Genomic DNA, 114,260 nt, shown 5'->3' with positions numbered 1-114,260 from the left:
ACCACGCCTGGCTCGGCCTCCAATGCCGCCGACGCGCAAGGCGCCTACGAGACGATGATGGCGCTGTGGGGCGCGGTGCTCGGCCACGGCAATCTCGTCTATCATGCCGCCGGCTGGCAGGAGGGCGGGCTGACGGCCTCGTTCGAGAAGCTCATCATCGATGTCGAGATGATCCAGCACATGATGGAATTCCTGCGGCCGATCGCGGTCGACGAGGGCGAGCTCGCGGTCGAGGCGCTGGGCGCGGTGCCGACCGGCGGCCATTTCTTCGGCGAGCCGCACACGCTGGAGCGCTATGCCACCGCCTTCTACCAGCCGATGCTCTCCAACTGGCAGAATTACGAGGCCTGGCAGGAGGCCGGCGCGCTCGACACGACGGCGCGCGCGACCAGGCTTTGGAAGAAGGCGCTGGAGGAATATGTCCAGCCGGCCATGGAGCCCGCCGTGCGTGAGGCGCTCGAAGCCTATATGGCGCGCCGCAAGGAAGCGATCGGGCAAGGCGAGCCGTGAGGGAACAGCTTGCCGTCCTGATTCATTTCAATCTCTCAACTCACTGAACCAACGAGAAAACCCATGAAGTCGCATGCAAAGGTCGTGGTCATCGGCGGCGGTGTCGTCGGATGTTCGGTGCTGTTTCATCTTGCCCGCCATGGCTGGACCGATGTCGTGCTTTTGGAGCGCGACGAGCTGACTTCCGGTTCGACCTGGCATGCGGCCGGCGGCATGCACACCATCAATGGCGATCCCAACGTCGCCAAGCTGCAGAAATACACGATCTCGCTCTACAAGGAGATCGAGGAGCTTTCGGGACAGGCCACCGGCGTGCACCTCACAGGCGGCGTGCTTCTGGCGGCGACCGAGGCGCGGCTCGACTGGCTGCGCGGCGTGGTGTCGAAAGGCCGCTATCTCGGCATCGACCTTGAGGTGATCTCGGCGAAGGAAGCCGCGGAGCTGATGCCGCTCATCGAGCCCAGCCAATTTGTCGGCGCGGTCCGCAACAAGGAAGACGGCCATCTCGACCCGTCCGGTGTGACGCACGCCTATGCCAAGGCGGCGCGGAAACTGGGGGCCGAAGTCGAGCGCTTCACCAAGGTCGAGGACATCGTGCGCCGTCCCGACGGCCTATGGCGCGTCATCACCAACAAGGGCGATATCATCGCCGAGCATGTCGTCAATGCCGGCGGGCTCTGGGCGCGCGAGGTCGGCCGCATGGTCGGGCTCGAACTGCCGGTGCTGGCCATGGAGCACATGTACTTGATCACCGAGGACATGCCGGAGGTCGCCGACTGGAACAAGAGGACCGGCACCGAGATCATCCACGCGGTCGATTTCGACGGCGAGCTCTATCTGCGCCAGGAGCGCGGCGGCATGCTGATGGGCACTTATGAGAAGGCCAACAAGGTCTGGTCGGAATTCCAGACGCCGTGGAATTTCGGCCACGAGCTGCTGGAGCCGGACATCGACCGCATCGCGCCGTCGCTGGAAGTCGGTTTCCGTCACTTCCCCGCTTTCCAGAAGACCGGCATCAAGCAGATCATCAACGGCCCCTTCACCTTCGCGCCGGACGGCAATCCGCTGGTCGGTCCGGTGCGCGGCCTGCCGGGCTTCTGGGTCGCCTGCGGCGTGATGGCCGGCTTCAGCCAAGGCGGCGGGGTTGGGCTCGCACTCTCCAACTGGATGATCGAGGGCGACCCGGGCGCCGACATCTGGGCGATGGACGTGGCGCGCTATGGCGACTGGGCGACGATGGCCTACACCAACGCCAAGGTGCGCGAGAATTATTCGCGCCGCTTCTCGATCCGCTTTCCCAACGAGGAACTGCCGGCCGGGCGTCCGCTGAAGACGACGCCTCTCTACGACACGCTTGCCGCCAAGGGCGCGCAATGGGGCGTGTCCTATGGGCTCGAAGTGCCGCTCTGGTATGCGCCCGAAGGCGTTACCGACGAGTTTTCCTGGCGGCGTTCCACCGACTTCGAGCATGTCGCCAAGGAGGTCGCGGCGGTGCGCAACGGCGTTGGCCTGTCGGAGATTTCGAACTTCGCCAAATACAAGGTGACGGGAAAGGGTGCTTCCGCCTGGCTCGACCGCATATTCGCCTGCAAGCTGCCCAGGCGCGGCCGCATGACTCTGGCGCCGATGCTGAAGGACGACGGCAAGCTGATCGGCGATTTCACTTTGGCCAACATCGACGACAGCGAGTGGTTCATCGCCGGATCCGGCATTGCCGAGCAGTATCATATGCGCTGGTTCGAGGCGCATCTGCCCAAGGACGGCTCGGTGCGGATCGAGGCGCTGGGCCAGAAGCTCACCGGCCTTGCGATTGCGGGGCCGAAGGCGAGGGAAGTGCTCGCCAAGGCCACCCACGCCGATGTCTCCAACACCGCCTTCCCCTTCATGGCGGTTGCGCGGATGGATGTCGGCATGGCGCCGTGCCTGGTCGGCCGCGTCAGCTACACCGGCGATCTCGGCTACGAGATCTGGGTGGCGCCGGAATACCAGCGTGCAGCTTACCAGGCGCTGCTGGCTGCGGGAGAGGAATTCGGCATCGGGCTGTTCGGCTCACGGGCGCTCAACGCGCTGAGGCTGGAAAAGAATTACGGCTCATGGGCGCGCGAATACCGGCCGATCTATGGTCCGCTCGAGGCCGGGCTCGACCGGTTCGTCGCTTATGGCAAGGACGCCGATTTCATCGGCAAGGAGGCAGCGCTGGCTGAGCGCAGAGAGGGCGGCAAGCTCAGGTTGCGTGCCTTCATCGTCGAGGCCGCCGATGCCGACGTGATCGGCGACGAGGCGATCTGGCATGACGGCGCCGTGCGCGGCTGGGTCACCTCCGGCGGCTATGCGCACCATTCCAAGAAGTCGGTCGCCATGGGCTATGTGCCGAAGGAGATCGCCGACAGATCGGATGGTTTCGAGATCGAGATCCTCGGCAAGCGCCAAGCGGCGCGCGTCCAGGCGGCGCCGCTGTTCGATGCCAATTTCGAGCGGATGCGCGGCTAGAGCGATTCCAAGAAAAGTGCGAAGCGGTTTTCCGTCCTGAATTGCCTCAAAGCAAAAAGCCTCCAGGCGCGCAGCCTTCGACGCTTCAGGCGCTGCGACGGTTGTCCACTGCGAAGGCGCCGGAGCCGGCGAAGATCAGATAGAGGAAGATAAAGCAGAAGGAGATCGCCAAGTCCCCGCCATTGTCGACGGGGAAGAAGCCGCGCGGGAAGTGCGCCATGAAATAGGCGACCGCCATTTCGCCGGCGAGAAGGAAGGCGACCGGACGGGTGAATAGCCCGAGCGCAAGCAGGATGCCGCCGGCGAATTCGAGGATGCCGGCGGTCGCCGTCAGCCCGGTGAGGGCGTGTGGCTGGGCGCCGGCCGGGAAGTTGAACAGCTTCTGCGAGCCATGTTCGATGAACTGCAAGGCGGTCATGATGCGCAACACGCCCAGCGCTTGCGGACGGTACTGGGCAAGGCCCTCGAAAAGCTTCATCTAAAACTCCATTTACCCCCCGTTCGGCCATAAATTATCGCCCGCCAACGGACCACTCACTTCCCATGGCCTGGGATCAACAATCGGTGAGTGGAAATGGCTCCCTTATTTCTTCTCGTCATGGTTGCATATTTATCCTTATAGTTGTATCTCCTAGTGGATGCATATCAAAACCACGAGAGGCCGATGCCATGAGAAAAGTCATCCTCACCTTGTCTGCTTTGCTTGCATGCACCGGCTTCGCCATGGCTGCCGGTAACGGCTGTGACGCCTTCAAATGGCCGGTCGCACGCGAGCAAGCCCTGTTTCCGGCGGCGACCGCGGCGCAGTCCGGCGCCGCCTTGACGGTGGGGCAAGCGGTGGATTTCTCGCTCGCGGCTGTCGACACTGTCAGCTTTGAAGTGCCGCCGGAGCGCGCGCCGAAAGCCGGCACGTTCGGCGCGACGGCCAGCGTGACCGTGCCGCCTGATGGCGAGCTGCAGCTCAGCCTTTCCGACGAGGCCTGGATCGATGTCGTACAGGACGGCCGCACCGTCAAATCGGCGGCCTTCAGCGGCGTGAAGACCTGCCCAGGGATCCGCAAGAGCGTGCGCTTCAAGCTTGCGGGCGGCGCGGCGATCATCCAGCTCAGCGGTGCGAAAAAGGCCGATCTGAAGCTGGCGGTGCTGACGCCGGAGTGACCGGCGCCAGCCGGCGAGTAGGCGCTCTACCGCACAGGCGCCAGCAGCGCGAAATGCGCGCCTTGCGGGTCCTGGCACTGGATGATCCACTGGCCGCTCGGCACCTCCATCGGCCCCATGATGACCTTGCCGCCATTGTCGGTGACGCGTTTGGCCGCGGCGTCGATGGCGTCGACGTTGAAATAGAACTGCCAGACGGGAACCGGGATCTGCGGCGGCTTGTTCATCATGCCCCCGCCGGATTCGGGGCCGGCGCCGAAGGTTTTATAGATACCCATCTCGCCCATGTCGAACTCGCCGGCACTCTCCCAGCCGAACTGGCTGGAATAGAAGTCGAAGGCGGCTTTCCAGTCCGAGGTGTAGAGCTCGTGCCAGCCGACATGGCCGGGCGTGGTCGCCGGCACCGGCGGCTGGTCAGGCTGGTTGGGCTGAAGGAACATGAAGGCCGCCCCTTGGGGGTCGGCAACAACGGCGAAGCGGCCGACACCCGGAATGTCGTCGGGCGCGCGATGGATCGCGCCGCCGGCGTCTTTGAGCGCTTGCGTCGAGGCGTCGACATCCTTGGTGTAGATATAGCCCAGCCAGGCCGGCGGCATGCCCCTCTTGGCGGGCTCTTCCGGCATCGTCATCAGCCCGCCGACGCCGCGCATGGCGGAGTTCACGACGATGTAGCGGGGCATGCCGGGCGCCTTGTCGAAGGGCTCGGCCTTCCAGCCGACAACGGCGGTATAGAAAGCCTCGGCGGCGTCGAGGTCGGTGGTCATCAGTTCGTACCAGAAGAAAGGTTGCGGGGATTTCGGCATGGTCGGTCTCCTCACCGGTTCAGGCAGCGATCGCGGTTCGATCCATCCTAGGACGATCCTGGCGGCAGAAATCCGACATGGGCCGAAAATCCTGGACGGCAAGGCGCTCCGCCCCGATCTTGCATAGCCCGCGCGTTTCGACTTTGCTGCCGTCAAAGAGGGGTTCGCGTTTTTCCATGCGCCAGATGTCGCTCACGCCCGAGCTTGTCGCTCTTTGCCATCGCGACGAGACCGATCCCGGTCCGAGCGGGGAATGGACGCAACTCAGCGACGACGATTTCCGCGCGCTCGCCACGCGTCTCGCCGTCGAAGCCGACGCGGGACCGCTTTGGGTGTTCGCCTATGGCTCGCTTATCTGGAAGCCGGCCTTCGAGTCCGTCGAGCAGCGGCGCGCTTCGGCCCATGGCTGGCATCGTTCCTTCTGCCTGGATCTTGTGCGCTGGAGAGGCAGCGCCGAGCAGCCCGGATTGATGATGGCGCTTGAACGCGGCGGACGCTGCGACGGCGTGATCTACCGCCTGCCGGAGGGTGACAAGGCCACCCAGATCGAAAGGCTGTTGCGACGCGAGATCGACGACCACGAAGCCGTTGCCTCCGTCAAGTGGGTTCCGGTGCGCACGGCGCAAGGCAGGGTGCGGGCGCTGGGCTTCTGGGTTGGCGTGACCGGCAGGGGGACGTCTCTCGGGCAGCCGCTGGAGAAGGTGGCATGGGTGCTGGCACGCGCCTGCGGCCATGTCGGCTCCGGCGCCGAATATCTCTACAACACCGTCAGCCATCTCGAGACCTTCGGCATCCACGATCGCAATCTGTGGCGGCTGCAGAAACTGGTGGCGGATGAGATCCGGTCGATTCATTCCGCGAGGTTGGAAAATGCGGAGCCGTCTGATGGGCAGGCAATGGCTATAATATGACTGTGATTATCATGTTTTTGTGCAGGCGATACAGGGACTTGGCCGAAAATTGACCAATTGATAAAAAAATAAAACGTGCTAGCCTTCCCCCAAAACGACAACAAGGGGAACTGGAATGGCGAGTGGTCATTTCATCGAGGGCATTGCCGGCGGCCGGCTGTCTTCCGAGCAATATGCCGATAATTTTTCCGACCTGCATCCGCCGCTCGATCACCATGAGGCGCTGGTCGAATCCGATCGCTGCTATTTCTGCTACGACGCGCCGTGCATGAACGCATGCCCGACCTCGATCGACATCCCGCTGTTCATCCGTCAGATCGCGACCGGCAACCCGCTGGGCTCGGCCAAGACGATTTTCGACCAGAACATCCTTGGCGGCATGTGCGCCCGCGTCTGCCCGACCGAGACGCTGTGCGAAGAGGCCTGCGTGCGCGAGGTGGCCGAAGGCAAGCCGGTGCAGATCGGCCGGCTGCAGCGCTACGCCACCGATGTGGCGATGGGCGAGGGCAAGCAGTTCTACAAACGCGCCGAAGCGACGGGCAAGAGCATTGCCGTGGTCGGCGCCGGACCGGCCGGGCTGGCGGCGGCGCATCGCCTTGCCCGCCACGGCCATGACGTGACGATCCTCGAGGCGCGGCCGAAGGCCGGCGGCCTCAACGAGTATGGCATCGCCGCCTATAAGAGCGTCGACGATTTCGCCCAGGCCGAGGTCGACTATGTGACTTCGATCGGCGGCATCGACATCCAGAACGGCAAGGCGCTCGGCCGCGACTTCCAGCTTGCCGACCTGATCCGCAACTACGACGCCGTGTTCCTCGGCCTCGGGCTTGGCGGCGTCAATGCGCTGCGTGCCGAAGGCGAGGACGCGGACGGCGTCGCCAATGCTGTAGAATTCATCTCCGAATTGCGTCAGGCAAGCGACCTCTCCAGCCTGCCGGTCGGCCGGCGCGTCGTCGTGATCGGCGGCGGCATGACGGCGATCGATGCCGCTGTGCAGTCGAAGCTGCTCGGCGCCGAGGAAGTGACGATCTGCTATCGCCGTGGCCAGGAGCACATGAACGCTTCCGGCTTCGAGCAGGATCTGGCCGCCGCCAACGGCGTCGCCATCCGCCACTGGCTGCAGCCGAAGCGCGTCATTGCCGAGAACGGCAAAGTGGCGGCGATCGAACTAGAATACACCGCGATGAGCGGCGACAAGCTTATCGGCACCGGGGAAACGCTGCGGCTCAACGCCGACCAGGTGTTCAAGGCGATCGGCCAGAGCTTCGTGCCGGCGCATCTCAACGGCAGCGCGGAACAGATCGAGCTCGAAGGCGGCCGCATCAAGGTCGATGCGGAAGGGCGTACCTCGCTGGCAAAGGTCTGGGCCGGCGGCGACTGCATTTTCGGCGGCGACGATCTGACGGTTTCGGCGGTGGCGCAAGGGCGCGACGCGGCCGAGTCGATCCACCGGGCACTGACCTCTAACGGGAGGGCATGAGCATGGCAGACATCCGCAACACCTTCATCGGCATCAAGTCGCCCAATCCGTTCTGGCTGGCCTCGGCGCCGCCGACCGACAAGGCCTATAATGTCGAGCGCGCCTTCAAGGCGGGCTGGGGCGGCGTGGTCTGGAAGACGCTGGGCGAAGAAGGCCCGCCGGTCGTCAACGTCAACGGTCCGCGCTACGGTGCGATCTGGGGCGCCGACCGCCGCCTGCTCGGCCTCAACAATATCGAGCTGATCACCGACCGCGACTTGCAGACCAACCTGCGCGAGATGAAGCAGGTGAAGATGAACTGGCCGGATCGGGCGCTGGTCGCCTCGATCATGGTGCCTTGCGTCGAGGAAAGCTGGAAGGCGATCCTGCCGCTGGTCGAGGAGACCGGAGCAGACGGCATCGAGCTCAATTTCGGCTGCCCGCACGGCATGAGCGAACGCGGCATGGGGTCGGCCGTCGGCCAGGTGCCGGAATATATCGAGATGGTCGTGCGCTGGTGCAAGCAGTATACGCGCATGCCTGTCATCACCAAGCTCACGCCCAACATCACCGACATCCGCAAGCCGGCGCGGGCGGCCAAGGCCGGTGGCACCGACGCGGTGTCGCTGATCAACACGATCAACTCGATCACCGGCGTCGATCTCGACAATTTCGCGCCGATGCCGACCATCGACGGCAAGGGCTCGCATGGCGGCTATTGCGGTCCGGCGGTGAAGCCGATCGCCATGAACATGGTGGCCGAGATCGCGCGCGATCCGGAAACGCATGGCCTGCCGATTTCCGGCATCGGCGGCATCACCACCTGGCGCGACGCTGCCGAATTCATGGCGCTCGGCGCCGGCAATGTGCAGGTCTGCACGGCGGCCATGACCTATGGCTTCAAGATCGTGCAGGAGATGATCGCGGGGCTGGAGAACTGGATGGACGAGAAGGGCCATGCCTCGCTCTCCGACATCATCGGCCGCGCCACGCCCAATGTCACCGACTGGCAGTATCTCAATCTCAACTATGTCGCCAAGGCGCATATCGATCAGGACGCCTGCATCAAATGCGGCCGCTGCCACATCGCCTGCGAGGACACCTCGCACCAGGCGATCACCAGCATGGTCGACGGTGTCAGGCATTTCGAGGTGATCGAGGCTGAATGCGTCGGCTGCAATCTCTGCGTCAATGTCTGCCCGGTGGAGGGCTGCATCACGATGCAGCCGCTGGCCGCCGGCGTACTCGACCAGCGCACCGGCTTGCCGGTGTCGCCGATCTACGCCAACTGGACGACGCATCCCAACAATCCGATGGCCAAGGTGGCCGCGGAATAAATTTGGGTTCCTCGCCCACGAAGTGGGTGTGGTGGCCCGGCGAAGCCAGGGCGGAGAGGGGCCTTTGGGACGGCTGGACGCCGCCGAGGCCCTGTTGCCTTTCCTTGTGCCTCGCTTGCGGCTACGGCATGCACAGATCTCCAAGCGGCTGGTCTTGGCGATAGCGTGCATGCCAGCTTGGCGCGTGCATTGTCCCATGTAGCGCTGGTCGACCCCCACTCCGTCTCGGCTTCGCCGAGCCACCTCTCCCCCGATCGACGGGGGAGAGGAAGGCGCCACGCTTTTTGCCGTCAACGCTCGTCCAGCAACGCTCCCTTCCTTTCCCTCCGGAGGGGGAAGGTGGCGCTGCGGAGCAGCGACGGATTGGGGGAACCACGTGGCAATCAAGCCGTGGCCTGATCAGTCAATCACAGAAGATGTGTGCAACGCGTAGCGCTTTGCGGGGTGCAAGGAACCCAAGTCGAGCGAAGTGCCGTGTGCCGGAAACCACCTGACGTTCTCTCATCCCATTGCGAATTGGCGGGCAATTTTCATTTCTCTATTGCAGATAATAGTTATCCACGATAACAGATATCCATGAATTGGAGGGTCACACCATGAAACTGGGCGATGGCGTTGAAGCGGCCATCCACTGCGCGGCGACGCTGGCCAGCGTCGACGGCAACAGTACCATGCCGGGCGCGGCGCTTGCGGAGTGTTTTGGACTGTCGCCGAGCTATCTCTTGAAACATCTCAATCAGCTCACGGCAGCGCGCATCCTGGACTCGGTGCCCGGGCCAGCGGGCGGCTACCGCCTGGCGCGTGCGGCGGAACAAATCACGCTGCTCGATATCGTCCTGGCCGTCGAGGGGCGTGAGCCTGCTTTTCGTTGCGGCGAAATTCGCCAGCGTGGTCCGGTCAAGATCGACGCGTCGGCCTACGTCAAACCCTGCGGCATCAATGTCGCGATGCTCAAGGCCGAGCGCGCCTATCGGGCAGCGCTCGCCGAAGTGAAGCTGTCCGACATCGTCGCCGATTTTATGAACGACGCCGATCCCCGCACGGTCGCTGCAAGCTGCGCTTTCGTCGAGCGCCACCAGCGGTCTCAGAGAGTTCAACCAAGCTCAAATCAACCAGGCAAAGCGTGAAAGGTAAAATGATGAAACAGAGGCTGCAGTTCTTCGCCAAAGCGCCGGAAATCATGAAGGCGGTTACGGCTCTCAACAAGGCCGTCGAGGAGTGTGGGCTGGAGGCAAGCCTGATGCATCTCGTCAAGCTCAGGGCTTCGCAGATCAATGGCTGCTCTTACTGCGTGGAGATGCACAGCCGCGAGGCAAGGCGAGACGGCGAGACGGAGACCCGCCTTTATCTGGTCGCCGCCTGGAAGGAATCGCCGCTGTTTTCCGAACGCGAGCGCGCCGCGCTCGCCTGGACCGAGAAGGTGACGAACATTTCGGAGAACGGCGTCCCAGACGATCTCTACGCCAGCACGCTGGAGCAGTTCTCCGAGGAGGAACTGGTCAAGCTGACGGTGGTGATCGGCATGATCAACACCTGGAACCGGCTCTGCGTATCCTTCCACGCCATCCATCCGATGCCGGCCGCCAAGGCCGCCTGATCCGTCGGGGCGCGCGGATGGAAGTCCGCGCGCCTCCTCTACGCCGCGAAGCGAAGGCCGCCGTCACAGGTCAGCACCTGACCAGTCATGAAACCGTTGGAGACCAGGAAGGCGATCGCTTCGGCGACGTCCTCCGCGCGGCCGATGCGGCCGACCGGCGTCTTGCCGGCATATTCGGCAAACACCGCCTGCCGCTGATCCCCGGGGAGAAAATCCCACCAGGGGGTGTCGATGACGCCGGGCGCCACGACGTTGACGCGCAGCGGCTTCAGCTCGACAGCCAGGATCGGCGCGACGGTCAAAAGCATGCCGTTGATGGCGCCGATGCCGGCGACGCCGGGCGCTGCAATCTGCGCCGAGACGGCCGAGATGAAAGTGACCGATCCGGTCTTGTTCAAGGTCGGCAGGGCCGCCTGCAAGCAGGACAGTTGCGGCCGGATCTTCTCGTCGACGCCCCTGCCGATATCGGCAAGATCAAGCGTCGCGAATGGTCCCAGGCCCTTGCCGCCGCTTGCGGCGAGAACCAGGTGATCGAACGACCCAAGGCGCTCGAAGAAATTCCGGACCTCGTCCGGCTTGGTGGCGTCGAAAGCGGCCTTGCCGATGGTGCCGCCCAGGCTCTTCCAGGCGCTCTTCAGCTTCTCCTCGTTGCGTCCGGTCACCGTCACTTTCATTGCGGGGCTGACCAGCTTTTTGGCCGTCGCGAGGCCGATGCCGGATGAGCCGCCGATGATGACGCAATGTTCGATGGTCTCGTTCATGAATGTTATTCCTTGGATGTCGTAGAAGCTTGTCTGGTCAATTTGAGGCTCAAGGTCCGCAATTGGCGGCGGGCCTTTTCGTCATAAGCCTGGGCGTCGGCGCGCGATTCCCGCTGGCCGTCGAAATACAGCCCGCTGCGGCCTTCGAGCGCCGGCGAGGTTGCCAGGTTGAGGATGGCGTCCGCGCCGGTCTCGACCGAGCTCCACGGCGTGACGCCGGCCTGCCGGACCATTGTGGTGTCCATATAGCTTGCCGGATGGAGCGCATAGACGGTTACGCCGGTGCCTTCGAGCTGTTCAGCCAGATCGACGGTGAACAGGATCTGCGCCAGCTTGCTCTGGCAGTAGGCCCGCACGCCGCTATAGCCATGCGTCAGCATGACATCGTCGAAGTCGATCGCCTGCTGCCCGGCCGAGGCGACATTGACGATGCGCGCCGGCGCGCTCGCCTCGAGCAAAGGCAGAAGCTCTGAGGTCAGCAGGAAACCGGCGAGATAGTTGACGGCGAAACGCAGCTCATAACCGTCCGCACTGACCTGCCTTTTCGCGCCCTGGCCGCCGGTGCCGACGCCGGCATTGTTGATCAGGATGTCGAGCCGATCGGTTCGGGTGCGCACCGCTTCGGCAAGGCGGCGTACTTCGGCCAGTGTAGCGAGATCGGCGGCGAGGAATTCCGCCTTGCCGCCCTTTGCCTCGATGGCGGCCACGGTCGCCTTGCCGCGGCTTTCGTCGCGGCCATGCACCAGCACACGGGCGCCGGCGGCGCCGAGCCTTTCCGCCACCACGCGGCCGACACCGTCGGTCGAGCCGGTGACGAGAATGGTTTTGTCCTTGAGTTCCATGTTCAGAGCCTCCTTGCGCTGCTCTGAACGGAAAGATGTGGCACGGCGCTCAAGCCAAACAGTTCAAACTTTATCCTGGTATCGGTACTGCTATAATAACTGCATGGATGCCATCGCCCATTCCCCCGAAGATCATCGCCGGCGCGAGCTCGGCGCCTTCTTGCGTTCCCGCCGCGAGAGGCTTTCGCCAGATGCCGCCGGCATCGCTTGCGGCGCGCGGCGGCGCACGCCCGGGCTGCGGCGCGAGGAGGTGGCGATGATCGCCGGCGTCGGCACGACCTGGTACACCTGGCTGGAGCAGGGCAGGGATGTGCGGCCCTCGGTCGAGGTGCTGTCGGCGCTCTGCCAGGCGTTGCGGCTCGACGCCGCCGAGCAGCGGCATCTGTTCACGCTCGCCGGCCGCCAGCAGCCCGAGCGGCGGCGCATCGTGCCGGCGAAGGTCGAAGGGCCTTTGCTGCACATGTTGCAGAGCCTGGTGCTGCAGCCGGCGTATGTCGTCGGCCCGCGCTGGGACGTGCTGGCATGGAATGACGCGGCGGTGGCCATTTTCGGCGACTACGGCCAATTGGAGGGCGATGCCCGCAACGTCATCCACGGCGTCTTCACCGACCCGCACCGGCGGCATCTACTGGTGGACTGGGAGCAACTGGCGCGCGCGACCCTAGCCGCCTTCCGCGCCGAGAGCGCGAAATACACCGGCGATCCGGACTTCGAACGGCTGATCGCGCTGATGATGCGCTCGAGCCCCGAGTTTCGCGAATGGTGGCCGCAGCGCGATGTCGTCCACCGGCTCTCCGGCCTGAAGCATCTGCGGCATCCGATCGCCGGCGCGATGACGTTCGAGCATATGAGCCTGTCGATCGACGACGGCTCGGATATGCGGCTGATCGTCTACACGCCGCTTGCCGAGCATAACTCAGTCGCCAAACTCAAGAAGCTGCTGGAGGGGCTTCCATCCGAACGGCGCAGCGCCTGAACGACCAGAGTAAGGTCAACCCTTCGGCTTTAGCCCATCGAGAAACAACTGCTCCAGAAACCTTGCCGCGTCCTCGAAGCGGCCGTCGCCGCCGCGGTCGGCGCCGAGCACGGCGCGCACCTGGACGTCGAAATCGGCATAATGCTGCGTCGTCGCCCAGATCGAGAAGATCAGGTGCCAGGGATCGGTGCGGGCGATCTTGCCGGCGCGCATCCAGCCCTTGATGACGGCGGCTTTCTCGTCGACCAGGGTCTTCAGCTCGCCCTCCAGCATCGGCTTGATGCGCGGCGCGCCCTGCAGGATCTCGTTGGCGAAGAGCCGGCTTTCGCGCGGAAAATCGCGCGCCATCTCCAGCTTCCTGCGGATGTAGCTTCTGAGCTCCGTCAGCGGGTCGCCGATGTCGTCAAGCTCGCGCAGCGGCGCCAGCCAGGTGTCGAGCAGGCGCTGCATCAACGTCTCGTGAATGTCCTCCTTGCGGCGGAAGTAATAGAGAAGGTTGGGCTTCGACATGCCGGCGGCTTCGGCGATCTGGTCGATGGTCGAGCCGCGAAACCCGTTGGCGGAGAAGACTTCGAGCGCGGCTTCGAGGATGAGTTCGCGCTTTTCCTGCTGGATGCGGGTGCGGCGGGGAGCGGAGCCTTCCATTGCCGCCGTCATCCTTGCCGGCTGTCAGAACGCGGGTTCTCTGGACCAATTGTCTGGACCAGTTTTTCCCTGGACTGTGGAGCGCGCTTTTTATGCCGCATTTCCGCTAGTAATCCTTTGACCGCCGACGGGCGGCGCTAACGTTTGTCCAACCGGTCAAAATTTTGCGTAGCACGAAAAGGCAGCAAAGACCAAGCGTTGGCGGCACCGAAACAGGTTACAAGGGGAAGTCTTGGTCATGTCCAACCGGCTGAAAGTCACGCCGAACGATCTCAGCGCATTCTGGATGCCGTTCACGGCAAATCGTCAGTTCAAGCAGGCGCCACGCATGTTCGTGTCCGCCAAGGACATGCACTACACCACCAGCGACGGCCGCAAGGTGCTCGACGGCACTGCGGGCCTGTGGTGCGTGAACGCCGGCCACTGCCGGCCGAAGATCACCGAAGCGATCCAGCAACAGGCCGCCGAGCTCGACTATGCGCCCGCTTTCCAGATGGGCCACCCGGTCGTGTTCGAGCTGGCGAACCGCCTGGTCGATATCGCGCCCAAGGGCATGGACCATGTCTTCTTCACCAATTCCGGATCGGAATCGGTCGAAACCGCGCTCAAGATGGCGATCGCTTACCACCGCGTTCGCGGCGAGGGCTCGCGCACCCGCCTGATTGGCCGCGAACGCGGCTATCATGGCGTCAATTTCGGCGGCATCTCCGTCGGCGGCATCGTCGCCAACCGCAAGATGTTCGGCACGCTGCTCGGCGGCGTCGACCATCTGCCGCACACGCATCTGCCGGAGAAGAACGCCTTCTCGAAGGGCGTGCCGGAGCATGGCGCGGAGCTCGCGAACGAGCTCGAGCGCCTCGTCACCTTGCATGATGCCTCGACTATCGCGGCCGTCATCGTCGAGCCGGTCGCCGGCTCCACGGGCGTCATCCTGCCGCCCAAGGGCTATCTGCAGAAGCTTCGGGAAATCTGCACGAAGCACGGCATATTGTTGATTTTCGATGAAGTGATCACCGGCTTCGGCCGCCTCGGCACGCCGTTCGCGGCGGACTATTTCGGCGTCACGCCTGATATCATGACCACGGCCAAGGGCGTCTCCAACGGCGTGATCCCGATGGGCGCGGTGTTCGTGAAGAAGGAGATCCACGACGCCTTCATGACCGGTCCGGAACACATGATCGAGTTCTTCCACGGCTATACCTATTCGGGCAATCCGATCGCCAGCGCCGCGGCGCTCGGCACGCTGGACACCTACAAGGAAGAAGGCCTTTTGACGCGCGGCGAGGAGCTGGCGCCTTACTGGGAAGACGCGCTGCATTCGCTCAAGGGCGAGCCGCATGTCATCGACATCCGCAATATCGGCCTGATCGGCGCGATCGAGCTGGCGCCGATCGCCGGCAGCCCGACCAAGCGGGCGTTCTCGGCTTTCGTGAAGGCGTTCGAGCGCGGCGCGCTGATCCGCACCACCGGCGACATCATTGCGCTGTCGCCGCCGCTGATCATCACCAAGGGCCAGATCAACGAACTGATCGACCATGTTCGCGATGTGCTGAGGTCGATCGACTGACAAGCCGCCGCGGACACCCTTCCCGTTGAGGGGAGGGTGTCCGCGAAGCGGCCAGGCGAGGTCGGCTCGACGCGTCGATCTCGAGGGAGGGCGATTCAGGCGGGCTGCGCGCCGATGCCTGTCAGGATCACCCGTTTGATGTTTTCCTTGGCCTCCCGCCATTGCCGGTCGGAGAGCGACTTGCCGCCGTTCAGCGTCTCGATCTGGTGGCCGAAATCGGCGTAATGCTGGGTCGTGGCCCACAGCATATAGAGCAGATGCCGCGGGTCCACCGGGTCCATCTTGCCCTCCTCGATCCAGCGCCTGATGATCTCGACGCGGCCGTCGGTCCATTCGCGCAAAGTCGATTCCATATAGTCCTGAAGCACCGGCGCGCCGTGCATCACTTCCGAGGCCCAGACCTTCGACCCGTCCGGGTGGCGGCGCGATATTTCCATCTTGGCGTCGATATAGGCGCTGATGCCGTCCACCGGGCCGCGCGCCGCATCGAAGCAATTGGCCGCCTGCAGCCAGATCTCGAAAATGTTCTGGACGACGGACCGGTAGAGCTCTTCCTTGGTGGCGAAATAATAGTGGAGATTAGCCTTGGGCAGTCCCGCCAGATCGGCAATCAACTGCATCGTGGCGCCGCCGAACCCGGCTTCCGCGAACACTTTTTCGGCAGCGAGCAGAATGGCTTTCTCATTCTCCCGCCTTATGTCCTGTCGCCGCATGGGACGGGTGGGTTCGGTCATGTCTCCCCCAAGATTCTCGTTGACCGCTTGGTCAGCTTGTGTAGTCTGAAAGCTGACCATACGGTCAGGATGCAAACCACTCAAGGGGCGACAAGACCCCTGGTGAAAATGGGAACTGCAAATGGCCGCACCCGGCGAGAATCTGCGAATCAATTCAGACCGTTTGTGGGATTCCATCATGGAGATGGCGAAGATCGGCCCCGGTATCGCCGGCGGCAACAATCGCCAGACACTGACCGATTCCGACAAGCAGGGCCGCGAGCTGTTCAAGTCCTGGTGCGACGAGGCTGGGCTCACCATGGGTGTGGACCAGATGGGCACCATGTTCATGACGCGCGCCGGCACCGATCCGGACGCGCTGCCGGTCTATGTCGGCTCCCATCTCGACACCCAGCCGACCGGCGGCAAATATGACGGCGTGCTGGGCGTGCTTTCGGGCCTGGAGGTGGTGCGCTCGCTCAACGATCTCGGCATCAAGACCAGGCATCCGATCGTCGTCACCAACTGGACCAACGAGGAGGGCGCTCGTTTCGCGCCGGCGATGCTCGCCTCGGGCGTCTTCGCAGGCGTGCACACCCAGGAATACGCCTATGCCCGCAAGGATCTCGACGGCCTTACCTTCGGCGACGAGCTGAAGCGGATCGGCTGGGTGGGCGACGAGAAGGTCGGGGCGCGCAAGATGCACGCCTATTTCGAATACCATATCGAGCAGGGACCGATCCTCGAAGCCGAGAACAAGCAGATCGGCGTGGTGACCCACTGCCAGGGCCTGTGGTGGCTGGAGTTCACGCTGACCGGCAGGGAAGCGCATACCGGCTCGACGCCGATGAACATGCGCGTCAATGCGGGCCTTGCCATGGCGCGCATCCTGGAGATGGTACAGACGGTCGCCATGGAGAACCAGCCGGGCGCCGTCGGCGGGGTGGGCCAGGTGAAGTTCTCGCCCAATTCCCGCAACGTGCTGCCGGGCACGGTGGTCTTCACCGTCGACATCCGCTCACCGGACCAGGCCAAGCTCGACGGCATGCGCGCCCGCATCGAAAAGGAAGCGCCGAAGATCTGCGAGGCGCTCGGCGTGAAATGCTCGGTCGAGGCGGTCGGCCATTTCGATCCGGTGACCTTCGATCCGACACTGGTCGGCCGCGTGCGCACGGCTGCAGAAAAGCTCGGCTACAGCCATATGAACATCATCTCCGGCGCCGGCCACGACGCCTGCTGGGCGGCCAAGGTGGCACCGGCGACCATGGTCATGTGCCCCTGCGTCGGCGGCCTCAGCCACAACGAGGCCGAGGACATCTCCAAGGAATGGGCGGCGGCCGGTGCCGACGTGCTGTTCCACGCGGTCGTCGAGACGGCGGGAATCGTCGAATGACCGACTAAACCAATCACTTCGCAACGCCGCTCGCAAAGAAGCGCGAAAGAACAGGGGAACAGATATGACCAAAGTCATCCGGAACGGCACTATCGTCACCGCCGATCGCACGTGGAAGGCGGACGTGCTGATGCAGCATGGCAAGATCGTCGCCATCGGCTCGAACCTGCACGGCGACCATGAGTTCGACGCAACCGGCTGCTATGTCATGCCGGGCGGCATCGATCCGCACACCCATCTCGAAATGCCCTTCATGGGCACCTATTCGGCCGACGATTTCGAATCCGGCACGCGCGCGGCCCTTTCCGGCGGCACGACGATGGTGGTCGATTTCTGCCTGCCGGCTCCGCAGCAGTCGCTCTTGGAAGCGCTGCAGATGTGGGACAACAAGACGTCGAAGGCGTCCTGCGACTATTCCTTCCACATGGCGATCACCTGGTGGGGTAAGCAGGTGTTCGACGAGATGGCTCAAGTCGTCGACCGGGGTATCACCTCGTTCAAGCACTTCATGGCCTATAAGGGCGCGCTGATGGTCGACGACGACGAGATGTATTCGTCGTTCCAGCGCTGCGCCGATCTCGGCGCGCTGCCGCTCGTCCATGCCGAGAACGGCGACGTCGTCGCGGCCCTGTCGCAAAAACTTTTAGCCGCCGGCAACAACGGCCCGGAAGGCCATGCCTATTCACGCCCGCCCGAGGTGGAGGGCGAGGCGACAAATCGCGCCATCATGATCGCCGACATGGCCGGCGTGCCGCTTTATGTCGTGCATGTCTCCTGCGAGCAGAGCCATGAAGCCATCCGCCGCGCCCGCCAGAAAGGCATGCGCGTTTATGGCGAGCCGCTGATTCAGCACCTGACGCTCGACGAGAGCGAATATTTCAACAAGGACTGGGACCACGCGGCGCGCCGCGTCATGAGCCCGCCCTTCCGCAGCAAATGGCACCAGGATTCGCTGTGGGCCGGCCTGCAGGCCGGCTCGCTGCAGGTGGTGGCGACCGACCATTGCTCCTTCACCACCAAGCAGAAGCGCAACGGCATCGGCGACTTCACAAAGATCCCGAACGGCACGGGCGGGCTCGAGGACCGCCTGCCGGTCCTGTGGACGACCGGCGTCAACACCGGCCGGCTGACGATGAACGAGTTCGTCGCGGTGACCTCGACCAACATCGCCAAGATCCTCAACATGTATCCGAAGAAGGGCGCGATCGTCGAAGGCGCGGATGCCGACATTGTCGTCTGGGATCCGAAGCGCAAGAAGACGATCTCGGCCAAGAACCAGCAGTCGGTGATCGACTACAACGTCTTCGAAGGCTTCGAGGTGACCGGTCTGCCGCGCTTCGTGTTTTCGCGCGGCGAGCTCTCGATCGAGGAGGCGGACGTCAAGGCCAAGGCCGGCCATGGCGAGTTCGTCGCCCGCGAGCCGAACGGCGCGGTCAACCGGGCGCTGTCGACGTGGAAGGAGATTTCCGCGCCGCGCAAGGTGGAACGCACCGGCATCCCGGCCACCGGGGTCTGACCATGCGGGCTCTTCATCTTGCGATCGCGGCGGCCGCGATGCTGGCTGCCAGCCAGGCGCTTGCCGCCGGCATCGACCTCAGCAAACCCTATGGCGACAAATATGGCTGCATCAACCGGAACGGCCAGCAAGTGGCCGCCGACAAGATGCTGCTTCTGACCGACAAGGAACTGATCACGGCCGCCAGCGCCTGCACCTTCGGCGACAAGCAGGTGCAGGCCGATGGATCGCTGGTGGTGACGGCAAAGTGCGAGGCAGAGGGCGAAGAGGGACAGGCGCCGGCCAAGTTCACCATCAAGCGCAGCGCGAAGAATGCGAAGAAACTGGTGGTTGCCGACGAAGGCGGCAATGTCATGGGCGAAGTCGCGCGATGCAAATGACGGCGGTCCCGTCGGTTCCTGAGAGACGTATTCGTTCCGGCCGCATTTATGCGACGCTAAGCGATGCCGCTTGGCTGCAAAATGCCCTGGAGCGGGTCAGCGTTTCACAGAATCGCCGAGCCGCTCTAAGTCTTTGTTTCTACGCAATTCCTGACGGAAAACCGCTACGCACTTTTCCTGGAATTGCTCTAAGCGACAAGGCCATCCAGTTCCGGCAGCAGGACGACGCTTTCCTGTTCGTTGGGATCGGTGCGGGCAATCACCGCCGAGGAGGGTGCGTCGCTCAGATTGGCGGGCAGATGCGGCACGCCGGCCGGAATGTAGAACAGGTCACCCGCCTTGACGACGATGTGGTGCTCGAGCCGGTCGCCGTACCAGGTGTGGACTTCGCCGGAGAGCACGTAGATGGCCGTCTCGTGGCTTTCATGCATATGCGCCTTGGCGCGCGCGCCGGGCGGCATGGTGAGAAGATGCATGCAGATGCCGGAAGAGCCGACGGTCTCGGCGGCGATGCCGGCGAAATAGCTCAGCCCCTGCTTGCCTTGATAGGTGCTTTCGGGGCGAACGAGATGACAGGTGGGCTTAGGCGACATCGGCAAGGCTCCGGGCGGCGTCGATCGGGTGGGACAGGACGAGTGGAAAGCAACGCTATCATAAAATCAACCGGATTGCGGACAGCGCGGCAGCGGTCGCGAAAGGCAGGCTGCAGCCAATGACCGAACAGCCGCCAGCCGTCGTTTCGGCAAGCAAGCTCGGCCTCACCTTCCAGACCAATGACGGTCCGGTGCAGGCGCTCTCCAATGTCGATCTGACCATCGGCAAGGGCGAATTCGTCTCCTTCATCGGTCCATCCGGCTGCGGCAAGACGACCTTGCTGCGCGTCATCGCCGATCTCGAGAAAGCGACGTCCGGGACGATCTCCGTCAACGGGATGACGCCGGAGCAGGCGCGCGAGAAACGCGCCTACGGCTATGTCTTCCAGGCCGCCGCCCTGTTCCCGTGGCGCACCATCGAGCGCAATGTGGCGCTGCCGCTGGAGGTCATCGGGCTCAGCCAGGCCGAACAGGCGGAGCGCATCAAGCGCACGCTGGAACTCGTCAACCTGTCGGGCTTCGAGAAGAAATATCCCTGGCAGCTTTCCGGCGGCATGCAGCAGCGCGCCTCGATCGCACGCGCTCTCGCCTTCGATGCGGATCTGCTGCTTATGGACGAGCCGTTCGGCGCGCTGGACGAGATCGTGCGCGACCATCTGAACGAGCAGCTTCTCGATCTCTGGGACCGAACCAACAAGACGATCTGCTTCGTCACCCATTCGATCCCAGAGGCTGTGTATCTCTCGACCCGCATCGTGGTGATGTCGCCGCGGCCGGGCCGTGTCACCGACATCATCGAATCGACGCTGCCGAGGAAGCGACCGCTGGACATCCGCGAGACGCCGGAATTCCTGGCGATCGCCGCGCGGGTCCGGGACGGCTTGAGGGCAGGGCACAGCTATGATGATTGAGCGTGCGGGAGATGTGCTCCCTCCTCTCCCCACCGGGGAGAGGGTGGCCGCACAGCGGCCGGGCGAGGGGACGTCCACCCGCGCCTTCGTCATCCTAGGGCGGAGCAAGGAGCGAAGCGACGCAGCGCAGACCCTAGGATCCATGCCAGTCCCTTCGCGCTCCGCGGCGGTGCAGAACCGTGCACCCTCCGCCGCGCCTTGGAAGGTGAGCATTCTCGACCGCTTGCATCCCTCGATCGATGTCACGGCATGGATCCTAGGATCTACGCAGGCCGCTTCGCGCCTGCTCCGCCGTAGGATGACGAAGAGCGCGCTGGGTCGCGCTTTAACGCCGAGACGAGGGGAGCGCTAAATGGACTCCTTCCGCTCCAAAATCATCCCCGTCACCACCATCCTAGCCGGCGTGGTGGTGCTTTGGTACTTCTTCGCCGTCATCCTGAACGCGCCGTTCCAGCGCGATCTCGATCAACGAGGCAATGAGACCCCTGGCACGGTCGAGTTCATCGGCAAGACGCTGTCGCAGCCGAAGCCGACGCTGCCGGCGCCGCATCAGGTGGCGGTGAACTTTTTCCAAAACACTTTCCTGCGGTCCGTCACCTCGAGCCGCAGCCTGGTCTACAACGCCTGGGTGACGCTGTCCTCGACGCTGCTCGGCTTTGCCTTCGGCACCGCGCTCGGCATCATCATTGCGGTCGGCATCGTGCATGTGACGACGCTCGACCGCAGCCTGATGCCGTGGATCATTGCCTCACAGACCATTCCGATCCTGGCGGTGGCGCCGATGATCATCGTGGTGCTGGCGGCGATCGGCATCACAGGCCTGATCCCCAAGGCGCTGATCTCGACCTATCTGTCGTTCTTTCCGGTCGCGGTCGGCATGGTGAAGGGCCTGCGCTCGCCCGAGCTCATGCATCTCGACCTGATGCACACCTATAATGCCAGCGCCTCGCAGACCTTCTGGAAACTCAGGGTGCCCGCCTCGGTGCCGTTCCTGTTCACCTCTATGAAGGTGGCGGTGGCGGCAAGTCTGGTTGGCGCGATCGTCGGCGAATTGCCGACAGGCGCCGTCGCCGGCATCGGCGCGAAGCTGCTTGCGGGAGCCTATTACAGCCAGACCATCGACATCTGGTCGGCGCTGGTCGCGGGGTCCGTCGTCGCGGCGCTGCTGGTGATGGTGGTGGGCATCGCCGGACGCCTGGTCGACCGCGCCATGGGCGGGAGGCCGGCATGAATTGGCTGAAGCCGTCATGGCAGGCAGCGCTTGCCATCCTTCTTTGCCTGGTCGCGCTCGCACTCGGCGCGATGTCGAAACCGGAAGCCGCGGCTTTGGCGCAGCCGACGGCGGCAATTGCCTATCCCTACATGGGCGCAAAAGGCTTGATCATCGGGTTGCTGCTGATCGCGGCACTGGTCTCGACGGTGAAGCTCGCCCCGATTGTCGAGGCCATCGTGCTGTTCGTCGGCGCCCATGCCGCCGCCTGGCTTCTGATAAAGGGCATAGCCGGTTTCGAAGGCACGGCGCTGGCGTCATATTTCCTGCTGCTTGCCGCCGCCTGGCTGCTTGCCTGGCGCTGCGTTGCCTTGCTTTCCTCGTTGCGTCCGAGCGAAAATGTCTCAAGGAACGCCTTGCGCCTGATCATCCCGGCGATCTTCGGCGCCTGGATCCTGATCCTCTGGGAAGCTGTGACGCGCGGCGCCGGCATCCCCTTCATCCTTTTGCCGCCGCCGAGCGCCATCGGCGCGCGCATCGCCAACTCCCTGCCGATCCTGGGTTCAGATGTGCGGCAGACGATCTTCAAGGCGGTGCTGGTCGGCTATGTCGTCGGCAATCTCGCCGGCTTCGCCGTCGCCATTCTTGCCGACCGCGTGCCGTTCCTGAGGCGCGGGCTGCTGCCGATCGGTAACATGGTTTCGGCGCTGCCGATCATCGGCGTGGCACCGATCATGGTCATGTGGTTCGGCTTCGATTGGCCGTCCAAGGCCGCGGTCGTCATCATCATGACCTTCTTCCCGATGCTGGTGAACACGGTGGCAGGCCTCGCCGCCTCCGGGCATATGGAACGCGACCTGATGCGCACTTATGCGTCCGGCTATTGGCCGACCTTGCTGAAGCTCAGGCTGCCGGCGGCAATGCCTTTCATCTTCAATGCGCTGAAGATCAACTCGACGCTGGCGCTGATCGGCGCCATCGTCGCGGAGTTCTTCGGCACGCCTGTGGTCGGCATGGGATTCCGCATCTCGACGGAAGTCGGGCGGATGAACATCGACATGGTGTGGGCCGAAATCGCAGTTGCAGCACTTGCGGGTTCGGTCTTTTATGGCGTGGTCGCTCTCATCGAGAGAGCCGTCACGTTTTGGCATCCCTCTGTCCGTGGTGGATAGGGGCGGTGGGTTTGGATGCTAACTTCAGAGGGTAAAAACATGAAAAGACTGCTGATTTCCGCATTAGCCGGGGCGATGTCGCTGGCCGCCTTCCAGGCGATGGCCGCCGACAAGGTGACACTGCAACTGAAATGGGTCACGCAGGCCCAGTTCGCCGGCTATTATGTCGCCAAGGCCAAGGGCTTCTATGATGCCGAAGGCCTCGATGTCGAGATCAAGCCGGGCGGCCCGGACATCGCGCCCGAGCAGGTGATCGCCGGCGGCGGCGCCGACGTCATCGTCGACTGGATGGGTGGCGCGCTCGCGGCCCGCGACAAGGGCGTGATGCTCGTCAACATCGCCCAGCCGTTCAAGAAGGCTGGCATGGAACTGGTCTGCCCCAAGAACGGCCCGATCAAGACGGAAGCCGACTTCAAGGGCCACACGCTCGGCGTCTGGTTCTTCGGCAACGAATATCCGTTCTACGCCTGGATGAACAAGATCGGCCTCAAGACCGATGGCGGCCCGGACGGCGTAACCGTGCTCAAGCAGAGCTTTGACGTGCAGCCGCTGATCCAGAAGCAGGCAGACTGCATCTCGGTGATGACCTATAACGAATACGGTCAGGTGCTGGACGCCGGCTACAAGCCGGAGGACCTGATCGTCTTCAACTACTCAGCCATGGGCAACGACCTGTTGGAGGACGGGCTCTACACGCTTGAGGACAAGCTCAAGGATCCGGCCTTCGAGGACAAGATGGTGCGCTTCGTGCGCGCCTCGATGAAGGGCTGGAAATACGCCACGGAGAACACCGACGAGGCAGCCGAGATCGTCGTGGATGCCGGCGGCCAGGACGAGAACCACCAGAAGTTCATGATGAAGGAAGTGGCCAAGCTGATCGACAATGCCGACGGCAAGCTGATCCCGGCCGCTTACGAGCGCACCGCCAAAGCGCTGCTCGACCAGAAGATCATCAGCAAGGAGGCGAGCGGCGCCTACACGACCGCGATCACCGACAAGGCGATCAAGTAAACTCCGCTCTCGACGCGGAAAGTGGAAAGGGGGCGGGCGACCGCCCCCTTTTTCGTGGTCTGCGGTAAAATGTGTGTGTGCCGGGATACTTCCTGCGACCCGGCCGTTAATTGGCGCATCCGTGCGCCGGGGAGCCGCCAAGGATGCTGCAATCAACGGAGGTCTTCATGCGCATCCTATCCGTATCGATGCTTTCGGCTTTGGCCGTTTCGACCGCCTTCCTTCTCGCATCGCCGGCCATGGCCGAGACGATGAAGTTCAAGGCGACGCTCGACGGCAGCCAGCAGAGCCCACCCGTCACCACCAAGGGCAAGGGAACCGCCACATTCACCTTCGACACCACCAGCAAGAAGCTCAGCTGGAACGTCAAATATTCCGGTCTCAGCGGGCCGGCCGTCGCCGCCCACATCCATGGGCCGGCGGATATGGGCGCGAACGCGGACCCGGTCATCCCGTTCAAGAAGCTGAAGAGCCCGATCAAAGGATCGGCGACGCTGACCGACGCGCAGGCGGCCGATCTGGAAGCCGGCAAATACTATGTCAACGTCCACACCGCCAAGAATAAGGACGGCGAGATCCGCGGCCAGATCGAGAAGGCGATGTAGGGTTCGGAAGGGTTGCGGTCGCTTTGGAAGCTGGCGGGACAGCGCCCCCCTCTGTCCTGCCGGACATCTCCCCCACAAGGGGGGAGATTGGCTGTTCCATTGCCTCGCCAATCCTGGAACGCCGGTGATAGGCGAAAGCCGGCGTAATATCTGATCTCCCCCCTCGTGGGGGAAATGGCCGGTAGGCCAGAGGGGGGCGCGAGGGAACTCGACCTATACCGCTTTCGGCACTCAGTTCTTGTTGCGGATCTGCGTCAGCGTGCGGGTTGGGGTGATCGCTTCGGGATCGAGCTTGATCTCGACGATCGCCGGCTTGCCGCTGGCGCGCGCGCGTTCGAAGGCCGGCGCGAAATCGGCGGTTTTTTCCACCATCTCGCCATGGCCGCCATAGGCGCGGGCAAGTGCTGCAAAGTCAGGGTTCTTGAGGTCGGTGGCGACGACGCGGCTCGGATATTCCCGCTCCTGATGCATGCGGATCGTGCCGTAAATGCCGTTGTTGACGACGATCACGATGATTGGCAGGTCATACTGGACAGCCGTCGCGAATTCCTGGCCGTTCATCAGGAAGCAGCCGTCGCCGGCGAAGGCAACCACGGTGCGGTCCGGGAACAATGATTTGGCGGCGACCGCGGCCGGCGTGCCGTAGCCCATCGAACCGGAGGTGGGCGCCGCCTGCGTGCCGTAGCGGCGGTTGCGGTAGAAGCGATGCACCCAGGTGGCGTAGTTGCCGGCGCCATTGGTCAGGATGGCGTCCTCTGGCAGGACCTTCCCCAGATGTTCGATGATCGGGCCCATCTGGACGGCCCCCGGGCCGGTCTGCGGCGGCGTCGACCATTCGAGATAGGCGGCATGCGCCTTTTCCGTTTCGGCCGCCCAGGAAGGCTGGGCCGCAGGCTTGCGCCTGGCGAAAGCCTCGACAAAGGCGGCGGGCGAGGCGTTGATGGCTATCGTCGGCCGATAGACGCGGCCGAGCTCGCCGGCATCGGCATGGACATGCACCAGAGCCTGGTCGGGATAGGGGCTTTTCAGCAGCGTGTAGTCGGAAGACGGCATCTCGCCCAGGCGGCCGCCGATCAAAAGCACGACGTCGGCCTGCTTGATCCGCTCCGCCAGCTTCGGATTGATGCCGATGCCGACATCGCCGGCATAGTTCGCATGAAGATGGTCGAACAGCATCTGGCGGCGGAAGGAGCAGCCGACCGGCAGTGACCAGCCCTCGGCGATCGTGCGCATATACGCCACCGCTTCCTCGTTCCACCGCGTGCCGCCGAGGATGACGAAAGGACGCTTGGCGTTGCTCAGCAACATCTCTAGCGCATCGAGCTCGGCTTCGCCGGGCCGCGTCTCGACCGGCGTGTGCGGCAACGCTTCCGGAGCCTCGACCTCGCTGGTCAGCATGTCTTCCGGCAGCGAGATGACCACCGGGCCCGGGCGGCCGGAGGTTGCCACAGCGAAGGCGCGGGTGACGAATTCAGGGATGCGCGCGGCATCGTCGATCTCGACCACCCATTTGGCGATGTCGCCGAAGAAGCGCTTGTAGTCGACCTCCTGGAAGGCCTCACGCTCCTTGGCGTGGCTGGCGACCTGGCCGATGAACAGGATCATCGGCACCGAATCCTGCATGGCGATGTGGATGCCGGCCGAAGCGTTGGTGGCGCCGGGGCCGCGCGTGACGAAGCAGATGCCGGGCTTGCCGGTGAGCCTCCCCTGGCAATCGGCCATCATCGCGGCACCGCCTTCCTGGCGGCAGACGATGGTGCGGATCGAAGAGTCATGCAGCGCGTCGAGCACCGCCAGATAGGATTCGCCCGGCACGCAGAAGATGCGGTCGGTGCCGTTCGCTTCGAGCGCCTCGACGATCAGTTGTCCGCCGGTCTTCATTTTGATCTCTCCAGTTCGGCAAGGATTTCTTGCGTGTGCTCGCCGAGACGCGGCGAGGGGCGCTCGTAGACGAGCGGCGTGCCCGACATCACCATCGGGGCGCGCACCGAAGGCAGGCGATTGCCATGGCCATCGTCGAGGTCGAGCCGCATGCCGCGCGCGATCGTCTGCGGGTCGGCGAACATCTGGCCGATCGTGTTGATCGGGCTCGCCGGAACGCCCGCTGCCTCGAGTTTCGCCAAAAGCGGATCGCGATCCCAACTGGCGAGGATTTCGACGATCGTCTCGCGCAGCTTCACACGGTTGGCGACACGCGCCGGGTTGGTGGCGAAATCCGGATTGGCGGGAAGATCGGTGAGGCCGACCACCGCGCAGAACTTGCCGAACTGCCCGTCATTGCCGACAGCGAGGATGATATGGCCGTCCCGCACCGGCAGCACTTCGTAAGGGGCGATGTTCATATGCGCATTGCCCATCTGCACCGGCGATTTGCCGGAAACCAGATAGTTGAGGTTCTGGTTGCCGAGCGCGGCGATCTGGCTGTCGAACAGCGCCATGTCGATGTGCTGGCCTTCGCCGGTTTTTTCGGCATGGCGAAGTGCGGCCTGGATGGCGATCACCGAATAGAGACCGGTGAAGAGATCGGAGATGGCGACGCCGGCCTTCTGCGGCTCGCGGCCCGGCTCGCCGGTGATCGACATCATGCCGGCCATGGCCTGGATGATGAAATCATAACCCGCGCGCGGCGCATAGGGACCGTCCTGGCCGAAGCCTGTGATCGAGCAATAGACGAGGCGCGGATTGATCGCCTTCAGGCTTTCGTAGTCGAGGCCGTATTTCTTCAGGCCGCCGAGCTTGAAGTTCTCGATCAGCACGTCGGCGGTGGCGACCAGCTTGCGCAGCGTCTCGGCACCCTCGGGCTTGGAAAAGTCGACGGCGATCGAGCGTTTGCCGCGATTGCAGGAATGGTAATAGGCGGCCGAGAGGTTCTCGCCGTCATGGCTCATGACGAAGGGCGGACCCCATTTGCGGGTATCGTCGCCGCCGTCAGGGCTCTCGACCTTGATGACATCGGCGCCGAGATCGGCGAGCAACTGCCCGGCCCAGGGGCCGGCCAGGATGCGGGCGAGTTCGATAACGCGGATGCCTTTCAGCGGAGGTTCGGCCATGGATCACCGTAATGGGGTCGGAAGCGCAGCCTCTATCAACAGCCGCCGCCCCTGTCACGGCCCTTGCAGTGGGCCACGCCAGGGTCACGATTTGAGCACGCTGTCAGCCCATGCGGCAAAATCGTTCATGATGGTGTCGCGGTTGATCTCGTTCAGGCTTTCGTGGCGGGTGTCGGCGTAAACCTTTGAAACCAGATTCGAAAAGCCCATCGCTCGCATGCGTTTGGTGAGGTGATGGACGGCCTTGCCGTAGTCCGACGCCGGATCCTTCTCGCCGCCGACAAGATTGAGGGGGAGATCGCGCCTGACGCCGGCGAAACTGGAATCCTTGCCGGCGTGCTGCGCCATATTGACGACATCGCGCCACATCGAGATGGAGGCATCCCAGCCACAAAGCGGATCCGCGACATATTTGTCGACCTCGACGGGATCGCGCGACAGCCAGTCGAACAGGGTGCGGTGATTGGGCACCGCCTTGCCCCAGGCCTGGAAAGTGAGCCTGGGCAGAAGGCGCGACGGCACGTCGGAGCCCAGCCGCATCCTCTCCCAGCCGAGGATGAGCAGCGCCAACTGGCCGAGCAGGCCTTGCGAGAAATTGCCGTTCCAGATCGCGGCGGCATGGATGCGTTCGGAATGTCGCAGCACGAAGTTGAGCGCTACCGAGGCGCCGAGCGAATGTCCAAAAGCGATGACCGGCAGCCCCGGATGCTCCGTCGCGATCAGGTCGTGGACCGCATCGACATCGGCGATCACCTTGGCGATGCCGTCGCTGTCGGCGAATTTGCCGGGCGGCGCTCCGGGCGCCTTCGTTGCACCGTGGCCCCGATGATCGTGGGCGTAGATGTGGAAACCTCTTTGGCTGAGGAAATCGGCAAAGCGGGCATAACGCGCCGCATGCTCGGCCAGGCCATGGTTGATCTGGACCACGGCGCGGGGATTTCCGGCGGCTTGTTTCACATAGAGGTTGAGCTCGGCTCCGGTCGGTGAAGCCAGGCTGATCTTTCTGTCGAATGGCATGTCTCGCTCCCTCGGCGACTGTTGGGCGAGGGTTCTGCCGGCGTCAAGTGGAGGCGCGCGCTTGCCGACACGCCATGCCGGCAAACCGTCGCCGCTCCACGGCGATCGGCAGCTTGCGAACACACCGATGGGCTGTTCAGCTGGGGATTGTTTTTTCGCGCGGCGAAAAAGATCGCAATTCTGACACGTCGGCTGTTCTAGTGTGACGAATCCAATACGGATCAATGATCGCCGGGAGAGCGGGATGCGGGTTTGGGCGTTGTGGGGTTCGATGGTGCTGGCTTTCGCCGGTTCCGGGGTGGCGCATGCCGACGTGAAGATGAGCGGGACTTTCGTGGCCGACAGCGCCTGTCCGGCGACGCAGGCCATCAAGAGCGGCAAGAACCCCGGCAACATCTCCACCGAAGCCGGGAAGAGCTACGACCTTCTTGCCGGCAACAAGGACGAGCCCACCCATTATCTCATCCAGGTGCCCGGAGCCGATCCGGAGCGGCGCTGGGTGAAGATCAGTTGCGGTCATGTCAGCGGCGGCAGCGCGGCTACCGCCCCAGCGCTTTCCGGCCAGACAAAGCCGTCGTCAGCCTCCGGAAAACCCGAATATGTCTTCGCGCTGAGCTGGCAGCCGGCTTTCTGCGAGACCAAGGCAAGCAAGCCCGAATGCAAGGCGCAGAGCCCCAGCGAGTTCGACGCTTCGCATTTTACGCTGCATGGACTGTGGCCGCAGCCGAACGGCAATTTCTATTGCCAGGTGTCGGCGAGCGACAAGGCCAATGACAATCCGGCGCATTGGGGAGACCTGCCGCCGGTCGATCTCGATGCCAGCACGCGCGCCGAGCTCGACCAGGTGATGCCGGGCACGGCCTCCAAGCTCGATCGTCACGAATGGATCAAGCACGGTACCTGCTACGGCAAGAGCCAGCAGGAGTATTTTTCAGACGCGCTCAACCTGATGCGCGCGGTGAACGGCTCGGCGGTGCGCGATCTCTTCAACAAGAACATCGGCAAGCAATTGACCTCGGACCAGATCCGCAGCGCTTTCGACCAGGCCTTCGGCGCCGGCGCGGGCGACCGTGTGCGCGTGTCCTGTCTGGTCGACCCGTCGAGCGGCAGGCGCATGATCGGCGAATTGACGCTCGGCCTGTCCGGGCCGATCGGCCCGGACAGCAAGCTCGCCGATCTCCTGATGGCGTCCGCGCCGACAGCCAAGGCCGGTTGCCCGAAGGGCACGGTGGACGCGATCGGCTTCCAGTAAGCGGGAGTTCTTCGGTCCGTCGCTCTTTTGTCAGGCTGATCTTTTGTCAGGCTGGCCGGGGGCCTGCAGGATGATGGCCTCGCTGCCGGGCTCGCCGACCACGCGATCTCGGCCGCTCAACTTGGCTCTGTAGAGGCGCTGGTCGGCCAGCGCGAAAATGTCGGCGAGGCAGCGCGTCGTCTCGCTGACGGTGGAGACGCCGGCGCTGACGGTGATGTTGAAGCGATTGGTGTGCGCCGAGGTCTTGGTAGCGTTCCTGATGGTCTCTCCGAGCAGCCTAGCTGGCGCGTGAGGCTGTTGCGTCAACACGGCGAATTCCTCTCCGCCGATCCGGAACACCTGATCGCCTCCGCCGACCGTCTCGGCCAACAGGACAGCCATCGACTTCAACACCTTGTCGCCCTCGGCATGGCCGAAGCGGTCGTTGATCGACTTGAAATGGTCGACATCGACGATGAGCAGGCTGAGCGGCTTGCCATTCCTGATGGCGGCTGAGACCCAGGACTCGCCATCGGCATCGAAACTGCCGCGATGCAGCAGGCCGGTGAGGCCATCGCGGCCGACATGCTTGATCAGCGCTTCATAGCGCTCGCGATAGGTGAGGGTGTCGAAAATGTCGGAGAGGCCGCGCGGCACGGCGACATCGTTGTCCTCGACCCATTTGAGATAGGCGACGAGCATTCCGCTGTAGGCAAATGCGGCGCCCATCTTGGCGAACCAGCCGCCGAAGAAAACCTCGATCGGCGCGCCGGCAACGAAATGCAGCGCGGTGAAGAAGCCGGCCTGATCGAAGGTGAGCACGCAGGCGACCGATATGAGGATGCGCATGAACGGCCTCGCGCGCAGATAGGCGCCGAGCTTCTCGTAGAGGAGGATGATCAGGATTGCGTCCACGAAGAGCAATGTGGTGCCCCAGACCATCAGCCAGCCCATCTCGTCGATGAAGGCAATATCGGGGAGCTTGCCGCTTGGAAGTGGAGCGATCGCGTGCAGGCGCAGGACCAGCACCAGCCCGATCATCACGGCGTTGCCAAGCAGCAGGCCGTAGATCGGCTGGCGGACGGTCGCTGCGTCCTCCTTCATGTAAAGCAGGAGCAGCAACACCAATTTGCCGGAGAACAGCACAGCCGAGCCGGGGGAAACCATGCCGAACGGCAGCGCTACATAGAAGACGCTGGCGAGATAGGTTTCGAGGAAGTGCATGACGCCGACGGCGCAGACGAACACGCCGAGCCCTATGCGGCGCCGGAAGCGGAAGAGCGCGGCCATAGCGCCAAAATAGAGAATTGCTTCGGCAAGGAGCAGGGCAGCGTTCAGCACCACGTCGTATCCGATCTTTCCCGAAATCGCGCCTTCACGCGATTTGCCATTACCTCATCGTTTTGACGGCGAATGGTTAAGCGCTGCTTTCCTCGGTCAGGGCAGCGTGGCGAAAAGATCGCTGCCGGTAACCTTGCTCGGGCCCGGTGAAAGCTTCGGGACATGATCGCCCCATGCCGAAAGCGATTGCCGTTCGGCGCTTCATCGCCTACATAGCGCGCAAACCCCCATCAACCTTGACACTTCAGTTTCCAGGGAAAGCGCGCGTGGCTCGCCAGTTCATCTATCACATGTCCGGCCTTTCGAAGGCCTACGGCACCAAGAAGGTGCTCGATAACATTCACCTGTCCTTCTATCCGGATGCCAAGATCGGCATTCTCGGCCCCAACGGCTCGGGCAAGTCGACCATCCTGCGCATCATGGCCGGGCTCGACAAGGAGTTCCAGGGCGAGGCGTGGCTGGCGGAGGGCGCGACCGTCGGTTACCTGGCGCAGGAGCCGCAGCTCGACGCGAGCAAGACCGTGCGCGAAAACGTCATGGACGGCGTCGCCAGGAAGACGGCCATCATCGAACGCTACAACGAGCTGATGATGAATTATTCCGACGAGACGGCCGACGAGTCGGCCAAGCTCCAGGACGAGATGGACCGCCTCAACCTTTGGGATCTCGAACAGCAGGTCGAGATGGCGATGGACGCGCTGCAGTGCCCGCCGCCCGACTCCGAAGTGACCAACCTGTCGGGCGGCGAGCGCCGCCGCGTGGCGCTGTGCCGGCTCCTGCTCGAACAGCCCGACCTCTTGCTGCTCGACGAACCGACCAACCATCTCGACGCCGAGACCACGCAGTGGCTGGAAAAGCACCTGCGCGACTATCCGGGCTCAGTGCTGATCATCACCCACGACCGCTACTTCCTCGACAATGTCACCGGCTGGATCCTCGAGCTCGATCGCGGCCGCGGCATTCCTTACGAGGGCAACTACACCAAATATCTCGACGCCAAGGCCAAGCGCCTGATCCAGGAAGGGCGCGAGGATGATGCCCGCCAGAAGGCGATCTGGCGCGAGCGCGAGTGGATCCAGTCCTCGCCCAAGGCGCGCCAGACCAAGTCAAAGGCGCGTATCAAGGCCTATGAGGAACTGGTCGAGCAGTCGCAGAACCGCAAGCCGACCGACACGCAGATCGTCATCCCGTCGAGCGAGCGCCTCGGCAATGTCGTCATCGAGGTCGAAGGCCTCAACAAGGGCTTTGGCGATGAGCTTCTGATCGAGAACCTGTCGTTCAAGCTGCCGCCAGGCGGCATCGTCGGCGTCATCGGTCCGAACGGCGCCGGCAAGACGACGCTGTTCAAGATGATCACAGGCCAGGAAACGCCGGATGCCGGCTCGATCCGCAAGGGCGAGACGGTGCGGCTCGGTTATGTCGACCAGAGCCGCGACGCGCTCGACCCGAACAAGACGGTGTGGGAAGAGATCTCCGGCGGCGCCGAGGTCATCAAGCTCGGCAAGCACGAGGTCAACAGCCGTGCCTACTGCTCGTCCTTCAACTTCCGTGGCGGCGACCAGCAGCAGAAGGTCGGCAACCTGTCAGGCGGCCAGCGCAACCGCGTCCACCTGGCCAAGATGCTGAAGGGCGGCGGCAATGTGCTGCTGCTCGACGAGCCGACCAACGACCTCGACACCGAAACGCTGGGCGCGCTGGAAGATGCGCTGGAAGCCTATGCCGGCTGCGCCGTCATCATCAGCCACGACCGCATGTTCCTCGACCGCATGGCCACCCACATGCTCGCCTTCGAGGGCGACGCGCATGTCGAATGGTTCGAGGGCAATTTCGAGGAATATGAGAAGGACAAGCTGCGGCGCCTGGGCGCCGAGGCGGCGACCCCGCACCGCATGACGCACAAGCGGCTGACGCGGTAGCATCGGTCCGGAAGGGCGGCGAACAGGGAGAGGTTCTCACATGGCTGACTGGTCCGCCGCCCAATATCTGAAGTTCGAGGACGAGCGCACGCGTCCCGCGCGCGATCTCGTGGCGCAGGTGCCGGTCGATTTTCCGCGCCGCGTTGTCGATATCGGCTGCGGTCCGGGCAACTCCACCGCGCTTCTGGTCGAGCGCTGGCCGGATGCTCAAGTGAGCGGCTTCGACACCTCGCCCGACATGATCGAGAAGGCGCGGGCGCGGCTGCCCAATGTCAATTTCGAATTGGCGGACGCCGCCGGATGGCAGCCCGAGCATCCCGTCGATGTCATCTTCGCCAATGCAGTCTTTCAGTGGCTGCCGGATCATCCGGCGGTGTTCCAGCGGCTGATGGCGCTTCTCGCGCCGGGCGGCGCCTTGGCCATCCAGATGCCGGACAATCTCAGCGAAGCCTCGCACCAGCTGATGCGCGAGACCGCTGCGGAAGTGTCGTTTGCGGCCAAGCTCAAGGGTGCGGCGCGCGGGCCGCTGCCGCCGGTGTCCTTCTACTACGATCTGTTGTCGCCGCTCGCCGACCGGCTCGACATCTGGCACACCATCTACAATCATCCGCTCGCCGATGCCGAAGCGATCGTCGAATGGGTCAAGTCCACGGGGTTGAAGCCTTTCCTCGATCCGCTCGACGCGGGTGAGAAGAAGGTGTTCCTCGACAATTACACGGCAAAGATCGCCGAGGCCTATCCGAAGACGGCGAACGGCAAGGTGCTGTTGCGCTTTCCGCGCATCTTCATCGTCGCCAAGCGCGCTTGAGCACCCACCACCTGGATGGCAGCGGCGGTTGTCGAATTAAGCTGGAATAAACCGGGCAAATGCGACAAGTGTAGCGCCTCGCCTCGGCACAACTTGCCGCCCCTCGGACGGATTGGACATGCATCGCGTCATCATCAGCGGCATCGGCGCCGAAATCCCTGAACCCGTCATCACCAATGAGGAGCTGGTCGCAAGCTTCAACAGCTGGGTCGACACCGAGAATGCGCGCCGGGCCGACACCGGCGAGCCGCTGCTGCAGAAATCGGACAGCGACTTCATCGTGCACGCATCGGGCGTGAAGAGCCGCCATGTCATCGAGCGCGAAGGCATCCTCGACCCGACCCGCATGTCGCCACGCATTCCGGCGCGGCCGGACGACGCGCTGTCATTGGAGGCGGAGTTCGGCATCGCCTCGGCCAGGAAGGCGCTTGCCCATGCCGGCGTCGATGGGGCGGACATCGACCTGGTGATCTGCTCGGCCTCGCACCACCAGCGGCCCTATCCGGCCATCGCCATCGAGATGCAGCAGGCGCTGGGCACCAAGGGCGCCGGCTTCGACATGGGGCTTGGCTGCTCTTCCGCGGCGGCGGCGCTGCATGTCGCGGTCAACCTGGTGAGGGCAGGGGCGCATAAGCGCATCCTGGTGTCGACGCCGGAGATCATCACCGGCCATCTCAATTTCCGCGACAGGCAGACGCATTTCATCTTCGGCGACGCCTCGGTCGCGATGGTCGTCGAGGGACTGGCGCAAGGCGAGAAGCGGCCGGGGCGTTTCGAGGTGCTCGACACGCGCATCTGGACGCAGATGTCGAACAACATCCGCACCAATCTCGGCTACCATACGCGCACGGCCCAGGACGATCCCTATATGATCAACCTGGAAGGCAATCTCATCAAGCAGATCGGCAACAAGGTGTTCAAGGAAGTCACCGTCGCCGGGCAGAAATTCATCGTTGAATTCCTGGCCGAGCACGGGCTGACGCCGGAAGGCATCCGCCGCTTCTGGCTGCATCAGGCCAATGCGCGTATGAATGCGATGATCCTGAAACTGTCCTTCGGCCACGATGTCGACCATGACCGCGCGCCGATGGTGCTCGAGCGGTTGGGCAATACCGCCGGCGCCGGCGCGATCGTGGCGCTGTCGGAGAACCATGCCGACATGAAGGCCGGCGATTTTGGGCTGATCTGCGCCTTCGGCGCCGGCTATTCGATCGGCGGCGCGTTGCTGAGAATGCTGTAGTCGGCGATCACACCGGGGCGAAAGGCACCAGCATCGGCACGCGCCTGGCGTAGTCGTCATACGCTGCGCCGAGCTCGCCGCGCAGGAAACTCTCTTCCAGCCTCGCCTTGACGACCACTCCGACGAGAAGCAGGGCGGCGCCGGCGATGCCCCAGACCGTACCCTTGACCGCCATGGTCGCGAGCACGGAAAGCAGCAGTCCGGTGTAGATCGGGTGACGGACGAGGCCATAGGGGCCGGTATCGACCACGCGATGATCGGCCTTGGCGGTGACGTTGGCCGACCACAGCCGGCCGAGATGGAGGCGCGCCCACCAGGCGAAGGCGATGCCGATGGCGATCAGGGCAACGCAGATCCACGCGTCGGTAAGCGTTGGCATCCAGAGACGCAGCCTGCCGACATAGCCGTGCGCGGGCACGAACATCAACACCGTGCCGGCCAGCCAGAGGACGCGATAGCGCGCCTCCGATTTGAGATCGGCGCGCTTTTGCGCAGGGTCGGCCCAGGCAGCGGCAAGCATCCAGGATACCACCCAGAACAGCCAGAGCGCCGCGACGGCGTGTCCAACCTGCATGATCGAGCCTCCTCCCGATTTTGGCGCGCGACCGTCTATGCCGCCGGCACGGCAGCATTGCGGCTTGCGTCGGACGGCGAAAGGATTCGCGGGTAAGAAGATCGTGATCGCCATCAAACGGTGTGATCGGATCATCAGCGCTTTCGACTGGACCGCATTCTTCCGCACCTTTAGACCAGCGGCATGCAGGAAACGAACCTGGATCTTTTTCCCGTAGCGGAACCGACGGTCGACATCGTGCCGGGCCGCAAGCTGACGGCAAAGGCAGCGGCGCTCTATGCCGCTCCGCACGATCATTTCGAGACGCGGGCGGTCGAGGAACTGCGGCTTGGCTTCGACGGGATCGCCGGCGACTTCCATGGCGGAACAACGCGGCGTTCCGGCGGACGCGAGCCCTGGTATCCGCGCGGCACCGAAATGCGCAACGAGCGGCAATTATCGCTTGTCGCGACGGACGAGCTCGCCATCATCGCTCAACGCATGGGGCTCGAAGAAATCAAGCCGGAATGGATCGGCGCCAATCTTGTAATCGAAGGCGTGCCGCATCTGTCCATGCTGCCGGCCGGCTCGCTGATGTTCTTCAAAGGTGGCGTGACGCTCAAGGTCGACGGCCAGAACAAGCCGTGCCGCGTTGCCGGGCAATCGATCGCCGAGCATGTCGGCGCCGCGGATCTCGACGCCACCGCGCTGCTCTTTCCCAAGGAGGCGAAACGGCTGCGCGGCCTTGTCGCCTGGGTCGAGAAGCCGGGCGTCATTCGCGCCGGCGAAGAGATTTCCGTGCGGGTGCCGGAGCAGTGGATCTATCCTGCCTGATGCTCACTCGTCCTCGTCGTCCTCCTGAAGGAGGCGTGTAGCGCGCCAGCGGGTCAGCACCGCATTGGTCTGCTCGATGACGAAGAAGCGCGCCGAATCCCGGTCATAGCCCTCGGCAAGGAGCTTTTCGTAATCGGTGTGAGCGTGGCGGACATGGGCAATGGTTGCCAGCCACACCGCGATGGTCGGCGGCAGGGTCTTCATGTGCACGGCGCCGGCGTCGGCGCGGATCTTTTCCATGTCGGCGTAAGGTGCGAGCGGCAACAGCGCAGTCAGCGCCTTGGCGATGGCGCGGCGTCGGCCAGTGGGGGCGCTCATTTCTCGTCGCGCCCGGCAATCGTCGCTTCGGGGAAGGCATCCGTGGAAGCATAATAAGGCTTGATGTCGATGACCGGTGTGCCGTCCAGCACATCGATGGCGTCGATCCCGATCCGGCCGGCCTCGATGTCTAGGGCGACGAGCTTCGCCGCATGCAGGCCGACAGGGTTCGGCCGCGCAGGGGAGCGCAGAGAGAAAACGCCCTTCGGTTCAGCCGCATGGCGCGGTTTCTGCACAATCAGATTCCGCGGCGCATGATGGAGCCAGGACAAGATGACGACATGGCTGGCGCGTTCCAGGTTCTGCAGTCCCGGGCGATAGGGCTCGTCGATCAGGACTGTCGCGCCTTTCCCGGCTTCCCGGGCGGCGCGTATATTCTTGGGACAATCCTCGCGGCTGGTCCACGGCGAAACGATGCGGCCGATGAAGACGACATGGCTGTCCGGCCGCAGCTTTGCCGGATCGGCTGCAAGGAGCGTTTCGCCTTCGCGCGTCTCGAACATCTTCTGCATCCCCCCGCAAGAACCGTCTGCCAGGCGCGGATCACGGCTGCGCCATTTTCTTGTCCGGAAGCGACATAGCGCTTGCCAGGGATTTAAAATCGACATAAACATATCTTTATATCTTTCAACGAGAGCCCGCTCATGCATGTCTCGCTCGACACAATGGTAGATACATTGAAGGCGGCGGCCGAATCCAGCCGGCTGCGCATCCTGGTGCTGCTGTCGCGCGGCGATCTCACCGTCTCCGACCTTACCGAGATCCTTGGACAGTCGCAGCCGCGCGTGTCGCGGCATCTGAAGCTGCTGCTCGATGCCGGGCTGATCGGCCGCTACCAGGAAGGGTCCTGGGCCTTCTTCCGGCTGACCGATACGGATAATTCGCGCGATTTCGTGCAGCGCCTGGTCTCCGGCATAAGCGAGGCCGATCCGCAGGTGGTGCGCGACCTCGAGCGGCTGGCGGCGGTGAAGCGCAAAAGGCAGGACCGGGCCGCCGAGTATTTCTCCGAGAACGCCGCGAGCTGGGATCATATCCGCTCGCTGCATGTGCCGGACCGCGCGGTGGAAGCGGCGCTCATCAGGCTCGTCGGCAAGCGGCCCTTTCAGTCGATGCTCGATCTCGGCACCGGCACCGGCAGGCTGCTCGAAATCTTCGCGCCGCTCTACCGCCGCGGCGTCGGCATCGACATGTCGCGCGAGATGCTGACCGTGGCGCGCGCCAATCTCGACAAGGCCGGCATCGCCAACGCGCAGGTGCGCCAGGGCGACATCTTCTCGCCGCCGGTCGAGCGCAATGCCTTCGATCTCGTCACCATCCATCAGGTGCTGCACTATCTCGACGATCCTGCCCGCGCCATCGCCGAAGCGGCGCGGCTGCTGCGGCCATCGGGCAGGCTGATCGTCGTCGACTTCGCGCCCCATAATCTCGAATTTCTGCGCGATCAGCACGCCCATATGCGGCTGGGCTTCTCCGACCGGCAAATGTCGGAATGGTTCGCCGAGGCAGGCCTCGACCTCGAGGACAGCCAGGAGTTCGAGCCGCGCGGCGGCAGCGAGGCAAGGCTCACCGTCAAGCTTTGGCTCGGCCGCGACCGCCGCCTGCTGATCGCCGATCCGTCCAACGACGCACTTCCAGCAAGGGAAACAGCCTGATGAACCAGTTCCGCTTTTCCCGCCGCCCCGACATTGGCGACAAGGTCCGGGTCTCGTTCGAATTCTTCCCGCCCAAGACCGACGAGATGGAAGCAAGGCTCTGGGACACGGTCACAAGGCTGGAGCCGCTCAAGCCGAAATTCGTCTCGGTGACTTATGGCGCCGGCGGCTCGACCCGCGAGCGCACGGCGCGCACTGTCAAGCGCATCCTCAACGAGACGTCGCTGACGCCGGCGGCGCATATGACCTGCGTCGACGCCGCGAGGGATCAGGTCGACGCAGTTATCCGCGAATTCGCCGACATCGGCGTCAAACGTTTCGTCGCCTTGCGCGGCGATCCGGCTGCCGGTGTGGGCACCAGCTACCGTCCGCATCCCGACGGTTATGCCAACGGCGCCGAACTGGTCGGGGCGCTGAAAAGCGTCGGCGATTTCGACATCTCGGTCTCGGCCTATCCGGAAAAGCATCCGGAAAGCCCGGATTTCGCCACCGACATCGACATGCTGAAGCGCAAGGTCGACAATGGCGCGACGCGCGCGATCACCCAGTTCTTCTTCGACAACGATCTCTATGAGCGGTATGTCGAGCGGGCGCGTCGCGCCGGCATCTATATCCCGATCGTGCCGGGCATCCTGCCGGTGCATAATTTCACCCAGGTCGCCAATTTCTCGTCGCGTTGCGGCGCGCTGGTGCCGGCATGGCTCGCCGAGCGTTTCGAAGGGCTGGAGAACGATCCGCAGACCCATGCGCTGGTGGCCTCGGCCGTGGCGGCCGAGCAGGTGCTCGATCTTGTCGAGCGCGGCGTCGGCGATTTCCATTTCTACACGATGAACCGTGCCGACCTCGTCTTTGCGGTCTGCCACATGATCGGCATCCGCTCGCACGAGGCGGAGGCGGCCGGCTCTGCCGCGGCTTGAGCCGAAACTGTAACGCGTGAGCTAAAGCTAACGGAAGTCAGGATCTGCAAAGGAAAAGGCCGGGTGAAACCCGGCCTTTTCGAACTGTTTTGGACTAGTCTCGGTGCTTAGTCTTCCCGGCTTTGGCGGGTCAGGGAAGAACACCCATGATAAGGGCACCGATGAATGCGAATGCGGCACAAATCATCAAAGCGTTGATCGGCCTCGTCAGTCCCATGCCATAGCCTCCTCTTCAGAGCTATGGCCGGAGTCTAGGGTCATTTGTGCCACAGGCAAGCGGAAAACGTGCTGCAATGCGACATGATTGTCAAATCTGCGACCTGGAATCTGCCGTTAGCCGTTGAAACTCTTCGGCAAAAGCCGGCTTCGCGGTTGTGAATAAATTGTGGCGGCGGCGTGGCATGACACCGCTACCATTTGCCGAACAATCGCCCGTCGATGGTGATCAGGCCGAGTCCGATCAGCGTCATGCCGCCGATCTCGAACAGCGCCAGCCGCTCGCCGAGGAAGAGGAAGCCGAGCAGCACTGCGCTGACCGGCACGATCAGGGTGACCAGCGAGGCATTGGTGGCGCCGGCCGAGGCGACGAGATTGAAATAAAGGATATAGGCGAAGGCGGTGGAGAGCAGCGCCAGTCCCAGCACCGCGGCCCAGACCGGCGACGAGGCCGAGAACAGGCCCGTCGCGCCGTAGGCAATTAGCACGATGGGGATCATGATGATGGTCGAAGCGGTCAGCTGCCCGGTGGCGAGGACCGGCGAGGGCACGCCCTTGAAGCGGCGCGCGATCATCAAGGCGATCGCATAGGACACCGAGGCGCCGATCAGCGCGAACTTGGCCCAGACCGGGCCGCCGAGGCCGGCAATAAGGCCCGGGCCGATCATCACCGCTGTGCCGGCAACGCCGAGCGCGATGCCGGCCAGCTTGTTCCAGGATAGCTTCTCGTCGGTCGTAAGCGCGTTGGCCAGGACCAGCGTCCAGAACGGCGTCGTGGCGTTGAGCACCGAGGCGACGCCGGCGCCGAGCTGCGTCTGGCCGGCGAAGATCAGCGAGAAGGGCACGACATTGTTGGTGAGCGCCAGCAGGAAGAACAGGGCGGCATGCGGGAAGGCGAGCCGGAATGAGGGGCCGCGGACCGCCAGATAGAGCTGGAGTGCGATCGCGGCGATGGCGACGCGAAACAGCACCAGCGCCAGCGGATGGATTTCCGACACGGCGATCCGCGCAAAGAAGAACGAGCCGCCCCAGATCGCGCCGAGCAAGAGAAGCTGCGCCCAATCCTTGAGCGTCATCGGTCCGCGCGTCGGCGCGGCGCCGGCTACAGTGGACATGTCCTGTTCCTCCCCGGGGCGATCGCAGTCCCAGCCGTCACACCAACCGGTATCGTGTTCGCAGGCAAGGGCCACCCGAAACCTGACTGCTGGTTTAGCGTCGGAAAAATGTGCCGCCGACCGCTCCGGGGCGCCAGACACAGAACTGTTTTCTTTGGCGGCTAGCTAGGATTAATTGTGCGCGCTCCAGCCCCGAGGATTCGTCCATGCAGCGATTCGAAAATGCCCGTGATGCGGCACTGGCGCTTCGTCCCGACGATCCGGTCTATTGTTTCCGCCCGCAGGTGCTGAAGGCGGATGCCCTGCAGTTCATGGGCATGTTTCCCGGCAAGACGGCCTACGCTGTGAAGACCAATGGCGAGCAGATCGTTCTGAAGACGCTGGTGGAAGCCGGCGTCAGCACCTTCGACGTCGCGTCGCCCGGCGAGTTCGCCGCCGTACGCGCGGTCTCGGCGGATGCCGAGATGCTTTATATGCACCCGGTCAAGGCGCAGTCCGATATCAAGCTGGCGCTTGAGAAATACAGCATCCGGGTGATCTCGCTCGACCACGAGGACGAGATCACCAAGCTGACGCGGGTGGTGCGTGCACTCGATATCGACCCGGGTGCCGTCACTGTCTTCGTGCGCATCCAGACCAAGGGCCATGCGGCTTACGAATTGTCGAAGAAATTCGGCGCCGGGCCGGCCAATGCGGTCGAGCTTGCCGAGCGCCTGAACCGCACCGGCTACAAAGTTGGCCTCTGCTTTCATGTAGGCAGCCAGATCGAGGATCCGGACACTTACGAGCGGGCGCTGGCCTCGGCCGACTGGGTGCGCAACCGTCTGACCTTCGATATTGCCGGGCTCGATGTCGGCGGCGGTTTTCCGGCCGAATATGGCCACGATCCCAACCGCAAGCAGGTCGAGATGCCCTCGCTCGGCCAGCTTATGTCGCGGCTTGCCGGCGACATGAAAGAATACCAGTTCGACCAGATGCCGCTGGTGGCCGAGCCCGGCCGCGTGATCGTGGCGCGCTGCCTTTCCCTGATCGTTCGCGTCCTGCTGCGCAAGGGTAAGCGGCTCTACATCAATGACGGCATCTGGGCCTCGCTGTCGGATTCATGGACCGGCAAGATCACGCTGCCGGCCCGCTTCATCCCCGATCCCGCGATCCGCACGCGCAACGGCGACGAGAAGACGATCGTGCCGTTCAAGGTCTGCGGCGCGACATGCGATTCCGTCGACATCCTGTCCAGGCCGTTCTGGCTACCGGAAACGGTCGACACCGGCGACTGGATCGAGATCGGCCATATCGGCGCCTACTCGCTGTCGCTGAGGACCCGCTTCAACGGCTTCTTCCCCGACACATTCGTCGAGGTGACGACGCCGTTCGACGAAGGCGATGCGCCGCAGGGGTTCGCGAGTTTGGAGACGATGGCGGCGGATTAGGCAGTAGGCAGTGGGGATTAGGCAGTAGCCATAAGGGCATTTACAGCCTGTAGCTCTAACTCGATCTTCTCTACTGCCTACTGCCTACTGCCTACTGCCTACTGCCTACTGCCTACTGCCTACTGCCTACAACTTAGCCAACAACTCCGGCGTCGGCCAGCCATCCACCGGCAACCCGAGCCGCGTCTGCTCCTTGCGGACCGCCTCGCGCGTGTTGGTGCCGAGGATGCCGTCGACCGTGCCGACGTCGTAGCCCTTGGCTTCGAGCTTGGTCTGCAGAGCTTTCATTTGGTCGCCGTTGAGGCCGGGCTCGGGCGTACGCGGATCGAATTGCGGCGCGCCGGCAAGGCGCGTGGCAAGCACGGCCGCCGTCAGCGCGTAGGTGAAGGACTGGTTCCATTCCAGATAGACGTCGAAATTGTCGTAGGTCAGGAAGGCCGGACCCTTACGGCCCATCGGCAGCGCCAGGCCGGCTTTCAACCCATTGTCGATAAGCGGATTGCCGTTCGGTTCGGTAACGCCCCATTGCGCCCATTGCGACAGCGGCAGCTTGTTGGTGCGGCCGGTCTGGTCCCATGGCATCTCGTCGGGGACGCGCACTTCCTGGACCCAGGGTTCGTCGCGCTTCCAGCCGCGCGACATGATCTTGTTGGCCGTCGTCATGATGACGTCCGGCACGCTGTTCCTGAGATCCACTTTGCCGTCGCCATCGCCATCGACGCCCTTGGCGAGATAATCGGTCGGCAGGATCTGCGTCTGGCCGATCTCGCCGGCCCAGGCGCCTTTGACGTCGGCCGGCAGCACGCCGCGGTCGATCAAGGTGAGCAGTGGTATCAATTGCTGCCGGAAGAGTTGGGGGCGGCGGCAATCATGCGAAAGCGTCACCAGCGCATTCAGCGTGTGGAAATCGCCCTGCACGGCGCCGAAATCGGTCTCCAGCCCCCAAAAGGCGGCGATGATGGCCGGCTGGACGCCGAACTCCTTGTCGGCCCGGGCGAAGACATCGGCATATTTCTTCAGATTGGCCGCGCCCTGCTTCAGGCGATAGGCCGAGATCATGCGGTTGGCGAATTCGGTGAAGGTCTGGGTGAAGACGCCCTGGGCGCGGTCGCGCGCCAGTGCCCGCTCGTCGATGGTGGCGTCCTCCAGCGCGTCAAGTCCGACAGCGCCGACGCCGGCCGCCTTGGCTTCGGCCGCGACGCCCTGTTTCCATGCCTCGAAATCGCCGCCGCATTCCTGTGCCGCGGCGGGTAGCGCCAATGCGACGAAGAGCGCCGCCAGGATTTCAACGCGCAATCGCATCGCTTTCCTTTCGAGACCGGCGCATGATCCCATCGTGATCCGGACCGGGATCGGACAGGCGCATGCGAGGATTTCAAAGTTCGGGAGCCGCGCCAGGCACTTATACGAGCGCGCCGCTCCGGATTACCAGCGGTTGCATGTTCTGCCGCCCGCCGTGTCGAAAAGCAGGCGGGGGATCGGTTGTCAACGGGTGTTCTGCCGTAGCCACTTCTTCCAGGCGGCTTCCGAGCCGTTGAAGACGTTGATGTCGGACTTGCCGGTCATGCCGGGCACGATGCCGGTTCCGGTGTACTGCCAGAAGGTGAAAGGATGGCTGCCGTATTTTTCACGCGGATGCCCGGCGACGGAGCGCAGCCAATAGGAATAGCCGCGAAAGCTCGCCAGCTGGTTGTCGTCGAAGAAGTCGACCGATGTGTAGATGATCGGCTTCTTGCCGTAATGGCGCTCGACCATTTGCAGGAAAACGCTCATTTCGCTGCGCACGGTGGCCGGATCGGGGCGCAGCCTGCAGGTCGGCGACTTCGGATTCCATTCCATGTCGAGCACCGGCGGCATCGCCGACGGGTCGTTCGGGACATTGGCGATGAACCAGCGCGCCTGGACTTCCGCCGGCGTGCAGAAATAGAAGAAATGATAGGCGGCGCGTGGAATTCCGGCAGCCTTGGTGCGCGCCCAGTGCTCGTTGAAATAGTCGTCGAAACGGTCGCCGCCTTCCGTCGCCTTGATGAACGCGAAGGAGATGCCGCTGGCCTTGGCGGTCGGCCAGTCGACCGAGGTCTGATATTTGGAAACATCCGTGCCGTGGATGGCGTAGGTCCATGGCGCGCCGCTGTCCCATTCGTGCGGCTTGGAGTCCTCGAATTTGGGTGCGCGCACGGCAACCGTCTGCGCGGACGGCGGCAGTGGAGAAAGATCGTCGACGGTCGAGCAGGCGCCCAGTAGCGTCAGCATCAGAATGGCCGCAAGACGGCGCATGATACTCCCCGAGCCGGGTTCAGCCGGCCGCTGATGGGTCTTTGCAGATGGCCGTTGCTTGCGCAGGCCCCCCGGACGGCCGCCCCACAGGACCGCCCCAACTGCTCAGTAGATCGCCGAACATGGTTGATAATCCATTGACGGCGCTCGACAACGCCGATGATTTTGCGGAAGCAATGGCGGCAAATCGATGACATAGATCATGCCGGCGAATCCAAAAGGCGGGGAAAGATGCGGGCTGTCGTGAAGTTCATCAAGTGGCTGCTTGGTCTTGTGGTGCTGGCGGTGGCGGCACTCTTCGCCTGGCTGTATTTCGCCCCGCCCGAGCTGATCCGCGTCGGCTCCGGTTATTCGGCCAAGATCGTCTGCTCGAATGTCTTCATCGCCGGCCGCGATGCCAAAGAAGTCCTGGCCGCCGACGTGCAGGCGCCCGGCCATCCGTTGCTCAAGCTGATGAAGGTCTCCGTCGACAAGGAGAGGGGACTGGTTTCGGCAGGCCTGCTCTGGGTTTTCGGCAAGAGCGTTGCGGTGGAGCGCGACGGCGTCGGTTGCGCCTCGGTTCCGGATGGCGACACCGGCACCGCGCGGCAGACGTCGCTGCACGCCGCGCGGTCGGCCGCGGCGCAGCCCGATGCGCTCTGGCCCGAAGGCGAGCGGGTGGATGCTTCGCAGAACCCCGAGGTCGCAAAGATCGTCGACGATGCCGCCATGGCCGGCGTTGGCATGCGCGCCATCGTGGTGGTGAAAAACGGCCGCGTCGTCGCGGAGCGCTACGGCGAGGGCTTTTCAGCCAGGACGCCGCTGCTCGGCTGGTCGATGACCAAGACGGTGAATGCCGCGATCGTCGGCACGCTGGTCAAGAACGGCAAGCTGGCGCTCGACAATAAGGACCTTTTTGCGCCGTGGAAGGCCGACGGTCGCGCCGCCATCAGCCTTGCCGACATGATGGCGATGTCGAGCGGACTGGCGTTCAACGAAGATTATGGCGACGTCGCCGACGTGACGCGCATGCTCTATCTCGAGCCGGACATGGCGAGGTTTGCCGAGGGCCAACCGCTGACCGGTGAGGTGGGAAAAGTGTTTTCCTATTCGAGCGGCACGGCGGTGATGCTGTCGCGGCTGTGGCAGGACGCCATCGGCGACAAGGCGAAGGCGCTGGCATGGCCGCGCACGGCGCTGTTCGAGCCGCTCGGCATGCACAGCGCGGTGCTCGAAACCGACGAGCGGGGCACCTTCGTCGGCTCGTCCTATCTCTACGCCACGGCGCATGACTGGGGGCGCTTCGGCCAGTTTCTGCTGCAGGGCGGGACCTGGAACGGCAACCAGATCCTGCCTGCCGGTTTCGTCGACTGGATGCGCGAGCCGGCGCCGGCCTCGAAGGTCTACGGCAAGGGACAGGTCTGGATCGAAGGGCCGGGCGATGAGGAAAATCCCGGCGCGGGCGCCGCTGCAGGCCTGCCCAAGGACACCTACTGGATGGAGGGCCATGACGGCCAGACGGTGGCGATCATTCCGTCGGAGCAGCTGGTGGTGGTGCGGCTTGGGCTGACGCCGGGCAAGTTCGGCTATCGGCCACAGAGGATGGTTGGCGCGCTGGTGAAGGCGCTGCACCAGTAGCGCTTGCTATTTGGAAGATCCGATCACGCCGAGATATGCATAGCCGCGATAAAGCGTTCTGAAACGGAAGGTTGCGCCGGCGCGCTGCGATTCCGATTCAAGGACGTCACGCAGCGTGGCGCGCGGTGTGACGTGGAATTTCCGCAGCCAGCCGCGCAACAGGGGGCGGAACCAGCGCGGCAGGCCTTCCTGCTGGCCGAAATCGACGACATGCAGCGAACCGCCAGGGGCGAGCGCGGCAAGGGCGGCCGACACGGTCCTTTCCCAGCCGGGTATCATCGACAGCGAATAGGAGACGAAGACGCGGTCGAAGCGTTCGATGCCGAAGAGAGCCCTGGCGTCGAAATCGGTGGCGTCGCCACGCGCCAGGCTGACCTTGCCGGACAGACCTTCGCGGGCGATGGCGGAGCTCGCCGTCTCCAGCATCTCGGCCGAGATGTCGAGCCCGAAGAAACGGGCCTCCGGATAGCGGCGGGCGGCAAGCACGATGTTGCGGCCGGTGCCGCAGCCGAGCTCGAGCACGGTGCCGCCTTGCGGCACGTCCAGCCCGTCGATCAGCCGGTCGCGGCCGAGCAGGTAGTATTTGCGGGTCAGGTCGTAGATATGGCGCTGCCAGCGATAGACGCCGTCCATCAGTTCGGCATGATTGGCCGGCAGCTCGGTCGTGCTCATGCGGCGCGCTTCACATAGAGGTGGAAGCCGCCATAGATCGCCGAGCGGTCTTTTGCCGAGAATTCGCGCGAGGCGTCGGCCTCGTAGGTCCATTGGTCGAGCAGCGAACTGGAGACACGGCCGGGCAGGAGGCTTGGTTCGGCAGCGGTGCGGAAGATGACGCGGGCGCCCGACGAAGCCGTGCGGGTGATCTCGGTCCACAGCGCGTTGAGCAAGTCGTCGGTCATCCAGTCCTGCGCGTCGAGCAGGACGAAGCGGTCGACGCTGCCCGCATCCTTGGCGGCCAGGAACTTGATCAGGTTGGCGTGGTGGATGGCGACGCGATCGATGTTGTCGCGGATCGTCTTATAGTTGCGCTGTTCCAGGTAGGCAGGCAGCGCCGCCTCGCCGGGTTGGGGATAGCGGCGGGCAAAGGCCTGCCAGGCGAAGTAATTGTTCTTCAGCGGGAAATCGCAGGCGAGCTTTTCCAACCGTGCCTTCAAGACGCTCGCCATCGAGCCGTCGCCGGACGTGATCAGCGAATCGTACTGCGCCGGGGGAATGCCGAGGCCGAACAGCGAAGCCTTGCGCGAGGTCGCCCAGCGCAGGAGCTTCTTGTCGAAAACCGGCGCCAGTTCCTCGTTGAAGAAGCGGCGCTGCTCGCCGATATTCTCGGCCTTCATGATGCCGGCCGGATCGACGCCGAACAGTTTGGCGACGCGATGGCCCATGGCGATGAAGAGACCGAGCAGTCCGGTCTGGTAGAAGTTGCGGTCGAAGACCGAGATGCGGCGGCGGCCGCGCCAGTTGCGGCGCTCCCAATAATGGCGGCTGACCGGATCGAGATGCGGCGCGATGAAGCGATCATAGGCATCCGAATTGTGGCTGGTGCCGGCGGCGCCGAAGAAGCGGAACAGGTCGCCTTGCGACGGCAGGTGGCGCACCGCCTCCAGCTTCATGCGGTTCAGCGCGATGTGCGCGGCGTTGAGGTCGACGGCGTCGATCCTGGCCGGCGAGCGGGTGAGGTAGGCCAGGATGTTGCAGCCGCCCGAGGCGATCGTGACCACCCGATGACCGGCGCCAAGCTGCATGGCGTCCATGTCGACATCGGGGTCTTCCCAGATTTGCGGGTAGACGAGGCCGGAGAACAGGAAGGCGAAGAGCCGCTCGGAAATGCCGTCCTTCGACAATGCGCGATTCTGGTAGACCGCCTTTCCGACTTCCTTGCCTCGACGGTAAACGAGTTCTCCGGATACGTCCGACATGGAAAGGTGATTCCCCGTTTGCGTTGGCGCAAGCGGGTAGCGCAGCGTCATGACAGGCAGGTGACAGCCTGTTGACGGCAGGCCGTCACGAATTCTTACGATTTCCGAATGCTCCAGGTGTCGGTGTAGTGACGATGACGGCCTCGCCGGCGTCGAGCGTGGTCTGGTCGCAGGCCTTCAGGACGTCGACCGATCCGTCACTGCGCCTGACCTTGGTCGAGCCGGCCTCGCCGTCGCCGCCGCCTTCGAGCCCCTGAGGTGGGCGATTGCGGTGGGAGGAGAGGATCGCGCATTCCATCTTTTCGAGGAAGCGGATGGTGCGCCTGGTGCCGTCGCCGGCATTCCATCTGCCCTTGCCGCCGGAACCCTCGCGGATGTGAAAGTCTTCCAGCACAACGGGGAAGCGCAGTTCCAGCACCTCCGGATCGGTGAGGCGCGAGTTGGTCATATGGGTATGAACGCCGGACGTGCCGGCGAAGCCGCGCCCCGAATTCATCCGGCCGGCCGGCGAACCGGAGCAGATCGTCTCGTAATACTGGTATTTCCTGTTGCCGAAGGTGAGATTGTTCATCGTGCCCTGCGCGTTGGCGATCGCGCCCATGGCGCCGAACAGCGCGTTGGTGACATGCTGCGATGTCTCGACATTGCCGGCGACGACGGCGGCAGGGTAGGCGGGCTTCAGCATCGAGCCGTCGGGGATGATGATGTTGATCGGCCTGAGGCACCCGGCATTCATTGGGATCATGTCCTCGACCATGACGCGGAAAGCATAAAGCACGGCAGCGCGGGCGACGGGCTCCGGCGCGTTGAAATTGTTCTTCATGACAGGCGAAGTGCCGGTGAAATCGACGGTCGCCTCGCGCTTTTGCCGGTCGACGGTGATCTTCACCTTGATCACCTGGCCGGTGTCGGTCGGGTATTCGTAAGCCGCGCTGTCGGGAAGCCGCTCGATCACGCGGCGGACGCTCTCGGCGGCATTGTCCTGCACATGGCCCATATAGGCTTCGACGACATCCAGGCCGAAATGCGCGACCATCTTGCGCAGTTCCGCCAAGCCCTTTTCATTGGCGGCGATCTGCGCCTTGAGGTCGGCAATGTTCTGGGCGGGATTGCGCGCGGGGTAGGGATGGTCGGTAAGCAGCGTCTCCAGCTCCTTCTCGCGGAAGCGGCCGCGATCGACGATGCGGAAATTGTCGAACAGCACGCCCTCCTCATCGACCGTTGTGGCCAAAGGCGTCATCGAGCCGGGCGCGGTGCCGCCGACGTCGGCATGATGGCCGCGCGAGGCCGCCCAGAACAGGATTTCGTTCCGCGTATCGTCGAAGACAGGCGTCACCACGGTGATGTCGGGCAGATGCGTGCCGCCATTGTAAGGGGCGTTGAGCGCAAACACGTCGCCGGGATGGATGTCGCCGGAATTCAGGCGGATGATGGTCTCCACGGAACGGCCCATGGAGCCCAGATGCACCGGCATGTGCGGCGCGTTGGCGACCAGCGCGCCATGGCGGTCGAACACGGCGCAGGAAAAATCGAGCCGTTCCTTGATGTTGACCGAATAGGCGGTGTTCTGCAGCGTCACGCCCATCTGTTCGGCGATCGACATGAAAAGGTTATTAAAGACTTCCAGCATCACCGGATCGGCTTCGGTGCCGAGTGCCGCGGCGCGCGCCTTCCGTTCCGTGCGGCGGATCACGACATGATTGAGCCTGGTGATTTCGGCGCGCCAGCCCGGCTCGACGACGATGGTCTGGTTCGGCTCGATGATCAGCGCAGGTCCTTCGATCGTGTTGGATGGGCGCAGGTTTTCACGGCGGTAGACGCCGGCCTCGTGCCAGCGGCCCTCGGTGTAGATGCGCCGGCCTTCCGAAGGTTTGATCTCAACTCCTGCCGGTCCGGCAGGGGCGTAGGCTTCGGCTTTGTCCTGTCGAGCGGCTTCCATGCCTTCGACGGCGACGGTCTCGACGACGATCGGCTTGTCGTCATAGACGAAACCGAACTGCGCCTTGTGTGCGGCCTCGAAGTCGTTCCTGGCGCGGAAGATCGAGCCATGCTCGAAACTCACCGGCAGCGCTGTGTCGGTGCCGTCATAGCGGATGTGCAGGATAGGTCTCGTCGAAACCGCTTCCTCCGCAATGCCCTGCTCGCCAAGCTCGGCGATGACGTCGCCGCGCAAGGCTGCGATCAGTGTCTCGATCGCCGCGCGGGATTCCTCGGCAAGCGGCTGCAGCAGCCCCTGTTGGCGCGAGGCGAAGACCGACGAGAGGCCGATGCCGTAAGCCGAAAGCAGCCCCGAAAAGGGATGGATGAGCACGGCTTCCATGCCGAGCGCGTCGGCGACCAGACAGGCGTGCTGGCCGCCGGCGCCGCCGAAGCAGTTCAGGAGATATTCCGTGACATCGTAGCCGCGCTGCACCGAGATCTTCTTGATGGCGTTGGCCATGTTCTCGACGGCGATGGTGACAAAGCCCTCGGCGACCGCCTCGGGCGTACGGCCGTCACCGATTTGAGCGGCAAGTGCCGTGAATTTTTCGCGAACCGTGCCGATGTCGAGCGGCTGGTCCTGGCCCGCGCCGAAAATCGCCGGAAAGAAATCGGGCTGCAATTTGCCCAGCATGACGTTGGCGTCGGTGACGGCGAGCGGACCGCCGCGCCGGTACGCGGCGGGGCCGGGATTAGCGCCGGCGGAATCCGGGCCGACGCGGAAGCGGCCAGCCTCGTAATGCAGGATCGAGCCGCCGCCGGCCGCGACCGTGTGGATGCGCATCATCGGCGCGCGGATGCGCACGCCGGCGACCTCGGTGTCGAAGGCGCGCTCATATTCGCCGTCGTAATGGGCGACGTCGGTCGAGGTGCCGCCCATATCGAAGCCGATGACTTTTTCGAAGCCGGCGAGCTTCGCCGTCTCGACCATGCCGACGACCCCGCCTGCCGGCCCCGAAAGCAGTGCGTCCTTACCCTGGAACATGTCGGCAGCGGTCAGTCCGCCCGACGACATCATGAACATCAGGCGCGGGCCGGAACCCAGTTCGCCAGCCACCCGCTGCACGTAGCGCGACAGGATCGGTGAAAGATAAGCGTCCACCACCGTGGTGTCGCCGCGGCCAACCAGCTTGATGAGCGGTGAGACCTCGTGGGACACCGAGATCTGGCTAAAGCCGATTTTGCGGCAGACTTTGGCCACGGCCTGCTCGTGATCGGGATATTTCCAGGCATGCATGAAGACGATGGCGACCGCGTCGATGCCGTCGGCCTTGGCCTGTTCGATTGCCGGGCGGCAGGCCGCGATATCGAGCAGGCGTTCGACGCAGCCGTCGGCGCGCACGCGCTCGTCAATCTCGATGACGCGCTCGTAGAGCTGCTCCGGCAAGATGATCTCCTTGGCGAAGATGTCCGGCCTCGCCTGATAGGCGATGCGCAATGCGTCGCGAAAACCCTTGGTGATCAGCAGCAGCACGCGGTCACCCTTGCGCTCGAGCAGCGCATTGGTGGCAACGGTCGTGCCCATTTTGACATCGCCGATCGCGTCGCTGGAAATGGCGGCGCCTGCTTTCAGACCCAACAGGTCGCGGATGCCCTGGATAGCGGCGTCCGCATAGGCCTCGGGATTTTCGGACAGGAGCTTTCGGGGGTGCAGGCCGCCCTGCGGATCACGGCCGATAATGTCGGTAAAGGTGCCGCCGCGGTCGATCCAGAAATCCCATTTCCCAGTTCTCACGGCTGCCGGCATCCTGCTTACCCATTCATGTCTTCGAAGCGTATGTTCTGTTAGTTCGGGATTTCGGCGCCAGCAATCGCAAGTTGATGTTACATATGGAAATCCAACGTTACGAAACCGGGCGTCTGCTGATGCATTTCCCCTGCGACCGCTCACCGAAATGTGAGCGTCTGCTGAAGGAGAGATACCATGAAGAAGCTCATTCTGGCGTCGGTTTCGGCGCTCGCCCTGCTGGGGGTCGCGGCTTGCAGCGACAATGATACCGACAAGACCACAACCCAGAGCACCACTCCCCCGGCCAACGAGCAGCCCATGAAGCCAGCTTCGCCCGACGCTTCGAAGCCTGCTGAACCGGCTCCGGCAACAAATCCGGCTCCTGCCGCGCCCGCGCAGTAAGAGCCTGACCGACAGCATCGAAGAAGGCCGGCATTGCCGGCCTTCTTTTTCGCCCTCGATCCGCAGCGCCGGGCCGCCTGCGGCATCGTCCCGGCTTGATAGAAACGCCCGGTTCGCACTATGAAGCCGGCATGTCGATTTGGGACCGCCTTGGCGACTTCATCGCTCGTGTTTCGTCCTCGGCGTCCTCGGGTGTCGCGGATGTCGTGGAAGCCGTGCGCACCGTTTTTTCCGGCGATCCGGATCTGCGGCGGCGCGTGGCCTTCTCGGTGGCGATGATCGCGCTGTCAGCCAAGATGGCCAAGGCCGACGGCATCGTCACGCAGGACGAGGTGCGCGCGTTCCAGGAAATCTTCGAGGTACCGCCGAGCGAGACACGCAACGTGGCGCGGCTTTACGATATCGCCAAGCGGGACATCGCCGGCTTCGAGATCTATGCCCAGCGTATGGCGCAGCTCTGCGGTTCCGGCCATGCCAACTGCATGATGCTGGAGGACATACTCGACGGCCTGTTCCATATCGCCAAGGCGGACGGGCTCATCCATGAGCGGGAAGGGCAGTTCCTGCACCGGATTGCCGAGATCTTTCGGATCGACGAGGTGCATTACGAGGCGATCCTGTCCAGGCACGTCAATCTCGGCGCCGCCGATCCTTACGTCGTTCTGGGCATCGAGCGCGGCAAGCCGTTCGAAGAGGTCAGGAAACGTTATCGCAAGCTGATCTCCGACAATCACCCGGACAGGTTGATCGCGCGGGGTCTGCCGCAGGAATTCATCAAGATCGCCACGACCAGGGTCGCGGCAATCAATGCCGCCTATGAAATGATTGAGCGGGGCCTCAGGCACGTATGAGCGGCTTTTTGCCCGACCAGCCAGGTGCCGAGGTCCGGGTTTCGCCGAATTTCGGCCCGCGCCGCGAGACGCTCCGGCCCGATATGATCGTGCTGCATTATACCGGCATGGCAAGCGGCGCCGGCGCCGAGGCGTGGCTGTGCGATCCGGCAAGCGAGGTGTCCTCGCACTATCTTGTCCACGAAGACGGCCGCATCGTGCAGATGGTGCGCGAGAGCGACCGCGCCTGGCACGCCGGCAAGAGTTCCTGGCTCGGGCGTACCGACATCAACTCCTGTTCGGTCGGCATCGAGATCGCCAATCCCGGGCATTCGCTGGGCTACAAGGCTTTCCCCAGACGGCAGATCGGCGCCGTCATCCAGTTGTGCGCGGGTATTGTGGGCCGTTATTCGATCCCCGCGGCAAGGGTGCTCGCGCATTCGGACGTGGCCCCGGGCCGCAAGGTCGATCCTGGCGAAAAATTTCCCTGGAAGGCGCTGTTCGCGGCCGGTGTCGGACATCTTGTACCGGCGGCGGCGATAAAGGCCGGGGCCGCACTGAAGGCCGGCGATACCGGCTCCGACGTTGAAGCGCTTCAGTGGATGCTGGCACTGTATGGCTATGGCGTCGAGATATCGGGCGAATACGACAAGCAGACGGAAATCGTCGTGGCGGCGTTCCAGCGACATTTCCGGCGGCGCCTGGTCGATGGTGTGGCGGACAATTCGACGATTCGCACGCTGGAACGGCTCCTGGCTTCCGTAGAAGCAGCCACCGTCAAAAAGTCGCGATAAGTTCCGTAAATTACAATCTGTCATTTAAAGTGAATTGCGCTGCCTTCATTGCCGCCAATTCCGCCTCCAAATGCCTCTCCCGCAAGTTGTCGGGCGTCTATCCCCCAAAGATGTCCGATGTTGAGTTCACCTAACTGCGCGAAGTTCTTCGCGCGGCTCTAACAGAACAGGACTAGATGCAAAGATTGACCGTTGTAGCGGCAGCCGTTGCTGCCGGAATGATGACTCTTGCCTTCAATCAAGCGAACGGCGCCCCTCTGAGCCCGCGGGCCGACAATGGCTTTGCTGGCGCTCCCGCGGCACCGAAGGCAAGCCCGACCGCCACGGGTTCAAAGATCAAAAGAACCGCCCCGACCAAGGTGGAGAAGGTCGCTGTGGCCAAAGCGGCGAAAAAACCGGCAAGGCGCAATTCGAAGCGCAGCCGGCAGACCATCGACTTGACCGCGACAGCTTCCATCCGCCCTGAGAAGCCGGCTTTGTCGTCGCCAGCCACGGGGGACGGCCAGTATTCGGCGATCATTGCCCGCTATGCTGCGAGCTATGGCGTGCCGGTGTCGCTGGCCAGTGCCGTTATCAAGATCGAAAGCAATTACAGGCCGAACATGGTCGGCAGCGCCGGCGAGATCGGCCTGATGCAGATCAAGCCCGCCACGGCGCGCATGATGGGCTACACCGGTTCGGCCAAGGGGCTGTTCGATCCCGACACCAACATCAAATACGGCATGAAGTATCTCGCCATGGCGAGAGATCTCGGTGGCGGCACCACCTGCGGCACGATCCTGAAATACAATGCCGGTCATGGCGCGACACGGATGAATCCGATTTCGGCCGCCTATTGCAGCAAGGTCAAGGTGCAGATGGCCGCGCTGGGTTCGCCGGCCTGAGCCCCCGTCGAAGTGGATTTGGGCAACGCGTGTCTGTTTGATGCATGTCGTTGTCCAGATCCACGGCGCTTCGGGCGCTCACCGAGCTTTTTCGTTTGCGTTTTCAAGTGAGAATCCCTTTATACGCGCTTGCCAGCTGGCCGGGCGGCCGCGCTCGCGAGAGCCGAAAGGCTGCGGGCGAGGAAAGTCCGGGCTCCATGGAGACACGGTGCCGGCTAACGGCCGGCGGGGGCGACCCCAGGGAAAGTGCCACAGAAAGCAAACCGCCGCGGCATTGCCGCGGCAAGGGTGAAAGGGTGGGGTAAGAGCCCACCGCGCGACTGGCAACAGGAGCGGCACGGCAAACCCCACCGGGAGCAAAACCGAATAGGGGCGGTGCGAGGGGAAACCTTCGAGGGCTGTTTCCGGCCCACCGTCCGGGTAGGTTGCGTGAGGTGCGTGGCAACATGCGCCCAAGATGAATGGCCGCCACGTTCTCGTCGCAAGGCGAGGGCCATACAGAACCCGGCTTACAGGCCAGCTGGCATTTTCTCGTAGCGATAGCTGAACGGGATCAGAGGTTACGCCAGAAGGCGTGCCTTTTGATTCCACGTCAGGGCGCAGTCGCCCTGGACGCGATGACTGTTGCTTGAAGCCGGTGCGATTAAATCGTACCTTTGAGGAAGAGCAGGAGTGCATCATGGGCCATGTCGACAAACGCAGCATCACGCTTTCCCCGGAACTGGCAGCCGCGGTCGACGATGTCGTCGCCGCCGGCGAATACGCCTCGGCCAGCGAAGTGATCCGCGATGCGCTCAGGCAATGGAAGGAGCGGCGCGACCTACTCGGCTATACTGTCGAGGAATTGCGGGAACTGGTTCAGGAAGGCATCGACAGCGGACCGGCGCTGGACGGTCCCCCCTTAATGGAGCGATTGCGCGCCAAATATGCGAAGATGGCGGAAGCCAAAGGCGCTGACGAGTGAAGTACCGCCTGCTTCCACAGGCATTGGTCGACCTCGAAACTATCGGCGACTACATCGCCGCCCGCAACCCGAACGCCGCTGTCCGTTTTGTGGAAACCCTTCAGAGGCGATGGGATTTGCTGACCCTTCATCCCCGATCGGGTGCACCGCGCGATGACATCTTGCCAGGCGTTCGCCACCTCGTTGTCGGGGAGTATCTTACGTTTTATCGGATTGACGACAAGGCGGTCGAAATCCTGCGCGTGCTGCACGGTCGGCGCAAAATCGAGGCTGACGATCTGATATAGCGGGACTAGCCGGCGATCTTGTCCAGCGACGCTTCGATCGCCTTCCAAAGTTCCTCGACCGGCTCGCAGCCGATCGCCAGGCGGACGAAGCCCGGCGGCACGGCGTCGCCGCGTTTCAAGCGCCGCTCGGCCGATGTGTGCACGCCGCCGAAGGACGTTGCCGATTCAATCAGTGCGCAACCATCGATGAACACCTCGGCCTGTTCTTCGGAGGCGAGTTCGAAAGAAATCAGGAAGCCGAAGCGCTCCATCTGCGCACGCGCCAGATTGTGCGAGGCATCGCCTTCGAGCCCTGGAAAGCGCAGGCCGCTTACGGCGCGGTGGTCTTTCAGCCGCCGCGCGATCGTTTCGGCCGACGAGCACATGCGATCGAAGCGCACTTCCAGTGTCTCGAGGCCGCGATGCACAAGCCAGGCCTCGAAGGGTCCGGGAATGCCGCCGGCCGTCTCGCGCCAATCCTTCACTCTGGCGACGATGTCGGCATCACGGCTGGCGACATGGCCGAAGAGAACGTCCGAATGGCCGTTGATCGCCTTGGTGTCGGCCGAAACCACAATGTCGGCGCCGAGATCGAGCGGACGCTGGCCGAAGGGCGTCATCGTCGTGTTGTCGACGATCAGAATCCCCCCTTGCGCATGGACAGCCTTGGCGACGGCGGCGATGTCGCAGATGTCCAGCCGAGGGTTTGAAGGACTCTCGACAAAAACCAGCCGGTAACCCGTGAAGCCGCCATCGAGCATGCTTGCCGTCGGCCTCACCTCATAGGCGACGTCGAGCGGTTTCAGGAAACGCTCGGCCAGAGCCCGCGTCGTGTGATAGCCGTCCGACGGCAGAAGAATGCGGTCGCCTGATTTGACAAGCGCAAAGAAAGCCGCGGAAATCGCCGCCATTCCGGACGGGAAGGCAACGCATTGCGCGTCTTCCAGATGGCCGAGCGCATGCTCGACGGCATGCCAGGTCGGGTTGCTGAAGCGGCCATATTGATCGAAGCCAGTCGCGTCGCCAGGCGCGTGGAAGATCGAGGCCATGGTCAGCGGCAAGGGGATGGGATCGCCCTTGGCAAAACCGGCGCTGCGCAGATGGGCAAGTGTCGCGGCGCGTGACTTCGCAGTTTCGGACATCAACTCGATCCTCGGTCAGGGCAGAAAACTTGGACCGACGCTATGCGCGCCGGCCGTCCGCAGCAAGCTGCGTCTTTTTGGGCCAGAGGGCTCTAAACGCTTCGTTAGGCTTAATAGACGATAAAGACGAGACGTGCCGTCAGCCTGCGCTTTCTGGTTGTGGCGCGTGTGTTTGTGATGCCTGTTCCCGTTGACGCCCATAGTACCCCATGATATCCCATCTCGATCAAGCTTTCGTTCCGCGTCAGGGTGAAGCGTACGCCAATCGGGCAGCCGCGGCGGCTGCGCGTTTGCCGGTTTTCGCCCCGGTGAACGAAGGGATTTGTCGCGAGCGCGGCGGCGCGGAGAACAACATGGGAAGGGGTACGGCGGCGGAAGCGGCTGTAGCGTTCATTGGACCGATTTCTGTCAAATGCGGTGAACAGGATCGATGCGAAGGGGCGGGTATCCGTTCCGGCGCATTTCCGCGCCGTGGTGCAGAAACGCGGCTATTCGGAACTCTACGCGCTTCGCTGCCTGGACCTGCCGGCCATGGATGTGGGCGGGCTCGATCTGCTAGACCGTTACGAGCAACGGATCGCGCTGGAGGATCCCTTTCTGCAGACGGCGGACGACATGTCGTTCTTCTGCCATGGCGACGGGGCATTCCTCAAGCTCGACCAGGACGGCCGTATCACCATGACCGATTTCATCCGCGAGCATACGGGCATCTCGAACGAGGTGGCGTTTGTCGGCCGCGGCAATTTTTTTCAAGTTTGGGAGCCGGGGCGGCTTGCGGCATATGGGGCGCAGGCGCGGGCCAGGCTTTTGCAGCTTCGGCAGGGGACGAAGCCCGGGGAGCGATCGGAATGATGGCTGGCCACGGCGATGACCCTCACGCCGTTGGCGGACTGGCCCGTCACATTCCGGTCCTCCTTGCCGAGGTGCTCGACGCGCTCGCGCCGAAAGCCGGCGATACCATCATCGACGGGACATTCGGCGCCGGCGGCTACACCAGCGCTGTCCTCGATCGCGGCGCTTCGGTCGTCGCCATCGACCGCGACCCGGACGCGATCGCGGCGGGCAGGGGCCTTGAGGAACGGGCCGGCGGCCGGCTGAAACTGGTCCAGGCGCCGTTCTCGACATTGGACGAGCACGTCGAAAGCGCCGATGGCGTGGTTCTCGACATCGGCGTCTCGTCCATGCAGCTCGACCAGGCCGAGCGCGGCTTTTCCTTTCGCGCCGACGGGCCTCTCGACATGCGGATGGCGCAGGCCGGCATCTCCGCGGCCGACGTCGTCAACACCTTCAAGGCCGGCGACCTTGCCCGCATCTTCGGCTTTCTCGGCGAGGAGCGCCATGCCGGCCGCATCGCGCGGATGATCGAGAGCCGGCGCGAGAAGAAGCCTTTCGAGCGCACGCTCGATCTCGCCGATGCCATCCAAACGCATATCGGACGCGGGCCGAAGGACAAGATCCATCCGGCCACGCGCGTCTTCCAGGCGCTGCGCATCTTCGTCAATGACGAGCTTGGCGAGCTCGCGAGGGCGCTGCTCGCCGCCGAGCGTGTGCTGAAGCCCGGCGGACGACTAGCCGTTGTGACGTTCCATTCCCTGGAGGACCGCATCGTCAAGCGCTTCATCGCCGACCGTTCCGAGGTTGCCGGCGGCTCTCGGCACATGCCCGATGCGCCGGCGCGCGTCGCGACCTTCCGCAAGGCCGGCGGCGGCGTAACGCCGGGAGAGGCCGAGCTGGGCGCCAATCCGCGCGCGCGTTCGGCAAGGCTGCGCGCGGCGATACGCACCGATGCGTCGGCGCGCGCCGGCGATTTTTCGATTTTCGGCCTTCCAAAGCTTCCCGCCATCGAGCGGCCGGGGGAGAGGTGAGCACGTGTTTCGTACCAGCGACATAGTCCTGATCGCCGTCATGGTCTCGGCCGCGGCCCTGACCTACAAGACGAAGCGGGAAGCCGAAGAGCAACTGGCTGCGGTACAGAAGATCCAGGCGCAGATCCACTACGAGGAAGAAACGATCGATCTCCTCAAGGCGGACTGGAGCCTGCTCACGCAGCCTTCGCGGCTGCAGAAGCTTGCCGATGTCTATAAGAGCCAGCTCGGGCTCGAACCGATCAACGCGCACCAGATCGGCAACCTCGACGACATTCCCGTGAAACCCGTAACCATCGAGGACCTCTCCTCGCAGCGCCTTGGCGGCATGGCCGACAATTCGGGCAAGGAGCCGGCGGACGGCAAGGATCCAGTGGTCACCGGGAGCACCGTTCAATGATCAGCAGGCTTCCAAGGATCCGTGACCTGCTGAAGCGCCGAAAGAGGCAGGCTGAGGACGGCTCGATCGTCGTCGATGCCGCCCGAAAGGCTACGGGCGGCAAAGCAAGGACGCGCATCGTCATGACCATGGCGGTGTTCTTCACCATCTATTCGACCATTGCCGGCCGGCTCGTCTATCTCGGGCTGCAGAATCCGGATCTTTCGGGCGGCCCGGAGAGCCGGGTTACGGCATCACGTCCGGATATCGTCGACCGTAACGGCGAGGTGCTGGCGACCGACATCAAGACGGCGTCGCTGTTCGCCGAGCCGCGCCGTATCGTCGACGCCGACGAAGCGATCGAGAAATTGTCGACCGTGCTGCCGGAGATCGACTACGAGCAGACCTATCGCAAGCTCAAGAGCGGCGCCGGCTTCGTCTGGCTGCAGCGCCAGCTGACGCCGAAGCAGCAGGCCGACATACTGGCGTTGGGCATCCCGGGCCTCGGCTTCCGCACCGAAAAGCGTCGCTTCTATCCGAGCGGCGAGACATCGTCCTATATCGTCGGCTTGACCAATATCGACAACCAGGGCATCTCCGGCATGGAGAAATATATCGACGAGCAGGGGCTGAGCGACCTGCAAGCGTCGGGCCTGGCCGTGGCCAAGGACCTCAAGCCGGTCAGGCTTTCGATCGATCTGCGCGTCCAGCATGTGGTGCGCGACGAAATCGCGGCCGGCCTGGAGCGCTATCGCGCATTGGGCGCCGGCGCCGTCGTGCTGAACATCAAGACGGGCGAAGTGATGGCAATGGCCTCGGTGCCGGACTTCGATCCGAACAATCCTTATAACGCGCAGGAAAAGGACCGGCTGAACCGCATGTCGGCGGGCCTCTACGAGATGGGCTCGACCTTCAAGAGCTTCACCTCGGCCATGGCGCTCGATTCCGGCAAGGCGACTATGAACAGCCGCTTCGACGCATCGCATCCGATCCGGGTCGGTCATCAGGCCATCCACGATTTCCACGGCAAGAACCGCGTGCTGTCGCTGCCGGAAGTGTTCCTGTATTCGTCCAACATCGGGTCGGCCAGGGAGGCCGAGCTGGTCGGCATCGAGGGCCACCGCGAATTCCTGCACCGCCTTGGCATTCTGGACAGGATGCAGACCGAATTGCCCGAGGTCGCGCGCCCGACCGAACCGAAGGTCTGGAAACAGGTCAATTCGTTCACCATCGCCTTCGGCCATGGTGTGTCGACGACGCCGCTGCAGGCCGCTGTCGGATGCGCGGCGCTGATGCAAGGCTATCTGATCGAGCCGACCTTCCTGGTCCGCAGTGAGGAGGAGGCAATGGCGGTGGCCAAGAAAGTGGTCAGCGACAAGACCGTCGAAGGCATGCGCTATCTCTACACGCTGAATGCCGAGAAGGGCTCGGCCAGAAACGCCAGGGTTCCCGGCTACCGCGTTGGCGGCAAGACCGGAACAGCCGAGAAGGTCATCAATGGCCGCTACTCCAAGGATCTGAATTTCAACACCTTTGTCGCCGCCTTCCCGATGGACGATCCGCAATTTCTGGTATTCACGATCGCCGACGCGCCGCATCCGGAAAAACCTGGCATGACGGACGTTGCCGCCAATAATGCGGGGGTTATGGCCGGCAATATCATCAGGCGTTCTGCGGCCATGCTTGGCGTGAAGCCAGATTTCAGCCATGAAAATGGTGCAACGCTGGTTTCCTATCAGTGATTCTTCGGGCGCGCCGGCAACTGCGCGCTATTTTGTTGCGGTGAACGGGACTCAATGCATCTAAAAGATCTAGCCGGTATCCTGCCTGTCGAGGGAGCAGCTTCCCCCGATCTGGAGGTGACCGGACTTTCCTCCGATTCCCGCGCGGTCAAGACCGGCGTCGTCTTCTTCGCGCTTGCCGGCAGCAAGGCCGACGGCTCGGCCTATGCGGCCGACGCCGCAAGCCGCGGCGCGGCGGCGATCATCACCGGCAGGGGCACGAGCGTCTCCGGCCTGTCGATCCCGGTTCTCGCCGTGGACGATCCGCGCCTGGCGCTGGCGCTCAGCGCGGCGCGCTTCTTCGGCCGCCAGCCGGAGACCATGGTCGCCGTCACCGGCACTGCCGGCAAGACATCCGTCGCCGCCTTCACCCGTCAGATCTGGGAGCAGGCGGGTTTTGTGGCCGCCTCGATCGGCACGACCGGTGTCGTGGCGCCCGGCCGCAACGAATATGGCTCACTGACGACGCCCGATCCGGTGGCGCTGCACCGATTGCTCCAGGAACTGGCGGACGCGGGCGTCACCCACGCCTCGATGGAAGCATCGAGCCACGGCCTCGACCAGCGCCGCCTCGACGGCGTGAAGCTGGCGGCCGGCGCCTTCACCAATCTCGGCCGCGACCATATGGATTACCATCCGACGGTGGAGGATTATCACCGCGCCAAATTACGCCTGTTCGACACGCTGTTGCCGAAGGGCGCGCCAGCGATCGTCTTTGCCGACGACCCTTGGTCGGAGCCGACCATCAAAGCCGCGAAGGCAGCGGGCCTGAAAGTGCTGACCGTCGGCCGCCATGGCGATTTCCTGACGCTCAAGCGCGTGGAGCATGAGCGCCATCGCCAGCGCGCCGAAATCGTGGCGGACGGCGTGCTGCATGAGGTCGACCTGCCTTTGGCCGGCGATTTCCAGATCGCCAACGCGCTGGTCTCGGCCGGCCTTGCCATCGCGACAGGAACGCCCGCGGCCAAGGCCTTGGCGGCGTTGGAGAAATTGAAGGGCGCGCCGGGCCGGCTCGACCTCGTCGGCACCACCGCCGCCGGCGCTCCCGTCTATGTCGACTATGCGCACAAGCCCGATGCGCTGGAGAATGTGCTGACCTCGGTCCGGCCTTTCACCACCGGCCGTGTCGTCGTGGTGTTCGGCTGCGGCGGCGACCGCGACCGGGGGAAAAGGCCGATCATGGGCGAGATCGCGACGCGGCTCGCCGATATCGTCATCGTCACCGACGACAATCCGCGCACCGAGGTCCCCGAAACCATTCGCGCGGCGATCCTCGCCGCCGCGCCGGGCGCCATCGAGATCGGCGATCGCCGCAAGGCGATCCACGAGGCGGTGGCGATGCTGCGCGCCGGCGATACGCTCATCGTCGCCGGCAAGGGACATGAGGAGGGGCAGACCATCGGCGCCGAAACCTTCCACTTCTCCGACCATGAGGAAGTGCGCGATGCGCTGAAGGAGCGCGCCGCATGAACCTGCTGTGGACGTCGGAAGCGCTGGTCGAAGCGATGGGCGGCAGGCCGATCGGCTCGCTGCCGGAGGGCATCACCGGCGTTTCGATCGACAGCCGCAGCCTGGAGCCTGGAGACGCCTTCTTCGCCATCAAGGGCGAGGCGATGGATGGCCATGATTTCGCGACAGCGGCGGTCAAGGCCGGAGCGGCCGTGCTGGTCGTCGCCGAGGGCAAGCTGCCTTCGCTCGGTCGGCTGACGGCGCCGATGATCGTCGTGCAGGACGTGCTTGCGGCCCTCGAGAAGCTCGGCGTCGCGGCCCGCGCCCGCTCGAAGGCCAGGATCATCGCCGTCACCGGCTCGGCCGGCAAAACGACCACCAAGGAAGCGCTGCGCCATGTGCTGTCGGCGGTCGGCAAGGTGCATGCCTCGGCGCAGTCGTTCAACAACCATTGGGGCGTGCCGCTGACGCTGGCGCGCATGCCGCAGGACTGCGACTACGCGGTCTTCGAGATCGGCATGAACCATCCGGGCGAGATCAGGCCGCTGGTCAAGATGGTCAGGCCGCATGTCGCCATCGTGACGATCATTGCCGCCGCCCATCTCGGCTTCTTCAAGAATCTCGACGAGATCGCCATGGCCAAGGCCGAGATTTTCGAGGGGATCGAGCCCGGCGGCGCCGCGTTGCTCAACCGCGACGATCCGCGCTGGAAGCTGCTCGGGAAAATGGCGAAGGACGCGGGCGTCGAGCATGTTTTCGGTTTCGGCGAAAATGTCCGCTCGGCCTTCCGCCTTGTCGGCTGCGAGCTTCATGCCGACCATTCCGACATCGCCGTCAAGATCGGCAAGAAGGACGTGACGGCCCGTGTTGGGGCGCCCGGCCGCCATATCGTGCAGAACGTGCTGGCGGTGCTTGGCGCCGCGCAATTGGTCGGCGCCGATATCGACAAGGTCGCGGCCGCGCTTGCGGACCTTTCGGCTGAACGCGGGCGCGGCCGGCGCCACGTCCTGCATCATCCCAACGGGCCGATCACGCTGATCGACGAGAGCTACAACGCCAATCCGGCATCGATGGCGGCGGCCATGGCGCTGCTCAACGCCACGCCCGTCTCGGGCGAGGGGCGGCGAATCGCGGTGCTCGGCGACATGCTGGAGCTCGGCAGCCATTCGGCCAAGCTCCACGCGGCGCTTGCCGAGCTGATCGTCGGCACGGGCACGCGCAACGTCTTTCTCGGCGGGCCGGAAATGCAAGCGCTGGCCGAGGTTTTGCCCGCCGACATCCAGACGGAGTATAGGGCGGGAGCCGAGGAGCTGAAGCCGATTGTGATCTCCGCGCTCAGACCCGGCGACGTGGTGATGGTCAAATCGTCGAAGGGCATCGGGTTTTCAAAGCTGGTCGAGGCGTTGCTCGGCAAATTTCCGGCGGAAGCCACAAACGTTAAGCCGACTTGAGGTCGGGTTCCGGGGGACGGAAGGACCATGTTCACACTGCTCGTCGACTTCGCGGACAAGATCTCGCTTTTCAACGTCTTCCGCTATATCACTTTCCGCACCGGCGGCGCGCTGATCACCTCGGCGCTGATCGTCTTCATCTTCGGGCCGACGATCATCAACTCGCTGCGCCTGCGGCAGGGCAAGGGTCAGCCGATCCGCGCCGACGGCCCGCAGACGCATTTCAAGAAAGCGGGAACGCCGACCATGGGCGGGCTGATGATCCTGTCCGGCATCATCGGTTCGTCGCTCCTATGGGCGAACCTTTCCTCGATCTATGTCTGGGTGGTGCTTCTGGTCACCGTCGGCTTCGGCTCGATCGGCTTTTACGACGACTATCTCAAGGTCACCAAGCAGTCGCATCTGGGCTTCTCCGGCAAGGCGAGGCTGGCGATCGAGTTCATCATCGCGGCAATCGCCGCATGGGTGATCATGCACAATGGCCAGGCGCCGTTCTCGTCGTCGCTGACCTTCCCCTTCGCCAAGGAATTCCTGATCAATCTCGGCTGGTTCTTCGTGCCGTTCTCCTGCTTCGTCATCGTCGGCGCGGGCAATGCGGTGAACCTGACCGACGGCCTCGACGGGCTGGCGATCGTGCCGATCATGATCGCGGCGGCATCCTTCGGCGTCATCGCCTATCTGTCGGGGAACGCGGTGTTCGCCGAATATCTGCAGATCCATTTCGTGCCCGGCACCGGTGAGCTCGCAGTCGTGCTCGGCGCGGTGATCGGCGCGGGTCTGGGCTTCCTCTGGTTCAACGCGCCGCCAGCCGCGATCTTCATGGGCGATACCGGCTCGCTGGCGATGGGCGGGCTGATCGGCACCATAGCGGTCGCCACCAAGCACGAGATCGTTCTGGTCATCGTCGGCGGCCTGTTCGTGGTCGAGATCCTGTCGGTCATCGTCCAGGTCGGCTACTTCAAGATGACCGGCAAGCGCGTCTTCCTGATGGCGCCGATCCATCACCATTTCGAAAAGCTCGGCTGGACCGAAAGCCAGGTGGTGATCCGCTTCTGGATCATCGCCGTCATCCTGGCGCTAGTCGGCCTCTCCACCCTCAAGCTCAGATAGGATTCGCTGCTTGATCCCCGCCGCTTCCTTTTCCGGCAAACGCGTTTCGCTCTTCGGGCTCGGCGGCTCGGGGATCGCCACCGCGCATGCGCTGATCGCGGGGGGCGCCGAGGTGCTCGCCTGGGACGACAATCCAGACAGCGTCGCCAAGGCGGCCGCTGCGGGCATTGCGACCGGCGACCTGCGCGGAGCCGACTGGCCTCGCTTCGCCGCCTTCGTGCTGTCGCCCGGCGTGCCGCTGACGCATCCGAAGCCGCATTGGACGGTGGAGCTCGCACGCGGCGCCGGCGTCGAGGTGATCGGCGATATCGAGCTGTTCTGCCGCGAGCGCAACAGCGGCGCGCCGGCAGCACCCTTCATTGCGATCACCGGCACCAACGGCAAGTCGACGACGACGGCACTGACGGCGCATATCCTGAAGTCTGCCCGGCGCGATACACAGATGGGCGGCAATATCGGCCGCGCCGTCATGACGCTCGATCCGCCCGAGCCTCAGCGGCACTATGTGGTCGAGTGCTCGTCCTACCAGATCGACCTTGCGCCCTCGATCAATCCGACCGCCGGCATCCTGCTTAATCTCACGCCCGACCATCTCGACCGGCACGGCACGATGGCGCATTACGCCTCGATCAAGGAGCGGCTGGTTGCCGGCAGCGACACCGCGATCGTCGGCGTCGACGATTCCTGGTGCGCCCAGATCGCCGACCGGCTGGAACGCGCCGGCCGGCCCGTCGTTCGTATTTCCAAGCGGCTGCCTTTGACCGACGGCTATTTCGCCGACGGCACCAACCTGATGGAAGCGGTGCATGGCCGCTACAGCCGCGTCGCCTTCCTCGAGGGCATCGGCTCGCTGCGCGGCCAGCACAACGCGCAGAACGCGCTGGCCGCCGTCGTCGCCTGCCTGAAAGTCGGGCTCGAGCTCGGCGAGATCCAGGCCGGGCTGGAAAGCTTCCCGGGGCTCGCGCACCGCATGGAGCAGGTCGGCCGCAAGGACCATGTGCTGTTCGTCAACGATTCCAAGGCGACCAATGCCGATGCGGCAGCGCCAGCGCTGTCGAGCTTTGCCAACCGCATCTACTGGATCGCCGGCGGCCTGCCGAAGGAAGGCGGCATCGAGCCGCTGCGCGGTTTCTTCCCACGCATCGCCAAGGCCTATCTGATCGGCGAGGCGGCGCCGGCCTTTGCGGCGACGCTCGGCGAGGCCGTGTCCTACGAGATATCGGGAACGCTTGCGGCGGCGGTGGAACATGCCGCTCATGACGCGGCAAACGACCCCGGCGGCGAAGCCGTGGTGCTGCTTTCGCCGGCCTGCGCCAGTTTCGACCAGTTCAAGAATTTCGAAGTTCGCGGCGAAGCCTTCAGGCAAGCTGCGAATGCTATTGACGGTGTGAAATCCATCGGAGGGCCACGTTGATGCAAAGCCGTCTCGACAAAAGTCCTGTCGCCACCTGGTGGTGGACCGTCGATCGCTGGTTTCTGGCGGCGTTCCTGTCGCTGATGGGACTGGGCATCATTTTGTCCTTCGCGGCGAGCCCCGCGGTGGCCGAGCGTATCGGCCTCGACAGCTTTCACTTCGCCACCAGGCAGGTCATCTTCACCATCCCGGCGCTCATCGTCATGCTTGCGGTCTCCTTCCTGGAGGCGCGGCAGATCAGGCGCATGTCGCTGGTGATGCTGTGCATCATGCTGGTGCTGATGGTGGCGGTGCTCTACATCGGCGTCGAGGTGAAGGGCGCGCGTCGCTGGGTGTCGCTCGCCGGTCTTTCCATCCAGCCGTCCGAATTCCTGAAACCCGCCTTCGTCATCATCTGCGCGTGGCTCTTTGCCGAGCACAAACGCCAGCCCGACATTCCCGGCAATCTGTTCGCCATGCTTTTGCTTGCGCTGGTTATCTCGCTTCTGGTGGCGCAGCCCGATCTCGGTCAAACCATGCTGGTGACCGGCACCTGGGGCGTCATGTTCTTCATGGCCGGCCTGCCGTGGCTGTGGATCGTGGCTCTCGGCATCGTCGGGGCAAGCGGCCTGTTCGCCGCCTATTCGGTGTTCCCGCATGTTGCCCTGCGCATTGACAAGTTTTTGACCGGCGAAGGCGATACGTTCCAGGTCGACATGGGCCGCGAGGCACTGATCAACGGCAGTTGGTTCGGTGTCGGGCCGGGTGAGGGAACCGTCAAACGCATTGTTCCGGATGCTCATACCGACTTCGTCTTCTCGGTCGCCGGCGAGGAGTTCGGGCTGATCATGTGCTTCTTCATCATGTCGATCTTCGCCTTCATCGTGCTGCGCGGCTTGAGCATCGCGCTCAAGGAATACGATGATTTCACCCGTTATGCGGTGGGAGGCCTCGTCACCGTCTTCGGCCTGCAATCGGCCATCAACATGTGCGTGAACCTGCAGCTGATGCCGGCCAAGGGCATGACGCTGCCCTTCATCTCCTATGGCGGCTCCTCGCAGATCGCCATCGCCATTTCGATGGGCATGGTGCTCGCATTGACGCGCAAGCGGCCGGAAAAGCGCAAGCAGATGGGCTTCGTCCTTTCGCAGCGCGCAATGCCGGCGGAATGAGGCAGGATGGCGAAGGGTGTTATCCTCCTAGCAGCCGGTGGAACGGGCGGACATCTGTTTCCGGCCGAGGCGCTCGCGCATGAATTGATCGACCGCGGCTGGAAGGTGCATCTTGCCACCGACCAACGCGCCGAACGCTATTCCCGCCATTTCCCGGCAGCCGACACTCACACGATCCCCTCGGCCACGCTGGGTTCCAAGAACCCGGTCGCCATGCTCTCGGCCTTCTGGAAAATCTGGCAGGGTGTGCGTGAGGCCAGCCAGGTGATCGCCAGGATCAAGCCAGAGGCGGTCGTCGGCTTCGGCGGCTATCCGACGCTGCCGCCGCTCTATGCGGCGACAAGGCGAAGAGTGCCGACGCTGATCCATGAGCAGAACGCCGTCATGGGCCGCGCCAACAAGGCGCTCGCCGGCCGCGTCGACGCGATAGCCGGCGGCTTCCTGCCGGAAGGGGCGAGCGCCGCCGGCGCAAAGACGGTGACCACCGGCAATCCGGTCAGGCCGCAAATCCTCGAAGCGGCGAAGGCGCCCTATGTCGCCTCGAACGAGGGCGAGGCGTTTCGGTTCCTGGTGTTCGGCGGCAGCCAGGGCGCGCAATTCTTTTCCGATGCCCTTCCGGCGGCGATCGCGCTGCTGCCGCCAGACCAGCGCAATCGGCTGGTCATCACCCAGCAAGCGCGGGCCGAGGATGTGGCGCGGGTAAAGGCGGCCTATGCCGATCTCGGCGTCGACGCCCAGGTCTCGCCCTTCTTCACCGACATGGCGGCGCGCATTGGGGCGGCGCATCTGGTGATGTCGCGCTCCGGCGCCTCGACGGTTTCGGAAATCGCCGTCATCGGGCGGCCGGCGCTGCTGGTGCCTTATCCGCACGCGCTCGACCACGACCAGGCGGCGAATGCCGCGGCCCTTGCCGCCGCCGGCGGGGCCGAGCTCCATCCGCAGCCGACGCTGTCGGCGGAGCGGATCGCCGAACTCGTCGGCGGGTTGATCAAGGATCCGAACCGGCTGGCGACCATGGCTGCCGCCGCCCGCTCGGCCGGGAAACCGAACGCGGCGCGGTTGCTCGCCGATCTGACAGAGGCTATTGCGTCCGGCAAAACGGTTTCGGACTACAGGAGGACGCGCCCATGAAGATGCCGCAGACGATCGGCCTTGTGCATTTCATCGGCATCGGCGGCATCGGCATGAGCGGCATCGCCGAGGTGCTGCACAATCTGGGCTACAAGGTGCAGGGCTCCGACCAGGCCGACGGCGCCAATGTGCAGCGGCTGCGCGACAAAGGCATCGAATGCTTTGTCGGCCACAAGGCCGAGAATCTCGGCGACGCCGAAGTCGTGGTCGTTTCGACCGCGATCAAGAAGTCCAACCCGGAACTGAAAGCCGCGCGCGAGAAGCTTTTGCCGGTCGTGCGCCGGGCCGAGATGCTGGCCGAACTGATGCGTTTCCGCCAGGCCGTCGCCATCGGCGGGACGCATGGCAAGACGACGACCACCTCCATGGTGGCGACGCTGCTCGAGGCCGGCGGGCTCGACCCGACCGTCATCAATGGCGGCATCATCAACGCCTATGGCACCAATGCGCGCATGGGCGACGGCGAGTGGATGGTGGTCGAAGCCGACGAGAGCGACGGCACCTTTCTGAAACTGCCGGCCGACATCGCCGTCGTCACCAACATCGATCCCGAGCACCTCGACCACTATGGCAGCTTCGACAAGGTGCGCGAGGCCTTCCGCCAGTTCGTCGAGAACGTGCCGTTCTACGGCTTCGGCGTGATGTGCACCGACCATCCGGAAGTGCAGGCGCTGGTCGGCCGCATCGAGGACCGGCGCGTCATCACCTATGGCGAGAACGCGCAGGCCGACGTGCGCTTCACCAACCATCGCATGGACGGGGCGGCGTCAGAGTTCGACGTGGTGATCCGCGACCGAAAGGGCCGCGGCGCGACGACGATCGCGGGGCTGCGTCTGCCGATGCCGGGCCGGCACAATGTCTCCAATGCCACTGCGGCGATCGCGGTCGCGCATGAGCTTGGCCTGTCGGCCGAGGCGATCAAGAAAGGCTTGTCCTCATTCGCCGGCGTCAAGCGGCGCTTCACCCACACCGGCTCCTGGGACGGCGTCGAGGTGTTCGACGACTACGGCCATCATCCGGTCGAGATCGCGGCGGTGCTGAAGGCCGCGCGCAGCGCGACCAAGGGGCGGGTGATCGCCATCGCGCAGCCGCATCGCTTCACCCGGCTGCATGACCTCTTCGAGGAATTCTCGGTCTGCTTCAATGACGCCGATACGGTCATGGTGGCGCCGGTCTATGCGGCCGGCGAGGAACCTATCGAAGGCGTGACGTCCGACGCGCTGGTGTCGCGCATCCGCTCCGGCGGGCACCGCGACGCACGCTATATCGATGGTCAGGCGGCAATCGCGCCCGTCATTCGCGAGCTTGCCAAGCCTGGCGATTTCGTCGTCTTCCTCGGCGCCGGCAACATCACGCAATGGGCCTATGCGCTGCCCAAGGAACTTGGGGGGATGCCCTCATGATGCGCGGCCAGGACCTGATCGATAAGCTCGGCGACAAGCTTTCCGGCCTGCGCGGCCGCGTCACGCCGAACGCCGAAATGGACAAGATCACCTGGTTCCGGGCCGGCGGCCTGGCGGAGGCGCTGTTCCAGCCGGCCGACGAGGAAGACCTCGCTGCCTTCCTGCGCGCCGTGCCGGAAGAAATACCCGTCATGGTGGTCGGCGTCGGCTCGAACCTTCTGGTGCGCGACGGCGGCATTTCCGGTTTCGTCGTCAGGCTCTCGGCCAAAGGCTTCGGCGAGGCCGAGGCTACCGGGCCGACCACGATCAAGGCGGGAGCGGCAACGCCGGACAAACGTGTCGCCGCGGTGGCTTACGAAGCCGGTATCGGCGGCTTCCATTTCTACCACGGCATCCCCGGCGCGGTTGGCGGCGCGCTCAGGATGAATGCCGGCGCCAACGGCGTCGAGACCCGCGAGCGGGTCGTCGAGGTAAGGGCGCTGGACCGCAACGGCAATCTCCATACGCTGAGCAACGCCGATATGGGTTATGCCTATCGCCACTCATCCGCGCCTTCGGGGCTGATCTTCACCTCAGCCGTTTTCGAAGGGTTTCCCGAAGACAAGGCGGCGATCAAGGCGGCGATGGATGCGGTGCAGAACCATCGCGAGACGGTGCAGCCGATTAGGGAGAAGACCGGCGGCTCGACCTTCAAGAATCCGGAAGGCAGTTCGGCCTGGAAGGAAATCGACAAGGCCGGCTGCCGCGGGTTGATGATCGGCGGCGCGCAGATGTCACCTATGCATTGCAACTTCATGATCAACACCGGCACGGCCACCGGCTACGACCTCGAATATCTCGGCGAGACGGTGCGGGCGCGGGTGCTCGAGAATTCCGGCATCCGGCTGCACTGGGAAATCAAGCGGCTTGGCAATTTCAGGCCGGGCCACGCGGTGCAGGAGTTCCTCGGCCAGCTCCTTTGAGGTGCGCTGATATTCAGGTGAGACCGGCCTGCGAATGGCGGCTCGGCCTGACCTGAATCTCGCCACATCTCGGCTCCCTGTGACGTTCAAGTAGTACTTGAACTTCCGTGCCCTGCGGCGGCGTCAACCGTTGCCGCAAAGACTCAACAACACACTTTTCTCGCTTGTTTTCGCGGAAAGTGAATCTCTCGGAATCATAGGTACTTGCCAGCGAATCAACTCTCTGATTCTCTGCCCTAAAGCGTTTCCTGATTTGAGTCGTTCGACGCGTTCAGCCGCGTTTTCCGTCTGGGGGGGCAACCTGCCGGAAGACTCGGACTCAATGCTCGGAAATGCGGTGCGGGAATATCGGTTGCAGGCCCGGCGTGAGAGGGGTGACGGGAATGAAGAAGAAACATGTGGCTGTGCTCCTGGGAGGATTCTCCTCGGAACGGCCCGTGTCTCTGTCCTCGGGGAAGGCGTGTGCGGATGCGCTCGAGAGTGAAGGCTACCAAGTTACCCGCGTCGATGTTTCGCGCGATGTCGGGGCTGTGCTTGCCGAACTTAAGCCCGACGTCGCCTTCAATGCACTGCACGGTCCGTTCGGCGAGGATGGCACCATCCAGGGAATTCTCGAATATCTCGCAATTCCCTACACCCATTCGGGTGTGCTCGCTTCGGCGCTGGCCATGAACAAGCAGCAGGCCAAGAAGATTGCCAAGGCGTCCGGCATCCCGGTGGCGGAATCCAAGGTGGTCAACCGCTTCACCGTGCGGAACAGGCATCCGATGAAGCCGCCTTATGTGGTCAAGCCGGTCAATGAGGGATCGAGCTTCGGCGTGGTCATCGTGCATGAAGGGCAGTCGCATCCGCCGCAGGTGATCGGCTCGACCGAATGGCAATATGGCGAGACCGTCATGGTCGAGCGCTACATCCATGGGCGCGAGTTGACCTGCGCGGTGATGGGCGATGTGGCGCTCGGCGTCTGCGAGATCATCCCGACCGGGCATTCCTTCTACGATTACGATTCAAAATACGTTCCCGGCGGATCAAAACACCAAATCCCTGCTAAAATTTCACCGAATATTTACCAAAAAATACAGACACTGGCCCTCAAGGCTCATCTTGCCATTGGTTGCCGGGGCGTTTCCCGATCGGACTTCCGTTACGACGACCGTCACTCCGAAAACGGCGAGGTTGTCTGGCTCGAGGTCAACACTCAGCCGGGCATGACGCCGACGTCTCTGGTGCCTGAAATCGCCGCGCAAGCGGGACACTCGTTCGGCGATTTGTTGAGTTGGATGGTGGAGGACGCTTCGTGTCTGCGTTGAGGTGGGGACAGGGTAATGGCGGCGGTGCGGCTCGGTCCGCGCTGTTCGGCATGTCGCTGTCATTCGACCGTTTCGTGTTGCCGCGTCAGCTCCGCCGTCCGGTGCGCTTGCTGGCGCGCCTGTGCGGCGGCGAGTACGAGGCGCCGCGCTTTTCGGCGGCAATCCTTTCCGCCGCGCTGATCGCATCGAGCAGCGCCTATGGCGCCTATCTCGGCGGCTATGCCGACAGCGTCGTGCAGGGCGTGACGGCGCGCACCGGTTTTGCCGTCGACCAGATCAAGGTCGTCGGCAACCGCCAGACCTCCGAGATCGATGTGCTGGACCGGCTCGGCCTCGACGGCTGGACCTCGCTGATCGGCTTCGATGCCGAGGCCGCGCGTGAGCGCATCGCGACGCTGCCCTGGGTCGAGGGCGCGGCGGTGCGCAAAATCTACCCGCATACGCTGGAAGTGCGCATCCAGGAGCGCGAACCCTTCGCGCTCTGGCAGCAGGGCACTTCGGTTTCGGTCATCGAGCGGTCTGGCGAGGTGATCGTGCCGTTCTCTGGCGGCAAGCAGGCGCTGCTTCCGCTGATCATCGGCGCGGGCGCGCCGGCGATGGCGCCGGCCTTTCTCGACAAGATCAAGCGCTATCCCGAGCTCGCGGCGCGGGTCAAAGGCTACATCCGGGTCGGCGAGCGCCGCTGGGACCTGAGGCTGGAAAACGGCATCACGATCAAGCTGCCGGAAGACGGCGAGGATCAGGCGATCGCGGAGCTGGTCAAGATCGACCATAACAACGGGTTGCTGACGCGCGACATCGCCGCCGTCGACATGCGGCTTTCCGACCGGCTGGTGGTGGAGCTCTCGCCGGAGGCGGCGACGCAGCGCGAAGCCGCGCTCAGCGACAAGCCGAAGAACCTGGCCAAGCGCAAGGCGGAGACCAAGATATGAGCTGGCTTGGCGGCAGCGGTGACGCATCTTCGCGCCGGTCGGGCACGCTGACCGTGCTCGATGTCGGATCCAGCAAGGTTTGCTGCGTGGTGGCGAAGCTGAAGCCCAATGAGGACGGCAAGCTTTTGCGCGGACGTTCACACCGCATCCAGGTGATCGGCATCGGTCACCAGAAGTCGCAGGGCGTCAAGTCGGGCGTGGTCGTCGACCTCGACCGCGCCGAGCATGCCATTCGCCTTGCCGTCGACGCGGCCGAACGCATGGCAGGGCTCACGGTCGATTCCCTCATCGTCAACATGACGGCGGGCCGCCTTAAGAGCGAGGCCTTCTCGGCGACCATCAATCTCGGCGGCCATCAGGTCGAGGAGGTCGACATCAAGCGCGTGCTCGCAGCAGGCGCCAAGCAGGCGCTGAGAGCCGAACGCGAGGTGATCCATTCGCTGCCGGTCGGCTTCTCGCTCGACGCCGAGCGTGGCATGCGCGATCCGCGCGGCATGGTGGGCGATACGCTTGGGGTCGACATGCATGTGCTGACGGGCGATGCCGCGCCGATGCGCAATCTCGAGCTTTGCATCAACCGCTCGCATCTGTCGGTGGAGCGCATGGTGGCGACGCCCTATGCCAGCGGGCTTGCCTCGCTGGTGGATGACGAGCTCGAAATGGGCGCCGCCTGCATCGACATGGGCGGCGGCACGACGACCATCTCGGTCTTCTCGGAAGGCAAGTTCGTCCATGGTGACGCCATCGCCATCGGCGGCAACCATGTGACGCTCGACATGGCCAAGGGGCTGTCGACCTCGCTCGATGCCGCGGAGCGGCTGAAGGTCATGCATGGCTCGGCGCTGCCCGGCAGCGCGGATGATCGCGACCTCGTCTCGATCCAGCCGATCGGCGAGGAGGGCGATGTACCGCTGCAGATCCCGCGCTCGGTGATGACGCGCATCATCCGCGCCCGCATCGACGAGACGCTGGAGCTTCTGCGCGACCGGCTGAACAAGTCCGGCTACGGCAATGCCGTCGGCAAGCGCGTCGTGCTCACCGGTGGCGCCAGCCAGCTCGCCGGCCTGCCGGAAGCGGCGCGCCGCATTCTCGGGCGCAATGTTCGCATCGGCCGGCCTCTGGGCGTTGCGGGCCTGCCGGAAGCGGCCAAGGGACCGGCGTTCTCGACACCGGTCGGACTGATGATCTATCCGCAGATGGCGAGCTTCGAGAGCCATTCGGCGAAAGGACTTTCCGGTTTCAGGATGACCGGAACGGGCGGAAAACTGCATCGCATGAGTCAGTGGTTGAGAGACAGTTTTTAATTTGACGGGGACAGCCCCATAGGCGGCCGCAGCGGCGAGGCGGCGGGAAAGGCAAAGGACGGAGACAATGACCATCAATCTGCAGAAGCCGGACATCACCGAGCTCAAGCCACGCATCACCGTGTTCGGTGTCGGCGGCGGCGGCGGCAATGCCGTGAACAACATGATCACAGCCGGCCTGCGCGGCGTCGAGTTCGTGGTGGCCAACACCGACGCGCAGGCGCTGACCATGTCGAAGGCCGAGCGGCTGATCCAGCTCGGCGCGCATGTCACCGAAGGCCTCGGCGCAGGCTCGCAGCCGGAAGTCGGCCGCGCGGCGGCGGAAGAGTGCATCGACGAGATCATCGATCACCTCTCCAACACCCATATGTGCTTCGTCACCGCCGGCATGGGCGGCGGCACCGGCACGGGCGCTGCTCCGGTCGTTGCCCGCGCGGCGCGCGAGAAGGGCATCCTCACCGTCGGTGTCGTCACCAAGCCGTTCCATTTCGAGGGCCAGCGCCGCATGAAGACGGCCGACATGGGCATCGAGGAACTGCAGAAATGCGTCGATACGCTGATCGTCATCCCCAACCAGAACCTGTTCCGGCTGGCCAATGACAAGACCACCTTCGCCGATGCCTTCGCCATGGCCGACCAGGTGCTCTACTCGGGCGTCGCCTGCATCACCGACCTAATGGTCAAGGAAGGCCTGATCAACCTCGACTTCGCCGACGTCCGTTCGGTGATGCGCGAGATGGGCAAGGCGATGATGGGCACGGGCGAGGCTTCGGGCGAGGGCCGCGCGATGGCCGCGGCGGAAGCCGCTATCGCCAACCCGCTGCTCGACGAAACCTCGATGAAGGGCGCCAAGGGCCTGCTGATCTCGATCACCGGCGGCCGCGACCTCACCCTGTTCGAGGTGGACGAAGCCGCGACCCGCATCCGCGAGGAGGTTGACCAGGACGCCAACATCATCCTGGGCGCCACCTTCGACGAGGAGCTGGAAGGCGTGATCCGCGTGTCGGTCGTCGCCACCGGCATCGACAAGTCGGCGGCCGAAATCGCGGCTGCGCCGATTTCGATCCGCGCGCCGCAGAAGCCGGCCGCCCGTCCGGCGGCGGCTCCGGTCGCTGAAATCCGTCCCGCACCGGTTCAGCCGCAGGCCTACGAACCGCGCGCGGTCGATCCGGTGGCGGAGGCGATCCAGCTCGCCGAGGCGAACGCCGCCGCCATGGCGCAGCCGCGCCCTGCGCCGGTCGACGACTTCCGGCCGCAGAGCAAGATCTTCCAGGCTCCGCCGGCCCAGCCGCAGCCGCAGCCGGTGGTGCCGCAGCAGGTCATGCAGCAGCCCGCGCCGCAGCGCGAGATGCCGCAGCCGGTGGCCGCGGCCCCGCAGCGCATGCCCCGCGTGGAAGACTTTCCGCCGGTAGTGAGGGCTGAGGTCGAAGCCAAGACCCGGCCTGCGGACCATGAGAACAGCGGTCCGATGGGGCTGATCAAGCGGCTGACCAACGGCCTTACCCGCCGCGAGGAAGAGCCGGCCCGGCTCCAGCCGGCGCAGCCGCGCGAGCCGAAGCTGCGCCAGGCCGCGCCCGAGATGCGCCGCCTCGCCAGCCAGGATCCGCAGCTCTACGCGCCGCGCCGTGGCCAGCTCGACGATCAGGGCCGGCTGACGCCGCAGGCCCGCACGGTCCAGGAAGACGACCAGCTGGAGATTCCGGCCTTCCTGCGCCGCCAGGCCAACTGACTGATAGGGCGGACCGCCGGTCGTTAACGATATATAATGGTTGTTAACAGGCAGACGAGAAATCGTCTGCCTGTCGCTTTTCGAAAGTCACTTGTAAAACAAATGGTTGGGGGAATTTTCTGACACGTTCCCGTGGTTACACGGGGTAAGAAACCGTGATTTGGAGTCTCCAAGGCAGGCCATTATCTTCGCCACGGACTAAAGTCGGTTTGCCGGGATTCGGGGAGTAGCCCTGCCTGCCGATCACACAGAGCCGCATGCTCTTGCTTATTTTGCCGCATCCTATGCGAGCGCCAGGCCAGCACCTGGCTGCAAGATACCCAAGGCCGATTGAGCGGACGCAGGCATTTTGGGCGGTATGGGGTTACTCTTGCACGACTATCAGACGACAGTGAAATCGCGCGCGACGCTGACTGGCATCGGCGTTCATAGCGGCAACACCGTCACCGTTCACTTTCTGCCGGCCGACGCCGATACGGGCATCGTCTTCCATCTTTCGAATGGCGGCCAGATCCGCGAGTTCCGTGCCCTGGTCGCGGAAGTCGGCGCCACCGATCTTTGCACCATGCTTGGCGATCCGGCCGGCGAGCATATCGGCACGGTCGAGCATCTGATGGCGACGGTGTTCGGCCTCGGCATCGACAATCTCGTCATCGAGATCGACGGTTCGGAAGTCCCGATTCTCGACGGCAGCGCCATGGCTTTCGTCGAAGCCGTCGACCAGGCCGGCATCGAGACGCTGGCGGTGAAGCGCCGCTATATCCGTGTCGTCAAGCCGGTGCGCGTGGAAGCCGGCGCGTCCTGGGCGGAGTTCCGCCCCTATGACGGCACGCGATTCGAGGTCGAGATCGATTTCGAAAGCCCGGCGATCGGCCGGCAGCAATTCGCCTCCGACATGAATCCCGACATCTTCCGCCGCGATATTGCACGGGCGCGGACCTTCGGCTTCATGAAGGACGTCGAAAGGCTTTGGGCCGCCGGCTACGCGCTCGGCTCATCGCTGGAGAACTCGCTGGTCATCGGCGACGACAACCGCGTCATCAATGTCGGGGGCTTGCGCTATCCCAATGAATTCGCCCGCCACAAGACGCTCGATGCAATGGGCGACCTGGCGCTGGCCGGCGCGCGCTTCATCGGTTGTTTCCGCTCCTATCGCGGCGGCCACCGGATGAACGCCTCTGCCTTGCGCCGGCTGCTTTCCGACCACACGGCCTTCGAGATCGTCGAGACCCGGCGCCGCGAGCGCGGCCGCGTCGCCGAGATGATCGCTGTCAGCCGGCCGGTCTACGCACCTTGGGTGATCTGATTCTTAACCGTTCTCTGGCTTTGTAGGGCGGGCTTGTGTTGCACGATTGCATCACGAATCGCTGAAATTGCGCAACCGCGGGCGTGGCGCCAGGCCGCCACAAAAATGTGCGATTGGCCGGACATAGCGTTGCCGGGCAAGGGGATAATGGTTTATGGCTTCGGCCCGGACCGAAACGACGCCGAAGGGGCGGAATCCAAACATGTTTTTTTCGCGAGTTGGTCAATCGGTAGCGCCGCGTCGTGGTGTTTTGCTGGCGCTGTCGGTGGTTGCTCCCGCGCTCGTGCTGTCGGCCTGCATGTCCTCCGAGAAGGATGTCAATCTGGCGACCTATGTCGACCAGACCGAACCGGCCGACGTTCTCTACAACCAGGGCCTGGCCAACATGAATGCCGGCCGCCTCGACGAGGCGAGCAAGAAATTCGACGCCGTCGACCGCCAGCATCCCTATTCGGAATTCGCGCGCAAATCGATGGTAATGGGCGCTTTCGCCGACTATCGCGCCGGCAAATACGACGAGGCGATCGGCACCGCGAAACGCTATTTGACGCTTTATCCCTCGACCGACGATGCCGCTTACGCGCAATACATCATCGGCTTGAGCTATTATCGGCAGATCAAGGACGTCACCCAGGACCAGAAAGAGGCGCGCCAGACCATCCAGACCATGCAGGATCTGGTGACGCGCTGGCCTAATTCCGAATATGTCGCCGACGCCAAAGACAAGATCCGCTTCGCCAATGACCAGCTTGCCGGCAAGGAGATGCAGATCGGCCGCTATTATCTCGAGCGCCGCGAATACATCGCCGCCGTGAAGCGCTTCCGCACCGTGGTCGAAACCTATTCCAACACCCGCCATGTCGAGGAGGCGCTCGCGCGTCTGACGGAGTCCTATTATGCGATGGGCCTGACCTCGGAAGCGCAGACAGCAGCGGCGGTGCTTGGTCACAATTATCCGGACAGCCCGTGGTACAAGGATTCCTACAAGCTCCTGCAGAGTAATGGGCTTGAGCCGCGCGAAAATGCCGGATCGTGGATCTCCAAGGCCGGGAAGCTGATCACCGGCGCCTGAAGCTTGCGATGCTGTCCAGACTGTCGATCCGCGATATCGTCCTGATCGAGAAGCTGGACATCGACTTCCTACCTGGGCTTTCGGTGCTGACCGGCGAAACCGGCGCCGGCAAATCCATCCTGCTCGACGCCTTGTCGCTGGCGCTCGGCGCGCGCGGCGACGCTTCGCTTGTCCGCCACGGCGCTGCGCAAGGCCAGGTCATTGCCGTGTTCGACGTGCCGCGCAACCATCCGGCGCGCACGCTGCTCGCCGAGAACGACATCGAGGACGATGGCGACATCATCCTGCGCCGCGTGCAGACGGCGGACGGCCGCACGCGCGTCTTCGTCAACGACCAGCCCTCCAGCGTCACGCTGATGCGCGATGTCGGCCGCGCGCTGGTCGAGATCCACGGCCAGCATGACGAGCGCGCCCTCGTCGATCCCGGCGCACATCGCGAGTTGCTCGACAGTTTCGGCGGCCATCTAGGCGCCGTGCGCGGCACGGGCGAAGCCTGGCGCTACTGGCGAAATTGCGAGCAGGAGCTTTCCCGGCATCGCGCCAAGGTCGAGGCGGCGGCGCGCGAGGCCGATTATCTGCGCGCTTCCGTCGCCGAGCTCGCAAAACTCGATCCGCAACCGGGCGAGGAGACAGAGCTTGCGGAGCTGCGCGCGCAGATGATGCGTGTGGAAAAGATCGCCGCCGAGATCCATGACGCTCAGGACGTGCTGTCGGGACCGTCCTCGCCCCTGCCGCAGCTTGCCAGCCTGCTGCGCCGGCTGCAGCGCAAGTCGGGCGAAGCGCCCGGCCTGCTTGACGATGTGGTGAAATCGCTCGACGAGGCGATGATCTCGCTGGATGCCGCGCAGTCCGGCGTGGAAGCTGCGCTTCGCGCCACGGCGTATGATCCGCAGCGCCTGGAGAAGGCGGAGGAGCGGCTGTTTGCACTGCGCGCCGCTTCGCGCAAGCACAATGTCGCGGTCGACGACCTTGCGCAGCTGCGCGACACGATGGTGGCCGATCTTGCCGATCTCGATGCCGGCGAGGAGCGGCTGCATGCGCTGGAGAAGCAGGCCGCCGCCGGGCGCGAAGCCTACGATATTTCCGCCGCGCAGCTGTCGTCGCTGCGCCACGCGGCGGCGGCGGGGCTGACCAAGGCGGTGATGGCGGAACTGCCGGCGCTGAAGCTCGAACGGGCCGAGTTCATCGTCGAGATGGGAAGCGATGCCGAAAGCCGCATGGAAGAGGGCATTGACCAGGTCGAATTCTGGGTGCGGACCAATCCGGGCACAAGGCCGGGGCCGATGATGAAGGTCGCTTCCGGCGGCGAGCTCTCGCGCTTCCTTCTGGCGCTGAAGGTGGCGCTCGCCGATCGCGGCTCGGCGCCGACCTTGGTCTTCGACGAGATCGACACCGGCGTCGGCGGCGCGGTGGCTGATGCCATCGGACAGCGGCTGGCGCGGCTGTCGAAGCGCGTGCAGGTGCTTTCGGTCACGCATGCGCCGCAGGTTGCGGCACGCGCCGCGACGCACTTCCTGATCTCGAAATCCGGCGGCAAGGACCGCGTCGCCACCGGTATCGCCGAGATGGACCGCGCCGCGCGCCAGGAAGAGATCGCGCGCATGCTGGCCGGCGCCGTCATCACCGACGAGGCGCGCGCCGCGGCCGAACGGCTTCTGCGCGAGAATACTGCCGCCGCTTAGGATGTGCTGATGGTGAGGCCGGCCTGCGAAGCCCGGCTTGAGTTAAATCTCAATATACATCCTAAGTGCTTGATTCTACCGGCTCTGAAGCAGAGTCAGCAGATGGCTGTATCCTGCTCTCGGTCAATGATTTTTCCACAGACCATCTCCCTGCCGGCGAATCCTGATTTATAGTGGCCCGCCATAATTCGAGGACCGGGTTCATGTCGGAAAAACCAGTCGAATCGCTGAGCGAGAGCGAGGCCGCGGAGGAGCTGAAGCGGCTCGCGGCGGAGATCGCCGAGCACGACCGGCGCTATCACACCGAGGACGCGCCGACGATCTCGGACGCCGAATACGACGCATTGGCGCGGCGCAACCTCGCCATCGAGGCGCGTTTTCCCGATCTCGTGCGCGAGGATTCGCCATCGCAGCGGGTCGGCGCGCCGCCGGCGGAAGGCTTTGCCAAGGTCCGGCATGCGGTGCCGATGCTCAGCCTCGCCAAGGCCTATACCGACCAGGACGTCGCCGATTTCATCGAGCGCGGAAGGCGTTTCTTCGACCGCGACAAGGACCTCGACATCGCCTTCACGGCCGAGCCGAAGATTGACGGCCTGTCGGCCTCCCTGCGCTATGAAAACGGCGTGTTCGTGCAGGGCGCGACGCGCGGCGACGGCGCGGTCGGCGAGGACATCACCGCCAATCTGAAGACGATTGCCGATATCCCGAAGAAATTGCAGGGCTCGGGCTGGCCGGAGATCATCGAGATCCGCGGCGAGGTCTACATGACCTATGCCGAATTCGAGGCGCTGAAGCAGCGCTCGGCGGCTGTGGGCGGGCAGGATTACGTCAATCCGCGCAACACGGCGGCCGGATCGCTGCGCCAGAAGGACCCGTCGGTCACCGCCAGCCGCAATCTTAAGTTCTTCGCTTATGCCTGGGGCTATACCACGGCGGATCCGGCCCCGACCCAGTACGATTCCGTGCAGAAGTTCAAGGAGTGGGGATTCAAGGTCAGCCCGCTGATGGTGCGGGCGAAGTCGATCGACGAACTCATCGCGCATTACCACCGGATCGAGGAGCAGCGTTCCTCGCTCGGCTACGACATAGACGGCGTCGTCTACAAGGTCGACCAGCTCGAGCTGCAGCGCCGCTGGGGTTTCGTCACCGGCGAGCCGCGCTGGGCGGTCGCCCACAAATTCCCCGCCGAGCAGGCGATGACGACGGTCGAGAAGATCGACATCCAGGTCGGCCGCACCGGCACGCTGGCGCCGGTGGCGCGGCTGGCGCCGGTGACGGTCGGCGGCGTGGTGGTCGAGAATGTCACGCTGCACAATGAAGACTACATCAAAGGCTTCGACAGCAACGGTCAGCCGATCCGCGACGGCATCGACGTGCGCATCGGCGACACGGTGGTGATCCAGCGGGCAGGGGATGTCATCCCGCAGATCGTCAGCGTCGTCATCGACAAGCGGCCGGCCAATGCCGTGCCTTACGAATTTCCGCATACCTGCCCGGTCTGCGGCTCGCCGGCGACGCGCGAGATCAACGAGAAGACGGGCAAGGAGGATTCACGCCGCCGCTGCACCGGCGAGCTGATCTGCGCCGCGCAGGCCGTGGAGAGGCTGCGCCACTTTGTGTCGCGCGGCGCGCTCGATATCGAGGGCCTGGGCGCGGAAAACATCGACCTCTTCTTCAATTCGGGGCTGGTGAAGACGGCCGCCGATATCTTCACGCTGAAGGATCGCCGCCCCGCCGTCACCAAGGTGCTGGCCGAGCGGCGCGAGGAGCAGGCGCGGCTGCGCGAGGAAGCCTCGGGCAAGACGCGCAAGAATGTGCGCAGCGTCGAGCAGCGCAATTATGAAGGCCTCGACAAATTGTTCGCCGCCATCGACGCGCGGCGCGAGCCGGAGCTTGACCGTTTCATCTTCGCGCTCGGCATCCGCCATATCGGCGAGACGACGGCCGCCGTGCTTGCCCGCCAGTTCTCCACCATCGAAGAACTGATCCGCGTGGGCAAGGAAACGGCAAAGGCGGAGGATCCGCACAGCGTCTTCCCATCGATCAACGGCATCGGCGACACGGTGGTCAACGCGCTGCGCGATTTCTTCGGCAATGAGCGCAATGACGACGTGCTGGACTCGCTGCTCGCGCAAGTTCACCCGAAACCCTATCTCATGGAAATCTCGGCCGGCAGCGAAGTCTCCGGCAAGACGGTGGTGTTCACCGGTTCGCTGGAAAAGATGACGCGCTCCGAGGCCAAGGCGATGGCGGAGCGGCTCGGCGCCAAGGTGGCGGGCTCGGTTTCTGCCAAGACCGACCTTGTGGTGGCGGGTCCCGGCGCCGGCTCGAAGCTCAAAGTTGCGAGCGACCTCGGCATCGAGGTGATCGACGAGGACACCTGGCTGCAGCGCATCGGCAGGGGCGGCTGATGGCGGGCGCGTTCAAGGGGTTTGGGCAGAAGGCCATCCCATTCCTGAAGGCGCTCGATTTCCACCAGAGCCGGGAATGGTTCCAGGAAAATCGCGATCTTTACCAGAGCGAGTTGCACGAACCGTTCTGCGATCTGGTCGAGACGCTCAGCGAACGTTTCGAGGCGGCAAAGCTCGGCTTGCGCGGCGACCGCAAGAGGTCGCTGTTCCGCATCAATCGCGATGTGCGCTTCTCGAAAGACAAGCGGCCCTACAACCGGCACCTGTCGGCGATCCTGTCGCCCGACGGCACCAAGATGGAGCAGGGCGTCTTTTATGTGCATATCGGGCTTGAGCACTGCTTTGCCGGCGTTGCCTGGTGGCAGCCGGCGCCCGAATTGCTGCAGGCCATGCGCAAGGCGATCGTGACCAGGCCGGCCGCGTTCCGCGCCATGGTCGCATCGCTGAAGAAGGCCGGCCTGGAGCTCGATGCGGAAGACCGCCTGAAGCGGGCCCCGCGCGGCTTCGAGGATATCGGTGACGAGGATCTCGCCCTGGCGGTACGGAGCCGGCATTTCGTGGTCCGGCACGACATCGATCCGGCGACGATCCATTCGCCGGCGCTGGTCGACGATCTCGTCGACTTCACGCTTGGCGCCAAGCCGCTGCTCGACTGGGGCAGGGCGATCCAGGGGACGGTCGTCAAGGCCTAACGGCGGCGATCAGTTCTGCTGATCGCTGGGTCAAGCGAATTGGTGTGACAAGCGGGACGACGCTCCCTACATCAGGCCGCTCAAGGAGTGGCTTGATGGCAGCGGAAGCGATCTCTGAGGGCAGAACGGGCGGCGAATTCTGGGACGGCGTGCGATTGTCGATGCCCGTCGTCGTCGCCTCGGCGCCATTCGCGATCCTGTTTGGCGCAATTGCCGTCGACAATGGTTTCTCGGTGCTCGAGGCGTTCCTGATGAGCGCCATGATCTTTGGCGGCGCCAGCCAGATGGTCGGCATCGAGCTGTTCGGTCAGCATGTCGCGCCGTGGCTGATCGTGCTGTCGATCTTCGCGGTGAATTTCCGCCATGTGCTCTATTCGGCCGGCATCGGCCGGCGCATCGCGCATTGGCCGCTGCTGCAGCAGGCCGCCGGCTATTTCATCCTGACCGACCCGCAATTCGCCATCGCCGAAGCGAGGGCCGAGTCCGGCCGTCCCGTCGGCTTCGTCTGGTATCTGGGGCTCGGCCTGCCGGTCTATGTCTTCTGGGTGATCGAAAGCGGGTTGGGCGCGGTGTTCGGCAAGATGATCCCGGATACGCATGCGCTCGGCATCGATTTCCTTTTGCCGATCTATTTCCTCGGCCTGGTGCTTGGCTTCCGCAAGCGGCCGCTCTGGGCGCCCGTCGTCGCCGCCAGCGCCGTCGCTTCGATCATCGCCTATCGAACCGTCGGCTCGCCCTGGCATGTCTCGATCGGCGCGGTCGCCGGCGTTCTCCTGGCGGTGATCCTGCCGCCACACCACAGTGGCGTGGGCAAGCGGCCGTGAGCACGACCTTCTGGATCATCCTGGCCGGCGCTGTCGCCACCTACCTGACCCGCGTCGGCGGCCATCTCGTCATTTCGCGCTTCGAGACCATCCATCCGCGCGTCGAAGCGGGCCTCAACGCCGTGCCGGCAGCCGTGCTAACGACCCTCGTCGCGCCGGAACTGCTGCATGCCGGACCGGCCGAATGGGCGGCTCTAATCGTCGCTGTGCTGGTATCGCTGCGCGGCGGCCTGATGGCGATGTTTTTGGCGGGCGCGGCGGTGTTGATCGTCGCGCGGCAGTTTGTCGGATAGCCTTATCATGAATCGCCGGCGCCGCCCCTCATCCGCCTGCCGGCACCTTCTCCCCGTATAGTGACGGGGAAGGGGGCTGCCGCGACGCCGGGGTCCATTCTGCGACGCTGGTAGTTTGCGAAACCGTCAGCAAGAGCGCCTTTCTCCCCGTCAATTACGGGGAGAAAGCCCGGCAGGGCAATGAGGGGCAGCGCCGACCTATCGAAGGATCAGATCTTCGCGTCGTGCGGCAATGGCGCGGTGGCTTTCTCCAGCCAAGCCAGCGTTTCGCCGTCGACCATCGGGCCGATCTCGGCCAGCACCCATGCATGATACTGATCGAGCCAGTGCAACTCATCACGCGTCAGAAGGTCGGTGCGGATGAGCCGCTTGTCGATCGGCGCCAGCGTCAGGGTCTCGAAGCCGTGCATGGCGATGTCGCCACCCTCGATCTGCTCCGCCGGCGTGACCAGGATCAGGTTCTCGATGCGGATGCCGTAGGCGCCTTCCTTGTAGTAGCCCGGCTCATTGGACAGCATCATGCCGGTCAGCAATTTTTCCGTGCCGGTGCGGGCGATGCGTTGCGGGCCTTCATGCACGGCGAGATAGGAGCCGACGCCGTGGCCGGTGCCATGGGCGAAGTCGCAGCCATGCTTCCATAGCGCCGTGCGCGCGACGGCGTCGATCTCCGAACCGCGCGTGCCGGCGGGGAAACGCAGCGTCGAGATGCCGATCATGCCCTTCAGCACCAGCGTGAAGCGCTCGCGCATCTCCTCGGTCGGCTGGCCGATCGGCACGGTGCGGGTGATGTCGGTGGTGCCGTCCTGATACTGGCCGCCGGAATCAAGCAGGAACAGCTCGCCGCTCTCAAGCTTGCGGCTGGTGGCGCGCGAGACGCGGTAATGCATGATCGCGCCATTCGGGCCCGCTCCGGAAATCGTGTCGAAGGAGACGTCGCGCAGCGGCATCTGCGTTTCTTCGCCGGTCTGGCGGCGCACTTCCTCCAGCTTGGTGACGACTGCGATTTCGTCGAGCGTGCCGGGCTTCTGGCGGTCGAGCCAGCACAGCAGCTTGGCGACCGCTGCACCGTCGCGGCGATGCGCCGCGCGGCTGCCGGCGATCTCGGCCTGGTTCTTGGTGGCTCGGGGAATACGCGCCGGGTCGGCCGCTAAGACGACCTTGCCGCCATTGTCCTCGACCAGCATGCGGAGCTTGTCCGCAGCCAATACCGGATCGAGCGCGATTTTGGCGCCACCCTTGGCGACCTCCATGATCGCGGCTTCGAATTCGCCCGGATCATGCGGATCGGCAAGCTGGGTAAGATAGGCCGCGACCTGCCGCGAGAATTTGCGCTGGCCCATGAACAGCTGATGCTTGCCGTCGGCGGCGAGGATGGCAAAGCCGAGCGCCAGCGGCGTATGCGGCACGTCGCCACCACGGATGTTGAAGGCCCAGGCAATCGAGGACGGATCGGTCAGCACCGCATGGGTGGCGCCATCCTTTTCGATCGCCCTCGCCAGCCGCGCCAGCTTGTCCTTCGCCAGCTCTCCGGCAAGGTTTTGCGGGTGGATCTCGACGGGCGCGCGCGGCGGTTCCGGTTGGTCCTTCCAGATGATGTCGATGGGATTCCTGTCGAGCGGCACCAGAGTCGCGCCGGACTGCTCGGCCGACGCCTTCAGCGCCTTGATCTCGCCGATCGTGTGCAGCCAAGGGTCGAAGCCGAGCCTTGCGCCCTTGCCGAGATTGTCCTTAATCCAATTGGCCGGCGGATTGTCGATGAGGCTTTCGACGGTAAAGATCGAAAGATCGACCTCACCCCGCACCTGCAGCGTGTAGCGGCCGTCGACGAAGATGAAGGCGCGGTCGCGCAGCACGATCGCGATGCCGGCCGAACCGGAGAAGCCGGTCAGCCACTTAAGCCGTGCCGAGCGGTCGGCGACATATTCGCCCTGGTGCTCGTCCGCGCGCGGCACCATGAAGCCATCCAGGCCATTCTCAGCCAGCCATTGCCGCAGCAGCGCCACGCGCGGCTTGCCGACGGCCGGATCGCCTGCAGAATCAAAGGTCTGGAACATTTCTAGCTCCCTCGAGTGGCTCGCGGCGACCGTAGCGCATGATCTTGAAAACCGGAATCGATTTCGGCAGGGCCAGATCGGGCTGGGTACAATCTCGTCTAGCGCTTGAGGTGGATGGTCACCCAGCCTTCGCGATGCAAGGTACGCACGTGGCGGAACGCTTGGCCGACATAGGCCGAGATCACCGCGTCGCGCTGCCGGTCGAGGATGCCGGAGAGCACCAGCGAGCCGCCGAGCCTGATGTGCCTGGCCATTTCGGGCGCCAGCCGCATCAGCGGCCGCGCCAGGATGTTGGCGACGATGAGGTCGAAAGGCGCGCGCCTGGCGAAGATCGGATGATGGAAGCCCGGCGCCGTCACCGTCTCGACCAGCGCCTTGACGTGGTTGAGGCGGGCATTGGCCGCGGCGACGCGGACGGCGACCGGATCGATGTCGGTCGCCAGCACGGGGATATGCGCGAGCTTGGCCAGCGCGATCGCAAGCACCGCGCTGCCGGTGCCGAGGTCGAGCGCGTTGCGCGGCCGTTCGCGCAGCACCACCTGCTCCAGCATTTCGAGGCAGCCGGCGGTGGTGCCGTGATGTCCGGTGCCGAAGGCAAGGCCCGCCTCGATCTCGATGGCGAGGTCGCCGGCGTGGCGCTTGGCGCGGTCGTGCGAACCATGGACGAGGAAGCGGCCGGCGCGCACCGGCTTCAGGCCTTCCAGCGACCGCGACACCCAGTCCACATCGGGAAGGACCTCGCGCTCGACAGGCTTCGGCAGGCCGAGACCGGCGAGGATATCCCTGACCTGCGCTTCGACGGGATCGACGTCGCCATCGGCATAGAGCGACACTTCGTGGATGTCTTTTTCCTCGTCGAGCTCCAGGACGGCAAGCGGCAGGCCGTCATCCTCGAAGGCGGCGTCGAGCGCCGCGAAGATGCGGTCGGCCTCGACCTTGTTGGCGGTGAGGTGGAGCCTGGTCTGGCTCATCGGACAGACCCTTGTTTGAACATGATCTTTTCCGAAAACCGGTTCCCACTTTTTGTGTTTGCTGACCTTCGGTTCGGGATCATGTTTGTCCGCCGGCTGCCAACCGCTTCAGCTTGGCGATGGCGGTGTCGGCGCTCTCGCCATAGGCTATGGTGCCGGCGAAATCGCCCCTGGCGTTGAGCAGCAGCACCGAGGCCGTGTGGTCCATCGTGTAGTCGCCGTCGCCGGTGTCGACCTTCTTCCAATAGATGCCGAACGCTTTCGCCATGGCGTGCACCTTGTCCGGATCGCCGGTGATGCCGGTGATGCGGTCAGAGAAGTTGCTGACATAGGAGTTCATCGTCTCCGGCGTGTCACGCTCCGGATCGACGGTGACGAAATAGGCGTTGAGGTTCTTGCCGCTGTCGCCCATCGTCTTCAGCCAGCCGGCCAGTTCGAACAGGGTCGTCGGACAGACTTCCGGGCAATGGGTGAAGCCGAAGAAGACGACGCTCGGGTGGCCCCTGAAGGCGGCTTCGGTGATCGGCGCGCCTTTCTGGTCGACCAGGGTGAAGGGCGCGCCGTAGGGCTCGCCGCCATAATGGCCCCGGTACCAGTCGAATGTCAGCCAGCCGATGCCCGCCGCCATCAGGACGAGAATGCCGATCAGGATTGAGCGCATCATCAGTGAATGTCCGTCGCCATTGCTTTGGCTGAAAGCCAGTTTGGCGACAGTCTTAACGGGTTGGCGCCGGCCGCGCAAAGATGTCGCGTTGCCGCAAGCGGCCAGGCAGGCCGATCGGCTTGCAAACGCCACGATCCTGTCCCACCTGACATCGGCAAACGTGAACCGAGGAGGCTTCCTTGCGAAAACTGATCGGCTTGTTCGCCGCCTGTCTTGCCCTGAGCGCCGGCGCGGCCATGGCTGACGAAGTGGGTAAAGTGGGTGTCGATTGGGTCGGCAACGACATCATGGTCGACGCGATCAAGGACCCGAAGGTCGACGGCGTCACCTGTCATGTCGCCTATTTCGATCGCAGCATCATCGACCGGCTGCACAAGGGAAACTGGTTCGAGGATCCTTCCGATTCTTCGATCTCCTGCCGCCAGACCGGGCCGATCACCATCGGCGACATCGACATGAGCGAGGGCGGCGAGGAGGTGTTCAAGCAGGGCCTCAGCCTGATCTGGAAGAAGCAGGTGGTGAACCGCATCTACGACAAGAAGAACGAGACGCTGATCTATCTGTCGCATTCGCGCCAGGTGCAGAACGGCTCGGCGAAGATGTCGATCACGACCGTGCCGCTCTACGGCCAGAACGTGGTGTGGACCAAGGGCAAGCCGTAATAGCCCGACAGGCTTGGCCGGGGACAAGTCGCGCTTGCGGGGCCGTCCCCGCCGGCGTAAAGCCCCCTCATGAACCGTCCTGAAAACCTCGTCCTCAAGGACCCCGAGCCGCGCATCCATCCGACCGCGGAGCTGAAGGGATGCAAACTCGGCCGCTATGCCTCGATCGGCGAGCGGGTGATCCTGCGCGAGGTGAGCGTCGGCGACTTTTCCTATTTCGAACGTCATTCCGAGGCGATCTACACGACGATCGGCAAGTTCTGCTCGATCGCCGCCAACAGCCGCATCAACGCGCTCGAGCATCCGATCGAGCGGCTGACGCAGCACAAGGTCAGCTACCGGCCGAACGAGTATTTCCGCTGGTTGGGCGTCGACACCGAATTCCGTGCGCGCCGACAGGCAAAATCGGTCAGTGTCGGCCACGATGTCTGGATCGGCCATGGCGCGGTCGTCATGCCGGGCGTCGCGATCGGCAATGGCGCCGTCATCGGCGCCAATGCCGTTGTGACGCACGACGTCGCGCCCTACACGATCGTGGCCGGGGTTCCGGCAAAGCCGCTGCGCCGGCGCTTCTCCGCCACGGTCGCGGCGCGCGTCGAAGCCCTCGCCTGGTGGGACTGGGCGCCCGAGAAACTGGCGAGCGCAATCCCCGACATGCAGACTATGCCGATCGAAGCCTTTCTCGATCGCTGGGAAGACAACACTCTCTGACACATAGGTGAACGCCGTCGAACGCATGACGGCGCTGTCTTGATGCTACGCTTCGCGGCCGGGAAGTGTTGCCCCTTCCGCCATGCGGGGGTGGCGCAGCGGAAGGGGCTTGGATGTAAACCGCCGTGAAGCGGAAGGAACAGGCTTTCGGCCTGCACCGGCACTATCGCAAACAACGGATAAGGTGTTTTTTCGCGAAGCAGCGCTTTCTGCGTGTAGCCGATTGCAATCGCGCGCAGACATGAAAATTAGGTCCCTGGGAACCGGAGCGGGCGGCAGCTTGTTTCTTCGGAAATGCCTGCGCATCCACGGTTCGAGGGGACTTGCATGATCGAGAAAGCTTTTACGCGGATAGCCAACCAGGTCGCGCATCTGGCCGGCCTGCCGGCAACCTTTGCCATCTGCGTGCTGATCGTGGTTGCATGGGCGTTGAGCGGCCCGATGTTCGGGTTTTCCGACACCTGGCAACTGGTCATTAACACAGGCACCACCATCGTCACCTTCCTGATGGTTTTCCTGATCCAGAACACGCAGAATCGCGACGGCGCGGCGATCCAGGCCAAGCTGGACGAGCTGATCAGGGTTAGCCGCGCCCACAATCATTTCATCGGCATCGAACATTTGACGGAATCCGAAGTCGAGGAAATCCGGTCGAAATGCGAGGCGGCGGCAAAACGGCACGACCGCGAGATCGCCGAAAAGGCCACCAAGGCCGTTGCCGGAAAGAACGGCACCAAGCATGCGCCCAAGACCGCCGGCGCGGCCACAAAGAAGACCGCGGCCGGGAAGAGCGCCTCCAAGAAGAAAGCGGCGGCTTGAGACGGCCGTTAGCGGTTCATGAAGGCCGCGAACGCATCCTTATGCTCCGGGTGCCAGCGCGAGAGGGCAGGGCGGTTCTCGATGATGTCGCCCATCGCCCAGGCCATGCGCTTTTCGTCGATCGGCCGCGCCACCTCGTTGTCGGGGCAGAGGATGTAGAAGTCGTTGTCGATCAGCGATGCCAGCATGAAGTCGATCACCTGCTCGCCGGTCCAAGCGCCGGCCGGCTTTTCCGTCGCGCCTTCGGTCAGGCCGGTATAGGTGAAGCCGGGGATCAGCAGATGCGCCGACACTTTCGCGCCAGGTTCGTTGCGCAGCGCATGCGCCAGCCCTTCGGTAAAAGTCTTCACGCCGGCCTTGGAGACGTTGTAGGCGAGATTGCCGGGCGGGGTGGTGATCCCCTGCTTGGAGCCGGTGTTGATGATGAGCCCCGGCTTCCCGGCGGCGAGCATGCGCGGCGTGAAGGCCTTGACGCCATGCACGACGCCCCAGAAATTGATGTCCAGCAGCCGCTTCCAGGCGTCGCGGTTCTCCCAGGGCTTGCCCGGATTGTTGCCGACCCCGGCATTGTTCATCAGCACCGACACCGCGCCGAAGGCGCCGTAAGCGAGCTCCGCCAGCCGGTCGACCTCCTCGGCCTTGGACACGTCGGTGGGAATTGGAAGGACGGCATCGTCGCCGGCGATCGCGGCGACCGCCTGTTTGGCCTGATCGAGGCGAACGCCGCCGATGTCGGCAAGAACCGTCTTCATGCCCAGCCCGGCGAACCGTTTCGCGGCGGCAAGGCCGATGCCGCTGGCGCCGCCTGTGATGACGGCGACATTGCCGGAGGCGAAAGCGGGCAGGGCTGTCTGGATTTCGGTGTCGCTGGTCATGATTTGCATCCTTGTTCGGGTCGGGCCGAACTTAACGCCGGACGCCGCCGAGGCAATAGCCGCAACGGGTTGACGACTTACAGTCGCAATGAGTTGACGACTTGCAGTCGCAACGGGTTGACCATCGCTGCGTCTGCCGCGCATGCTGTCCGGAAAAAAGGAGCCCGGCATTTGACCGATTGGATCGGAATCCTGAAAGAGCAGACCGCCAATGGCGACCAGATGGCCCGCGAGGTGCCGAAGATGCTCGCCAATCCCGATATCAGCGAGGCGCAGGTGAAAACACTGTTCGCAGCGCTGGAGAACCAGGCGGATTTCGCCGAGAAGTTGCGGCTGGCGCTGGAGAAATTCGGCCACGACTTCCCGATCATCAATGCGGCCGAGCGGCTGGAGGAGCGCTATGCCGACCTTGCCGCCTCGGCGGCCGAGAAGCTCAAGGCGATGCGCAAGTAAGTTCTATTTTTCGATCAGTCTCTCGAAGCGCCTGTCGGGTGCAAACCAGATGGCCGCTACAAGCACATAGATCGCCACGCTGATCCACTGGTTGAAGAAGCTGAGCAGGATGGCGGCGATGTAGAGCGCCAGCGAGATCTTGCCTTTGTTGTCGTGGCCCACCGCCTTGGCAAAGGTCGTGTCGGCGCCGTGCAGATGGCGCAGCTTGATGACCAGGATGGTATAGGCGACGGCGCAAAGCGCGAGGTCGATGCCGTAAACCGCCACGGGTGCCGGAGCGAATTCGTTTTCGCCCATGAAGGCGGTGGTCGCCGGCATCAGCGACAGCCAGAACAGAAGGTTCAGGTTGGCCCAGAGCACGCGCCCGTCCACGCGCTGCACGGTGTGGAACATGTTGTGCAGATTGTTCCAGTAGATGCCGACATTGATGAAGGAGAGCACGTAGCAGAAGAAGATCGGCCACTGCGGCAAAAGGGCTGAAAAATCCTTGCCATGCGGCACTTTCAACTCCAGCACCATGATGGTGATGATGATGGCGACGACGCCATCGGTGAATGCCTCGACGCGTCCCTTGCCCATGATTCCTCCTCACAGATTGATAGACGTTACGGGAGGATACAGCGGCTGACCATCCTGCCAGAACTGTCAGGAGGGCGTTCGCTGGTTGGAACGGCGCCATTACACAGGCGTTGGGCTTGCAACCCTCGGAGTTCGCCATGACCAGCTACGCTCAAACCCTGACGCGTGACAATGAACTTGGCGGGGGCGCCGCGATGACCGCTGTCGCCGCCATGATCGCCGCGCTGTTCGCCGGCAGCACCGCGCTGACCCCGCTTTACGTGATCTACAAGCAGGCCTTCGGCTTCTCGCAGATCACGCTTACGTTGGTTTATGCCGTCTACGTCGTCGGCAACCTGGCGGCGCTGCTGTTTTTCGGCCGGGTGTCGGATGTCGTCGGCCGCCGTCCTGCCGCGCTCGCAGCGATGGGTGTTGCCGTGGTCAGCGCGTTGTTTTTCCTCTTCGCCGAAAACCTCGCCTGGCTCGACATCGCCCGCATTCTGAGCGGCCTCGGCATCGGCGTCGGCGCGGGAGCGGGCACCGCCTGGCTTGCCGAACTGATCGAAGGCAAGGACAAATCGCGCGCCGCCGTCATCGCCACCAGCACCAACTTCATCGGTCTCGGGGTCGGCGCGCTCATGGCGGGGCTGCTCGCCCAATATGCGCCCTGGCCGCTCAGGCTGACATTTGCCGTCTACCTCGTGTTGCTTGCGCTGGTGACCGTGCTGATCTGGCGCACGCAGGAAACGGTCTGCAGTCCGGGGCGGCTGCCGGATGTCTCGCTGCGGCCACGGCTTTCGGTGCCCGACGACATCCGCGCGCAATTCGTCGCGCCCGCGGTGACCGGGTTCGGCGCCATGGCGCTGGTCGGTTTCTACGCGGCGCTGGCGCCGAGCATCCTGGCGCAACAGCTCCATGCAACCAATCACGCCGAGGCCGGCGGCCTGTTCTTCGAATTGTCGATCGTGGCGGCAGTGACGATTGTCGGCACCGCGCGGTTGTCCGCCCGCTCCACCATGCTTGCCGCGCTGGCGCTGATGATCCCGGCCGTGGCGCTGGTCGTGGCCGCGCAGGTCTATGCCTCGATGGCCTTGATGATCGCGGCGACGGCGGTCTGCGGCATGGCGGCGGCGCTCGGCTATCGCGGCGGCCTGCAGGTGGTGAACCAGATCGCGCCGGCCGACCGTCGCGCCGAGGTGGTCTCGGCTTTCTTCATCTGCTGCTTCTGCGGCAACGCGCTGCCGGTGATCGGCATCGGCGTCCTGTCGAGCCTGGCGAGCGCCACCGTGGCGAGCCTGGCCTTTGCCGGCATGATCATCGTCTTCTCGCTGGTGGCGCTTGGCTTCGGCGCCAAATACGCGCGGTAGTGCGTTTCACCGTTTCTGTCGTCGCGGGTCTAGCCGTTCGGTGTCTCCGGCAGGAGTTGCGCGCGCTGGCGCGGCACGCCGAGGCCGGTGTCGGGCGGCTCGCCGGCGGCGGGCCGGTCCTCGATCATATGCATGGTCCGCCACTTGCCGAAACGATAGTAAGCGGCGGCCAGCACCAGCGAAGCAATGGAGCCGGCCGGAAAGCTCCACCACAGCGCCTCCTGGCCGATGACACTGCGCATGGAATAGGCAAAGCCGGTGCGAATGATCAACACCGAGATGATCAGGATGATCAGCGGCGGCATGACGGCGCCGGTGGCGCGCACCGTGGCGAACAGCACGATGGTGATTCCGAACAGGATGAATGACCAGGACGCCACCCTGTTGATGTGGGCGGCGATGCCGATCGCGGTGCTGTCGTTGCTGAGGAAAAGGCTGAGCACCGGGCGGTCGAAGGCGAACAGCAGCGCCACCAGCGCGCCGGTCAGCACAAGGTTGAAGCCGACGCCCGAGGCCGCGACCTTGCCGATGCGGTCCCAGCGGCCGGCGCCGACATTCTGAGCGGCCATGGAGGAGACGGCGGCGCCGATCGCGAGAGCCGGCATCTGGATATAGGTCCAGAGCTGGGCGGCGATGCCGTAAGCGGCCGCGACCTGAGAGCCATAGGAGTTGACGATGCCCATCACGGTCAATGCCGCGGCCGAGATGACGATCATCTGCAGGCCCATCGGAACACCTTTGAACACGACGATGCGCAGCAGCGCCGGATCGGGCCTGAGCAAGGCGAGATCGCTACCCGCCAGCCGCAGCGGGTGCCGGCGCGCATAGAGCACGATCAGGATGGCGATCACGCTGACCGTCTGGCCTATCAGCGTCGAGGTCGCCGAGCCGGCGATGCCGAGCGCGGGGAAGGGGCCGATGCCGCGGATCAGCAGCGGGTTGAGCACGACGTCGAGCACGACCGCCAGCGCCATGAAGACGAATGGTGTCCGGGAGTCGCCGGCGCCGCGCAGCACGGTCATAACGAAGGACAGGAGATTCATCATCGGCACGGCGACGAAGACAATGCGCAGATAGGCGCGTGCCAGCGGCAAGGCATCGGCCGGCGTGCCGAGCCCTGTCAGGATGGCGTCGACCCAAATCCAGCCGCAGACGGCGAACAGCACCGAGATGAGGAAGAAGAAGGTAGCGCTGGTGCCGACGATGCGCTTGGCCTCGGGCAGGTCGCGGGCGCCGACCGACTGCGCCACCAGGATGGTCGCCGCCATGCCGATGCCGAAGACGGTGCCGAGGATGAGGAACAGCACCAGATTTGCGTTGGAGGTGGCGGTCAGCGCCGCCTCGCCGAGGAAGCGGCCGACCCAGACCGCGTTGATCGAGCCGTTGAGCGACTGCAGCACGTTGGAGCCCAGCACCGGAAGCGCGAACAGAAGCAGCGTGCGCGGGATGGGGCCGCTGGTCAGGTCGTGGGTCCGCCTTCGAGCGGGCTTGTCGTCATCCATAACGGGCACCGAAAAATGAATCAGGCCCGCGATGCTATCGCGGGCCTAACGCTCATGCATCCCTTCCGCGCTTGGTCACATGCCGTTCGGCACGACCGAAGCAGAACTAGTTCGCGGCGAGGCTGTTCCCAGACAGTCCCGGCAGGGTGACCTGATAGACAAGGAAGGTGGTGTCGACGTCGGCGCCGTCCTCGGCTTTATAGGGCGCGCCGACCTGGAAGCCGTCCTGCGTGAGGAAGTCGTTGTCGTTGGCGACGAACAGGAAATAGTCATCGGGCAGCTTCGGGTCGAGTACCGAGGCCAGCGACATCGCTTCCCATTTCTCCGAGAGGTTGTTCTTGTCGTTCGGCGCGCCATTGTGCAGGCCGAAGCGGCCGAGCTCGCCCTTGTCATTGATGTCGATGAAGGAGGTCAGCTTGGCCGGCGTCACCGACGGGTCGAGCACGCCCTTCGGCGCGACCGGCTTGTCGGCGGCGTCGAACGATCCGTTGGCGATGTCGGTGGCGGCCGATAGGTCGACGATCTCGATCTTGCGGTAGACCGACTCGGCGTCCTTCAGACCCTGGCCGTTGCCCGAGTCGCGCGCCAGCATCAGGAAGCTCTTGTCGGAGAGCGCGACGATCTCGCTCTGCGCGGCGACCTTGGTCTTGCCCTTGGCGTCCTTGAACACCGGCAGCGGCACGACATATTCATGCGCCAGCTTGAGATGGGCGAGATCGGAGGCGTCATAGACCAGCGCGCGGGTGTTCTGGCGGGTCGAACCGGAATCGCCGCCGTCCTGGCGGGCCGCCGACTGCAGCACGGCGATCAGGAACTTGCCGTCCGGCGTCATCGACATGCCTTCGAGGCCCTGGTTGTTCTGGCGGCCGGTCTCCGGATCCTTCGGATCTGGCTCGGCCGCGCCCGGGCCGGGGTTGTCGGAAGCGAAGTTCGGCCTACCGTGGCGCATCGGCACCAGGGCCGCCGGCGGCTGCGTCGCCGACATCAGCCGGCCCTCGGCCGAGAAGCGGTAGATGTTCGGACCATATTCGTCGGAGATGAACATGGTGCCGTCGGGCAGGCGCACGATCGCCTCGTCGTCGAGCGCCAGCTTGCCGTTTTCGGCCTGCGGCAGGATCGGCATGTCGCCGGCGGCTTCGCGCACGCCGTTGAGCGGATCGAGTCCGGTCGCATCGGCGCCCTTGTCGTCGGTCAGAAGCATGGTGTCGGCGAGCGTCGCCTTGACGCCGGTCTGTTCCTGTCCGGCGGCGGGCGCCGCGCCGGGAGCAGTCGGGGTCAGCTCGATCGAGATGGTGTTGAGGCGCGGGCGATAATCGGTGGTGCCGACGACGTTGTAGCCGCGATCCGGCAGCAGCCAGAGCGAACCCCTGTAGCCCTCGCCGTCGCGGGCCCAGGACTTGGTGTCGATCGCCATGCCGGAACCCGAACCGAAAGTCTCGCCGAACTTGTCCTTCTGGCTGGCCGGAATGCGGCCGACGCCGACAAGCCCCTTGTTGACATAGGCGACGCCATCGGCGAGCGCCGGGGTCATGGCGGTGAACAGAGCAAGCGCCGCGCCGAGCGCGGCGGTTCGGTTGAGGTGTTTCATCGATATCCCCTTCTTGACGAGCAGAGCGGCCATTGGCTCAAAAGGGCGCGGCATCGACGTGCGGCCTGCCCTTGCCGTCGAGCGGTCTAGGACGTGAACGTGATGGTTGCGTGACAGGCTGGGACTCTCCTTCCCCCCTTGTGGGGGAAGGTGGCCGCGAAGCGGCCGGATGAGGGGTGCTCCAGGGAAAGCCGACGTTTCACTCCCCTGGAACACCGCTCATCCGTCTCGGCGCTAACGCGCCGATCCACCTTCTCCCACAGGAGGGAGAACGGAAAGCGCTTCCGCCTCAATCGCTCTCTCTTGCGACCAGCTCCAGCGGCCAGACCTCGCGGATGATGCGTGTGCCTTCGGGGCCGGCGAAGGCGGGAAGGGCGGCGAGCAGCATCTCGGCCAGCCTCCGGCCCATCGGCTCCAATGCCGGACGAAAGGCGGTCAGCGCGGGCGAGAAATAGCGGCAGAGCGGGGTGTCGACGATGACGGTCACCGCGATATCGTGACCGGGCCGGATGCCCATCTCAGCCAGCGCCTTGCAGCCGCCGAGCGCCATCGCGTCATTGTTGAAGATGATGGCCGTCGGCCGGTCCTTGGAGACCATCACGCGCGGCGTCACCTGGTAGCCGCCAGCCTCGTTGATGAAGCCGTCGGCGATCAGGCCGGGATCGACCTCGATGCCGTGCCGCTTCAGCGCCTTGCGATAGCCGTCTAGAAAGAGATAGCCGAAATTGAGGTTGAGCGCCGGGCGAATGGCGGCGATGCGGCGGTGGCCGCGCGCGACCAGCCTGTCGACCGCATCGCTGCCCGCCTTCTCGAAATCGAGGTCGAGGGAAGGGTAGGCCTTGCCGCCCGAGCGGCTGCGGCCGAGCGTTGCGAAGGGAAAGCCTCTCTCGGTCAGGTAGTCGATGCGTTCGTCCTCGCGGCGCGTCCAGGCCAGCACCACCGCGTCGGCGCGGCGGGTCTCGACGACGCGGCGCAGGCGCTCCTGCTGATAGTCGCCCGGCGCGCCCATGACCACGATCAGGTCGAGCCCGCTTTCAGCCAGTCGCGCCTGCAGGCCGGTCAGGAACGGGATGAAGAAGGGTTCGCCATATTGCTGGTCGCCCGGATGCGGCTGCAGCATGAAGGCGATCGAATGGGTGGCGCCTTGCCTCAGGCTGCGGCCGGATTGGTTTGGCGAATAATTGAGCGCCCTTGCCGCTTCCAGCACGCGCTTGCGCGTTTCCGCATTGACGTCGGCGCGGCCGTTCAGCGCCCGCGATACGGTGCCGATCGAAATGTTCAGATGACGCGCAAGGTCGTGGATGCTGGACGCCAAGGACGGTTCTCCCCCTGCCTTGGCTAGCACCGGCTGCCGCTCAGGCCAAGGCTTCGGGACGATTTTTGCGCGCAGCCGATTGACATTCTAAGCTATCGGGTGTGTTCTCGTAAACGTTTACGGAAAACGTTTACGGTGATGCCGTGGATGCCGTGACACTCGGCCTGGAGGGGCCGAGCCGAGGAGGAGCGCTGGATGATGAAGGTCGTCCTGGTCGGGTGCGGAGCCATGAGCAAGCACTGGCTCGATGCCGCAAGGCGGATCGACGGGCTTGCCATTGCCGGCCTTGTCGACCTCGATGCCGAGCGGGCGAAGGCGAGGGCGCGCGAGTACGAGCTCTCCAATGCAGTGATAGGCACCAGCCTCGACGCCGTTCTCGATGAGACGAAGCCCGACGCCGTATTCGATGTCGTGGTCCCGGCAGCCCGCCGCGAGGTCGCGCTTTCGGCCTTTGCCCATCATTGCCATCTGCTCACCGAAAAGCCGCTGGCCGACAGCCCCGAGAACGCGCGCGCCATCGTCGAAGCGGCGCGTCGTGCGGGTCGCGTCCACGCCGTCGTGCAAAACCGCCGCTATGTCGCCAATGTCAGGCGGATCCGGCGCTTCCTGGACTCCGGGGCCATCGGCAAGCCGACCAGCATCCATGCCGATTTCTTCATCGCGCCGCACTTCGGCGGCTTTCGCGAGGAGATGCACCACGTGCTTTTGCTCGACATGGCGATCCACACCTTCGACGCCGCGCGCTACATGGTCGCCGGCGAGCCGGCCAGCGTCTATTGCCAGGAATGGGAGCCGGCCAATTCCTGGTACCGGCAGGGCTCGTCGGCAAGCGCCGTCTTCGACCTCGGCGGCGGCAAGGTCTTCACCTATGCCGGCTCCTGGTGCGCTGACGGCTTCCGCACCAGTTGGGAAGGCAGCTGGCGCATCGTCGGCGAGCGCGGCAGCCTGTTGTGGGACGGCCATGACGGGCTGAAGGCGGAAGTGGTTGCGTCCGGCCGCGACGGGATCATCGACAAGACGCAAGCCATCGAGGTGCCGGCGCTCGACCCTGCCGATCGGGTGGGCGGACATCTCGGCATCATCCAGGATTTCATGCGCGCGATCGAAACCGGCACCGAGCCGGAGACCCGCGGCGCCGACAACATCAAAAGCCTGGCCATGGTCTTCGGCGCGATCGAAAGCGCGGAGAGCGGGCGGCGCGTGGCAATCGCCAAGGAAGCACAATGATGCCAAACCCGCTTCTCGACATCAGGATCGGTACCATGGTGCGGGCCAATCTCGACGACCCGGCGGCCTATGTCAGGCAAATCCTGCCGCTCGGCTTCGAGAGCATCCAGCCCTTCTTCTGGCAGACGCTGGGCGGCAAGGACCTGAAACGCCTGGCGGGCGAAATCCGCGAAGCGATCGGCGATGCCGACGTCACCGTCTCGTCGATCGGCATGTTCGGCAATCCGCTGGAAGGCGGCGAGATCGATCGCGGCGTGCTTGCGGCCTGGGAGACGGTCATCGACAACGCGCATCTGTTCGGCACTTCGATGGTCTGCGGCTTCACCGGCCGCATCCGCGGCAAGAAGCTGACGGACAGCCTGCCGCGCTTCCGCGAGGTCTGGGGGCCGTTGGCCAGGCGCGCGGCCGACAAGGGCGTGCGCATCGCCTTCGAGAACTGCGCCATGGACGGCAATTGGGCGAGCGGCGACTGGAACATCGCGCATAACCCGGACGCCTGGGAGCTGATGTTCAACGAGTTGCCAAACGACAATCTCGGGCTCGAATGGGAGCCCTGCCACCAGCTCGTTTATCTCATCGACCCAATCCCGCAGATCCGCAAATGGGCGCCGCGCATCTTCCATGTCCACGGCAAGGACGCGACCGTGCGCTGGGACGTGATCCGCGAGCATGGCGTGTTCGGGCGCGTGCCTTTCGTGCAGATGCGCACGCCGGGTTTCGGCGACAGCGACTGGACGCGGGTGATCAGCGAGTTGCGGCTGGCCGGTTACAAGGGCGCCATCGACATCGAGGGCTGGCATGACCCGGTCTATCGTGGCGAGCTCGAGATCACCGGACAGGCGGGGGCGCTGGATTATCTGAAGCAATGCCGGGGAGGGGCCAGCTACCTGCCCAATCCGACTTGAGCGCCGGCCGGCGGGAGGAGCCGGCCGAGCCAAATCATTGTCGAAAACCCTTGATCGCGAGGGACCAAAAAGGGAGGAACGTGCATGAGCATGACAACCAGAAGGACTGTTCTGCGCTCGACCGTCGTGGCGGCCGCCGCGGCGCTCTGCGCCTCGATCTCCACCTTGCCGGCACGAGCGCTCGACGCGCAATGGTGCAAGGACGTGCATATCCGATTCTTCGTCGGCGGCGCCGAGGGCGATGCCTTCGGCACCATCGTCTATAATGGCGCCAAGCAGGCGGCCGCCGATCTCGGGCCGAAGGTCGACTACATCTTCTCGCAGTGGGATGTCGAGAAGATGGTGCAGCAATTGCGCGAGGCGGTCGCGGTCAAGCCCCAGGGCATCGCCATGATGGGCCATCCGGGCGACGCCGCGATCATGCCGCTGGCCGAGCAGGCGCATAAGGACGGCATCAAGATGATGTACCAGAACGTGCCGGTGCCGAAGGTGGTGGAAGCGTTCGGCGGCGGCTATGTCGGCGCGCAGCAGGAGCAGCAGGGCCGCGCGCTCGGCGCCGAGGCGTTCAAGCTCGGCAAGCTCAAGGCCGGCGACAAGGCGATCATGATCGGCCCGTTCGAGAACGAGAACCGCGGCGCGCGCGAACGCGGCACGGTCGCGGCCCTGAAGGAGGCGGGCGTGGAGGTGATCCAGCTGTCCTCGCCGCCGAGCGGCGAATGGGCGTCCGATCCGAACCTCGCAATCCCGGTGATCACGGCGGCGCTGCTCAACCACCCCGACGTCAAGGCGGTCGGCTATCCGGGCGGCCAGATGCTGGGCAATGTCGCGACCTATATGCAGGCGGCGGGCAGGAAGCCGGGCGACATCTTCAACTTCGGCTTCGACACCAGCCCGCAGATCGTCGAGGGTTTCAAGGGCGGCTGGGTGCAACTGACGGCCGACCAGCAGCCATTCCTGCAGGGCTATCTGCCGATCCTCAGCCTCTGCCAGCAGGTGGTGCTCGGACTGGCGCCGATGAATGTCGACACCGGCGCCGGTTTCGTCACGCCTGAAAATTATCAGGTCGTCTCGGAGCTCGCCAAGCAGGCGCTGCGCTAACCTCCCAGACTGCCGGCCGGGAATATGCCCGGCCGGCTGGGCCACCGGCAAGCGGCCGGCAGACAGACAGTTCAAGCGAGGATCGCATGGGCGAACGCATCATCGAACTGCGCGACATCACGAAATCCTACGGCCAGGTCTATGCGCTGGGCGGCGTCAATCTCAGCGTCGACCGCGGCGAGGTGGTCGGGCTGATCGGCGACAATGGCGCCGGCAAGTCGACGCTGATCAAGATCCTGTCCGGCGTGGTCAAGCCGACCAGCGGCGAGATCCTCGTGCGCGGCAAAGCCGTCAGCGGATGGAGCGCGGCGCGCTCGCGCGAGGCCGGCATCGAGACGGTGTTCCAGGACCGGGCGCTGGCCGTGCAGCAGACGATCGTGCGCAACATCTTCATGGGCCGCGAACTGACCGGCTTCATGGGCTGGCTGAAGGTCAGTAAGGAGATCGAGGAGGCGAGCCGGCTGATGCGCGAGATCGGCTTCACCTCGAAAGTGTTCACGCCGCATTCCATCGTCGGCCAGCTTTCCGGCGGCGAGCGCCAGGGTGTGGCAATCGCGCGCGCCATCTACAAGCAGGCGGAGCTGATCATCCTCGACGAGCCGACCACGGCGCTGTCGCTGACCGAGACGGCAAAAGTCTTCCACTTCGTGCGCCAGGTGCGGGCGAGCGGCCGCTCGATCCTATTCATCGGCCACAACATCCACCATGTCTTCGACATCGCCGACCGCTTCGTCGTGCTCGACCGCGGCAAGGTGGCGCTGACGGCCGACCGCAGCGAGGTCAAGTCGGCCGACGACCTCATCGACTTCATGGAAGACATCGCGCATCCCGACGGCTTGCCGGGGCTGCATGAGGACGCGGAGCAGAGAGCGCAATGAGCAAGGCCATGGAACCCGATCTGCAAACGCCTCTGGGAAGGGCAAGCGACCAGATCAAGGACTGGAGCCATCCCTCCGACAACTGGCTGCGCGGCTTCATTCTCGACAACCGCGCCTCGCTCGGCACGCTCGCGGTGTTCATCGTCATGATGGCGGTGTTCATGATCGCCAACCCGACCGTCTTTACCACCTGGTATCTCTACAGTTCGGTGCTGACGACGCTTCCCGTGGCGCTGTTCGTGGTCGTGCCGCTGGTCTTCGTTGTCACCTGCGGCGAGATCGACCTGTCGTTCCCGGCCACCATGGGCTTCGCCTCATGGGTCTTCGCGATCGTCGTGCAGGCCGGCTACGATCCGTTTCTCGGCATCGCGGCGGCGCTTGTCACCGGCACGCTGCTCGGCTTCCTGGTCGGGTCGCTGGTCGTCTTTGGCGGGCTATCGTCGCTGATCGCCACGCTCGGCATGAACTTCCTGCTGCGCGGCCTGATCCAGATCATCAACGAGGGCAAGTCGACGGCGCTGACCGGCCTTGCCGACAGCCCGGCCTATAAAATCTTCTCAAGCCAGTTCTTCGGCATTCCGGTGCAGATCTTCTGGGCGATCGCCTTCGTCGTGTTCTCGGCATTGCTCTACAACCGGCACCGCTTCGGCGCGCAGGTGAAGGTGGTCGGCGACAATCCCGACAGCGCCGGGCAGATGGGCATCGACGTCAAGCGCGTGCGGGTGAAAGTGTTCGTCTTCGTCGGCATCGGTGCCGCCATCGCGGGCACCTTCTCGGTGATGATCAACTTCACTTGGTGGCCGACAGCGGGCGACGGTTATCTGCTGCCGGTGCTCGCCTCGGTGTTCGTCGGCGGCACGCCGACCTGGGGCGGCATCGGCACGGTGGTCGGCGGCGCGATCGGCGCGGTCACGGTGTCGTTCATCCAGACCGGCGTGGTGGCGGCGGGACTCAGCGGCTTCTACGTGCAGTTCTTCAATGGGCTGATCATCATCCTGTCACTGCTCGGCCATAAGTGGAACCAGGCAAGGTACAGGTGAGGAAGCCGGTCACACAGGTGCGACAAACCCGTCCAGCACGCGCTTTTGCCCAGCCTTGTCGAAATCGATGGTAAGCTTGTTGCCGTCTATTGCCGCGATGTTGCCATTGCCGAATTTCTGGTGGAAGACGCGGTCGCCGACATTGAAGGCGGATGGCGTGTCGGCGACGGATTTGGCGACCAACTCGCCCTCTATGGTGCGGCCCTTCACCGAGGTGCGGCCGGCACCGTAGCCACTATCGCTTTCGCCATAGCCGATGCGCTCGACCTGATGGCCGGAGCGCGTGCCCCAATTGCGGTCGGTCGCCTCGGTGCGGTTCGCCTGCGCGCGCTGCCAGCCGGGCGTCGCATAGGTGTTGGAGAAGCTGCCCTGGTCCTTGGCGCCGATATTGTCGAAGCGTGAGGCGCCATAGGGGTTCTGCCGCCCGCCGCCGCGACCGGAGGCGAATGAGCCGCCGCCATAGGGATTGCCGTAGCCGCCATAGGAGTTGCCGCTGTCGGCGACATCGACATGGGTTTCCGGCAGTTCGTCTAGAAAGCGCGACGGGATCGTCGATTGCCACAGGCCGTGGATGAGACGGTTGGAGACGAACCAGATGTGCAGGTTCTTTTTCGCCCGCGTCAGGCCGACATAGGCGAGCCGGCGTTCCTCCTCCAGGCCGGAGCGGCCGCCTTCGTCAAGCGCGCGCTGATGCGGGAACAGCCCTTCCTCCCAGCCGGGGAGGAAAACGGTTTCGAACTCAAGACCCTTGGCCGAATGCAGCGTCATGATCGAGACCGCGTCGAGCGACTCGCCCTGTTCGGCTTCCATGACCAGCGCGACATGTTCGAGGAAAGCGCGCAGCGATTCATACTCCTCCATGGAGCGGATCAGCTCCTTGAGGTTCTCCAGCCGTCCGGGCGCCTCCGCCGAACGGTCGTTCTTCCACATATCGGTGTAGCCGCTCTCCTCCAGGATGGTCTCGGCGAGTTCGGTGTGCGGCGTGGTCTCCAGCGCCTTCTGCCAGCGCTCGAAATTGGCCGCGACCTCGCGCAGCGCGGCGCGCGGCTTCGGCTTCAGCTCGTCGCTTTCGGCAAGCGTCGCCGCGGCCTCCAGCATGGGCACGCGCATGGCGCGCGCCGTGTCGTGGATCTGGCGGATGGTGGCTTCGCCGAGCCCGCGCTTTGGCACGTTGACGATGCGCTCGAAGGCGAGGTCGTCGCCGCTGTTGGCGACGACGCGGAAGAAGGCGAGCGCATCGCGAATTTCCAGGCGCTCGTAGAAGCGCGGGCCGCCGATGACGCGGTAGTTCAAGCCCAGTGTGATGAAGCGGTCTTCGAAGGCGCGCATCTGGAAGGAGGCGCGCACCAGGATCGCCATGTCGTTGAGATTATGCTTCTGCCGCTGGTAGGCCTCGATCGCCTCGCCGATGGCCCTGGCCTCTTCCTCCGAGTCCCAGGCGGCATGGACATGCACCTTGTCGTCCTCGGGGTCGTCGCGGTCGGTGAACAGCGTCTTGCCGAAGCGGCCTTCATTGTGGGCGATGAGATGAGAGGCAGCGCCCAGAATATGCGCGGTGGAGCGATAGTTGCGTTCCAGCCTGATGATGGTGGCGCCCGGAAAATCCTTGTCGAAGCGCAGGATGTTGTCGACCTCGGCGCCGCGCCAGCCATAGATCGACTGATCGTCGTCGCCGACGCAGCAAATGTTGACGGGGGCACGGGTTTCGGCCGATCGCGCCTTACCCTCCCCTCGATGGGGAGGGTCGTCGCGAAGCGACGGGGAGGGGTGACTGGCGCCGGCGCTGCCACCCCCACCCGCTCCGCTCCGCGGCGCGACCTCCCCCATCGAGGGGGAGGTAGGTCTCTGCGCCAGCAGCCGCAGCCACATATATTGCGCGGTGTTGGTGTCCTGGTACTCGTCGACCAGTATGTATTTGAACTTGCGGTGGTATTCCTTCAGCACGTCCGGATAGGCGCGGAAGATGCGGATCGGATGGTAGAGCAGGTCGCCGAAGTCGCAGGAGTTCAGCGTCTGCAGCCGCTCCTGGTAGGCCTTGTAGAGCTGGCGGCCCTTGCCGTTGCCGAAGCTGCGCGCATCGCCTTCCGGAATTTCGTCGGGGCCGAGACCCTTGTTCTTCCAGTTGTCGAGCATCTGGGCGAAGGTCTTGGCCGGCCAGCGTTTGTCGTCCAGTCCTTCGGCCTGGATCAGCTGCTTGATCAGCCGCACTACGTCGTCGGTGTCGAGGATCGTGAAATCCGACTTCAGCCCGGCGAGCTCCGCATGGCGCCGCAGGAGCTTGACGCCGATCGAGTGGAAGGTGCCGAGCCAGGGCATGCCCTCGACATTGCCTTCGCCGATCAGGAAGCCGATGCGCTGCTTCATCTCGCGCGCGGCCTTGTTGGTGAAGGTGACGGCGAGGATCTGCGAGGGGAAGGCCCTGCCTGTGGCAAGGATGTGGGCGATGCGGGTGGTGAGCACCCGCGTCTTGCCGGTGCCGGCGCCGGCGAGCACCAGAACCGGGCCTTCGGTCGTTTCGACCGCGAGCCGCTGTTCCGGGTTCAGGCCCTTCAGGTAATCGGGCGCGCTGTTCTGGCCGCTGCGCGCCGCCATGGCGCGCGCGGCTATGCCGGATGGGGCCGCAGCGGGCCGCGCATTCGGTTCATCGAAAAAAGGCATGTCTTCGGAAAAGCCCGACATCGCCCCCCGAATGTAGTGATTCGGGAGCGAAAGACCAGAACTGTCTACGTTTTGTTCTAGTTTCGCGTGTCCCGGGCCAACTTGACAGCCGGAGCGGGCAGGGGAAAGCTGCCGGCAGGGCAGGGACGGCATGCCGTCGCTTAGAGCCGCACTGGAGCGGATTGCTGTTTCCCGAACGGCGAACCGCTCCATCTTTGTTTTGACGCAACTCCCAATGGAAAGCCGCTCCACGCTTTTCCTGGAGTTGCTCCAAAGCGCGCAACAGTCGAAGGAGTACCGTCTTGGCTGTCACCATCACCTCCCTTGTCCTCGTCCTCATCGGTCTCATTCTCGGCGGCGGCGGTATCTGGCTCATCGCGCTGGGCGGCAGTTGGTATTACCTGATCGCCGGCCTGGTCTTCCTGGTCACCGCCTGGCTGCTTTTCAGGCGCAGGTCGACCTCGCTCTGGGTCTACGCGCTGTTCGTGCTCGCCACGCTATGCTGGGCGGTGTGGGAAATCGGCTTCGACTGGTGGCAGCTCGGTCCGCGTGGCGGCGTTATCGTGCTCGTCGCCTTGTGGCTTTTGACGCCATGGGCAAGGCGAGGCCTGCAAGGGCCGGACGGACGCGCGCCGCTGATCCTCGCCGTACTGGCCTCGCTCGCGGTCGCCGGCTATTCGATGACCGCCGATCCTCACGACATCGACGGCACGCTCGGCACCGAAAAGCTGGCGACGGCGGCCAATCTCGGCGGCGACATGCCGGCCGGCGAGTGGCACTTCTACGGCCGCACGCCTTTCGGCCAGCGCTATTCGCCGCTCGACCAGATCACGCCCGACAATGTCGCCAAGCTGCAGCCGGCCTGGACCTATCGCACCGGCGACGTGAAAGGCCCCGACGATGTCGGCGAGACGACCTATCAGGTGACGCCGCTAAAGGTGGGCGACACGCTCTTCATCTGCACGCCGCATAATTTCGCCATCGCCATCGATGCCGCGAGCGGCAAGGAAAAGTGGCGCTACGATCCGAAGATCAAGCTCGACAGCAACCGCCAGCACCAGACCTGCCGTGGCGTATCCTATTATGCCGACGCAAAGATCGCCGCCGGCCAGCCCTGCGCGCAGCGCGTCTACCTGCCGACGTCGGACGCCCGGCTGATCGCGCTCGATGCCGCGAACGGGCAGGTATGTCCGTCCTTCGCCCAGGGCGGCACGCTGAACCTGATGGCCAACATGCCCTATCCGAAATCGGGTTATTATTATTCGACCTCGGCGCCGCTCATCGTCGCCGGCAAGATCATCGTCGGCGGCGCGGTCAACGACAATTACTCGACCGAGGAGCCGTCGGGCGTCATCCGCGCCTTCGACGTCGACAGCGGCGCCCTGCTGTGGAACTGGGATTCCGGCAACCCGGACGTGACGACGCCGCTGCCCGCTGGGCAAACCTACACCCACAACTCGCCCAACATGTGGTCGACGGCGAGCGCCGACGAGAAGCTGGGATTGCTTTACGTGCCGCTCGGCAACCAGACGCCGGACCAGCTCGGCATGGGTCGCACCGCCAATGTCGAGAAGTTCTCCTCCTCGATCACCGCGCTCGACCTCAACACCGGCCAACTGCGCTGGGTGCGGCAGACCGTGCATCACGATCTGTGGGACATGGACGTGCCGGCGCAGCCGTCGCTGGTCGACATCACCACAGCGAACGGCGTCGTGCCGGCGCTGGTCGGGCCGACCAAGCAGGGCGATCTCTACGTGCTCGACCGGCGCACGGGCGAGCCGATCATTCCGGTGAAGGAAGTGCCGGCACCCGGCGGCGCGATCGGGGGGGATCATACCTCGCCGACGCAACCGGCCTCGGATCTCTCCTTCAATCCGAAGCCGCTGACCGGTGCCGACATGTGGGGTATCACCATGTTCGACCAGCTGGCGTGCCGGATTGACCTGAAACGATTGCGCTATGAGGGTCGCTACACGCCGCCCTCGCTGCAGGGCTCACTGGTCTATCCCGGCAATTTCGGCGTGTTCAACTGGGGCGGCGTCGCGGTCGATCCGGTGCGGCAGGTGATGTTCGGCATGCCGACCTATCTGGCATTCACGTCCAAGCTGATACCTCGCGCGGACGTGCCGCCGCCAGGCGATACCAAGGGCAGCGAGCAGGGGCTGAACCGCAACGAAGGCGCGCCTTACGCGGTGGTGATGGGGCCGTTCCTGTCGCCGCTCGGCATTCCCTGCCAGGCGCCACCATGGGGCTATGTCGCCGGCGTCGACCTCAAGACGGGAAACATCGCCTACAAGCACCGCAACGGCACCGTCTACGACATGACGCCGCTGCCCTTGCCCTTCAAGGTCGGCGTTCCCGGCATAGGCGGGCCGATGATCACCGCGGGCGGCGTCGCTTTCCTGGGCGCGGCAGTCGACGACTATCTGCGCGCCTACGACCTCACCACCGGCAGGCAGCTCTGGCAGGCGAGGCTGCCGGCGGGCGGACAGGCGACGCCGATGACCTATACCGTGGCCGACGGCCGCCAGTTCGTCGTCATCGTCGCCGGCGGCCACGGCTCGGTCGGCACCAAGCCGGGCGACTATGTGATGGCCTATACGCTGTCGAAATAAGACTGGGCAGCCTCAGGCTTTAAAGTCCGAGATGGCCCCGCAAACTGGGCACCTGGTCCAGCACCTGGTTGGTCAGGTCGGGACCGGCGGCGGTCTCCGCCTGCTTGATCAAGGTCTCGCCGGCCTGCCGGATTTGCGCCATGTCGAGGCCGGACGCCTTGAGGACGGCGACGCCGTTGATCAGAGCGCCGGCCTTTTCGCCGAGCACACCGCCAAGCGCCCCTTGCAACGAGGACAAAAGCCCGCCGCCCGAATTGGCAGCGCCGGCGGCCATCACGTCATACTTCTGAGCCAGCGCATCGGCGCCGGGGATCTGGTCGAAGAAGGACGAAACGCTGGTGCCTTCAGCCTCGTGCTCCAGCACGGAAAAGATGGTGCCGACAACCTTCTCGGTGGTCGGCTCGTCGAGGCCGGCCTTCGAGGCAACGGTGTTGATGATGTCCTGGACGTTCATGGGATTCCCCTTTCGTCGTTCGGATCAAGGCCGCCCGGGCAGCTTTGATTCCTAATGTGACAGCACCATCAAGGCTTTCGGAAATGACCAAAATGTGATGGACGAGCCGAAGCTCTCCGGACCGTCGTCCGCGCGTGCTGGACCGTATGGATCTTGACCCTATCTTGCGGGTCGATCCGCGGAATCGTCCCCCATTGTCGTCGAGGAGAGCTATGACCGAACCCGTTGCCAAGCCCGTCACTACGCAACCTGTCATCACGCAAGCGATGATCGATGCCTATGACGAATATACGCATCTTACGCTCGATCGCCGCCGCTTCATGGAGCAATTGACGAAGCTGGCAGGCTCGGGCGCCGCGGCGGCCGCGATCGCGCCAATGCTGGCGGCAAACTCCGCCCAGGCGGCGATCGTCGCCGAGAACGACAGCCGCGTTAAGGGCGAGGACATCACCTATCCCGGCTCGAGCGGCGAGATGAAAGCCTATCTGGTCAAGCCGGCCGATCAGCAGCGCAAGCTCGGCACCGTCATCGTCATCCACGAGAACCGGGGACTGAACCCGCATATCCGCGATGTTGCCCGACGCGTGGCGCTGGAGGGGTTCGTCGCGCTGGCGCCGGACTTCCTGTCGCCGCTTGGCGGCACGCCGCCCGACGAGGACAAGGCGCGCGACATGTTCACCAAGCTCGACGCCGCCCAAGTCGCGGCCGACGGTGTGGCGACGGTCGCCTATCTCAAGAACCTCAAGGACGGCAACGGCAAGGTCGGGGCGGTCGGCTTCTGCTGGGGCGGCGGGGCAGTGAACCAGCTTGCCGTCCATGCGCCCGATCTCAGCGCCGGCGTCGCCTATTACGGCATGCAGCCGAAGGCCGAGGACGCCGCGAAGATCAAGGCGCCGCTGCTTCTGCATTACGCCGGTCTCGACAGCCGGACCAATGCCGGCATCGATGCCTATAAGAAGGCGCTCGACGCCGCGCATGTCGAATACAAGGTCTATGTCTATGAGGGCGCCAATCACGCCTTCAACAACGACACCTCGGCCGCGCGCTATGACAAGAAGGCCGCCGATCTCGCCTGGGGGCGGACGGTCGCTTTCCTGAAGGAGAAGCTGGCATGATCGAGCGGTCTATATGCTTGCCGCGGGCTTGTGGAAAGCGACGCCGGCGATGACCAGCGCAACGCCGATGCAGTCGGTGAGGCTTGGCACCTGGCGCAGCACGATGACGCCGATCAGCGTTGCCGTGAGCGGCAGGAGCGAGAGCATCAGCGCGAAGCTCGCGCGCGGCAGCCGCGCCATGGCGAGCTGGTCGCAAATATAGGGGATGACCGAGGAGCAGAGGCCGACGCCGATTGCAGCCATGAGCAGTTGCGGCGACGAGAAGGCGGGTAGCGCCTCGCGAAGGCCGATGGGCAGTACGACCAGGAACGCGACCGCCATGGCGGTGCCGAGGCCGGCGATGCCGAAGCCCGCCTGGGCGACGCGGTGACCGATCACGATGTAACCAACGAAGAGGGCGCCATTCAAAAAGGCCCAGAACAAGCCGATGAGATCGCTCGACCATTTCACATCGATGAGCAGCAAGGTGCCGATCACGGCAACCGCGAGCGCCGCAAAGTTGCGCCGGCTGCGCAGGCCGACCAGCGCCACCCCGATCGTGCCGACGAATTCGATCGCGGCCACCAGCGAGATCGGCAGGCGGTCGAGCGCCAGATAGAACGAGCAGTTCATCACCGCCAGGCAGATGCCGAAGGCCAGCAGCAGCAGTCGCCGACCGCGATCGGCGCGCGCGAAAACGCGCCAGGGCCTTGTCAGCGGGGCTAAGAGGAGAGCGGCGGTGGCAATGCGCAGCCAAGCCATGCCGAGCACGCCGACCTGAGCGAAAAGCAGCACGGCGAAGGCCGGCCCGAGATAGTGGAATACGGCGCTGACGCAGAACCAGACATGAGGCGGCAACGCGTCGGCCGTTCTGGCAAGTGCGGTGGGGCCGGCCAGGGCGTGAGGCGCATCGGTGTCACCGATAACCCGGTTTGCAGCTGGGATTTGCGTTTGCGTTTTCATGCGAGCATTATCGCAGGCGAAACTCGCCGACCATATGCGCGATAAATGGCAAGGTGGCCCCATTCGCTTTGTGATGGAAGAGTTTTGACTTGAAAAACCTTCGAAGTGAAAATGCCGATCTGGACGCGATCGATCTGAAGCTCCTGCGGCTCCTGGAAAAGGACGCGCGCATCAGCACGGCGGAACTGGCGCGCGCGGTCGGGCTGTCGGCGCCGAGCGTGGCGGAGCGCATCCGCAAACTGCAGGAGAACGGCGTGATCGAGGCCTACACGGTCAGGATCAATCCAGCCGCTCTCGGCATGAAGCTATCGGCATGGCTCAGAATCAGGCCGGTTCCGGGACAGCTTTCCGTGGTGGCGGACATCATTCGCGAGCTGCCGGAAATCGCCCAATGCGACCGGGTGACCGGCGAGGACTGCTTCATCGCGCTTGCCCATGTCGGCTCGGTGAGCGAGCTCGAGCGCGTGATCGACCGGATCATTCCCTATGCGATGACAAACACCGCCATCATCCAGTCGTCACCGGTCGAGCCGCGCTCGCTTCTGGGCGGGTTCAGGCAAAAGTGAGGGCTCAGGCGTGGCCGCGCTTCATGCGCGCCTGCTTAAGAATCGCGCGCCAGCGGATCATGTCGAACGGGATAGGTTCGTTGTTATTGGCGATGTGGAAGATCTCGTTGTTGACGTTCTTCAGCGATCGCCAGAAATCATAGTCGGTAATGCGTGGATCGGCCGCCAAGCGCTCCACTTCGACCTTGATGTCGGTTTTCATGCACTGTCCTCGCACCGCATTCCGCCAGCCGCCCCGTGCGCAACCCGGTAGGGCGGTTTTCGAACGCGCCGGTGAGTCGTTCAACGGACTCAACCGACTTGTTCACGTTAAAACCTTGGTAAGGTTAACGCGGGCGGGCGGGTTTTCAAGCGCCCTTGCGTTTGATGCCGATCGAGCGGCCGGCGCGCTCGGGCATCGGCAGCGCCGCATGGGCGGCGCGCACGGCCTCCAACCTGGCCATCACGTCGGCGGGGAAGGGGGCCACTCTCGGTCCGTCCATGTCGACATGCAGCGCAAGCTGCTCGGAGGTCGCCGCCAGCCAGCCGTCGACATGGCGGATTTCCTGATAGGCTCTTAGCCGCTTTTCGTCGTGGTCGATGAGCTGGAACGAGACGTTCACCTTATGGTCGAGGTGCAACTCCTGCACGTAGCAGACATGAACTTCGGCCGTGTAGATGGTGAGGCGCCGCTCCTTGGCGTAGTTCGGCCCCATGCCCATCAGCTCGAACGCCTGATCCGAGCCGCGGTCGAACAGCACGTTGTAGTAGGCCATGTTGAGATGGCCGTTATAGTCGATCCACTCCTCCTCGATCGTCATCGGGCCGGAAATGATCGGTGCGGGGATCGTCATCTGATGTTCCTTGATCGTTGCTGGGCAGGGCGTGCTGGTGAGATTGTTTCTAGTGGCGCAATTGCAGACGGAAAACTGCTTCACACTTCTCGTCGAATTGCTTTAGGCATCATCCATAGCTGCATAACAAGAGTGGCCGCTGGTCCATTCGCGGAGGAATTCATGGCTTTGAGCGACCTCAACCCCGTAGAACGCAACGAGGAAGGCATCGCCGCGGTGCTCGGCATCCTCAAGCAGCGCTTCGGCGAGCGCTTCCAGACCGGCGAGGCGAGCCGCGGCCAGCACGCGCACACCACCACCTATATCCCGACCCAGGCGCCGGACGGCGTCGCTTTCGTCGAGACGACCGCGGAGGTGCAGGAGGTCGTGCGCGCCTGCGCCGCGCACCACGTGCCGGTGATCGCCTTCGGCGTCGGCTCCTCGCTCGAGGGCCACACCAACGCGCCGGGCGGCGGCATTTCCATCGATACGTCGCGCATGAACCGGATCTTATCCGTCAATCCGCAGGACCTCGACTGCACCGTCGAGCCCGGGGTGACGCGCGAGGACCTCAACAGGCACCTGCGCGACACCGGCCTGTTCTTTCCGATCGATCCAGGCGCCAATGCGTCGCTCGGCGGTATGGCGGCCACCAGGGCTTCCGGCACCAACGCGGTGCGCTACGGCACGATGCGCGAAAACGTGCTGTCGCTGACCGCCGTCATGGCCGACGGCGAGACGGTGACGACCGGCAAGCGGGCGAAGAAAAGCTCGGCCGGCTACGACCTGACGCGGCTTCTGGTCGGCTCCGAAGGCACGCTCGGCGTCATCACCTCGCTGACGCTGAGGCTGCAGGGCATTCCGCAAGCAATTTCTGGCGGCGTCTGCCCGTTTCCGAGCCTGGAGGCGGCCTGCAACACGGTGATCGCGACCATCCAGATGGGCATTCCGGTGGCGCGCATCGAGCTGGTCAACGCGCTGCAGATGCGGGCGATGAAGAACTATTCCAAGCTCGACTATCCGGAGAGTCCGTGCCTGTTCGTCGAGTTCCACGGCAGCGACGCAGGCGTCGCCGAACAGGCCGAGACGTTCGGGATGATCGCCGAGGAGAATGGCGGCGGACCGTTCCTATGGACCAGTGTCGCGGAGGAGCGGACGAAGCTCTGGAAGGCCAGGCACGACGCCTACTGGTCGTCGCTGACGCTGCGTCCCGGCGCCAAAGGGCTGTCGACCGATGTCTGCGTGCCGATCTCCAGGCTTGCCGAATGCGTCACCGAGACCGAGGCCGACATCGCCGAGATGGGGCTTATCGCACCCATTGTCGGCCATGCCGGCGACGGCAATTTCCATGTGCTGGTGCTGATGGACGTCGACAATCCGGCCGAGATCGCGCTTGCGGAAAAATTCGTCGCCCGGCTCAACATGCGCGCCATCGCCATGGAAGGCACCTGCACCGGCGAGCACGGCATCGGTCAGGGCAAGGTCGGCTTCCTGCGCCACGAGCTCGGCCATGGCGTCGATATCATGCGCACGATCAAGCAGGCGCTCGATCCGCTCAACATCATGAATCCGGGCAAGATTTTGCCTGCGGCCTAGAAGCCCCGCCGGCACAGGCGAATTGCCTCTTTATCGACACGCGGATGCGGGTAGAGTGCGGCTTTCTTTGAACCCGGGAAACAGATGCTCGCACGCCTGTTCGTGATCTTCGGTGGCCTGTTCGTGCTGGTGCTGTGCGCGGCGCTGGTGGTGCCGTATTTCATC

General features: G+C 64.2%; 104 protein-coding genes, 1 other RNA gene and 1 pseudogene (2 of these 106 running past the window's edge). 72 read left to right on the top strand and 34 right to left on the bottom strand.

Features of this window, described 5'->3' with window-relative positions:
• Positions 1-510 carry the 3' end of a trimethylamine methyltransferase family protein gene (locus P9273_RS06980; RefSeq protein WP_278048222.1) on the top strand. 1,029 nt of this gene lie to the left of the window's left edge, so 510 of the gene's 1,539 nt are visible here — the last part of the coding sequence; its start codon lies beyond the left edge, outside the window; it ends in the stop codon at positions 508-510.
• Positions 511-573: 63 nt separating this feature from the next.
• Positions 574-3,000: a GcvT family protein gene (locus P9273_RS06975; RefSeq protein ID WP_278048221.1), complete on the top strand. Its 2,427-nt coding sequence runs from the start codon at positions 574-576 to the stop codon at positions 2,998-3,000.
• A gap of 85 nt (positions 3,001-3,085) precedes the next feature.
• Here P9273_RS06975 and P9273_RS06970 read toward each other — a convergent pair whose 3' ends face one another.
• The gene (locus tag P9273_RS06970; RefSeq protein ID WP_040995908.1) at positions 3,086-3,478 is read right to left on the bottom strand and encodes a DoxX family protein; all 393 of its coding nucleotides are present in this window, start codon (positions 3,476-3,478) and stop codon (positions 3,086-3,088) included.
• A 191-nt stretch (positions 3,479-3,669) separates the two neighbouring features.
• Between P9273_RS06970 and P9273_RS06965 the strand changes: the two genes are divergently transcribed.
• Positions 3,670-4,158, top strand: coding sequence for a hypothetical protein (locus P9273_RS06965; RefSeq protein ID WP_278048220.1), 489 nt, complete (start codon positions 3,670-3,672; stop codon positions 4,156-4,158).
• 26 nt (positions 4,159-4,184) lie between these two features.
• Here the strand turns inward: P9273_RS06965 and P9273_RS06960 are convergent, their stop codons facing one another.
• Positions 4,185-4,961 (bottom strand): VOC family protein, encoded by a 777-nt coding sequence (locus P9273_RS06960; RefSeq protein WP_278048219.1) that lies wholly within the window; start codon positions 4,959-4,961, stop codon positions 4,185-4,187.
• Positions 4,962-5,137: 176 nt separating this feature from the next.
• Between P9273_RS06960 and P9273_RS06955 the strand changes: the two genes are divergently transcribed.
• The 5 genes from P9273_RS06955 (at position 5,138) to P9273_RS06935 (ending at position 10,265) form a co-directional block, all read left to right on the top strand.
• A complete protein-coding gene (locus P9273_RS06955) occupies positions 5,138-5,872 on the top strand; it encodes a gamma-glutamylcyclotransferase (RefSeq protein ID WP_278048218.1) in 735 nt (244 codons plus the stop codon).
• Positions 5,873-5,987: 115 nt separating this feature from the next.
• Complete coding sequence (locus P9273_RS06950; protein ID WP_278048217.1) at positions 5,988-7,352, top strand: NAD(P)-dependent oxidoreductase; 1,365 nt, start codon at positions 5,988-5,990, stop codon at positions 7,350-7,352.
• 2 nt (positions 7,353-7,354) lie between these two features.
• A complete protein-coding gene (gene preA, locus P9273_RS06945) occupies positions 7,355-8,668 on the top strand; it encodes an NAD-dependent dihydropyrimidine dehydrogenase subunit PreA (RefSeq protein ID WP_040995898.1) in 1,314 nt (437 codons plus the stop codon).
• A 596-nt stretch (positions 8,669-9,264) separates the two neighbouring features.
• Entirely contained in the window at positions 9,265-9,795 is a 531-nt protein-coding gene (locus P9273_RS06940; protein WP_278048216.1) for an RrF2 family transcriptional regulator, read from the top strand.
• 11 nt (positions 9,796-9,806) lie between these two features.
• Entirely contained in the window at positions 9,807-10,265 is a 459-nt protein-coding gene (locus P9273_RS06935; RefSeq protein WP_278048391.1) for a carboxymuconolactone decarboxylase family protein, read from the top strand.
• A gap of 38 nt (positions 10,266-10,303) precedes the next feature.
• On the opposite strand, the gene P9273_RS06930 is transcribed toward P9273_RS06935, so the two are convergent.
• Both P9273_RS06930 and P9273_RS06925 read right to left on the bottom strand, forming a co-directional pair.
• Positions 10,304-11,026, bottom strand: coding sequence for an SDR family oxidoreductase (locus P9273_RS06930; protein WP_278048215.1), 723 nt, complete (start codon positions 11,024-11,026; stop codon positions 10,304-10,306).
• Between the two features lie 5 nt (positions 11,027-11,031).
• Positions 11,032-11,868 carry an SDR family oxidoreductase gene (locus tag P9273_RS06925; RefSeq protein ID WP_278048214.1) on the bottom strand — a complete coding sequence of 279 codons (837 nt, stop codon included), beginning with the start codon at positions 11,866-11,868 and terminating at the stop codon, positions 11,032-11,034.
• A gap of 103 nt (positions 11,869-11,971) precedes the next feature.
• Here P9273_RS06925 and P9273_RS06920 point away from each other — a divergent pair, with 103 nt between their 5' ends.
• A complete protein-coding gene (locus tag P9273_RS06920) occupies positions 11,972-12,844 on the top strand; it encodes a helix-turn-helix transcriptional regulator (protein WP_278048213.1) in 873 nt (290 codons plus the stop codon).
• 15 nt (positions 12,845-12,859) lie between these two features.
• On the opposite strand, the gene P9273_RS06915 is transcribed toward P9273_RS06920, so the two are convergent.
• Positions 12,860-13,489, bottom strand: coding sequence for a TetR family transcriptional regulator C-terminal domain-containing protein (locus P9273_RS06915; protein ID WP_095769027.1), 630 nt, complete (start codon positions 13,487-13,489; stop codon positions 12,860-12,862).
• Positions 13,490-13,727: 238 nt separating this feature from the next.
• On the opposite strand from P9273_RS06915, the gene P9273_RS06910 reads away from it, so the two are divergent.
• Positions 13,728-15,056, top strand: coding sequence for an aspartate aminotransferase family protein (locus tag P9273_RS06910; protein WP_278048212.1), 1,329 nt, complete (start codon positions 13,728-13,730; stop codon positions 15,054-15,056).
• Between the two features lie 95 nt (positions 15,057-15,151).
• On the opposite strand, the gene P9273_RS06905 is transcribed toward P9273_RS06910, so the two are convergent.
• Positions 15,152-15,790 carry a TetR/AcrR family transcriptional regulator gene (locus P9273_RS06905; RefSeq protein WP_040995887.1) on the bottom strand — a complete coding sequence of 213 codons (639 nt, stop codon included), beginning with the start codon at positions 15,788-15,790 and terminating at the stop codon, positions 15,152-15,154.
• A gap of 121 nt (positions 15,791-15,911) precedes the next feature.
• Between P9273_RS06905 and P9273_RS06900 the strand changes: the two genes are divergently transcribed.
• From P9273_RS06900 to P9273_RS06890, 3 genes are all read left to right on the top strand, one after another.
• Positions 15,912-17,162 carry a Zn-dependent hydrolase gene (locus P9273_RS06900; protein WP_040995885.1) on the top strand — a complete coding sequence of 417 codons (1,251 nt, stop codon included), beginning with the start codon at positions 15,912-15,914 and terminating at the stop codon, positions 17,160-17,162.
• Positions 17,163-17,226: 64 nt separating this feature from the next.
• Positions 17,227-18,678: a dihydropyrimidinase gene (gene hydA / locus P9273_RS06895; protein WP_040995883.1), complete on the top strand. Its 1,452-nt coding sequence runs from the start codon at positions 17,227-17,229 to the stop codon at positions 18,676-18,678.
• A 2-nt stretch (positions 18,679-18,680) separates the two neighbouring features.
• On the top strand, positions 18,681-19,058 hold the full coding sequence (locus P9273_RS06890; RefSeq protein WP_278048211.1) for a hypothetical protein: 378 nt from the start codon (positions 18,681-18,683) through the stop codon (positions 19,056-19,058).
• A 188-nt stretch (positions 19,059-19,246) separates the two neighbouring features.
• Here P9273_RS06890 and P9273_RS06885 read toward each other — a convergent pair whose 3' ends face one another.
• Positions 19,247-19,651: a cupin domain-containing protein gene (locus P9273_RS06885; protein WP_442920192.1), complete on the bottom strand. Its 405-nt coding sequence runs from the start codon at positions 19,649-19,651 to the stop codon at positions 19,247-19,249.
• A gap of 119 nt (positions 19,652-19,770) precedes the next feature.
• Between P9273_RS06885 and P9273_RS06880 the strand changes: the two genes are divergently transcribed.
• The 5 genes from P9273_RS06880 (at position 19,771) to P9273_RS06860 (ending at position 24,560) form a co-directional block, all read left to right on the top strand.
• Positions 19,771-20,562, top strand: coding sequence for an ABC transporter ATP-binding protein (locus P9273_RS06880; RefSeq protein WP_278048209.1), 792 nt, complete (start codon positions 19,771-19,773; stop codon positions 20,560-20,562).
• A gap of 352 nt (positions 20,563-20,914) precedes the next feature.
• Positions 20,915-21,793, top strand: coding sequence for an ABC transporter permease (locus P9273_RS06875; RefSeq protein WP_278048208.1), 879 nt, complete (start codon positions 20,915-20,917; stop codon positions 21,791-21,793).
• Entirely contained in the window at positions 21,790-22,944 is a 1,155-nt protein-coding gene (locus P9273_RS06870) for an ABC transporter permease (protein ID WP_278048207.1), read from the top strand. Before P9273_RS06875 ends, P9273_RS06870 begins: the two co-directional genes overlap by 4 nt.
• Positions 22,945-22,983: 39 nt before the next feature.
• A complete protein-coding gene (locus P9273_RS06865; protein ID WP_278048206.1) occupies positions 22,984-23,955 on the top strand; it encodes an ABC transporter substrate-binding protein in 972 nt (323 codons plus the stop codon).
• A gap of 167 nt (positions 23,956-24,122) precedes the next feature.
• Entirely contained in the window at positions 24,123-24,560 is a 438-nt protein-coding gene (locus P9273_RS06860) for a CHRD domain-containing protein (RefSeq protein ID WP_278048390.1), read from the top strand.
• Between the two features lie 231 nt (positions 24,561-24,791).
• On the opposite strand, the gene P9273_RS06855 is transcribed toward P9273_RS06860, so the two are convergent.
• The 3 genes from P9273_RS06855 to P9273_RS06845 form a co-directional block, all read right to left on the bottom strand.
• The gene (locus P9273_RS06855; RefSeq protein ID WP_278048205.1) at positions 24,792-26,441 is read right to left on the bottom strand and encodes a thiamine pyrophosphate-binding protein; all 1,650 of its coding nucleotides are present in this window, start codon (positions 26,439-26,441) and stop codon (positions 24,792-24,794) included.
• A complete protein-coding gene (locus tag P9273_RS06850) occupies positions 26,438-27,610 on the bottom strand; it encodes a CaiB/BaiF CoA transferase family protein (protein ID WP_278048204.1) in 1,173 nt (390 codons plus the stop codon). The genes P9273_RS06855 and P9273_RS06850 overlap by 4 nt, the downstream gene beginning before the upstream one ends.
• 84 nt (positions 27,611-27,694) lie before the next feature.
• On the bottom strand, positions 27,695-28,627 hold the full coding sequence (locus P9273_RS06845) for an alpha/beta fold hydrolase (RefSeq protein ID WP_278048203.1): 933 nt from the start codon (positions 28,625-28,627) through the stop codon (positions 27,695-27,697).
• 244 nt (positions 28,628-28,871) lie between these two features.
• On the opposite strand from P9273_RS06845, the gene P9273_RS06840 reads away from it, so the two are divergent.
• Entirely contained in the window at positions 28,872-29,879 is a 1,008-nt protein-coding gene (locus P9273_RS06840) for a ribonuclease T2 family protein (RefSeq protein WP_278048202.1), read from the top strand.
• Between the two features lie 30 nt (positions 29,880-29,909).
• Here P9273_RS06840 and P9273_RS06835 read toward each other — a convergent pair whose 3' ends face one another.
• A complete protein-coding gene (locus tag P9273_RS06835; RefSeq protein WP_278048201.1) occupies positions 29,910-31,199 on the bottom strand; it encodes a GGDEF domain-containing protein in 1,290 nt (429 codons plus the stop codon).
• A 266-nt stretch (positions 31,200-31,465) separates the two neighbouring features.
• Between P9273_RS06835 and ettA the strand changes: the two genes are divergently transcribed.
• The 3 genes from ettA (at position 31,466) to P9273_RS06820 (ending at position 35,163) form a co-directional block, all read left to right on the top strand.
• The gene (gene ettA / locus P9273_RS06830) at positions 31,466-33,115 is read left to right on the top strand and encodes an energy-dependent translational throttle protein EttA (RefSeq protein WP_040995858.1); all 1,650 of its coding nucleotides are present in this window, start codon (positions 31,466-31,468) and stop codon (positions 33,113-33,115) included.
• Positions 33,116-33,155: 40 nt separating this feature from the next.
• On the top strand, positions 33,156-33,923 hold the full coding sequence (gene tam, locus P9273_RS06825; RefSeq protein ID WP_278048200.1) for a trans-aconitate 2-methyltransferase: 768 nt from the start codon (positions 33,156-33,158) through the stop codon (positions 33,921-33,923).
• Positions 33,924-34,041: 118 nt separating this feature from the next.
• A complete protein-coding gene (locus tag P9273_RS06820) occupies positions 34,042-35,163 on the top strand; it encodes a beta-ketoacyl-ACP synthase III (protein WP_278048199.1) in 1,122 nt (373 codons plus the stop codon).
• 7 nt (positions 35,164-35,170) lie between these two features.
• Here the strand turns inward: P9273_RS06820 and P9273_RS06815 are convergent, their stop codons facing one another.
• Positions 35,171-35,737, bottom strand: a complete 567-nt coding sequence (locus P9273_RS06815) for a methyltransferase family protein (RefSeq protein ID WP_278048198.1) — start codon at positions 35,735-35,737, stop codon at positions 35,171-35,173.
• 183 nt (positions 35,738-35,920) lie between these two features.
• Between P9273_RS06815 and P9273_RS06810 the strand changes: the two genes are divergently transcribed.
• Entirely contained in the window at positions 35,921-36,550 is a 630-nt protein-coding gene (locus tag P9273_RS06810) for an MOSC domain-containing protein (RefSeq protein ID WP_278048197.1), read from the top strand.
• A 3-nt stretch (positions 36,551-36,553) separates the two neighbouring features.
• Here the strand turns inward: P9273_RS06810 and P9273_RS06805 are convergent, their stop codons facing one another.
• Positions 36,554-36,868 carry a DUF2293 domain-containing protein gene (locus tag P9273_RS06805; RefSeq protein WP_278048196.1) on the bottom strand — a complete coding sequence of 105 codons (315 nt, stop codon included), beginning with the start codon at positions 36,866-36,868 and terminating at the stop codon, positions 36,554-36,556.
• The gene (tsaA, locus tag P9273_RS06800; RefSeq protein WP_278048389.1) at positions 36,865-37,371 is read right to left on the bottom strand and encodes a tRNA (N6-threonylcarbamoyladenosine(37)-N6)-methyltransferase TrmO; all 507 of its coding nucleotides are present in this window, start codon (positions 37,369-37,371) and stop codon (positions 36,865-36,867) included. The genes P9273_RS06805 and tsaA overlap by 4 nt, the downstream gene beginning before the upstream one ends.
• Before the next feature lie 141 nt (positions 37,372-37,512).
• Here tsaA and P9273_RS06795 point away from each other — a divergent pair, with 141 nt between their 5' ends.
• Both P9273_RS06795 and metF read left to right on the top strand, forming a co-directional pair.
• Complete coding sequence (locus P9273_RS06795; RefSeq protein ID WP_278048195.1) at positions 37,513-38,520, top strand: ArsR/SmtB family transcription factor; 1,008 nt, start codon at positions 37,513-37,515, stop codon at positions 38,518-38,520.
• On the top strand, positions 38,520-39,437 hold the full coding sequence (metF, locus tag P9273_RS06790; RefSeq protein WP_278048194.1) for a methylenetetrahydrofolate reductase [NAD(P)H]: 918 nt from the start codon (positions 38,520-38,522) through the stop codon (positions 39,435-39,437). The genes P9273_RS06795 and metF overlap by 1 nt, the downstream gene beginning before the upstream one ends.
• A 410-nt stretch (positions 39,438-39,847) precedes the next feature.
• Here metF and P9273_RS06785 read toward each other — a convergent pair whose 3' ends face one another.
• Positions 39,848-40,768, bottom strand: coding sequence for a DMT family transporter (locus P9273_RS06785; protein ID WP_278048193.1), 921 nt, complete (start codon positions 40,766-40,768; stop codon positions 39,848-39,850).
• A 206-nt stretch (positions 40,769-40,974) separates the two neighbouring features.
• Between P9273_RS06785 and P9273_RS06780 the strand changes: the two genes are divergently transcribed.
• Positions 40,975-42,198: an alanine racemase gene (locus P9273_RS06780; protein ID WP_040995842.1), complete on the top strand. Its 1,224-nt coding sequence runs from the start codon at positions 40,975-40,977 to the stop codon at positions 42,196-42,198.
• Positions 42,199-42,324: 126 nt separating this feature from the next.
• On the opposite strand, the gene P9273_RS06775 is transcribed toward P9273_RS06780, so the two are convergent.
• Both P9273_RS06775 and P9273_RS06770 read right to left on the bottom strand, forming a co-directional pair.
• The gene (locus tag P9273_RS06775) at positions 42,325-43,500 is read right to left on the bottom strand and encodes a lytic murein transglycosylase (RefSeq protein WP_278048192.1); all 1,176 of its coding nucleotides are present in this window, start codon (positions 43,498-43,500) and stop codon (positions 42,325-42,327) included.
• Positions 43,501-43,683: 183 nt separating this feature from the next.
• On the bottom strand, positions 43,684-44,475 hold the full coding sequence (locus P9273_RS06770; protein ID WP_278048191.1) for a glycoside hydrolase family 25 protein: 792 nt from the start codon (positions 44,473-44,475) through the stop codon (positions 43,684-43,686).
• A gap of 231 nt (positions 44,476-44,706) precedes the next feature.
• Between P9273_RS06770 and P9273_RS06765 the strand changes: the two genes are divergently transcribed.
• Positions 44,707-46,092 carry a serine hydrolase domain-containing protein gene (locus P9273_RS06765; RefSeq protein WP_278048190.1) on the top strand — a complete coding sequence of 462 codons (1,386 nt, stop codon included), beginning with the start codon at positions 44,707-44,709 and terminating at the stop codon, positions 46,090-46,092.
• Positions 46,093-46,098: 6 nt separating this feature from the next.
• Here P9273_RS06765 and P9273_RS06760 read toward each other — a convergent pair whose 3' ends face one another.
• Genes P9273_RS06760 through P9273_RS06750 form a run of 3 tightly spaced genes read right to left on the bottom strand, consistent with a single transcriptional unit; the run spans position 46,099 to position 51,723 of the window.
• Positions 46,099-46,764, bottom strand: a complete 666-nt coding sequence (locus P9273_RS06760) for a class I SAM-dependent methyltransferase (protein WP_278048189.1) — start codon at positions 46,762-46,764, stop codon at positions 46,099-46,101.
• Positions 46,761-48,059 carry a DUF3419 family protein gene (locus P9273_RS06755; protein ID WP_278048188.1) on the bottom strand — a complete coding sequence of 433 codons (1,299 nt, stop codon included), beginning with the start codon at positions 48,057-48,059 and terminating at the stop codon, positions 46,761-46,763. Before P9273_RS06755 ends, P9273_RS06760 begins: the two co-directional genes overlap by 4 nt.
• A gap of 34 nt (positions 48,060-48,093) precedes the next feature.
• Positions 48,094-51,723 (bottom strand): hydantoinase B/oxoprolinase family protein, encoded by a 3,630-nt coding sequence (locus P9273_RS06750; RefSeq protein WP_278048187.1) that lies wholly within the window; start codon positions 51,721-51,723, stop codon positions 48,094-48,096.
• A 189-nt stretch (positions 51,724-51,912) separates the two neighbouring features.
• Between P9273_RS06750 and P9273_RS06745 the strand changes: the two genes are divergently transcribed.
• From P9273_RS06745 to P9273_RS06715, 7 genes are all read left to right on the top strand, one after another.
• Positions 51,913-52,119, top strand: coding sequence for a hypothetical protein (locus P9273_RS06745; RefSeq protein WP_278048186.1), 207 nt, complete (start codon positions 51,913-51,915; stop codon positions 52,117-52,119).
• Positions 52,120-52,250: 131 nt separating this feature from the next.
• Positions 52,251-52,970: a J domain-containing protein gene (locus tag P9273_RS06740; RefSeq protein ID WP_040996215.1), complete on the top strand. Its 720-nt coding sequence runs from the start codon at positions 52,251-52,253 to the stop codon at positions 52,968-52,970.
• Positions 52,967-53,743, top strand: coding sequence for an N-acetylmuramoyl-L-alanine amidase (locus P9273_RS06735; RefSeq protein WP_278048185.1), 777 nt, complete (start codon positions 52,967-52,969; stop codon positions 53,741-53,743). Before P9273_RS06740 ends, P9273_RS06735 begins: the two co-directional genes overlap by 4 nt.
• Before the next feature lie 176 nt (positions 53,744-53,919).
• The gene (locus P9273_RS06730; RefSeq protein ID WP_278048184.1) at positions 53,920-54,627 is read left to right on the top strand and encodes a lytic transglycosylase domain-containing protein; all 708 of its coding nucleotides are present in this window, start codon (positions 53,920-53,922) and stop codon (positions 54,625-54,627) included.
• Between the two features lie 132 nt (positions 54,628-54,759).
• Positions 54,760-55,155: RNase P RNA component class A (gene rnpB, locus P9273_RS06725), an RNA gene on the top strand.
• 151 nt (positions 55,156-55,306) lie between these two features.
• Positions 55,307-55,591: a type II toxin-antitoxin system ParD family antitoxin gene (locus P9273_RS06720; protein ID WP_278048183.1), complete on the top strand. Its 285-nt coding sequence runs from the start codon at positions 55,307-55,309 to the stop codon at positions 55,589-55,591.
• Positions 55,588-55,878, top strand: coding sequence for a type II toxin-antitoxin system RelE/ParE family toxin (locus P9273_RS06715; protein ID WP_278048182.1), 291 nt, complete (start codon positions 55,588-55,590; stop codon positions 55,876-55,878). Before P9273_RS06720 ends, P9273_RS06715 begins: the two co-directional genes overlap by 4 nt.
• Before the next feature lie 5 nt (positions 55,879-55,883).
• On the opposite strand, the gene P9273_RS06710 is transcribed toward P9273_RS06715, so the two are convergent.
• Entirely contained in the window at positions 55,884-56,999 is a 1,116-nt protein-coding gene (locus P9273_RS06710; protein WP_278048181.1) for a cystathionine gamma-lyase, read from the bottom strand.
• A gap of 393 nt (positions 57,000-57,392) precedes the next feature.
• Between P9273_RS06710 and mraZ the strand changes: the two genes are divergently transcribed.
• The 23 genes from mraZ (at position 57,393) to P9273_RS06595 (ending at position 84,650) form a co-directional block, all read left to right on the top strand.
• The gene (mraZ, locus tag P9273_RS06705; protein ID WP_071031719.1) at positions 57,393-57,851 is read left to right on the top strand and encodes a division/cell wall cluster transcriptional repressor MraZ; all 459 of its coding nucleotides are present in this window, start codon (positions 57,393-57,395) and stop codon (positions 57,849-57,851) included.
• Positions 57,848-58,864: a 16S rRNA (cytosine(1402)-N(4))-methyltransferase RsmH gene (gene rsmH / locus P9273_RS06700; RefSeq protein WP_278048180.1), complete on the top strand. Its 1,017-nt coding sequence runs from the start codon at positions 57,848-57,850 to the stop codon at positions 58,862-58,864. Before mraZ ends, rsmH begins: the two co-directional genes overlap by 4 nt.
• Positions 58,865-58,868: 4 nt before the next feature.
• Positions 58,869-59,264, top strand: coding sequence for a cell division protein FtsL (ftsL, locus tag P9273_RS06695; RefSeq protein ID WP_278048179.1), 396 nt, complete (start codon positions 58,869-58,871; stop codon positions 59,262-59,264).
• Positions 59,261-60,985 carry a peptidoglycan D,D-transpeptidase FtsI family protein gene (locus tag P9273_RS06690; protein WP_278048178.1) on the top strand — a complete coding sequence of 575 codons (1,725 nt, stop codon included), beginning with the start codon at positions 59,261-59,263 and terminating at the stop codon, positions 60,983-60,985. The genes ftsL and P9273_RS06690 overlap by 4 nt, the downstream gene beginning before the upstream one ends.
• Positions 60,986-61,039: 54 nt before the next feature.
• A complete protein-coding gene (locus P9273_RS06685) occupies positions 61,040-62,494 on the top strand; it encodes a UDP-N-acetylmuramoyl-L-alanyl-D-glutamate--2,6-diaminopimelate ligase (protein ID WP_278048177.1) in 1,455 nt (484 codons plus the stop codon).
• On the top strand, positions 62,491-63,924 hold the full coding sequence (locus tag P9273_RS06680; RefSeq protein ID WP_278048176.1) for a UDP-N-acetylmuramoylalanyl-D-glutamyl-2,6-diaminopimelate--D-alanyl-D-alanine ligase: 1,434 nt from the start codon (positions 62,491-62,493) through the stop codon (positions 63,922-63,924). The genes P9273_RS06685 and P9273_RS06680 overlap by 4 nt, the downstream gene beginning before the upstream one ends.
• A 27-nt stretch (positions 63,925-63,951) precedes the next feature.
• On the top strand, positions 63,952-65,034 hold the full coding sequence (gene mraY, locus P9273_RS06675; protein WP_040995810.1) for a phospho-N-acetylmuramoyl-pentapeptide-transferase: 1,083 nt from the start codon (positions 63,952-63,954) through the stop codon (positions 65,032-65,034).
• A 10-nt stretch (positions 65,035-65,044) separates the two neighbouring features.
• Positions 65,045-66,448 (top strand): UDP-N-acetylmuramoyl-L-alanine--D-glutamate ligase, encoded by a 1,404-nt coding sequence (gene murD / locus P9273_RS06670; RefSeq protein ID WP_278048175.1) that lies wholly within the window; start codon positions 65,045-65,047, stop codon positions 66,446-66,448.
• Positions 66,448-67,599, top strand: a complete 1,152-nt coding sequence (ftsW, locus tag P9273_RS06665; protein WP_278048174.1) for a putative lipid II flippase FtsW — start codon at positions 66,448-66,450, stop codon at positions 67,597-67,599. Before murD ends, ftsW begins: the two co-directional genes overlap by 1 nt.
• 6 nt (positions 67,600-67,605) lie before the next feature.
• Complete coding sequence (murG, locus tag P9273_RS06660) at positions 67,606-68,730, top strand: undecaprenyldiphospho-muramoylpentapeptide beta-N-acetylglucosaminyltransferase (protein ID WP_278048173.1); 1,125 nt, start codon at positions 67,606-67,608, stop codon at positions 68,728-68,730.
• Entirely contained in the window at positions 68,727-70,133 is a 1,407-nt protein-coding gene (gene murC, locus P9273_RS06655; RefSeq protein WP_278048172.1) for a UDP-N-acetylmuramate--L-alanine ligase, read from the top strand. Before murG ends, murC begins: the two co-directional genes overlap by 4 nt.
• Positions 70,130-71,095 (top strand): UDP-N-acetylmuramate dehydrogenase, encoded by a 966-nt coding sequence (murB, locus tag P9273_RS06650; protein ID WP_278048171.1) that lies wholly within the window; start codon positions 70,130-70,132, stop codon positions 71,093-71,095. The genes murC and murB overlap by 4 nt, the downstream gene beginning before the upstream one ends.
• Before the next feature lie 383 nt (positions 71,096-71,478).
• Positions 71,479-72,405 (top strand): D-alanine--D-alanine ligase, encoded by a 927-nt coding sequence (locus tag P9273_RS06645; RefSeq protein WP_278048170.1) that lies wholly within the window; start codon positions 71,479-71,481, stop codon positions 72,403-72,405.
• The gene (locus P9273_RS06640) at positions 72,393-73,337 is read left to right on the top strand and encodes a cell division protein FtsQ/DivIB (RefSeq protein WP_278048169.1); all 945 of its coding nucleotides are present in this window, start codon (positions 72,393-72,395) and stop codon (positions 73,335-73,337) included. The genes P9273_RS06645 and P9273_RS06640 overlap by 13 nt, the downstream gene beginning before the upstream one ends.
• Positions 73,334-74,641 (top strand): cell division protein FtsA, encoded by a 1,308-nt coding sequence (ftsA, locus tag P9273_RS06635; RefSeq protein WP_040995793.1) that lies wholly within the window; start codon positions 73,334-73,336, stop codon positions 74,639-74,641. The genes P9273_RS06640 and ftsA overlap by 4 nt, the downstream gene beginning before the upstream one ends.
• A gap of 67 nt (positions 74,642-74,708) precedes the next feature.
• Positions 74,709-76,370, top strand: coding sequence for a cell division protein FtsZ (gene ftsZ, locus P9273_RS06630; RefSeq protein ID WP_278048168.1), 1,662 nt, complete (start codon positions 74,709-74,711; stop codon positions 76,368-76,370).
• 358 nt (positions 76,371-76,728) lie between these two features.
• A complete protein-coding gene (lpxC, locus tag P9273_RS06625) occupies positions 76,729-77,676 on the top strand; it encodes a UDP-3-O-acyl-N-acetylglucosamine deacetylase (protein WP_040995789.1) in 948 nt (315 codons plus the stop codon).
• 202 nt (positions 77,677-77,878) lie between these two features.
• The gene (locus tag P9273_RS06620) at positions 77,879-78,748 is read left to right on the top strand and encodes an outer membrane protein assembly factor BamD (protein WP_040995787.1); all 870 of its coding nucleotides are present in this window, start codon (positions 77,879-77,881) and stop codon (positions 78,746-78,748) included.
• Between the two features lie 8 nt (positions 78,749-78,756).
• Positions 78,757-80,430 (top strand): DNA repair protein RecN, encoded by a 1,674-nt coding sequence (gene recN / locus P9273_RS06615; protein ID WP_278048167.1) that lies wholly within the window; start codon positions 78,757-78,759, stop codon positions 80,428-80,430.
• A gap of 203 nt (positions 80,431-80,633) precedes the next feature.
• Positions 80,634-82,841: an NAD-dependent DNA ligase LigA gene (ligA, locus tag P9273_RS06610; RefSeq protein ID WP_278048166.1), complete on the top strand. Its 2,208-nt coding sequence runs from the start codon at positions 80,634-80,636 to the stop codon at positions 82,839-82,841.
• Entirely contained in the window at positions 82,841-83,533 is a 693-nt protein-coding gene (locus P9273_RS06605) for a DUF2461 domain-containing protein (RefSeq protein ID WP_278048165.1), read from the top strand. Before ligA ends, P9273_RS06605 begins: the two co-directional genes overlap by 1 nt.
• Before the next feature lie 95 nt (positions 83,534-83,628).
• Positions 83,629-84,357 (top strand): AzlC family ABC transporter permease, encoded by a 729-nt coding sequence (locus P9273_RS06600; protein WP_278048164.1) that lies wholly within the window; start codon positions 83,629-83,631, stop codon positions 84,355-84,357.
• Positions 84,354-84,650: an AzlD family protein gene (locus tag P9273_RS06595; RefSeq protein WP_278048163.1), complete on the top strand. Its 297-nt coding sequence runs from the start codon at positions 84,354-84,356 to the stop codon at positions 84,648-84,650. The genes P9273_RS06600 and P9273_RS06595 overlap by 4 nt, the downstream gene beginning before the upstream one ends.
• 209 nt (positions 84,651-84,859) lie before the next feature.
• On the opposite strand, the gene P9273_RS06590 is transcribed toward P9273_RS06595, so the two are convergent.
• The 3 genes from P9273_RS06590 to P9273_RS06580 form a co-directional block, all read right to left on the bottom strand.
• The gene (locus tag P9273_RS06590) at positions 84,860-86,704 is read right to left on the bottom strand and encodes an aminopeptidase P family protein (protein ID WP_278048162.1); all 1,845 of its coding nucleotides are present in this window, start codon (positions 86,702-86,704) and stop codon (positions 84,860-84,862) included.
• 98 nt (positions 86,705-86,802) lie between these two features.
• The gene (locus P9273_RS06585) at positions 86,803-87,675 is read right to left on the bottom strand and encodes a 50S ribosomal protein L11 methyltransferase (RefSeq protein ID WP_040995774.1); all 873 of its coding nucleotides are present in this window, start codon (positions 87,673-87,675) and stop codon (positions 86,803-86,805) included.
• A 79-nt stretch (positions 87,676-87,754) separates the two neighbouring features.
• A complete protein-coding gene (locus P9273_RS06580) occupies positions 87,755-88,339 on the bottom strand; it encodes an SCO family protein (RefSeq protein WP_278048161.1) in 585 nt (194 codons plus the stop codon).
• 236 nt (positions 88,340-88,575) lie between these two features.
• Here P9273_RS06580 and P9273_RS06575 point away from each other — a divergent pair, with 236 nt between their 5' ends.
• The 3 genes from P9273_RS06575 to P9273_RS06565 all read left to right on the top strand — a co-directional run bounded on the left by P9273_RS06575 (position 88,576) and on the right by P9273_RS06565 (position 90,531).
• Entirely contained in the window at positions 88,576-89,001 is a 426-nt protein-coding gene (locus P9273_RS06575) for a CreA family protein (protein WP_278048388.1), read from the top strand.
• 69 nt (positions 89,002-89,070) lie between these two features.
• Positions 89,071-89,712, top strand: coding sequence for a DapH/DapD/GlmU-related protein (locus P9273_RS06570; protein ID WP_278048160.1), 642 nt, complete (start codon positions 89,071-89,073; stop codon positions 89,710-89,712).
• Positions 89,713-90,039: 327 nt separating this feature from the next.
• Complete coding sequence (locus tag P9273_RS06565; RefSeq protein ID WP_278048159.1) at positions 90,040-90,531, top strand: low affinity iron permease family protein; 492 nt, start codon at positions 90,040-90,042, stop codon at positions 90,529-90,531.
• 8 nt (positions 90,532-90,539) lie between these two features.
• Here the strand turns inward: P9273_RS06565 and P9273_RS06560 are convergent, their stop codons facing one another.
• A complete protein-coding gene (locus P9273_RS06560; RefSeq protein ID WP_278048158.1) occupies positions 90,540-91,406 on the bottom strand; it encodes an SDR family NAD(P)-dependent oxidoreductase in 867 nt (288 codons plus the stop codon).
• Positions 91,407-91,577: 171 nt separating this feature from the next.
• Between P9273_RS06560 and P9273_RS06555 the strand changes: the two genes are divergently transcribed.
• Positions 91,578-91,859 (top strand): hypothetical protein, encoded by a 282-nt coding sequence (locus tag P9273_RS06555; protein WP_278048157.1) that lies wholly within the window; start codon positions 91,578-91,580, stop codon positions 91,857-91,859.
• A 3-nt stretch (positions 91,860-91,862) separates the two neighbouring features.
• On the opposite strand, the gene P9273_RS06550 is transcribed toward P9273_RS06555, so the two are convergent.
• The gene (locus tag P9273_RS06550; RefSeq protein WP_278048156.1) at positions 91,863-92,438 is read right to left on the bottom strand and encodes a TMEM175 family protein; all 576 of its coding nucleotides are present in this window, start codon (positions 92,436-92,438) and stop codon (positions 91,863-91,865) included.
• A gap of 89 nt (positions 92,439-92,527) precedes the next feature.
• Between P9273_RS06550 and P9273_RS06545 the strand changes: the two are divergent.
• Positions 92,528-93,784 (top strand): annotated as a pseudogene (locus P9273_RS06545) (MFS transporter); the annotation flags it as partial.
• Between the two features lie 29 nt (positions 93,785-93,813).
• Here the strand turns inward: P9273_RS06545 and P9273_RS06540 are convergent.
• The 3 genes from P9273_RS06540 to P9273_RS06530 form a co-directional block, all read right to left on the bottom strand.
• The gene (locus tag P9273_RS06540) at positions 93,814-95,286 is read right to left on the bottom strand and encodes an MATE family efflux transporter (protein WP_278048155.1); all 1,473 of its coding nucleotides are present in this window, start codon (positions 95,284-95,286) and stop codon (positions 93,814-93,816) included.
• Positions 95,287-95,392: 106 nt separating this feature from the next.
• On the bottom strand, positions 95,393-96,874 hold the full coding sequence (locus P9273_RS06535) for an esterase-like activity of phytase family protein (protein WP_278048154.1): 1,482 nt from the start codon (positions 96,872-96,874) through the stop codon (positions 95,393-95,395).
• A gap of 289 nt (positions 96,875-97,163) precedes the next feature.
• The gene (locus P9273_RS06530; RefSeq protein ID WP_278048153.1) at positions 97,164-98,189 is read right to left on the bottom strand and encodes a LacI family DNA-binding transcriptional regulator; all 1,026 of its coding nucleotides are present in this window, start codon (positions 98,187-98,189) and stop codon (positions 97,164-97,166) included.
• A 195-nt stretch (positions 98,190-98,384) separates the two neighbouring features.
• On the opposite strand from P9273_RS06530, the gene P9273_RS06525 reads away from it, so the two are divergent.
• The 5 genes from P9273_RS06525 to P9273_RS06505 all read left to right on the top strand — a co-directional run bounded on the left by P9273_RS06525 (position 98,385) and on the right by P9273_RS06505 (position 103,337).
• Entirely contained in the window at positions 98,385-99,416 is a 1,032-nt protein-coding gene (locus P9273_RS06525) for a Gfo/Idh/MocA family protein (protein ID WP_278048152.1), read from the top strand.
• Positions 99,413-100,321 (top strand): sugar phosphate isomerase/epimerase family protein, encoded by a 909-nt coding sequence (locus tag P9273_RS06520; protein WP_278048151.1) that lies wholly within the window; start codon positions 99,413-99,415, stop codon positions 100,319-100,321. The genes P9273_RS06525 and P9273_RS06520 overlap by 4 nt, the downstream gene beginning before the upstream one ends.
• Positions 100,322-100,405: 84 nt before the next feature.
• Entirely contained in the window at positions 100,406-101,419 is a 1,014-nt protein-coding gene (locus P9273_RS06515; protein ID WP_040995751.1) for a substrate-binding domain-containing protein, read from the top strand.
• An 86-nt stretch (positions 101,420-101,505) separates the two neighbouring features.
• A complete protein-coding gene (locus tag P9273_RS06510; RefSeq protein WP_278048150.1) occupies positions 101,506-102,297 on the top strand; it encodes an ATP-binding cassette domain-containing protein in 792 nt (263 codons plus the stop codon).
• A complete protein-coding gene (locus P9273_RS06505) occupies positions 102,294-103,337 on the top strand; it encodes an ABC transporter permease (RefSeq protein ID WP_278048149.1) in 1,044 nt (347 codons plus the stop codon). Before P9273_RS06510 ends, P9273_RS06505 begins: the two co-directional genes overlap by 4 nt.
• A 9-nt stretch (positions 103,338-103,346) precedes the next feature.
• On the opposite strand, the gene P9273_RS06500 is transcribed toward P9273_RS06505, so the two are convergent.
• The gene (locus P9273_RS06500; protein ID WP_336619362.1) at positions 103,347-106,016 is read right to left on the bottom strand and encodes an ATP-dependent helicase; all 2,670 of its coding nucleotides are present in this window, start codon (positions 106,014-106,016) and stop codon (positions 103,347-103,349) included.
• A gap of 281 nt (positions 106,017-106,297) precedes the next feature.
• Between P9273_RS06500 and P9273_RS06495 the strand changes: the two genes are divergently transcribed.
• Positions 106,298-108,610 carry a glucose/quinate/shikimate family membrane-bound PQQ-dependent dehydrogenase gene (locus P9273_RS06495; protein ID WP_278048148.1) on the top strand — a complete coding sequence of 771 codons (2,313 nt, stop codon included), beginning with the start codon at positions 106,298-106,300 and terminating at the stop codon, positions 108,608-108,610.
• Positions 108,611-108,629: 19 nt separating this feature from the next.
• Here the strand turns inward: P9273_RS06495 and P9273_RS06490 are convergent, their stop codons facing one another.
• Positions 108,630-109,064 carry a hypothetical protein gene (locus P9273_RS06490; RefSeq protein ID WP_278048147.1) on the bottom strand — a complete coding sequence of 145 codons (435 nt, stop codon included), beginning with the start codon at positions 109,062-109,064 and terminating at the stop codon, positions 108,630-108,632.
• A 212-nt stretch (positions 109,065-109,276) separates the two neighbouring features.
• Between P9273_RS06490 and P9273_RS06485 the strand changes: the two genes are divergently transcribed.
• A complete protein-coding gene (locus P9273_RS06485) occupies positions 109,277-110,179 on the top strand; it encodes a dienelactone hydrolase family protein (RefSeq protein ID WP_278048146.1) in 903 nt (300 codons plus the stop codon).
• Between the two features lie 9 nt (positions 110,180-110,188).
• Here the strand turns inward: P9273_RS06485 and P9273_RS06480 are convergent, their stop codons facing one another.
• Positions 110,189-111,121, bottom strand: coding sequence for an EamA family transporter (locus P9273_RS06480; protein WP_278048145.1), 933 nt, complete (start codon positions 111,119-111,121; stop codon positions 110,189-110,191).
• A gap of 89 nt (positions 111,122-111,210) precedes the next feature.
• On the opposite strand from P9273_RS06480, the gene P9273_RS06475 reads away from it, so the two are divergent.
• Positions 111,211-111,687, top strand: a complete 477-nt coding sequence (locus P9273_RS06475) for an Lrp/AsnC family transcriptional regulator (protein WP_278048144.1) — start codon at positions 111,211-111,213, stop codon at positions 111,685-111,687.
• A gap of 4 nt (positions 111,688-111,691) precedes the next feature.
• On the opposite strand, the gene P9273_RS06470 is transcribed toward P9273_RS06475, so the two are convergent.
• A complete protein-coding gene (locus tag P9273_RS06470) occupies positions 111,692-111,889 on the bottom strand; it encodes a hypothetical protein (protein WP_027168755.1) in 198 nt (65 codons plus the stop codon).
• A gap of 145 nt (positions 111,890-112,034) precedes the next feature.
• The gene (locus P9273_RS06465) at positions 112,035-112,520 is read right to left on the bottom strand and encodes a thioesterase family protein (protein WP_040995732.1); all 486 of its coding nucleotides are present in this window, start codon (positions 112,518-112,520) and stop codon (positions 112,035-112,037) included.
• Between the two features lie 162 nt (positions 112,521-112,682).
• On the opposite strand from P9273_RS06465, the gene P9273_RS06460 reads away from it, so the two are divergent.
• Positions 112,683-114,095, top strand: a complete 1,413-nt coding sequence (locus tag P9273_RS06460; protein WP_278048143.1) for an FAD-binding oxidoreductase — start codon at positions 112,683-112,685, stop codon at positions 114,093-114,095.
• A gap of 84 nt (positions 114,096-114,179) precedes the next feature.
• Positions 114,180-114,260, top strand: the 5' end (the start) of a protein-coding gene (locus P9273_RS06455) for an AsmA family protein (RefSeq protein WP_278048142.1). It continues 3,864 nt past the right edge of the window; the window shows 81 of its 3,945 coding nt (coding positions 1-81); it begins with the start codon at positions 114,180-114,182; its stop codon lies beyond the right edge, outside the window.

Origin of the sequence: Mesorhizobium sp. WSM4935, assembly GCF_029625735.1 — a bacterium.
Lineage (GTDB): Bacteria > Pseudomonadota > Alphaproteobacteria > Rhizobiales > Rhizobiaceae > Mesorhizobium.
Note: the sequence above shows the minus strand (reverse complement) of the source record. Positions and strands in the feature narration are given on the sequence as shown.

Bases quoted from the DNA above. Each gene is read 5' to 3' on its own strand.
- P9273_RS06550 (WP_278048156.1), bottom strand. From the start codon at position 92,438: ATGGGCAAGGGACGCGTCGAGGCATTCACCGATGGCGTCGTCGCCATC.
- P9273_RS06910 (WP_278048212.1), top strand. From the start codon at position 13,728: ATGTCCAACCGGCTGAAAGTCACGCCGAACGATCTCAGCGCATTCTGG.
- murB (WP_278048171.1), top strand. From the start codon at position 70,130: ATGATGCGCGGCCAGGACCTGATCGATAAGCTCGGCGACAAGCTTTCC.
- P9273_RS06745 (WP_278048186.1), top strand. From the start codon at position 51,913: ATGAAGAAGCTCATTCTGGCGTCGGTTTCGGCGCTCGCCCTGCTGGGG.
- tam (WP_278048200.1), top strand. From the start codon at position 33,156: ATGGCTGACTGGTCCGCCGCCCAATATCTGAAGTTCGAGGACGAGCGC.
- P9273_RS06620 (WP_040995787.1), top strand. From the start codon at position 77,879: ATGTTTTTTTCGCGAGTTGGTCAATCGGTAGCGCCGCGTCGTGGTGTT.
- P9273_RS06485 (WP_278048146.1), top strand. From the start codon at position 109,277: ATGACCGAACCCGTTGCCAAGCCCGTCACTACGCAACCTGTCATCACG.
- ligA (WP_278048166.1), top strand. From the start codon at position 80,634: ATGTCGGAAAAACCAGTCGAATCGCTGAGCGAGAGCGAGGCCGCGGAG.
- P9273_RS06950 (WP_278048217.1), top strand. From the start codon at position 5,988: ATGGCGAGTGGTCATTTCATCGAGGGCATTGCCGGCGGCCGGCTGTCT.
- murG (WP_278048173.1), top strand. From the start codon at position 67,606: ATGGCGAAGGGTGTTATCCTCCTAGCAGCCGGTGGAACGGGCGGACAT.
- P9273_RS06515 (WP_040995751.1), top strand. From the start codon at position 100,406: ATGAGCATGACAACCAGAAGGACTGTTCTGCGCTCGACCGTCGTGGCG.
- P9273_RS06740 (WP_040996215.1), top strand. From the start codon at position 52,251: ATGTCGATTTGGGACCGCCTTGGCGACTTCATCGCTCGTGTTTCGTCC.
- P9273_RS06900 (WP_040995885.1), top strand. From the start codon at position 15,912: ATGGCCGCACCCGGCGAGAATCTGCGAATCAATTCAGACCGTTTGTGG.
- ftsA (WP_040995793.1), top strand. From the start codon at position 73,334: ATGAGCTGGCTTGGCGGCAGCGGTGACGCATCTTCGCGCCGGTCGGGC.
- P9273_RS06785 (WP_278048193.1), bottom strand. From the start codon at position 40,768: ATGTCCACTGTAGCCGGCGCCGCGCCGACGCGCGGACCGATGACGCTC.
- P9273_RS06575 (WP_278048388.1), top strand. From the start codon at position 88,576: ATGGCTGACGAAGTGGGTAAAGTGGGTGTCGATTGGGTCGGCAACGAC.
- P9273_RS06775 (WP_278048192.1), bottom strand. From the start codon at position 43,500: ATGCGATTGCGCGTTGAAATCCTGGCGGCGCTCTTCGTCGCATTGGCG.
- P9273_RS06930 (WP_278048215.1), bottom strand. From the start codon at position 11,026: ATGAACGAGACCATCGAACATTGCGTCATCATCGGCGGCTCATCCGGC.
- P9273_RS06585 (WP_040995774.1), bottom strand. From the start codon at position 87,675: ATGAGCCAGACCAGGCTCCACCTCACCGCCAACAAGGTCGAGGCCGAC.
- P9273_RS06810 (WP_278048197.1), top strand. From the start codon at position 35,921: ATGCAGGAAACGAACCTGGATCTTTTTCCCGTAGCGGAACCGACGGTC.
- P9273_RS06730 (WP_278048184.1), top strand. From the start codon at position 53,920: ATGCAAAGATTGACCGTTGTAGCGGCAGCCGTTGCTGCCGGAATGATG.
- P9273_RS06710 (WP_278048181.1), bottom strand. From the start codon at position 56,999: ATGTCCGAAACTGCGAAGTCACGCGCCGCGACACTTGCCCATCTGCGC.
- P9273_RS06770 (WP_278048191.1), bottom strand. From the start codon at position 44,475: ATGCGCCGTCTTGCGGCCATTCTGATGCTGACGCTACTGGGCGCCTGC.
- P9273_RS06720 (WP_278048183.1), top strand. From the start codon at position 55,307: ATGGGCCATGTCGACAAACGCAGCATCACGCTTTCCCCGGAACTGGCA.
- P9273_RS06860 (WP_278048390.1), top strand. From the start codon at position 24,123: ATGCGCATCCTATCCGTATCGATGCTTTCGGCTTTGGCCGTTTCGACC.
- P9273_RS06690 (WP_278048178.1), top strand. From the start codon at position 59,261: ATGATCAGCAGGCTTCCAAGGATCCGTGACCTGCTGAAGCGCCGAAAG.
- P9273_RS06685 (WP_278048177.1), top strand. From the start codon at position 61,040: ATGCATCTAAAAGATCTAGCCGGTATCCTGCCTGTCGAGGGAGCAGCT.
- P9273_RS06755 (WP_278048188.1), bottom strand. From the start codon at position 48,059: ATGACGCTGCGCTACCCGCTTGCGCCAACGCAAACGGGGAATCACCTT.
- P9273_RS06975 (WP_278048221.1), top strand. From the start codon at position 574: ATGAAGTCGCATGCAAAGGTCGTGGTCATCGGCGGCGGTGTCGTCGGA.
- P9273_RS06820 (WP_278048199.1), top strand. From the start codon at position 34,042: ATGCATCGCGTCATCATCAGCGGCATCGGCGCCGAAATCCCTGAACCC.
- P9273_RS06855 (WP_278048205.1), bottom strand. From the start codon at position 26,441: ATGAAGACCGGCGGACAACTGATCGTCGAGGCGCTCGAAGCGAACGGC.
- metF (WP_278048194.1), top strand. From the start codon at position 38,520: ATGAACCAGTTCCGCTTTTCCCGCCGCCCCGACATTGGCGACAAGGTC.
- P9273_RS06955 (WP_278048218.1), top strand. From the start codon at position 5,138: ATGCGCCAGATGTCGCTCACGCCCGAGCTTGTCGCTCTTTGCCATCGC.
- ftsW (WP_278048174.1), top strand. From the start codon at position 66,448: ATGCAAAGCCGTCTCGACAAAAGTCCTGTCGCCACCTGGTGGTGGACC.
- P9273_RS06870 (WP_278048207.1), top strand. From the start codon at position 21,790: ATGAATTGGCTGAAGCCGTCATGGCAGGCAGCGCTTGCCATCCTTCTT.
- P9273_RS06600 (WP_278048164.1), top strand. From the start codon at position 83,629: ATGGCAGCGGAAGCGATCTCTGAGGGCAGAACGGGCGGCGAATTCTGG.
- P9273_RS06885 (WP_442920192.1), bottom strand. From the start codon at position 19,651: ATGTCGCCTAAGCCCACCTGTCATCTCGTTCGCCCCGAAAGCACCTAT.
- P9273_RS06470 (WP_027168755.1), bottom strand. From the start codon at position 111,889: ATGAAAACCGACATCAAGGTCGAAGTGGAGCGCTTGGCGGCCGATCCA.
- P9273_RS06850 (WP_278048204.1), bottom strand. From the start codon at position 27,610: ATGGCCGAACCTCCGCTGAAAGGCATCCGCGTTATCGAACTCGCCCGC.
- P9273_RS06925 (WP_278048214.1), bottom strand. From the start codon at position 11,868: ATGGAACTCAAGGACAAAACCATTCTCGTCACCGGCTCGACCGACGGT.
- P9273_RS06915 (WP_095769027.1), bottom strand. From the start codon at position 13,489: ATGGAAGGCTCCGCTCCCCGCCGCACCCGCATCCAGCAGGAAAAGCGC.
- P9273_RS06520 (WP_278048151.1), top strand. From the start codon at position 99,413: ATGATGCCAAACCCGCTTCTCGACATCAGGATCGGTACCATGGTGCGG.
- P9273_RS06940 (WP_278048216.1), top strand. From the start codon at position 9,265: ATGAAACTGGGCGATGGCGTTGAAGCGGCCATCCACTGCGCGGCGACG.
- murC (WP_278048172.1), top strand. From the start codon at position 68,727: ATGAAGATGCCGCAGACGATCGGCCTTGTGCATTTCATCGGCATCGGC.
- P9273_RS06805 (WP_278048196.1), bottom strand. From the start codon at position 36,868: ATGAGCGCCCCCACTGGCCGACGCCGCGCCATCGCCAAGGCGCTGACT.
- P9273_RS06840 (WP_278048202.1), top strand. From the start codon at position 28,872: ATGCGGGTTTGGGCGTTGTGGGGTTCGATGGTGCTGGCTTTCGCCGGT.
- P9273_RS06480 (WP_278048145.1), bottom strand. From the start codon at position 111,121: ATGAAAACGCAAACGCAAATCCCAGCTGCAAACCGGGTTATCGGTGAC.
- P9273_RS06565 (WP_278048159.1), top strand. From the start codon at position 90,040: ATGATCGAGAAAGCTTTTACGCGGATAGCCAACCAGGTCGCGCATCTG.
- P9273_RS06510 (WP_278048150.1), top strand. From the start codon at position 101,506: ATGGGCGAACGCATCATCGAACTGCGCGACATCACGAAATCCTACGGC.
- P9273_RS06570 (WP_278048160.1), top strand. From the start codon at position 89,071: ATGAACCGTCCTGAAAACCTCGTCCTCAAGGACCCCGAGCCGCGCATC.
- ftsZ (WP_278048168.1), top strand. From the start codon at position 74,709: ATGACCATCAATCTGCAGAAGCCGGACATCACCGAGCTCAAGCCACGC.
- lpxC (WP_040995789.1), top strand. From the start codon at position 76,729: ATGGGGTTACTCTTGCACGACTATCAGACGACAGTGAAATCGCGCGCG.
- P9273_RS06590 (WP_278048162.1), bottom strand. From the start codon at position 86,704: ATGTTCCAGACCTTTGATTCTGCAGGCGATCCGGCCGTCGGCAAGCCG.
- P9273_RS06965 (WP_278048220.1), top strand. From the start codon at position 3,670: ATGAGAAAAGTCATCCTCACCTTGTCTGCTTTGCTTGCATGCACCGGC.
- P9273_RS06960 (WP_278048219.1), bottom strand. From the start codon at position 4,961: ATGCCGAAATCCCCGCAACCTTTCTTCTGGTACGAACTGATGACCACC.
- P9273_RS06540 (WP_278048155.1), bottom strand. From the start codon at position 95,286: ATGGATGACGACAAGCCCGCTCGAAGGCGGACCCACGACCTGACCAGC.
- P9273_RS06680 (WP_278048176.1), top strand. From the start codon at position 62,491: ATGAACCTGCTGTGGACGTCGGAAGCGCTGGTCGAAGCGATGGGCGGC.
- P9273_RS06890 (WP_278048211.1), top strand. From the start codon at position 18,681: ATGCGGGCTCTTCATCTTGCGATCGCGGCGGCCGCGATGCTGGCTGCC.
- P9273_RS06765 (WP_278048190.1), top strand. From the start codon at position 44,707: ATGCGGGCTGTCGTGAAGTTCATCAAGTGGCTGCTTGGTCTTGTGGTG.
- P9273_RS06645 (WP_278048170.1), top strand. From the start codon at position 71,479: ATGAAGAAGAAACATGTGGCTGTGCTCCTGGGAGGATTCTCCTCGGAA.
- P9273_RS06735 (WP_278048185.1), top strand. From the start codon at position 52,967: ATGAGCGGCTTTTTGCCCGACCAGCCAGGTGCCGAGGTCCGGGTTTCG.
- recN (WP_278048167.1), top strand. From the start codon at position 78,757: ATGCTGTCCAGACTGTCGATCCGCGATATCGTCCTGATCGAGAAGCTG.
- P9273_RS06525 (WP_278048152.1), top strand. From the start codon at position 98,385: ATGATGAAGGTCGTCCTGGTCGGGTGCGGAGCCATGAGCAAGCACTGG.
- P9273_RS06845 (WP_278048203.1), bottom strand. From the start codon at position 28,627: ATGCCATTCGACAGAAAGATCAGCCTGGCTTCACCGACCGGAGCCGAG.
- P9273_RS06560 (WP_278048158.1), bottom strand. From the start codon at position 91,406: ATGACCAGCGACACCGAAATCCAGACAGCCCTGCCCGCTTTCGCCTCC.
- P9273_RS06920 (WP_278048213.1), top strand. From the start codon at position 11,972: ATGGATGCCATCGCCCATTCCCCCGAAGATCATCGCCGGCGCGAGCTC.
- P9273_RS06460 (WP_278048143.1), top strand. From the start codon at position 112,683: ATGGCTTTGAGCGACCTCAACCCCGTAGAACGCAACGAGGAAGGCATC.
- P9273_RS06465 (WP_040995732.1), bottom strand. From the start codon at position 112,520: ATGACGATCCCCGCACCGATCATTTCCGGCCCGATGACGATCGAGGAG.
- P9273_RS06580 (WP_278048161.1), bottom strand. From the start codon at position 88,339: ATGATGCGCTCAATCCTGATCGGCATTCTCGTCCTGATGGCGGCGGGC.
- P9273_RS06815 (WP_278048198.1), bottom strand. From the start codon at position 35,737: ATGCAGGTTGGACACGCCGTCGCGGCGCTCTGGCTGTTCTGGGTGGTA.
- P9273_RS06905 (WP_040995887.1), bottom strand. From the start codon at position 15,790: ATGACCGAACCCACCCGTCCCATGCGGCGACAGGACATAAGGCGGGAG.
- P9273_RS06875 (WP_278048208.1), top strand. From the start codon at position 20,915: ATGGACTCCTTCCGCTCCAAAATCATCCCCGTCACCACCATCCTAGCC.
- P9273_RS06605 (WP_278048165.1), top strand. From the start codon at position 82,841: ATGGCGGGCGCGTTCAAGGGGTTTGGGCAGAAGGCCATCCCATTCCTG.
- P9273_RS06865 (WP_278048206.1), top strand. From the start codon at position 22,984: ATGAAAAGACTGCTGATTTCCGCATTAGCCGGGGCGATGTCGCTGGCC.
- mraY (WP_040995810.1), top strand. From the start codon at position 63,952: ATGTTCACACTGCTCGTCGACTTCGCGGACAAGATCTCGCTTTTCAAC.
- P9273_RS06935 (WP_278048391.1), top strand. From the start codon at position 9,807: ATGAAACAGAGGCTGCAGTTCTTCGCCAAAGCGCCGGAAATCATGAAG.
- rsmH (WP_278048180.1), top strand. From the start codon at position 57,848: ATGATGGCTGGCCACGGCGATGACCCTCACGCCGTTGGCGGACTGGCC.
- P9273_RS06780 (WP_040995842.1), top strand. From the start codon at position 40,975: ATGCAGCGATTCGAAAATGCCCGTGATGCGGCACTGGCGCTTCGTCCC.
- P9273_RS06505 (WP_278048149.1), top strand. From the start codon at position 102,294: ATGAGCAAGGCCATGGAACCCGATCTGCAAACGCCTCTGGGAAGGGCA.
- P9273_RS06500 (WP_336619362.1), bottom strand. From the start codon at position 106,016: ATGTCGGGCTTTTCCGAAGACATGCCTTTTTTCGATGAACCGAATGCG.
- P9273_RS06970 (WP_040995908.1), bottom strand. From the start codon at position 3,478: ATGAAGCTTTTCGAGGGCCTTGCCCAGTACCGTCCGCAAGCGCTGGGC.
- P9273_RS06795 (WP_278048195.1), top strand. From the start codon at position 37,513: ATGCATGTCTCGCTCGACACAATGGTAGATACATTGAAGGCGGCGGCC.
- P9273_RS06880 (WP_278048209.1), top strand. From the start codon at position 19,771: ATGACCGAACAGCCGCCAGCCGTCGTTTCGGCAAGCAAGCTCGGCCTC.
- hydA (WP_040995883.1), top strand. From the start codon at position 17,227: ATGACCAAAGTCATCCGGAACGGCACTATCGTCACCGCCGATCGCACG.
- P9273_RS06760 (WP_278048189.1), bottom strand. From the start codon at position 46,764: ATGAGCACGACCGAGCTGCCGGCCAATCATGCCGAACTGATGGACGGC.
- P9273_RS06490 (WP_278048147.1), bottom strand. From the start codon at position 109,064: ATGAACGTCCAGGACATCATCAACACCGTTGCCTCGAAGGCCGGCCTC.
- P9273_RS06535 (WP_278048154.1), bottom strand. From the start codon at position 96,874: ATGAAACACCTCAACCGAACCGCCGCGCTCGGCGCGGCGCTTGCTCTG.
- preA (WP_040995898.1), top strand. From the start codon at position 7,355: ATGGCAGACATCCGCAACACCTTCATCGGCATCAAGTCGCCCAATCCG.
- tsaA (WP_278048389.1), bottom strand. From the start codon at position 37,371: ATGTTCGAGACGCGCGAAGGCGAAACGCTCCTTGCAGCCGATCCGGCA.